80 protein-coding genes are annotated in these 89,222 nt (G+C 61.6%); 45 read left to right on the top strand and 35 right to left on the bottom strand.

Going from position 1 to position 89,222, the window contains the following annotated elements; translation table 11 throughout:
* The first annotated feature begins 87 nt into the window (after positions 1 to 87).
* Genes moaC through moaE form a run of 3 tightly spaced genes read left to right on the top strand, consistent with a single transcriptional unit; the run spans position 88 to position 1,252 of the window.
* The gene (gene moaC / locus MUM_RS0113290; RefSeq protein ID WP_010170404.1) at positions 88 to 561 is read left to right on the top strand and encodes a cyclic pyranopterin monophosphate synthase MoaC; all 474 of its coding nucleotides are present in this window, start codon (positions 88 to 90) and stop codon (positions 559 to 561) included.
* Complete coding sequence (gene moaD / locus MUM_RS0113285; protein WP_010170402.1) at positions 558 to 800, top strand: molybdopterin converting factor subunit 1; 243 nt, start codon at positions 558 to 560, stop codon at positions 798 to 800. Before moaC ends, moaD begins: the two co-directional genes overlap by 4 nt.
* Positions 801 to 802: 2 nt before the next feature.
* A complete protein-coding gene (gene moaE, locus MUM_RS0113280; RefSeq protein ID WP_010170400.1) occupies positions 803 to 1,252 on the top strand; it encodes a molybdopterin synthase catalytic subunit MoaE in 450 nt (149 codons plus the stop codon).
* Positions 1,253 to 1,357: 105 nt separating this feature from the next.
* Here the strand turns inward: moaE and MUM_RS0113275 are convergent, their stop codons facing one another.
* The 3 genes from MUM_RS0113275 to MUM_RS0113265 form a co-directional block, all read right to left on the bottom strand.
* Positions 1,358 to 2,494: an NAD(P)/FAD-dependent oxidoreductase gene (locus tag MUM_RS0113275; protein WP_010170398.1), complete on the bottom strand. Its 1,137-nt coding sequence runs from the start codon at positions 2,492 to 2,494 to the stop codon at positions 1,358 to 1,360.
* 174 nt (positions 2,495 to 2,668) lie between these two features.
* The gene (gene rhlB / locus MUM_RS0113270; protein WP_032881918.1) at positions 2,669 to 4,156 is read right to left on the bottom strand and encodes an ATP-dependent RNA helicase RhlB; all 1,488 of its coding nucleotides are present in this window, start codon (positions 4,154 to 4,156) and stop codon (positions 2,669 to 2,671) included.
* A 96-nt stretch (positions 4,157 to 4,252) separates the two neighbouring features.
* Positions 4,253 to 4,909: an alpha/beta hydrolase gene (locus MUM_RS0113265; RefSeq protein ID WP_010170394.1), complete on the bottom strand. Its 657-nt coding sequence runs from the start codon at positions 4,907 to 4,909 to the stop codon at positions 4,253 to 4,255.
* Positions 4,910 to 5,256: 347 nt separating this feature from the next.
* On the opposite strand from MUM_RS0113265, the gene MUM_RS0113260 reads away from it, so the two are divergent.
* The 4 genes from MUM_RS0113260 to MUM_RS0113245 all read left to right on the top strand — a co-directional run bounded on the left by MUM_RS0113260 (position 5,257) and on the right by MUM_RS0113245 (position 9,425).
* Positions 5,257 to 6,288, top strand: a complete 1,032-nt coding sequence (locus tag MUM_RS0113260) for an amino acid ABC transporter substrate-binding protein (protein WP_010170392.1) — start codon at positions 5,257 to 5,259, stop codon at positions 6,286 to 6,288.
* A 72-nt stretch (positions 6,289 to 6,360) separates the two neighbouring features.
* Positions 6,361 to 7,542, top strand: a complete 1,182-nt coding sequence (locus MUM_RS0113255; protein ID WP_010170390.1) for an amino acid ABC transporter permease — start codon at positions 6,361 to 6,363, stop codon at positions 7,540 to 7,542.
* Positions 7,543 to 7,552: 10 nt separating this feature from the next.
* Complete coding sequence (locus MUM_RS0113250; RefSeq protein WP_003216325.1) at positions 7,553 to 8,650, top strand: amino acid ABC transporter permease; 1,098 nt, start codon at positions 7,553 to 7,555, stop codon at positions 8,648 to 8,650.
* 10 nt (positions 8,651 to 8,660) lie between these two features.
* Positions 8,661 to 9,425 carry an amino acid ABC transporter ATP-binding protein gene (locus MUM_RS0113245; RefSeq protein ID WP_003171943.1) on the top strand — a complete coding sequence of 255 codons (765 nt, stop codon included), beginning with the start codon at positions 8,661 to 8,663 and terminating at the stop codon, positions 9,423 to 9,425.
* Positions 9,426 to 9,478: 53 nt separating this feature from the next.
* On the opposite strand, the gene MUM_RS0113240 is transcribed toward MUM_RS0113245, so the two are convergent.
* Positions 9,479 to 9,964 carry a type II TA system antitoxin MqsA family protein gene (locus MUM_RS0113240; protein WP_010170379.1) on the bottom strand — a complete coding sequence of 162 codons (486 nt, stop codon included), beginning with the start codon at positions 9,962 to 9,964 and terminating at the stop codon, positions 9,479 to 9,481.
* Positions 9,961 to 10,272 (bottom strand): type II toxin-antitoxin system MqsR family toxin, encoded by a 312-nt coding sequence (locus MUM_RS0113235; RefSeq protein ID WP_029615878.1) that lies wholly within the window; start codon positions 10,270 to 10,272, stop codon positions 9,961 to 9,963. Before MUM_RS0113235 ends, MUM_RS0113240 begins: the two co-directional genes overlap by 4 nt.
* A 159-nt stretch (positions 10,273 to 10,431) precedes the next feature.
* Here MUM_RS0113235 and MUM_RS0113230 point away from each other — a divergent pair, with 159 nt between their 5' ends.
* Both MUM_RS0113230 and MUM_RS0113225 read left to right on the top strand, forming a co-directional pair.
* Entirely contained in the window at positions 10,432 to 11,091 is a 660-nt protein-coding gene (locus MUM_RS0113230) for a FadR/GntR family transcriptional regulator (RefSeq protein WP_010170375.1), read from the top strand.
* Positions 11,081 to 12,361, top strand: coding sequence for a CynX/NimT family MFS transporter (locus MUM_RS0113225; protein ID WP_010170373.1), 1,281 nt, complete (start codon positions 11,081 to 11,083; stop codon positions 12,359 to 12,361). The genes MUM_RS0113230 and MUM_RS0113225 overlap by 11 nt, the downstream gene beginning before the upstream one ends.
* A gap of 9 nt (positions 12,362 to 12,370) precedes the next feature.
* Here the strand turns inward: MUM_RS0113225 and MUM_RS0113220 are convergent, their stop codons facing one another.
* The 7 genes from MUM_RS0113220 to MUM_RS0113190 all read right to left on the bottom strand — a co-directional run bounded on the left by MUM_RS0113220 (position 12,371) and on the right by MUM_RS0113190 (position 19,483).
* Entirely contained in the window at positions 12,371 to 13,018 is a 648-nt protein-coding gene (locus MUM_RS0113220; protein WP_010170372.1) for a DUF1120 domain-containing protein, read from the bottom strand.
* 20 nt (positions 13,019 to 13,038) lie between these two features.
* Positions 13,039 to 14,178: a DUF1120 domain-containing protein gene (locus tag MUM_RS0113215; protein ID WP_010170370.1), complete on the bottom strand. Its 1,140-nt coding sequence runs from the start codon at positions 14,176 to 14,178 to the stop codon at positions 13,039 to 13,041.
* Positions 14,179 to 14,188: 10 nt separating this feature from the next.
* Positions 14,189 to 16,645 (bottom strand): fimbria/pilus outer membrane usher protein, encoded by a 2,457-nt coding sequence (locus MUM_RS0113210; protein WP_029615877.1) that lies wholly within the window; start codon positions 16,643 to 16,645, stop codon positions 14,189 to 14,191.
* 93 nt (positions 16,646 to 16,738) lie between these two features.
* The gene (locus tag MUM_RS0113205) at positions 16,739 to 17,479 is read right to left on the bottom strand and encodes a fimbria/pilus chaperone family protein (protein ID WP_010170366.1); all 741 of its coding nucleotides are present in this window, start codon (positions 17,477 to 17,479) and stop codon (positions 16,739 to 16,741) included.
* Positions 17,480 to 17,548: 69 nt separating this feature from the next.
* The gene (locus MUM_RS0113200; protein WP_010170364.1) at positions 17,549 to 18,169 is read right to left on the bottom strand and encodes a DUF1120 domain-containing protein; all 621 of its coding nucleotides are present in this window, start codon (positions 18,167 to 18,169) and stop codon (positions 17,549 to 17,551) included.
* A 36-nt stretch (positions 18,170 to 18,205) separates the two neighbouring features.
* Positions 18,206 to 18,826: a DUF1120 domain-containing protein gene (locus MUM_RS0113195; RefSeq protein WP_010170362.1), complete on the bottom strand. Its 621-nt coding sequence runs from the start codon at positions 18,824 to 18,826 to the stop codon at positions 18,206 to 18,208.
* A 45-nt stretch (positions 18,827 to 18,871) separates the two neighbouring features.
* The gene (locus MUM_RS0113190; protein WP_029615875.1) at positions 18,872 to 19,483 is read right to left on the bottom strand and encodes a DUF1120 domain-containing protein; all 612 of its coding nucleotides are present in this window, start codon (positions 19,481 to 19,483) and stop codon (positions 18,872 to 18,874) included.
* A gap of 391 nt (positions 19,484 to 19,874) precedes the next feature.
* On the opposite strand from MUM_RS0113190, the gene MUM_RS0113185 reads away from it, so the two are divergent.
* The 7 genes from MUM_RS0113185 to dacB all read left to right on the top strand — a co-directional run bounded on the left by MUM_RS0113185 (position 19,875) and on the right by dacB (position 27,516).
* Positions 19,875 to 20,690, top strand: coding sequence for an Hpt domain-containing response regulator (locus MUM_RS0113185; protein ID WP_010170356.1), 816 nt, complete (start codon positions 19,875 to 19,877; stop codon positions 20,688 to 20,690).
* Positions 20,691 to 20,891: 201 nt separating this feature from the next.
* Positions 20,892 to 21,527, top strand: coding sequence for a response regulator transcription factor (locus tag MUM_RS0113180; RefSeq protein WP_029615874.1), 636 nt, complete (start codon positions 20,892 to 20,894; stop codon positions 21,525 to 21,527).
* Positions 21,528 to 21,626: 99 nt separating this feature from the next.
* Positions 21,627 to 22,097, top strand: a complete 471-nt coding sequence (locus MUM_RS0113175; RefSeq protein ID WP_010170354.1) for a nuclear transport factor 2 family protein — start codon at positions 21,627 to 21,629, stop codon at positions 22,095 to 22,097.
* 36 nt (positions 22,098 to 22,133) lie between these two features.
* Positions 22,134 to 22,409: a GIY-YIG nuclease family protein gene (locus tag MUM_RS0113170; RefSeq protein ID WP_010170353.1), complete on the top strand. Its 276-nt coding sequence runs from the start codon at positions 22,134 to 22,136 to the stop codon at positions 22,407 to 22,409.
* 75 nt (positions 22,410 to 22,484) lie between these two features.
* On the top strand, positions 22,485 to 23,420 hold the full coding sequence (locus tag MUM_RS0113165) for a glutathione S-transferase family protein (protein WP_010170352.1): 936 nt from the start codon (positions 22,485 to 22,487) through the stop codon (positions 23,418 to 23,420).
* A gap of 110 nt (positions 23,421 to 23,530) precedes the next feature.
* Positions 23,531 to 25,957, top strand: coding sequence for a TonB-dependent siderophore receptor (locus MUM_RS0113160; protein WP_050543206.1), 2,427 nt, complete (start codon positions 23,531 to 23,533; stop codon positions 25,955 to 25,957).
* Between the two features lie 101 nt (positions 25,958 to 26,058).
* Positions 26,059 to 27,516 carry a D-alanyl-D-alanine carboxypeptidase/D-alanyl-D-alanine endopeptidase gene (gene dacB, locus MUM_RS0113155; RefSeq protein ID WP_010170350.1) on the top strand — a complete coding sequence of 486 codons (1,458 nt, stop codon included), beginning with the start codon at positions 26,059 to 26,061 and terminating at the stop codon, positions 27,514 to 27,516.
* A gap of 171 nt (positions 27,517 to 27,687) precedes the next feature.
* On the opposite strand, the gene MUM_RS0113150 is transcribed toward dacB, so the two are convergent.
* Positions 27,688 to 28,563 carry a helix-turn-helix domain-containing protein gene (locus tag MUM_RS0113150; RefSeq protein WP_010170348.1) on the bottom strand — a complete coding sequence of 292 codons (876 nt, stop codon included), beginning with the start codon at positions 28,561 to 28,563 and terminating at the stop codon, positions 27,688 to 27,690.
* A gap of 138 nt (positions 28,564 to 28,701) precedes the next feature.
* Here MUM_RS0113150 and MUM_RS0113145 point away from each other — a divergent pair, with 138 nt between their 5' ends.
* Positions 28,702 to 29,613: a DMT family transporter gene (locus MUM_RS0113145; protein WP_010170346.1), complete on the top strand. Its 912-nt coding sequence runs from the start codon at positions 28,702 to 28,704 to the stop codon at positions 29,611 to 29,613.
* A gap of 125 nt (positions 29,614 to 29,738) precedes the next feature.
* Here MUM_RS0113145 and norR read toward each other — a convergent pair whose 3' ends face one another.
* On the bottom strand, positions 29,739 to 31,283 hold the full coding sequence (gene norR / locus MUM_RS0113140; RefSeq protein ID WP_010170344.1) for a nitric oxide reductase transcriptional regulator NorR: 1,545 nt from the start codon (positions 31,281 to 31,283) through the stop codon (positions 29,739 to 29,741).
* Between the two features lie 147 nt (positions 31,284 to 31,430).
* On the opposite strand from norR, the gene hmpA reads away from it, so the two are divergent.
* The 8 genes from hmpA (at position 31,431) to queC (ending at position 39,800) form a co-directional block, all read left to right on the top strand.
* On the top strand, positions 31,431 to 32,612 hold the full coding sequence (gene hmpA, locus MUM_RS0113135) for an NO-inducible flavohemoprotein (RefSeq protein WP_010170342.1): 1,182 nt from the start codon (positions 31,431 to 31,433) through the stop codon (positions 32,610 to 32,612).
* Between the two features lie 259 nt (positions 32,613 to 32,871).
* Complete coding sequence (locus tag MUM_RS0113130) at positions 32,872 to 33,378, top strand: disulfide bond formation protein B (protein WP_010170340.1); 507 nt, start codon at positions 32,872 to 32,874, stop codon at positions 33,376 to 33,378.
* Between the two features lie 799 nt (positions 33,379 to 34,177).
* Positions 34,178 to 35,119: a ubiquinol oxidase subunit II gene (gene cyoA, locus MUM_RS0113125; RefSeq protein WP_010170339.1), complete on the top strand. Its 942-nt coding sequence runs from the start codon at positions 34,178 to 34,180 to the stop codon at positions 35,117 to 35,119.
* A gap of 3 nt (positions 35,120 to 35,122) precedes the next feature.
* The gene (cyoB, locus tag MUM_RS0113120; protein WP_010170338.1) at positions 35,123 to 37,141 is read left to right on the top strand and encodes a cytochrome o ubiquinol oxidase subunit I; all 2,019 of its coding nucleotides are present in this window, start codon (positions 35,123 to 35,125) and stop codon (positions 37,139 to 37,141) included.
* A 3-nt stretch (positions 37,142 to 37,144) separates the two neighbouring features.
* Positions 37,145 to 37,771: a cytochrome o ubiquinol oxidase subunit III gene (locus MUM_RS0113115; RefSeq protein ID WP_008435616.1), complete on the top strand. Its 627-nt coding sequence runs from the start codon at positions 37,145 to 37,147 to the stop codon at positions 37,769 to 37,771.
* The gene (gene cyoD / locus MUM_RS0113110) at positions 37,771 to 38,106 is read left to right on the top strand and encodes a cytochrome o ubiquinol oxidase subunit IV (RefSeq protein WP_003216374.1); all 336 of its coding nucleotides are present in this window, start codon (positions 37,771 to 37,773) and stop codon (positions 38,104 to 38,106) included. The genes MUM_RS0113115 and cyoD overlap by 1 nt, the downstream gene beginning before the upstream one ends.
* 11 nt (positions 38,107 to 38,117) lie before the next feature.
* Positions 38,118 to 39,005 (top strand): heme o synthase, encoded by an 888-nt coding sequence (cyoE, locus tag MUM_RS0113105; RefSeq protein WP_010170337.1) that lies wholly within the window; start codon positions 38,118 to 38,120, stop codon positions 39,003 to 39,005.
* A 102-nt stretch (positions 39,006 to 39,107) separates the two neighbouring features.
* Positions 39,108 to 39,800, top strand: a complete 693-nt coding sequence (gene queC / locus MUM_RS0113100) for a 7-cyano-7-deazaguanine synthase QueC (protein ID WP_010170336.1) — start codon at positions 39,108 to 39,110, stop codon at positions 39,798 to 39,800.
* A gap of 40 nt (positions 39,801 to 39,840) precedes the next feature.
* Here queC and MUM_RS0113095 read toward each other — a convergent pair whose 3' ends face one another.
* Positions 39,841 to 40,737 carry a queuosine precursor transporter gene (locus tag MUM_RS0113095; protein ID WP_010170335.1) on the bottom strand — a complete coding sequence of 299 codons (897 nt, stop codon included), beginning with the start codon at positions 40,735 to 40,737 and terminating at the stop codon, positions 39,841 to 39,843.
* Positions 40,724 to 41,329 (bottom strand): helix-turn-helix transcriptional regulator, encoded by a 606-nt coding sequence (locus MUM_RS0113090; protein ID WP_010170334.1) that lies wholly within the window; start codon positions 41,327 to 41,329, stop codon positions 40,724 to 40,726. The genes MUM_RS0113095 and MUM_RS0113090 overlap by 14 nt, the downstream gene beginning before the upstream one ends.
* A 277-nt stretch (positions 41,330 to 41,606) precedes the next feature.
* On the opposite strand from MUM_RS0113090, the gene glyA reads away from it, so the two are divergent.
* From glyA to ptaA, 5 genes are all read left to right on the top strand, one after another.
* Positions 41,607 to 42,962 (top strand): serine hydroxymethyltransferase, encoded by a 1,356-nt coding sequence (gene glyA, locus MUM_RS0113085; RefSeq protein ID WP_010170332.1) that lies wholly within the window; start codon positions 41,607 to 41,609, stop codon positions 42,960 to 42,962.
* Between the two features lie 256 nt (positions 42,963 to 43,218).
* Positions 43,219 to 43,755 (top strand): sugar dehydrogenase complex small subunit, encoded by a 537-nt coding sequence (locus MUM_RS0113080; RefSeq protein ID WP_169386243.1) that lies wholly within the window; start codon positions 43,219 to 43,221, stop codon positions 43,753 to 43,755.
* A 14-nt stretch (positions 43,756 to 43,769) separates the two neighbouring features.
* Entirely contained in the window at positions 43,770 to 45,359 is a 1,590-nt protein-coding gene (locus MUM_RS0113075) for a GMC family oxidoreductase (protein ID WP_010170327.1), read from the top strand.
* Positions 45,360 to 45,362: 3 nt separating this feature from the next.
* Positions 45,363 to 46,805 (top strand): c-type cytochrome, encoded by a 1,443-nt coding sequence (locus tag MUM_RS0113070; protein WP_010170325.1) that lies wholly within the window; start codon positions 45,363 to 45,365, stop codon positions 46,803 to 46,805.
* Positions 46,806 to 46,954: 149 nt separating this feature from the next.
* Positions 46,955 to 48,040 (top strand): pyoverdine biosynthesis transaminase PtaA, encoded by a 1,086-nt coding sequence (gene ptaA / locus MUM_RS0113065; RefSeq protein ID WP_010170324.1) that lies wholly within the window; start codon positions 46,955 to 46,957, stop codon positions 48,038 to 48,040.
* 121 nt (positions 48,041 to 48,161) lie between these two features.
* Here ptaA and MUM_RS0113060 read toward each other — a convergent pair whose 3' ends face one another.
* The 10 genes from MUM_RS0113060 to MUM_RS0113015 form a co-directional block, all read right to left on the bottom strand.
* The gene (locus MUM_RS0113060) at positions 48,162 to 48,866 is read right to left on the bottom strand and encodes a hypothetical protein (protein WP_010170322.1); all 705 of its coding nucleotides are present in this window, start codon (positions 48,864 to 48,866) and stop codon (positions 48,162 to 48,164) included.
* A gap of 73 nt (positions 48,867 to 48,939) precedes the next feature.
* A complete protein-coding gene (locus MUM_RS0113055; protein ID WP_010170320.1) occupies positions 48,940 to 49,437 on the bottom strand; it encodes a hypothetical protein in 498 nt (165 codons plus the stop codon).
* Positions 49,438 to 49,506: 69 nt separating this feature from the next.
* The gene (locus MUM_RS0113050; protein WP_010170317.1) at positions 49,507 to 49,992 is read right to left on the bottom strand and encodes a GNAT family N-acetyltransferase; all 486 of its coding nucleotides are present in this window, start codon (positions 49,990 to 49,992) and stop codon (positions 49,507 to 49,509) included.
* A gap of 58 nt (positions 49,993 to 50,050) precedes the next feature.
* On the bottom strand, positions 50,051 to 50,968 hold the full coding sequence (locus MUM_RS0113045; protein WP_010170314.1) for a CobW family GTP-binding protein: 918 nt from the start codon (positions 50,966 to 50,968) through the stop codon (positions 50,051 to 50,053).
* Positions 50,965 to 52,701, bottom strand: coding sequence for an amidohydrolase (locus MUM_RS0113040; protein WP_029615873.1), 1,737 nt, complete (start codon positions 52,699 to 52,701; stop codon positions 50,965 to 50,967). Before MUM_RS0113040 ends, MUM_RS0113045 begins: the two co-directional genes overlap by 4 nt.
* Before the next feature lie 163 nt (positions 52,702 to 52,864).
* Positions 52,865 to 54,046 (bottom strand): pyridoxal phosphate-dependent aminotransferase, encoded by a 1,182-nt coding sequence (locus MUM_RS0113035; RefSeq protein ID WP_010170310.1) that lies wholly within the window; start codon positions 54,044 to 54,046, stop codon positions 52,865 to 52,867.
* Positions 54,047 to 54,073: 27 nt separating this feature from the next.
* Complete coding sequence (locus MUM_RS0113030; RefSeq protein ID WP_010170308.1) at positions 54,074 to 54,763, bottom strand: ABC transporter permease; 690 nt, start codon at positions 54,761 to 54,763, stop codon at positions 54,074 to 54,076.
* A 12-nt stretch (positions 54,764 to 54,775) separates the two neighbouring features.
* Positions 54,776 to 55,489, bottom strand: a complete 714-nt coding sequence (locus tag MUM_RS0113025; protein ID WP_010170306.1) for an ABC transporter permease — start codon at positions 55,487 to 55,489, stop codon at positions 54,776 to 54,778.
* Positions 55,490 to 55,507: 18 nt separating this feature from the next.
* A complete protein-coding gene (locus MUM_RS0113020) occupies positions 55,508 to 56,281 on the bottom strand; it encodes a transporter substrate-binding domain-containing protein (RefSeq protein ID WP_010170304.1) in 774 nt (257 codons plus the stop codon).
* Positions 56,282 to 56,327: 46 nt separating this feature from the next.
* A complete protein-coding gene (locus MUM_RS0113015; protein ID WP_010170302.1) occupies positions 56,328 to 57,122 on the bottom strand; it encodes an ABC transporter ATP-binding protein in 795 nt (264 codons plus the stop codon).
* Between the two features lie 215 nt (positions 57,123 to 57,337).
* Between MUM_RS0113015 and MUM_RS0113010 the strand changes: the two genes are divergently transcribed.
* From MUM_RS0113010 to MUM_RS0113000, 3 genes are all read left to right on the top strand, one after another.
* Positions 57,338 to 58,228, top strand: a complete 891-nt coding sequence (locus MUM_RS0113010) for a LysR substrate-binding domain-containing protein (RefSeq protein WP_010170300.1) — start codon at positions 57,338 to 57,340, stop codon at positions 58,226 to 58,228.
* A gap of 116 nt (positions 58,229 to 58,344) precedes the next feature.
* The gene (locus MUM_RS0113005) at positions 58,345 to 59,952 is read left to right on the top strand and encodes a 5-guanidino-2-oxopentanoate decarboxylase (protein WP_010170298.1); all 1,608 of its coding nucleotides are present in this window, start codon (positions 58,345 to 58,347) and stop codon (positions 59,950 to 59,952) included.
* A gap of 286 nt (positions 59,953 to 60,238) precedes the next feature.
* A complete protein-coding gene (locus MUM_RS0113000) occupies positions 60,239 to 62,263 on the top strand; it encodes a c-type cytochrome (RefSeq protein ID WP_010170296.1) in 2,025 nt (674 codons plus the stop codon).
* A gap of 149 nt (positions 62,264 to 62,412) precedes the next feature.
* On the opposite strand, the gene MUM_RS0112995 is transcribed toward MUM_RS0113000, so the two are convergent.
* Positions 62,413 to 64,431, bottom strand: a complete 2,019-nt coding sequence (locus tag MUM_RS0112995) for a TonB-dependent receptor (protein ID WP_010170294.1) — start codon at positions 64,429 to 64,431, stop codon at positions 62,413 to 62,415.
* Between the two features lie 375 nt (positions 64,432 to 64,806).
* Between MUM_RS0112995 and MUM_RS0112990 the strand changes: the two genes are divergently transcribed.
* Entirely contained in the window at positions 64,807 to 65,043 is a 237-nt protein-coding gene (locus MUM_RS0112990) for a VF530 family DNA-binding protein (protein ID WP_003216406.1), read from the top strand.
* Position 65,044: 1 nt separating this feature from the next.
* Positions 65,045 to 65,671, top strand: coding sequence for a Pr6Pr family membrane protein (locus tag MUM_RS0112985; RefSeq protein ID WP_010170289.1), 627 nt, complete (start codon positions 65,045 to 65,047; stop codon positions 65,669 to 65,671).
* Between the two features lie 3 nt (positions 65,672 to 65,674).
* Here MUM_RS0112985 and MUM_RS0112980 read toward each other — a convergent pair whose 3' ends face one another.
* Complete coding sequence (locus MUM_RS0112980) at positions 65,675 to 66,448, bottom strand: siderophore-interacting protein (protein ID WP_010170287.1); 774 nt, start codon at positions 66,446 to 66,448, stop codon at positions 65,675 to 65,677.
* Complete coding sequence (locus tag MUM_RS0112975; protein ID WP_010170285.1) at positions 66,445 to 67,008, bottom strand: PadR family transcriptional regulator; 564 nt, start codon at positions 67,006 to 67,008, stop codon at positions 66,445 to 66,447. Before MUM_RS0112975 ends, MUM_RS0112980 begins: the two co-directional genes overlap by 4 nt.
* A 530-nt stretch (positions 67,009 to 67,538) precedes the next feature.
* On the opposite strand from MUM_RS0112975, the gene MUM_RS0112970 reads away from it, so the two are divergent.
* The 9 genes from MUM_RS0112970 (at position 67,539) to MUM_RS0112930 (ending at position 75,327) form a co-directional block, all read left to right on the top strand.
* Positions 67,539 to 68,060 (top strand): fimbrial protein, encoded by a 522-nt coding sequence (locus MUM_RS0112970; protein WP_029615872.1) that lies wholly within the window; start codon positions 67,539 to 67,541, stop codon positions 68,058 to 68,060.
* 51 nt (positions 68,061 to 68,111) lie between these two features.
* A complete protein-coding gene (locus MUM_RS0112965; protein WP_010170279.1) occupies positions 68,112 to 68,672 on the top strand; it encodes a fimbrial protein in 561 nt (186 codons plus the stop codon).
* A gap of 19 nt (positions 68,673 to 68,691) precedes the next feature.
* Positions 68,692 to 71,304: an outer membrane usher protein gene (locus tag MUM_RS0112960; protein WP_158000314.1), complete on the top strand. Its 2,613-nt coding sequence runs from the start codon at positions 68,692 to 68,694 to the stop codon at positions 71,302 to 71,304.
* A complete protein-coding gene (locus MUM_RS0112955; protein ID WP_010170275.1) occupies positions 71,301 to 72,062 on the top strand; it encodes a fimbria/pilus periplasmic chaperone in 762 nt (253 codons plus the stop codon). The genes MUM_RS0112960 and MUM_RS0112955 overlap by 4 nt, the downstream gene beginning before the upstream one ends.
* Before the next feature lie 21 nt (positions 72,063 to 72,083).
* Entirely contained in the window at positions 72,084 to 72,665 is a 582-nt protein-coding gene (locus MUM_RS0112950; protein ID WP_010170273.1) for a fimbrial protein, read from the top strand.
* Positions 72,666 to 72,675: 10 nt separating this feature from the next.
* Positions 72,676 to 73,173, top strand: coding sequence for a fimbrial protein (locus MUM_RS0112945; protein WP_029615871.1), 498 nt, complete (start codon positions 72,676 to 72,678; stop codon positions 73,171 to 73,173).
* A gap of 13 nt (positions 73,174 to 73,186) precedes the next feature.
* Positions 73,187 to 73,666, top strand: a complete 480-nt coding sequence (locus tag MUM_RS0112940; RefSeq protein ID WP_010170269.1) for a fimbrial protein — start codon at positions 73,187 to 73,189, stop codon at positions 73,664 to 73,666.
* A gap of 11 nt (positions 73,667 to 73,677) precedes the next feature.
* Positions 73,678 to 74,226 carry a fimbrial protein gene (locus MUM_RS0112935; RefSeq protein WP_010170267.1) on the top strand — a complete coding sequence of 183 codons (549 nt, stop codon included), beginning with the start codon at positions 73,678 to 73,680 and terminating at the stop codon, positions 74,224 to 74,226.
* A 126-nt stretch (positions 74,227 to 74,352) separates the two neighbouring features.
* Entirely contained in the window at positions 74,353 to 75,327 is a 975-nt protein-coding gene (locus tag MUM_RS0112930; protein ID WP_029615870.1) for a fimbrial protein, read from the top strand.
* A 30-nt stretch (positions 75,328 to 75,357) separates the two neighbouring features.
* On the opposite strand, the gene MUM_RS0112925 is transcribed toward MUM_RS0112930, so the two are convergent.
* From MUM_RS0112925 to MUM_RS0112915, 3 genes are all read right to left on the bottom strand, one after another.
* Positions 75,358 to 80,490: an NEL-type E3 ubiquitin ligase domain-containing protein gene (locus tag MUM_RS0112925; RefSeq protein ID WP_010170263.1), complete on the bottom strand. Its 5,133-nt coding sequence runs from the start codon at positions 80,488 to 80,490 to the stop codon at positions 75,358 to 75,360.
* Positions 80,491 to 80,630: 140 nt separating this feature from the next.
* Positions 80,631 to 83,741, bottom strand: a complete 3,111-nt coding sequence (locus tag MUM_RS0112920) for a transglycosylase domain-containing protein (protein WP_010170261.1) — start codon at positions 83,739 to 83,741, stop codon at positions 80,631 to 80,633.
* Positions 83,742 to 84,056: 315 nt separating this feature from the next.
* Complete coding sequence (locus tag MUM_RS0112915) at positions 84,057 to 84,515, bottom strand: REP-associated tyrosine transposase (protein ID WP_010170258.1); 459 nt, start codon at positions 84,513 to 84,515, stop codon at positions 84,057 to 84,059.
* 638 nt (positions 84,516 to 85,153) lie between these two features.
* Here MUM_RS0112915 and MUM_RS0112910 point away from each other — a divergent pair.
* On the top strand, positions 85,154 to 86,566 hold the full coding sequence (locus MUM_RS0112910) for an amino acid permease (protein WP_010170255.1): 1,413 nt from the start codon (positions 85,154 to 85,156) through the stop codon (positions 86,564 to 86,566).
* Positions 86,567 to 86,611: 45 nt separating this feature from the next.
* Here the strand turns inward: MUM_RS0112910 and MUM_RS0112905 are convergent, their stop codons facing one another.
* The 3 genes from MUM_RS0112905 to MUM_RS0112895 form a co-directional block, all read right to left on the bottom strand.
* Positions 86,612 to 87,736: an OpgC family protein gene (locus tag MUM_RS0112905; RefSeq protein ID WP_010170253.1), complete on the bottom strand. Its 1,125-nt coding sequence runs from the start codon at positions 87,734 to 87,736 to the stop codon at positions 86,612 to 86,614.
* 142 nt (positions 87,737 to 87,878) lie between these two features.
* Positions 87,879 to 88,181, bottom strand: coding sequence for a cupin domain-containing protein (locus MUM_RS0112900; RefSeq protein WP_010170252.1), 303 nt, complete (start codon positions 88,179 to 88,181; stop codon positions 87,879 to 87,881).
* A gap of 68 nt (positions 88,182 to 88,249) precedes the next feature.
* Positions 88,250 to 89,222 (bottom strand): FMN-binding glutamate synthase family protein (locus MUM_RS0112895; RefSeq protein WP_010170251.1); only part of this gene is annotated, 973 nt, incomplete at its 5' end.

Here is an 89,222-nt window from a genome sequence, read left to right as displayed (position 1 = left end):
CGCCGGCAAGCCGGCTCCTACAAATTCAGCTGTGCGCAAAACTGACCCGCAGGTTTACAATCGGGGCTCCTGATCAGGAGTATCCCTGTGCTGACTCATCTCGATTCCCAAGGTCGCGCCCACATGGTCGACGTCACTGAAAAAGCCGTGACGTTCCGTGAGGCTGTGGCCGAAGCGCGGGTGCGCATGTTGCCCGAAACCCTGAAAATGATTGTCGACGGCGCCCACCCCAAGGGCGACGTGTTTGCCGTGGCCCGCATTGCCGGGATCCAGGCCGCGAAAAAAACCAGTGACCTGATCCCTCTGTGCCACCCGCTGATGCTCACCGGGGTCAAGGTTGAACTCAGCGCCGATGGCCTGGACGCGGTCCACATCGTCGCCCGCTGCAAACTCAGTGGCCAGACCGGCGTCGAGATGGAAGCGTTGACGGCGGCGAGCGTGGCGGCCCTGACGATCTACGACATGTGCAAGGCCGTGGACCGTGGCATGACCATCGAAAATATTCGGCTGCTGGAGAAACTCGGCGGCAAGAGCGGGCATTTCAAGGCGGACCAGGCATGAGCATCACCGTACTGTTTTTTGCGCGCTACCGCGAAGCCGTGGACCTGGACTCGCTGGAAGTTGAAGGCGAGTTCGCCACGATCGACGCCGTGCGCCAGGCATTGGCGGCGGACCCCGGCTTTGAAGTGCTCAACGAAACCGGCTTGATGTGCGCCCGCAACGAAGAACTGTGCTCGCTGGACGAGCCGCTGGTTGATGGCGACGAAGTGGCGTTTTTCCCGCCCGTGACCGGAGGCTGACCATGGCGATTCGGGTGCAGGCCGAGCCGTTTGATCCGGGTGCCGAAGTTAACGCTATGCACGCGGCCAATGTGGGCGTGGGCGCGGTGGTGAGTTTTGTCGGCTATGTGCGTGATTTCAACGATGGCCGGGAGGTGGCGGGGATGTTCCTTGAGCACTACCCGGGCATGACGGAAAAAGCCCTCGGCAAAATCGCCGTGGAGGCCGAGCAACGCTGGCCGCTGCTCAAGCTGGAAGTGCTGCACCGCATCGGCGCCCTGGAGCCGGGTGAGCCGATCGTGTTCGTGGCGGCGGCCAGTGCCCATCGCCAGGCCGCGTTTGATGCCTGCGCGTTTGTGATGGACTACCTGAAGACGCGGGCGCCGTTCTGGAAGAAGGAAAACACCAGCGAGGGCCCGCGCTGGGTGGAAGGGCGCGACAGCGATCACGCTGCCGCTGATCGCTGGAAATAACAAGACGTGTGGCGAGGGAGCTTGCTCCCGCTGGGCTGCGTAGCGGCCCCAAAATCTTGGGAGCGCTGTGCACTCCAGCGGGAGCAAGCTCCCTCGCCACAGGGGTTAGGTCGAGGCTTGCAGCCGGTGCGGCGACAGCATCGCTTCGGTCAACCCGAACGCCGCCAATGCATCCGGCAACGGTTTCCCGCGCACCAGCGCGGCACTGGCCTGGCCCATGGCCGGCGAGGTCTGAATCCCATAGCCGCCCTGGGCCGCAATCCAGAACAAGCCCTCCACCTCTGGATCAAAGCCGCAGACCAGATCCCCATCGCTGACAAAACTGCGCAGCCCGGCCCAGGTCCGTGCGGGGCGGCGGATGGTCAGGGTGGTGGCTTCCTCGATGTGATAGATCCCCGTGGCAATGTCCAGCTCTTCCGGCTGCACATCGTGGGGCTCCACCGGGTCGGCATTGGCCGGTGAGCCGAGGAACATGCCGGCGTCGGGTTTCATATAGAACGAGCCGTCGAGGGCTGCCAGTTCCGGCCATGCATGGATGTTGAGTTCAGCGGGCGCGGCGAACACGAATGCACTGCGACGCTTGGGTTGCAGGCCGATTTTTTGTGCACCGGCCAACTCACCGATGTGGTCGGCCCAGGCACCTGCGGCGTTAATGATGACCGGGGCGCTGAAGTGCTGTTGCGCAGTGCGAACTTGCCACACGCCCTGGGCGTCGCGGGTCAGTTTTTGCACGTCGTTGTCGGTGTGGATTTCACCGCCGTTGCGTCGAATGCCACGTAGATAGCCTTGGTACAGCGCGTCGGTGTCGATGTCGCAGACGGTAGGATCGTAGATCCCGCCATGGACCTTTTCCCGACGCAGGATTGGCATCATGGCCATCGATTCATCGACGTCGAGCAGCCGCGTTTCCGGCACCAGGGCCTTGGCGCTCAGGTACTGGCGCTGCAATTCGTCCGGGTCGCCAGTCAAGTCCACCAGCAATTCACCTCGCGGGGTGAGCAGCGGGTGCTCGGCAAAACCGGTGGGCGGGTGATCGAAGAAGGCGCGGCTGCCGAGGGTCAGTGCACGAACCTGGGGCGTGCCGTAGGCGGCGATGTACAGGGCGGCGGAGCGGCCGGTGGAGTGGTAACCCGGCATCGACTCGCGCTCCAGCACGATGACGCGGGCATGTTGTGACAGCCAGTAACCGGCGGATGCGCCAGCGATGCCACCGCCGATGATGATGTAGTCGGCCTGGTTCATGTGTTCCTCCTTGAATTTGAAGACGCTGAAACCAAATGTGGGAGCGGGCTTGTGTAGGAGCCGGGCTTGCCCGCGATGCAGGCACCTCGGTGTGTCAGTTACACCGGGGTGATGCTATCGCAGGCAAGCCAGCTCCCACACAAGCCAGCTCCCACATTTTTAGCGCATTCCCGCTTAAGGGCGTTTACGCTCCACCGGGCGCAACAAATGCGTCGGCGGTGTTTCGCAGCTGATCTTGCGGCCCAGCAAAGTTTCGATCGACGGCAACTGATACGAGTCGTCTTCACCGGCAAAGCTGATGGACACGCCCGCAGCGCCCGCACGGCCGGTACGGCCAATCCGGTGCACGTAGTCGTCCGGCACTTCCGGCAGGGTGAAGTTGATCACGTGGCTGATGCCGTCGATGTGGATCCCGCGCCCGGCCACGTCGGTGGCCACCAGCACACGAATCTTGCCTTCGCGGAAACCTTCCAGGGTCTTGATGCGCTTGTGCTGCGGCACGTCGCCAGACAGTTGCGCGGCGTTGACGCCGTCACGCACCAGGCGCTCTTCGATACGCCGCACTTCGTCCTTGCGGTTGGCAAACACCATCACCCGCTCCCAACCGTTGTCGTTGACCAGGTTGTAGAGCAGCTTGTACTTGTCGGCACCGGCCACTGCATAGATGTGCTGTTCGACGTTCTCGCTGGCAACGTTCAGGGCCTCGATCTCGACGATGGACGGGTCGGTGGTCCACTGCTTGGCGAGGTTCATCACGTCTTCGGTGAAGGTCGCGGAGAACAGCAGGGTCTGGCGCTCGTTTTTCGGCGGGGTCTGGCGAATGATCTGACGCACCTGCGGGATGAAGCCCATGTCGAGCATGCGGTCGGCTTCGTCCAGCACCATCACTTCGACCATGTCCAGGTGCACGTCGCCGCGCTGGTTGAAGTCCAGCAAGCGGCCCGGTGTGGCGACCAGGATGTCGCAGTGACGCGCTTCCAGGTGCTTGAGTTGCTTGTCGAAGTCCATGCCACCGACAAACGTCATCACGTTGAGGCCGGTGTATTTGGTCAGGTCGGCGGCGTCCTTGGCGATCTGGACCACCAGCTCCCGGGTCGGGGCGATGATCAGTGCGCGCGGCTCACCCATGTAGCGCTCTTTGGGCGGCGGGGTCTGCAGCAACTGAGTGATGATCGAGATCAGGAAGGCAGCGGTCTTGCCGGTACCGGTCTGGGCGCGACCGATGGCGTCTTTGCCGGCGAGGGTGAAGCCCAGCACTTGCGCCTGGATCGGCGTGCAGTACGGGAAACCCAGGTCCTGGATGGCGTGCATCAGTTCCGGGGCGAGCTTGAAGTCATGAAAGCGGGTTTTGCCTTCCTGGGGTTCGACAACGAAGTCTTCCAGTTTCCAGGGGATAACCACAGGTTTTGGCGCGCGTTCGCGGCGCGGTTTTTCCTGGCGTGGCTCCTGACGTGGCTTCTCGGCGGGTGGTTCTTCAGCGACGTTAACCGTGGCGGGTGTGGTCACCGGCTCTTTTTTTGGCGAGGCTACAGGTGCGGTCCGGCCAGGCTGCTGACCGTCATTGCGGTTGCCTTGGGCGTGGGCGGGGGCACTGGAACCTGGCGCGAGCTGCTCAGCCTCGCTTTTACCGAACATCTTCTTGAGTGCTTTGAGCACGGTCATCTCATCAATTGGTTAAGGAATGTACGCCGGCCAGTGTAATGCAAGAATCGGGCGCGGCGTAGTGCGTTGGTCATACGGCTACACAATGTGTGGTTTTCAGCCGAGGCGGGCGGCCAACCAGGTACCGATATCGTGTATCTCCTGGGGTAACACTTCGTGGCCCATTGGGTATTCCTGCCATGCCACGGTGACACCGCGGGACTTCAAATGCTCATAGGCGCTGCGTCCCATGGCGTTCTGGACCACATCGTCGTACTGGCCATGCAGGCAGAGCGCCGGAATTCGTTGCTGGCTGGCCGACAATTCAAGCTCGTCGCCGAAGGTCGGAGCATAGGTGGAAAGGGCAATCACGCCACCCAATGCGCCCTGCCATTTAAGGAACGCGGTGTGGAACACCACGGCGCCACCCTGGGAAAATCCGGCGAGGAAAATCCGCGAGGCGTCTATTCCGCTGCTTTTTTGTTCCTTGATCAGGTCGGTGACCATTCTGGCCGACTCTTCCAGCTCTTCAAGGCTGATGGAGCGCGCCGGGCTCATGGCCTTGATGTCGTACCAACTGGGCATCTCATAGCCGCCATTAATGGTTACCGGGCGTGTCGGCGCCTGGGGCAGAACAAAGCGTGTAGTCAGGAGTTTTTCCTGCAGGGCTTCAGCCACCGGCAGGAAGTCGTAGCGATCGGCACCCAGGCCATGCAACCAGATTACGCAGGCGTCTGCGGGCTTGGCGGGCTGAAGAATCAAGGGTTCGGTCATGTCTGCTCCATAAATGTGCGTGCGCTCCGATTGAGTGCGTCGGAACGGTGCGCGACGGGTTGATCTGTTAAGAGAATGTCGCAAGGTTGAATCTTTTGCTCTTGACCATGGGCTGAAACGACTCAGCCACCAGTCTGGTACGGGGCTTGCTATGAGAAACCCGATGTCAAGGCTCACCCCAGGCGGTAACACTATCAGTGACTGACGCCTGTGGGATAGCAACTGGACTTAAAGCAAAAACCTCATGCTGTTTGACCCCAAAAAAAGCCAACACGGGTCGATGTCGCCTCATAAGGGTGCGGTGGGGTTCGAGCTCCGACACAACAAGAGCAAAACTGGAGGTTTGAATGAAGGTATTGAAATCCACCCTGGCCATCGTGACCGCGGCTGCCGTACTGGGTGTCAGTGGTTTCGCCCAGGCTGGCGCTACCCTGGACGCCGTGCAGAAGAAAGGCTTTGTGCAGTGTGGCGTGAGCGACGGTCTGCCGGGCTTCTCGGTGCCGGATGCCAGCGGCAAGATCCTCGGGATCGACGCTGACGTGTGCCGTGCTGTTGCCGCTGCCGTATTCGGTGACGCAACCAAGGTCAAATTCAGCCAGTTGAATGCCAAGGAGCGTTTCACCGCGCTTCAGTCTGGCGAAGTCGACATCCTGTCGCGCAACACCACCATGACCAGCTCCCGCGATGCCGGCATGGGCCTGAAATTCCCGGGCTTCATCACCTACTACGACGGTGTTGGCTTCCTGGTTAACAACAAGCTGGGTGTGAAAAGCGCCAAGGAACTGGACGGTGCAACCATCTGCATCCAGGCCGGTACCACCACTGAGCTGAACGTTTCCGACTACTTCCGTGCCAACAACCTGAAGTACACCCCGATCACGTTCGACACCTCCGATGAAAGCGCCAAGTCGCTGGAATCCGGTCGTTGCGACGTACTGACCTCCGACAAGTCCCAGCTCTACGCACAGCGCAGCAAGCTGGCCTCGCCGAAGGACTACGTGGTACTGCCGGAAACCATTTCCAAAGAACCGCTGGGCCCTGTCGTGCGTAACGGCGACGACGAGTGGCTGGCCATCGTGCGCTGGGTTGGCTACGCCATGCTCAACGCTGAAGAAGCCGGTATCACCTCGAAGAACGTCGAAGCTGAAGCCAAGTCCACCAAGAACCCGGACGTTGCCCGTCTGCTGGGTGCTGACGGCGAATACGGCAAAGACCTGAAAGTGAAGAAAGACTGGGTCGTACAGATCGTCAAGCAAGTCGGTAACTACGGCGAAGTGTTCGAGAAAAACCTCGGCAAAAGCACGCCTCTGGAAATCGATCGTGGCCTGAACGCACTGTGGACCAACGGTGGCATTCAATACGCACCACCTGTGCGCTGATCGCTGATGGTTCTGTCACCCGGTGGGCCAACCGCCGGGTGATGTTCTGTTCCATTATTCCTGGGGCACTTAATGCAAAATCAAATCGGCGCACCAAAACAGAAGCTCAGCTTCAGTGATCCAAAAGTGCGTGCGTGGCTATTCCAGATCATCACGATTGTGGCGGTGGTCTCGTTGGGCTGGTACCTGTTCAACAACACGCAAACCAACCTTCAACACCGGGGCATTACCTCGGGTTTCGACTTTCTTGAGCGCAGTGCCGGCTTCGGCATCGCTCAGCACCTGATCGACTACACCGAATCGGACAGCTATGCCCGGGTCTTTGTGATCGGTCTGCTCAACACGTTGCTGGTGACCGTGATCGGCGTGGTCCTGGCGACCATCCTCGGGTTCATCATCGGGGTGGCGCGTTTGTCGCCCAACTGGATGATCAACAAGCTGGCGACCGTGTACGTGGAAGTGTTCCGCAACATTCCGCCACTGCTGCAAATCCTGTTCTGGTACTTCGCGGTCTTCCTGACGATGCCGGGGCCGCGCAACAGCCACAACTTCGGCGACACGTTCTTTGTCAGCAGCCGTGGCCTGAACATGCCCGCCGCCTTGATGGCGGACGGTTTCTGGCCGTTTGTGATCAGCGTGGTGGTGGCGATTATCGCTGTTGTGCTGATGGCCCGCTGGGCCAACAAACGCTTTGAAGCCACCGGTGTTCCCTTCCACAAGTTCTGGGCCGGCCTGGCACTGCTGGTGGTGATTCCTGCGCTGTGTTCACTGATCTTCGGTGCACCGCTGCACTGGGAAATGCCCAAGTTGCAGGGGTTCAACTTTGTCGGCGGCTGGGTATTGATCCCTGAACTGCTGGCATTGACCCTCGCGCTTACCGTGTACACGGCAGCGTTTATTGCCGAGATCGTGCGTTCAGGCATCAAGTCTGTCAGCCACGGCCAGACCGAAGCGGCGCGCTCCCTGGGCCTGCGCAACGGTCCGACCCTGCGCAAAGTGATCATCCCGCAAGCCTTGCGCGTGATCATCCCGCCGCTGACCAGCCAATACCTGAACCTGGCGAAAAACTCGTCACTGGCCGCCGGTATCGGTTACCCGGAAATGGTTTCGCTGTTTGCCGGCACGGTGCTCAACCAGACCGGCCAGGCCATCGAGGTTATTGCCATCACCATGAGCGTGTACCTGGCGATCAGCATCAGCATTTCCCTGCTGATGAACTGGTACAACAAGCGCATTGCGCTGATCGAGCGGTGAGGAAGCCTGCATGAGTACGCATACATTCAAACCTGATATGCCGCCACCGAACAAAGTGTTCGGGCCGATGGCATGGATGCGCGCCAACCTGTTTTCCAGCTGGCTCAACACCCTGCTGACCCTGTTGGCGTTTTACCTGATCTACCTGGTCGTGCCGCCGATCCTGCACTGGGCCATCCTCGACGCCAACTGGGTCGGGACTACGCGTGCCGATTGCACCAAGGAAGGCGCCTGCTGGGTGTTTATCCAACAGCGCTTCGGGCAGTTCATGTACGGCTACTACCCCGGCGACCTGCGCTGGCGCGTGGACCTGACCGTGTGGCTGGCCATTGTCGGCGTGGCGCCGTTGTTCATCTCGCGCTTTACCCGCAAGGCGGTCTACGGCCTGAGCTTTTTGGTGGTGTACCCGATCGTTGCCTACTTCCTGCTGCACGGCGGGATCTTCGGCATGACCAACGTTGCCACCAGCCAGTGGGGCGGCCTGATGCTGACCCTGGTGATCGCCACCGTCGGCATCGCCGGCGCCTTGCCATTGGGCATTGTGCTGGCGCTGGGGCGGCGGTCGAACATGCCGGCGATTCGTGTGGTCTGCGTGACCTTCATCGAGTTCTGGCGCGGTGTGCCGTTGATCACGGTGTTGTTCATGTCATCGGTGATGTTGCCGCTGTTCCTGCCGGAAGGCATGGGCATCGACAAGCTGCTGCGGGCGTTGATCGGCGTGATCCTGTTCCAGTCGGCCTACGTGGCCGAAGTGGTGCGCGGCGGTTTGCAGGCGATTCCCAAGGGGCAGTACGAAGCGGCTGCCGCGATGGGCCTGGGTTACTGGCGCAGCATGGGCCTGGTGATTTTGCCCCAGGCGCTGAAGATGGTGATCCCGGGCATCGTCAACACGTTTATCGCGTTGTTCAAGGACACCAGCCTGGTGATCATCATCGGCCTGTTCGACCTGCTCAACAGCGTCAAGCAAGCCGCCGCCGACCCGAAATGGTTGGGCATGGCCACTGAAGGCTACGTGTTCGCCGCCCTGGTGTTCTGGATTTTCTGTTTTGGTATGTCCCGCTATTCCATTCATTTGGAACACAAGCTGGACACAGGCCACAAGCGTTAGGAGTTTTGTGATGAGTGAAGCGATCAAACAGCCTGTGAGCCCTGAAGGCATTATTCAGATGCAGGGCGTCAACAAGTGGTACGGCCAGTTCCACGTGTTGAAAGACATCAACCTGAACGTCAAGCAGGGCGAGCGTATCGTGCTGTGCGGCCCGTCGGGTTCCGGCAAGTCCACCACCATCCGCTGCCTCAACCGTCTGGAAGAGCACCAGCAGGGCCGCATCGTGGTCGATGGCGTGGAACTGACCAACGACCTCAAGCAGATCGAAGCGATCCGCCGCGAAGTCGGCATGGTGTTCCAGCACTTCAACCTGTTCCCGCACCTGACCATCCTGCAGAACTGCACGCTGGCGCCGATGTGGGTGCGCAAGATGCCCAAGCGCAAGGCCGAAGAAATTGCCATGCATTACCTTGAGCGCGTGCGTATTCCGGAACAGGCCCACAAGTTCCCGGGGCAACTGTCCGGCGGCCAGCAACAGCGCGTGGCGATTGCCCGTGCGCTGTGCATGAAACCGAAAATCATGCTGTTCGATGAGCCGACTTCGGCACTCGACCCGGAGATGGTGAAGGAAGTGCTCGACACCATGATCGGCCTGGCGGAAGACGGCATGACCATGCTCTGCGTGACCCACGAAATGGGCTTTGCCCGCACCGTGGCCAACCGCGTGATCTTCATGGACAAGGGCGAGATCGTTGAACAGGCGGCACCGAATGACTTCTTCGACAACCCGCAGAATGATCGGACCAAGTTGTTCTTGAGCCAGATTCTGCATTGATGCGGGAGTAACGCTTAAAAATAAACCCGGCCTTGTGCCGGGTTTTTTGCGGGTCAGGCCACCGTAAGATTTTCATGTTCTTTGTGCTCGGTGTATTTAAACGCTCCTCGCAGGTCGGCACCTTCGGCCAGAGCCTTTGCGTCAGCGAGCAAATGCGGGTAACGATCCAGGAGGCGCATCAGCAGCATCAATGCCTTTGGCGGAAGAATCTCGCCGCGCTCGTAACGCGAAAATGCGTTGTGGCCACCACCGGACAGCAGTTGCACGGTTTCTTTTTGCGTAAGGTGTAGTTTGCGACGGATACGCTTCATCTCGGCGCCGATCATTTGCCGGGCCGCGATAACCAGTTCATCGCCAGCTTGCCCGTGGCGCTCCGAGCTTTCGGGATCCCATTCGATTTCTCCGCACTTCTGGCACTCCCAACCAGAAAGATTATCGACACGGCGCTCCATGCCCTTGATGCTCATGGTTTCGCCGCGCCCTTCGAAATGTGTCATGCCCTCACGCGCGCCGCAGCTGAAACATTGCTGGGTTTTCATGGGTTTTTCTCCTTAAAGGAGATTACGGGTGGGCCGCCGGCAGGGCGGTACGTCACCTTTATATAAATCTCCAGATCTTTTGAGTTCGTGTGGTACACGTCCTGCCACACTCGATGGTCTTCATGGGTGGTCATCGATTTGTACAACATCTTGGTTTGCAGCTCGAAAATGACTTCCTGCATCTCTTCAATAGTCAGGCCCATCTCCTGGCCGGTCCTTTCTGCGGTATTGGTAAATGCTTTCTTCCCAAGCCGCCTGACATTCGCTTTTATCGCCGCCAAATCGTAATGAGGTGTGTACTTTTCCATAAGACACCTGAGGCCGAAATTACCCTCTAAGGGTAATTTTATCAATCGGAAATCCCGCTCCATTTGTTACCCAACCAACCCTAGTGCGTTGCCTTTGTAGGCAACTCCTAATAGGCTGTGGGAAAATTCATCCTATGATTGGACGAAAGCTCAGATCCCATGACAGACATCGCCCCTCTCATCAAACGCTCCCTCGTCGACCTGGCCCTGGACCAGTTGCGCCAGCGCATCACCCAAGGCGTGTGGGCGATCGGCGAGCGCCTGCCCACCGAGCCCGAGTTGTCTGCCGAGCTGGGCATCAGCCGCAATACCGTGCGCGAAGCCATGCGGGTGTTGGCGTTCTCCGGGTTGATCGAGATCCGCCAGGGCGATGGCAGCTACTTGCGCTCCATGACCGACCCCTTGGGGGCGATGAAAGCCTTGTCCCACTGCACCTTGGCCCAGGCCCAGGAGACACGGCAGATTCTTGAGGTCGAGGCCATCGGCCTGGCGGCGTCAAGGCGTACGGATGAAGACCTGATCGCCTTGCGCGAGGCGCTGAAAACCAGCGGCGAGCATTACCACGGCGACCTGGAGCACTACATCAGCTGCGACCTGGTGTTCCACAAACGCCTGGTGGACGCCGCCCACAACCCGGCCTTGAGCGAGCTGTACCAGTACTTCTCCAGCATCGTCGGCGCGCAACTGCGCCAGACCCTGAACATCAAGCCCCGTCGGCAAGCGGTGTTCGATTTGCACGGCGCCTTGCTCGATGCCGTGGAGCAACAGGACCCGGAGCGCGCCAAGGCCCTGTCCCGGCAGTTGATCAATGAACCTTGAACCCGAGAACCTCATGCCCCGTTCAGAAAACGCCCTTGAAGAACTGCTGATCGATGCCGAAGCCGACGACGATGAGGTCCAGCACAGCCCGCCGGTGGTGAGTCGCCCGTGGTTGTTGCTGCTGGGCCTGATCCTGGTGGCGCTGAACCTGCGCCCGGCGCTGTCGAGCATGTCGCCGCTGCTTGCTGAGGTATCGAACAGCCTCGGTTTGTCGGCGGCCAAGGCCGGACTGCTGACCACCTTGCCGGTGTTGTGCCTGGGCCTGTTTGCGCCGCTGGCACCGATCCTGGCCCGGCGTTTTGGCGCCGAGCGCGTGGTGCTGGGGATCCTGCTGACCCTGGCGGGCGGCATCATCCTGCGCAGTTCATTCGGTGAGGTCGGACTGTTCGCCGGCAGCCTGCTGGCCGGCGCGAGCATTGGCCTCATCGGTGTGTTGCTGCCCGGCATCGTCAAGCGCGACTTCGCCAAACAGGCGGGCACCATGACTGGCGTGTACACCATGGCCCTGTGCCTGGGCGCGGCGCTGGCGGCGGGGTCCACGGTGCCGCTGAGTCACTACTTTGGCGACAGCTGGACCATCGGCCTGGGGTTCTGGATCCTGCCGGCGTTGATCGCTGCACTGTTCTGGCTGCCGCAAATCGGCCAGAAGCACGGCGCGCACTCTGTGGCTTATCGGGTGAAGGGCCTGTTGCGTGACCCGCTGGCCTGGCAGGTGACCCTGTACATGGGCCTGCAATCGTCCCTGGCCTACATCGTGTTTGGCTGGTTGCCTTCCATCCTGATCGGGCGTGGCTTGACCGCCACCCAGGCCGGCCTGGTGCTCTCGGGGTCGGTGATCGTGCAACTGGCCAGCTCCCTGGCCGCGCCGTGGCTGGCTACGCGGGGCAAGGATCAGCGCCTGGCTATCGTGGTGGTGATGGTGCTGACGCTGGGTGGCCTGTTCGGTTGCCTGTATGCGCCGCTGGACGGTTTGTGGGGCTGGGCGATTCTGCTGGGCCTGGGCCAGGGCGGTACGTTCAGCCTGGCACTGACCTTGATCGTGCTGCGTTCGCGCGATGCCCACGTCGCCGCCAACCTGTCGAGCATGGCCCAGGGCATCGGTTATACCCTGGCGTCCATGGGGCCGTTCGCGGTGGGCCTGGTGCATGACTGGACCGGCGGCTGGGCCGCCGTGGGCTGGATTTTCGCGGTGATCGGCCTGGGTGCGATCGTCGCCGGACTGGGCGCGGGACGTTCGCGGTACGTTCAGGTGACCAGCGAAAAGGTCTAGCGCTCGGGGCTACAGGTACACGATTTGAAGGCTGCCCGAGCCATCGATGCGTACGTCGGTGCTCAGGTCCAGGTTTTTCAGGGCCGCGAGCACCACCTCGACCTTCAGCAAGGTATTCAGGTTCTGAATCGCTGACGGCCCGGCGGTGCTGCCTTCGGTGTCGGTAAAGGCCAGGTAGCTCTGTGAACCGATGTCGATAGGCCGCAGATTGGCCGGGCGCCAGGCGACGCCGCCCGTGGTGGATTCGGTGCCATAGATTTGCGCCACGCTGTCGACCACGGTGAGTGTCGGGTCGAAACTCACCGAGAACAGACCCACCTTGTTGCCGCTGTTATCCAGGCCCAATCCATAGAAGATCTCGCTGTTGACGTTCGCCGAGCCGTCGCGGTTGTCCGTCATGAGCAGGGCGAAACGGGTCGGACCGTTGCAACTGATGCCCAGGCTCAATTGGCGCAGGGGCAGGCGTGTGCCTGTCTCGATGTTCAGGTCCTGATGGGAAATTTTTCCCAGGTCAACCACGCCCCCACCGGACAGCGTCGGGGTGCAGGCCAGCGGGGTAATGCGGCCCTTTACCGTCAACTCGATGGTGGAAGCGGCGTGTGCCATGGGTGGGATCAGCAAGAGTGCGGTGGAGAGTGCAATGCCGTAAAGGTTCATGGGTGGGTCCTCGATAGACGTTACAGGTAAATGATTTCGATGGTGCCCGAGCCGTTCAGGTGCACATCGTTGCGCAGGTCCATGGTTTGGCTGGGGGCCAGGATCGCTCTGATTTGCAGGCTGCCGGAGAGGTTCTGGATGGATACCGGGCCGCCGTTGTCGCCGGCACGGTCGGTGAACCCCAGGTAGCTGTTGGCGCCGAGGGGAATCGTCTGGGAGCTGGAGGTGCTCCAGGCGCGACCGGCGGTGGTGGAGTCGGTGCGGTACAGCGAGGCCAGTGTGTCGGCGCTGAAATTCGCGGGGTCGACCTGCACGTAGAAGCGCCCGATCTTGTTGCCTGCGCCGTCCAGGTCGAGGCCATAGGAAGTTTCATCGGTGCCGCCGGTGGCCGAGCCGTTGCGGTTGTCCTGCATGCGCACGGCGAACGGGGTGGCGGCATCGCAAGCGACGGAAAACAGCAGGTTTTTGGTCGCCAGCACGGTTTCCCTTTCAACGTTGAGCGCCTTGGCCGACAGCGTGCCGTAACTCACCACGCCACCGTTGGACAAGCTCGGGACGCAGGCGGCGGGTACAACGCGTGCACGCAGGCCCAGCTCACGCGCACGGCCGGTGTTGACCGCATCGATCAGGCCGCTGGCTTCCCATGGGGTTGCGTCCTGGACCAGGGTGGCGCCCGCATCGGCCCAGGCGCGGACGGTCAATTGCAGCGCCAGGCTGTTGCCCGGCACCACCGCGCCGGCCCGCACCGGCGCGATGCCATAGCCAGGCCGCCAGTTGAGTACCGCGCTGGTGTCGGTGGGTGATTGCCCCGGGGCGCTCAACAGTCCCAGCTCCACGGCCTGGCCGTCGACGACGGCGTCGCTGAGCTGTATCTGATAGTTGCCGCGCTCGGTAAACCGCAGCCGCTCGGCGCTGGCCGCCAGGCCACGGTAGAACAGGCTCAAGTCGGTGGGTTGCGGGCAGTTGAGCGTCAGGCTCAAGCGGCGTTCGCCGACCAGCTGTTGGCCCGCCGGGTCGTGGCGGGCGGTGCGGCTCAGTTGGCCGAAATCCAGCAGCGATTCACTGAGGTTCAGTTGGCACTCGTCCAGCGCCTGGGCGTTGGAAGCCATGCCGAGCAGCAGTAAGGTCGCCAGTCGTTGCAGGGTCTTATCAAGGTTCATGGCACAGTCCTCAAGGCGTCTGGCAGCGGGCGGGGGCGGTTTCGAAATACACCTGCGGGTCAGCCTTTTCCGCGAGTTTGAAGCGCAACCGGCAGCGGTTCATGCTGGGGGCGTTTACCCACAGCGAAGGTTGATCGAGCACGTTGGGCAAAAACACTTGGCTGTTGTCCTGCACCAGCGTCACGAACGCCCCCTGATCGTCGGTCACCGATGCGCCGCGAGGCAGCGGTTGGCCCTGATCCGTACTGACGGTGAGCAACACGCGGCGCGTCATCGTCACGCCGAAGTCGAGTTTGTCCACCGCCCCGCGTCCGGCAGAAACCATCGCCAGGCCGTTGCTGATATCGGCGTTGCGAGGCAGTGAGCGGGTTTGCACCTCCACCGCGCTGCTGCCATAGGCCGTCACTTGCGGCACCACGGCCTGGCCTTGCCAGTCGGTCCAGACCGGCCCGCTGGGGGTGTTGACCTTGATGCCGGGCATGTCGCCGACCGACAGCACGGCGAAGGTCTCGCGTACCGGGTAAGGCGACAGGGTGACGCCGCCGTCATGCACCACTACACCGCCGCGGGCACCGCCCTGGTAGCTGGATTGATCTGCGTTGGAGCGGGTGTAGTTGAAGTCGAACTGGCTGTAGCGCGGCAAGTACGAAACCCCCAGCGAGCTTTCCACTTCCTGGTCACGGCTGTCGTGCTCGGCGGCAACCCGGTAGCTGAACTGGTCATTGACCTGCTCGTTCAGGCCCACGCCGACGCGGTGCTCGCCCCCCGAGTTGCGCAGCCAGGAACGGCCGCGACGGTTCTCACCCAATGGAACGCTGACCGTGAAGTACAGCGCGTTGTCCTGATAATTCTGGCCGCCCATCTGGCGTTCGCCGCTGGCGGAAATCGACACGCCCCTGACGTTGGTGCCCCAGGAAGCGAAGAGGCGGCTGCTGTCATCACCGTCAAATGTGCTGGAGCGAGAAGCGCCGCCGCTGAATGCGCCCAGCCAAGGATGGGTCCAGGACAGCGCCAGGCTTTGTTGGTCACGGTAACGGTGGCGGGTGTTGCGGCGGGTTTCCCGCTCGTTCTGGTAGACCGTTTCTTCCAGTTCACGATACCCGGGTGTGCGGTAGGAGTTGGCTGCCGTGAACGACCATTGCTCGCCCAGCCGCTGGGTCCAGGACAGGTCGGTTTGCAGCCCGCGTTCGGCTTCGTCCAGCCGTGCGTCGGTGGCCTGAGTGGAGAGTTGGATCTGGCCATCGGCCCACGGCAGCCAGCCGAGGTTCAACCCGGCGGAGCGATAATCACTGGCCATTAACGTGCCGGCCCCCAGGCTCAGCCGCGGGTGCAGCGCACCACTCCAGCCGGCGCTGACGACCCAGGGATCGCTGCCATCGGCGTCGCCGACGTTGCGTACGCGCCCGGCCCCGATTGAATAGCCGGGTGCAGGCAGGCCAATCCCGAGCAGGGCCGCCGGCACGGTATAACGCCGTTCGCCACCCGAGGTTTCCTTGACCGTGACTTCCACATCCGAACGGTTATTGAGGCGCCTCACATCGGTCAGGGAAAACGGGCCGGCGGGCACTACGGTGGAGTGGATCAGTGCACCGTTCTGGCGGATTTCCACCTGGGCGGGGCTGTTGGCGATGCCGTCAATGGTTGCGCCCTGGTGCTGATCCTGCAGCGCCTGTTCAGTGAACACCTGCGCGCCGGTGATCTGCGCACCCGGCAGCACCGGGTTGTAGAGGTTGATCTGGCCGGTCTGAAGCACCGCCTGATGACGGGCAAAGGTGCGTTGCGCATAGGCTTCCAGGTGCGTGCTGCTTGAGCGGTCATCCTGCCAGGTCTGTACCTGCCGGCTGCGCACGATCCAGTCGCCGGCATTGAAGCCGACCTCGGTGTTGGCGGAGCCGAAACGGTTGCTGTCGTCATTGAAGCGGTTGTAGACGCCACTCATGTCGTAGTTGAGCAGGGCGGCGACACCGCCGGTCTGGTAGCCGGAAATGTCTTGCTGGCGCGGGCGCAAGGCGTCGGTCGGCACCACCAGCGCCACGCTGAGGGTGGCGGGGTCTTGTTCAACCACGGTCTGCGGATAGGCCTTGATGAAATCATGGCAGCGCGGGTTGTCGTCGGGGATGATCAGGTTGGCCGCGTCGAGCAGCGGGCGATCAAAACACAGGCTGCCGTGCTCATCGAACTGTGCGTTGATTCGTCCTTGTCGCTGGCCGTTCACAGCGAGGCTGACGGCGTGCACGCCAGCGGTGAAGCGGGGTGTTTCCAGCAGCAATTTGGCCAGCGCCGGATCGATGCCGCGCTGGTGCAAGGTCTTTGCGTCGAACTGGCCCTGGCTGTCGGCCCAGGCCGGGGCAAGCCAGAGCAGGTTGATCAGCGGGAGCGCGGCCCTGCTTAAGAGCGTACGCGCCAGGGTGCGTTGCGAACCGTCGCGCACGGCTTCGCCGTCACGGTACTTCAATACTGTTTTCACGAAGGACACTCGGATTGTTGGGGGCGCGCAGCCTCGCTGCGTGCGGCTCCCGGCCTGTTGGGTGGTGACCGTCATGGCGCGGTCACTTCATTTTTATGGTGCGTCGGATCTCTTGAGTGGAGGGGCAATCGGCGCGTCATAGGCGGCGACCGCAAAGCCGTATACCGTGGCCGGTTGCAGGCGCACGCTGCTCGCGGCCTGCGCAGCGACACCCATCGTCAGGTGTTCGCCGGGCAAAATGTAGGTGCGTGGCAGCATCGCCCGCTGCTTGCCGGGCAGCAGTTGCAGCTCCTGGGCCAGGCGCACGACATACGGGGTGTCGTTGAGGACACTGAGTTCGTTGTTGTTCAGCGACCAGCTCAAGCCGGTCCAGGGCGTGCGATTTTGCGCCAGGCCCTTGGGGTGAATGATCACCGGCAGGTTCTGGCGCACGGTCACGCCAACCCGTGCATGCCCGGCCTCGGCGGGCGCCCGGTCCTGGGGCATGCCTTCGAAGATCGCGCGCTTGAGTCGTTGAGTGGTCAGGGGTTGCCGGTTCTGCAAAATGAAGCGCACCAGTTGGGATGCAGAGGGGTTCACCCTGGCCAGCGGCGGGGTGACCACCAGCAGGCTCTCGGTGTCTTCGGGCACGTTTTCCAGGGTGACGTGCAGCAAGGCTACCTGCGAGTCGGTGTTGGTCACCGAAACGGAGGCTTCGCCTTCTGCCTCATGGACGATCACCACGGACGTTTCCGGCACCATGCCGTCGGCCAGGGCCGCACAGCTCCATAGCAGGCTGAACAGGCCGAGGCTCAGAACGTGTCGCACATCGGGTTTTGATAATAGCGGGGTCATGACGTGTCTCGTCAGGTCATTCATGACCCGGCCCCAGGCGCAAGGCCTGAGGTGCGGGTCGCGAGAACGTTAAAGGTATTTGACGGTGATCGTCGCCGAACCATCCAGCGGCACTTCGTTATCCAGTGTCAGTTGGCGGGTGGGCGCGATCTCCGCACCGACCCGCACATTCGCCGTCAGGCTGCGCACGGGAATCGGTACCAGAGAACCTATATAGGCAACACTGAGAATGTCACCCCGAACAAGATTGGGTTCGGCCCACCATGAGCCGCCGTTGTTCGGCGAAGCGATGGTATGCACCGCTATGCCGTCGGCGACGGGTGAGGAAAACCTCAGCTCAAAGGCCCCGAGTTTTTCACTGCCATTGATCAACCCCAAACCGTAATACATCGCGTCGCCCCGGTGGTCCGAGCCTTCACGGTTATCGTTGCCCTGCAAGGCCAGCAACGTGCTGCCCTCGCACGCAATTGCCAGTTGCAGGTTGACGTTGGCCAGGGAGGTAGCGCGGTCGGGCCGCAGGTCCTTGGCGGACATCTTGCCGTAGTCGACCACACCGCCGCTGGTGAGCGTTGGCGTGCAGGAACTCGGTGTAACCAGTCCCTTGACTGCCAGATCCACGGCCGAGGCCGCGTGAGCATCAAGGGCGCCCAGTAACAGGACCGGCACGATGATGCTGAGCATCTTGTTCATGGTGAAACGAACTCCTTTTCAGTGTCGGGCCAGGGGTTACAGGTACTTCACTTCCAGTGTTGCGGAACCGTCGATCAGTACTTCATTGCTCAGGTCCAGACCGTCGGAGCGGGCGATGCTGGTGTCCACCTGCAGGTCCACCGTGAGGTTTTGCACTGGGAGCGGCTGAGTGTCATCGCTCATTGCGCCGACTGACATGTAAAGCCCCGGCTCCCAGATGTATTCAGCGCCCCAGGTGGTGCCTTTGTCGTAGGAGGCAATCGGTTGAACCGCTACGGTATCGGCCACGGGGCTACGCAGCATCATGCTGTACCCCCCAAACGGCTGACTGCCGTTGATCAGACCCAGGCCGTATCGATTGCTGAACGCCGCAGTGCCCGGACGATTGTCGATGGCGTTCAAGGCGAACTGAATTGGCGCATCGCAGTTCACGGTCATCTGCAGGGTTTGTGAACCGAGGTGAGTGGGATTGTTGGTCTTGAGATCTTTCGCCGAGATCTTGCCGTAATCGACCTGGCCGCCACCGGACAACGTCGGCGTGCAGGAGTTGGGGGTAATCAGGCCGGTCACCGTCAAGTCCACAGTGGACGCCGCAAATGTGGCAGGAGCGCAGGCGATCAACAGGGTGCTGGCAACGGTTTTGAGTAGCGTGTTCACGGTAAAAATTTCCTTTGTCTAAAGGGGGAGGTGGGGAGGGGGGGATCAGAGGTACTTCAATTGCAGCGTGACGTGGCCGTCGATGGACTCCTGATCGATCAGGGTCAAGCCGTCGGCCGGTGCGATGTTGGAGTAGACGCGCAGCTCCGCATCCAGGTTTTGCAGGGCGAGGGGCGTGTCCGCACCGCCTACGGCCGCAACGGAGGTGAGGGCGGCGTGCCCTACATAAGACGCCGGGACCCAGGTGGCCCCGCCATTGGTTGAGAAAATCGGGCGTACCGGCGCGCTGTCGGCCACCGCGTTGGAAAGCCCGAACGCCACACCCCCTACCTTCTGGTTGGTGCTGGTCATGCCCAGGCCGTGCAGACTTTCGACGAAGGAGGTGCCCGAGCGGTTATCAATCATGTTCATGGCAAAGAACGTCGAGCCTTCACAGCGCACGCTCAAGCTCATCGCGCGTGTCGGCAACGCGGTGTGCTGATCGGGCTTCAGCTCGGCGGCCGAAATCTTGCCCAGATCAACCGCTCCTCCACCAGAAAGCGTGGGGTTGCAGGAGCTGGGGGTGATCCTGCCCCGGACGTTCAGATCGGTAGTGCTGGCAGCCCAGACCGACGATGTCAGTACCGAGGCGAGGACTGCCGGAACAAGTCGCTTCATGTGGTTAAACCTTTGTGAGGGGCCGCCGTTGGCCGGTGAGGTCTTCTTCACCTTGCGGGCTGGCGGCGAGGGTCAAGCGTGACCGTTGCCCCAATCGGGGTGGGGCGCAATTTAGCGGGCGGGTCGGGGAGGGGAAATACAACAATTACGAGAATCCGCCGTGTCCCTCTACGTGCTCTGGATCAAGTCGGAATAGGCAATTGTGGGTGTAGGAAAACCTGTCTTTTCGTAGTTCTTGTATCGCCACGAACACGCTCATTTGGATAGGTTGTTTTTTAAATGGGTGTCGTGTGGGTGGTTGTTGACCGCTGCCGGGAATGCCCCTCTCTTGAAGATAGGCCCGTGGCAAACAAAGACGCTGGCCCTCTGCGTTGATACCGAGGTGGCCATGATGCCAAGCGTTTTTGCAGGCGACGGCCCGAACCGGCAAATGCCGACATGGCGTAGCCCTCCTGCTCACTGGCGGCTCCTGAGTGTCCTGGTCGTCGACGACCATCAGACCTACCGCGCCTTGATGGGCTGGTTTTTGCAGAAGTTCGAACTGGCCCATGTACTGGTCGAGAATGGGCAAGCCGCGTTAAGCACCATGGCCCACAGGCGTTTTGATCTGGTGATCAGCGATTGCCGGATGCCGGTGATGGACGGCTACAGCATGACCCGTGAGATACGCCATCGTGAGCGTGCCGATGGCCGCGAGCGTATCCCCGTGATCGCTCTCACCGGAAAGCTGGGGCCGGACGATGCTCGGCGCTGCCTTGAGGCCGGAATGGATGACTGGCTGCTCAAGCCGCTGTCCCAGGAGCGGTTGCGTGAAGTGCTGGAACGCTGGTTGCCGCAGAGGCCGGGGGAGGTACGCCACCCGTTCAGCGAGGCCCCACAAAAAAACTGGCCAACCCGTGCCGGGCTGATCGAGATGTTTGGAGACGGGCAGGTGGTGGACCTGATGTTGGGCAGCCTGCTGCGGGAGGCCGATTCGGATTATGCGAGCCTGGTGTGCGCCTTCCGCAAGCAAGACCGGCAAGGCACGCTCGAATGCCTGCATCGACTGGCGGGCAGCCTGGCGTTCCTGGGCGGCACGGGCCTGGACACTCGCGCGGGGCACCTGATCGACCGCGTGCGTGATCACGGGGTTCTGGTCAACCGGCGTGACCTGCAACGGTTTGAAAAAGAACTGATCGTTTATCTGCGGTATTTGGCAGATTTATGACATCGGCAAAGGGTTTTGTAGGATTTACTCAGGTTGTGGGTAGGTATGTTTTGTAGGTGTTTTCCTTTTGTTTTGTAAGCTAAAAGTCGATCACTTAAAAACACGGGACCCAAGTGAAAACCAGTCTCGAACAGGCGGTTGTTGCCCGCTGCGGACGGGGGTATTTTGCGCCAATCAATTTGCCATCATTCGTGGGTTTCTATGCTTCGCGTAATTATTGCTGACGATCATCCCATTGTTCGTATTGGACAAAAGGTAGTGATCGAAGCGGACGGCAGGTGCAAGGTGGTGGGTGAGGCCAACGGTCCTGATGAGTTGCTCAGCGTGTTGGCTTCCACCCCCTGCGATATCCTGGTAACGGACTTTGCCATGCCCGGAAATCAGCAGGCGGATGGCTATGTTCTGCTGGGGTTGTTGCAACGCCAGTACCCCGGGTTGCCGGTGATCCTGGTGACGATGTTTGCCAATATCGCCACCTTGCGTGCCTCGTTCGCCCAGGGCGCCAGGGCCATCGTCGCGAAGAACGCCTCAGCCAAAGAGTTGCCTTCGGCGATCAAGGCGGTGAGCGAGGGCAAGACGTTTGTCAGCGAATGCCTGCGGGTGCAGTTGGTCGAGGCCGGGACCGGCGACCAGTTGCAGCCGCCGCAACTGTCCGGCAAGGAGCGGGAAGTGGTGCGCATGTTGGCCAGCGGCATGACCGTCAGCCAGATTGCCGCACGGGTCAACCGCAGCATTTCCACCATCAGCAAACAGAAAAGCACCGCCATGAACCGCCTGTGTATCTCCACCGATGTGGATTTGTTCGCCTATGCTCGCAGCAGCGGAATGGTTCCCTGAATGAGTGGGACGGGGTATTCCTGGCGTTGATGCCAGTAGTGTTCCCGGGCGTTGGGGATTATCGTACCGGCCATCCAACCCCTTTTGCGGAACCTGCCCATGAGCGACGCCCATAACGCTTTGATCACCGAGTTCTACAGTGCCTTCCAGCGCCTGGATGCCGAGGCCATGAGCGCTTGCTACACCGACGACGTGGTGTTCAGCGACCCGGCGTTCGGCGAGCTGCGTGGCCGGGATGCGGGCGACATGTGGCGCATGCTCACCACCCGCGCCAAGGACTTTTCCCTGACCTTCGACAGCGTGCGCAGTGACGAAATCACCGGCAGCGCGCACTGGGTGGCGACTTACCTGTTCAGTGCGACGGGCAACACCGTGGTCAACGACATCCGGGCGCGTTTTGTGTTTCGTGATGGCAAGATCTGCGAGCATCACGACCACTTCGACCTGTGGCGTTGGTCGCGTCAGGCCTTGGGCACCAAAGGCCTGTTGCTGGGCTGGACGCCGCTGGTGAAAAACGCCGTGCGGGCGCAGGCGCTGAAAGGCTTGAAGGCGTTCCAGGCCAGTCGTTGATAAGATTGGCGTTCCTTTGGTTTGCCGAATTGATCCGTGACCACTCCCTCTGAAGCCAAGCCGTGGTTTGTGTACCTGGTGCGTGCCGCCAATGGCTCGCTCTATTGCGGCATCAGCAATGACCCGGTGCGCCGCTTTGCCACTCACCAGAGCGGCAAGGGTGCACGGTTTTTTCTCTCAAGCCCCGCCGTGGCGCTGGTGTACACCGAAGCCTGTGCCAGCAAGGCCGAGGCGTTGCGCCAGGAACGGCTGATCAAGAAATTGAAGAAAAGCGCCAAGGAGTGCCTGGCGGCGATCGGTCCATCAATTTGACTGATAGGTTCCCATGCGCGCCTTTGCCGGGTTTGCAGGCTAAGCTGGACGCTCACACATTGAGCGGAGCCTGGCATGTCTGAGTTGATCCTCCACCACTACCCGCAATCCCCGTTTGCTGAAAAAGCCCGCCTGTTGCTGGGCTTCAAAGGCCTGTCCTGGCGCTCGGTGCATATCTCACCGGTGATGCCCAAGCCTGACTTGACCGCCCTCACTGGCGGTTATCGCAAGACCCCGGTGCTGCAGGTCGGCGCCGATATCTACTGCGACACCGCGCTGATCGCCCGCCGCCTGGAGCAGGAAAAGGCCGCGCCGGCGCTGTTTCCCCAAGGCCTCGAACTGGTCAGCCAGGGCTTCGCCGCCTGGGCCGATTCGACGGTGTTCTCCCATGCGGTGAGCCTGGTGTTCCAGCCGGAGTCCCTGGCGGTGAAGTTCGCCAAGGTACCGCCGGAAATGATCCAGGTGCTGGTGGCCGACCGCAGCAAGTTGTTCAGCGGTGGCACCGCCACCCGTGTGCAACTGGACCAGGCCACACACCAATGGCCGGTGATCATCGGCCGTATCAATCAACAGTTACAGCATCAGCAGGGCGACTTCCTGTTCGGCGAGCCGTCGATTGCCGACTTTGCCCTGGCGCATCCGTTGTGGTTCCTCATGGGCTCGCCGGTGACGTCGCCGCTGGTGGAAACCTATCCCGCCGTGGCCGCCTGGTTGGCCCGGGTGCTGGGTTTCGGCCATGGCACCTCTAGCCAGATGACCGCCGAACAAGCCCTGGACGTCGCGCGTAATGCCACGCCAGCCAACTTGCCGGAAGAAATCTTCGAAGACCCGAACGGCTTCAAGCCCGGCCAGCAGGTGACCATCAGTGCTACCGATTATGGCGTCGATCCAGTGGCCGGCGAGTTGCTGTTCACCGGCCGTGAACAGCTGATTGTGCGGCGCACCGACGAACGTGGCGGCACCGTGCATGTGCACTTTCCACGCTTCGGATTTCGGATCCAACCGGTATGACTGAAATTATTTTCAAATCGGTGTGAGGTAAACCTGTCGGCCATCCGTGTAGTGCTTGAAACTGCGATTAATTCGCATTAACAGCGCTTTTTACACACGGGTTCTCAAGCATGAAGTCCAGGGCAACGTCGGCGGGTTCGGTTAAACAGTGGCTGGGAGCCTCGGTATTGGCGGTTTCGGGGCTGGCGCTGCTGCCCCTGGGCGTGGCGCAGGCGGCTGAGGCGCAGCAACAGAGCACGCTGTTCAACTTTGCCCTGGCCGCCAAGCCGCTGCCCCAGGCCTTGAGTGATTTCACTCGGGTGACCGGCATCAGCGTGGTCTACACCGACGAAGCGCCCTACGCGATCAAGGCCCCGGCCATTACCGGGCAGATGAGCGCGACCCAGGCCATGCAGCGCCTGCTGGGCAATTCCGGCTTCACCTTCCGCCAGATCGACGCCCGCACCCTGGCCCTGGAGCCGCTGCCGACCGACGGCGCGCTGAACCTCGGCGCTACGACCATCAACGGCGCCGCCCTGGCCTCGGATACCACCAGCTATCAGCCGCCGCCTACCAGTTCGGTGATGCGTTCCCACGGTCTGCTGCTGGAAACCCCACAAACCGTCAACGTGGTGCCGGCCCAGGTGATGCGCGATCAACAGCCGCGCAACCTCGACGACGCCCTGACCAACATCAGCGGCATCACCCAGGCCAACACCTTGGGCAGCACTCAGGATGCGGTGATGTTGCGCGGTTTTGGTGATAACCGTAACGGCTCGATCATGCAGGACGGCATGCCCCTGGTGCAGGGCCGCGCGCTGAACTCCACCGCCGAGCGCGTCGAAGTGCTCAAGGGCCCTTCGTCGTTGCTGTACGGCATTCAGGACCCGGGCGGCGTGGTGAATATCGTCAGCAAGAAACCGGAATTGGTCCAATCCACCTCCCTGACCGTGCGCGGTTCGACCTTTGGTGACGGCAAGAACGGCAGCGGCGGCAACCTCGACACCACCGGCCCCATCGGTGACAGCGGGTTGGCTTACCGCCTGATCGTCGACCATGAAGACGAAGACTACTGGCGCAACTACGGCACTCACCGCGAAAGCCTGATTGCCCCGTCGCTGGCCTGGTATGGCGACAGCACCAAGCTGTTATTTGCCTATGAGCATCGGGAGTTTCTCTCGCCGTTCGACCGGGGCACCGCCATCGACCCCAAGACCAACCACCCGCTGAATATCCCGTCGACTCGCCGTCTCGATGAGCCCTTCAACAACATGGAAGGCCGCTCCGACCTGTACCGCTTCGAAGCCGACCACGACCTGAACGACGACTGGAAAGCCCACTTCGGCTACAGCTGGAACCGCGAGACCTACGACGCCAGTCAGGTGCGTGTGGTCAAGGTCAACACCAACGGCACCCTGACCCGCAGCATGGACGGCACCCAGGGCGCGCTGACCACGGACCGCTTCGCCACCGCCAGCCTTGAAGGCAAGGTGAACGTCGCCGGTATGCAGCACGACCTGACCTTCGGCCTGGATGACGAGTACCGCAAGATCTACCGGGCCGACCTGATCCGCCAGTCGCCCCGCGGCACGTTCAACTACAACGATCCGGTCTATGGCAATGAAGTGGCGGGCACCACCGTCAGCGCGCCGGACAGCAACCAGACCGACCTGCTGCGCAGCGACTCGCTGTTTATGCAGGACGCGATCCACCTCACCGATCAATGGATCCTGGTGGGCGGCGCGCGCTATCAGATGTACGACCAATACGCCGGCAAGGGCGTCCCGTTCACCGCCAACACCGACGGCAATGGCCAGAAATGGGTCCCCCGCGTTGGCCTGGTGTACCGCTACACCGACGAGCTGTCGTTCTACGGCAGCTACACCGAGTCGTTCAAACCCAACTCCACCATCGCGCCGCTCGCCAACAAAACGATCCTGGACGGCAGCCTCGAGCCGGAACAGTCGAAGTCCTGGGAGCTGGGGACCAAGCTCGACATGCCGGGTCGCATCACCGCGAGCGCAGCGTTGTTCAACATCGAAAAACGTAACGTGCTGGTCCAGGTGGGCGATGGCCTGACCTCGGTCTACAGCGTCGCCGGCAAGGTGCGCTCCCGTGGCCTGGAACTGGACGCCAGCGGTCAGCTGACGGACAAGTGGAGCGTGATCGGCAGCTATGCCTACACCGACGCGGTCGTCACCGAAGACCCGGAGCTGAAGGGCAACCGCCTGCAAAACGTCGCGAAAAACACCGGCTCGCTGTCGGCGGTGTATGACTTCGGCAGCATCCTCGGGGGTGACCAACTGCGGGTGGGCGCCGGTGCGCGTTATGTGGGCGAACGCTCGGGCGATGCGGCCAACAGTTTCGACCTGCCGGGTTATACCGTGGCCGATGCGTTTGCCACGTATGACACCAAGGTCGATGGGCAGAAGGTCAAGTTCCAGCTCAACGTGAAGAACCTGTTTGACCGCACCTATTACACCTCTGCCGTGAACACCCAGTTCGTGTCCATTGGCGATGCGCGGCAGGTGTCGGTGTCCAGCACCCTGACCTTCTAAATTCGGTGACACCTTATGGCGATGTAGCGGGTTACCTCGCCATAAAGTTGTCGAGCTGCTAGCGTTGCCGCCTTTAATGACTTTGCGGGAACACAAGACCGATGCAGTTGGGACGATGGACACACGCCAGCGGGCTGCTGCTGGGCTTGAGCTTGTTGCTGGGCGGTTGCGCTACGGCACCGAACACTTCCACCAGCGCCAGCCTCGACCAGTTGCTGGCCGACCCGGCACTGCACGGTGCCAGCGTGTCGTTGATGGTGCGTGATGCCCGCAGTGGCAGCACGCTCTACCAACACAACCCGCGCACGCGGCTGACTCCGGCCTCCAGCCTCAAGCTGCTGACCACCTCGGCGGCGATGGATGTGTTGGGGCCGCAGTATCGGTTTTCCACCCAACTGTTGGGCGATGGCCTGCGCCAGGGTGCGGTGCTTAACGGCAATCTGTACCTGCGCGGCCAAGGCGACCCGACGGTCCAGTGGGCGGATTACCAGGCGTTGGCCGCCAGCCTGGCGCAGCAGGGCATCAGGCAGGTGCAAGGCGACCTGGTGTTCGATGACAGCTTTTTTGACGCCGAGCGCCTGGGTGTCGACTGGTCCCAGGACGACGAAAGCACCTACTACGGCGCGCAGATCTCGGCGCTGACGGTGTCGCCTAATACGGATTTTGATGCGGGCTCCCTATTGGTCACGGCCAGGGCGCCGGTGGCGGCGGGGCGCCCGGTGACGGTGGATCTCTTCCCGGCCACCGATTACGTGCAGATCAGCAACCGTGCGGTCAGTGGGGCGGGCAATAGCTACGGGATCAACCGCCAGCACGGCACTAACCTGTTGCGCCTCAGTGGCGCGCTGGCGCCTGGCAAACAGAGCCCGCAACTGGTCAGTGTGTGGGAGCCGACGCAACTGGTGGCGAACCTGTTCGGGCAGGCGTTGGCGGAGCAAGGGATTAGCGTGCTGGGGCGTCGTGTTATCGGCGGTGTCACGCCGACCACGGCGACGGTGCTGGCGATGCACGAGTCGGCGCCGTTGCAGGCATTGATCACGCCACTGCTCAAGCTGTCCAACAACAACATGTCTGAAGCGTTGCTCAAGACCATGGGCCGCAAGACGGCCAATGCCGGGACGGCCCAGGCGGGTGTGGCGGCGGTGGCAGGGTTCCTCAAGCGTCAGGGGGTTGATGCTTCAACCTTGAGCCAGGTGGACGGTTCAGGGCTGTCGCGACGCAATCTGGTGTCGTCGCAAAACCTGACGGACCTGCTGCTGGCCGCCAGCAAACAGCCCTGGTTCAACGCTTGGTACAACGCGTTGCCGATTGCCGGCAATCCGGAGCGCCTGGCGGGTGGCAGCCTGCGCTATCGCCTGCGGGGCACTGCCGCCGAGAACAACCTGCACGGCAAGACCGGCTCCATGAGTGGTGTGTCGTCGTTGACCGGTTATGTCACCGATGCCAATGGGCGTAAGTTGGTGTTCGCGGTGGTGACCAACAATTACGTGGTCGAAGGGGCGCGGGTCAAGGCATTGGAGAACCGCCTGGCCACGGTATTGGCCAACAGCACGGACTAACGAACGCTGAAGATCAACTGTGGGAGCGGGCTTGCTGTGGTGAGGGGGCTTGTCCCCCGTCGGGTTCACCACAGATTGATGGGGCTGCTTCGCAGCCCAGCGCGGGGCAAGCCCGCTCACCACAGCAAGCCCGCTCCCACATTGGACCTGAGCCATTAGGCAGATTGCATTTCAAGGCAGAAACGCCTGCCGGTACTCCCCGGGCGTCGCGCCCATTGCCTGGCGGAACCGGTTGGTAAAGTGGCTGGCACTGGAAAACCCGCACGCCAGGGCGATCTCGCCCAGGGGCAACGACCCGCCCCGCAACAGCTCCCGGGCGCGGGCCAGTCGCCGCGCCAGCAGGTACTGGTGGGGCGGCAGGCCAAAGCTCTCGCGGAACATCCGCGCAAAGTGGTACTCCGACAACGCACACAACCCCGCCAACTGCCCCAGGCTGACCGGCTCGGCCAGTTGCTGGTCGATGTACTCCACCAATTGCCGGCGCTGGTGGGCGGCGAGCCCGCCCTTCAAGCGCAGGCCCTCACGCATTCCCACCTGGCTGAGCAGGGTATGGCTGAGCATTTCATGGGCCAGGCTGCTGGTGAGCAAGCGTTCGCCGGGTTCTTTCCAGTTCAGGCTGATCAGTTGGTGAAAACGCCGGGCTTGTTGGGCATCGTCGAGGAACGTGCTTTCACGCAACAGCAACTCGCGCGGCTCGCGGTCCAGCAATGTCACGCAGCCCAGGGCAAATTGCTCTGGGCTGAAATACACGTGGGCCAGACGGATCTCGCCGTTGATCACCCAGGCCGACTGATGATCGGCCGGCAGGATGCACAGCTTGTCCGGGCCGCCCTTGGTGCCGGGCTGGTCGCGGCGAAAGGTGCCGGTGCCGCCGCCGATGTAGCAGGACAGGGTGTGGTGGTCAGGGGCTTCGTAATCCTGGGCGTCGTGATGGTTGCTCCACAAGGCTGCAGACAAGCCGTCACCGAGCTCGGCGCACAGCTCAAGGCGAGCGTTGGGCGAGCGGTTGAGGGATTGAAAGACTTGCAGGGTTTCCAGTGGCGGCATATTCGTACTCTCTGACGGCTTGCATCCTACTCCCAGCGACGGCGGCTGTGATCCCGGCAGCCGACAAAAGCGCAAGAATCTGCAAGAGGCTGGGTGCCGTCCGGGGCGAAACTGTGGCTCAACCCCAAGGAGCCCGCCATGAACCTATTCCTGTATTTACTCACCGTGCTGATCTGGGGCACCACCTGGATTGCCCTCAAATGGCAGCTGGGCGTGGTGGCGATTCCGGTGTCCATCGTCTATCGCTTTGGCCTGGCGGCGCTGGTGCTGTTCGTGATGTTGCTGCTCAGCCGCAAACTGCAGGTGATGAACCGCCGCGGGCACTTGATCTGCCTGGCTCAGGGTTTGTGCCTGTTTTGCGTCAACTTCATGTGCTTCCTCACCGCCAGCCAATGGATCCCCAGCGGCCTGGTGGCGGTGGTGTTCTCCACGGCCACCTTGTGGAACGCGCTGAACGCCCGGGTGTTTTTCGGCCAGAAAGTCGCGCGCAATGTGTTGATGGGCGGCGGCCTTGGCTTGCTCGGCCTGGGGCTGTTGTTCTGGCCGGAGCTGGTGGGCCACACCGCCAGCCCGCAAACCCTGCTCGGCCTGGGTTTGGCGTTGCTCGGCACGATGTGTTTCTCGGCGGGCAACCTGCTGTCGAGCCTGCAACAGAAGGCCGGCCTCAAGCCGCTGACCACCAATGCCTGGGGCATGGCCTATGGCGCGTCGATGCTGGCGATGTACTGCGCAGTGCAGGGCATTCCGTTCGATATGGAATGGAACAGTCGCTACATCGGTTCGTTGCTGTACCTGGTGATACCGGGTTCGGTGATCGGGTTTACCGCCTACCTGACGCTGGTCGGGCGCATGGGCCCGGAGCGGGCGGCGTATTGCACCGTGCTGTTCCCGGTGGTGGCGTTGAACGTTTCGGCATTTGCCGAGGGCTATCAGTGGACCGCACCGGCGTTGGCCGGCCTGGTGCTGGTGATGGCGGGCAATGTGTTGGTGTTTCGCAAGCCCAAGGCTGGCGCGCCAATCAATCCAATCTACAAGGCGAAGCAGGTCTAGTGTGGGAGCTGTCGAGCCCGAGCGAGGCTGCGATGCAGGCGCTGCGGTCTTGCAGGTGCACTGCGGTGATGCCATCGCAGCCTCGCTAAAGCTCGACAGCTCCCACAGTTGATCTCTTTCGTTCGTTATTTCAAGCCCAATCGCTTGGCCATCCGCCCCAGGTTGGCCCGGTCCAGGCCCAGCTCGCGGGCGGCGCTGGCCCAGTTGTGCTGGTGGCGTTCCAGGCAGGCATTGATGACCCGGCGCTGGTAGTTCTCGGTGGCCAGGCGCAGGTCACCGCTGACGTCCGGCACGTCGACCGGCTGCTCTTCGGCCTGCGGCGCAGTGACGTTCGGCAAGTCCAGGTCTGTCGCGTCCAGGCTGAGAATCTTCGGCCGTTCCCGGCAGTTGCCCAACGCTTTCAATGCACTGCGGCCGATCAAGTGCTCCAGCTCGCGCACATTCCCCGGCCAGGCGTAAGCCAACAGTGCCGCTTGGGCATCGCTGGTCAGGCGCAGGCTGCCCAGGCCCATGCGTGAGCGGTTCTGCTCAAGGAAAAAACCCGCCAGCAACAGCACGTCGCGGCCACGCTCCCGCAGCGCGGGCACTTGCAGCGGATAGACGCTCAAACGGTGGTAGAAGTCCGCACGATAGCGACCGTTTCGTACTTCTTCGGCCAAATCACGGTTGGTGGCGGCGATCAGGCGCACATCCACCTGATGTTCCTTGTCGGACCCCAGGCGCTGCAACTGGCCGCTTTGCAGCACCCGCAACAGCTTGGCCTGCACGGTGAGGGACAGTTCGCCCACTTCATCCAGGAACAGCGTGCCGCCATTCGCCAGTTCGAACTTGCCCCGGCGTTCATTCAGCGCGCCGGTAAATGCCCCGCGCACATGGCCGAACAACTCGCTTTCCACCAGGGTTTCCGGCAGCGCGGCGCAGTTGAGGCTGATCAGCGGTTTCTCGGCCCGGGAGGAGGCGGCGTGGATCGCCTGGGCCACCAACTCCTTGCCCACGCCGGTCTCGCCGGTGATCAGTACCGTCAGGTCGCTGCCGCCCACCAGGTTGATTTCTTCCACCAGGCGTTTGTGTGTCTTGCTCTGGCCGATCATTTCCTTGTGCTGCTGGCCGCTGGCCTGGCGGTAGATTTCGGCCCGCTGGTGTTCGTCTTCGGCCCGCAGGGCCAGGCGTTCGATGCGCTCGGCGACATTCACCGTCGCCGCCGCGAGGCTGGCGAAGGCTTGTAGGGCGTCCAGTTCCACCCGCTCGAAACGCTCGGTGTCGAGGGCGTCGAGGGTCAGCAGGCCCCAAGGCTGGTCATCGACAAACAGCGGGCAGCCCATGCAGTCGTGGACTTCAAGATGGCCGTGCAGGCCGTCCACCAGACCGTCGTAGGGGTCGGGCAGTTCGCTGTCGCTGTCAAAACGGGTCGGGCCGGGGCTGCTGAGCAGCACGCCAAAGCGCGGGTGCTCGCTGACTTTGAAGCGCCGGCCCAGGGTGTCGGTGCTCAAGCCGTCCACCGCAAGCGGTACCAGCCATTCGCCGTCGAGGCGCAGCAGGGCGGCGGCGTCACAGGGCAGCAGGGCGCGCATGGCCTGGAGCAGGCGCCGGTAACGCTCGCCTTCGGGCAGCTCGCGGGAGAGGTCGGCGACCAGGGGCAGCAGGGTGGTGAGCAGCGGTTGCGCAGTCATAATGACTCCTTGTAGTCATAGTGACTATAAAGTGTAGGAAGTCATATTGACTATATTATTTTCAAGATGTTGATTTATAAGTGTTTATTTGTTGGCACGAATACTGAGTAGTAAAGGGTATTCAGTAAGAAGACTCAGGAGTCTGCCATGCTTAGTGCCCAAGACCGTGCCATCGTCAAATCCACCGTGCCCCTGCTGGAAAGCGGCGGCGAAGCCCTGATCACCCATTTCTACCGCATGATGCTGTCCGAGTACCCGGAAGTTCGCCCACTGTTCAACCAGGCCCACCAGGCCAGCGGCGATCAGCCCCGGGCCCTGGCCAATGGCGTGCTGATGTACGCCCGGCACATCGACCAACTGGACCAGTTGGGCGACCTGGTGGCGAAGATCATCAACAAGCACGTGGCCCTGCAAATCCTGCCGGAGCATTACCCGATTGTGGGTGCCTGCCTGCTGCGGGCGATTTCCGAAGTATTGGGAAGCGAGATCGCCACCCCGGAAGTGATGAGCGCCTGGGGCGCCGCCTATGGCCAGTTGGCCGACATCCTGATCGGTGCCGAAGCGGCTATCTATAAAGAGAAGGAAGAGGCGCCGGGCGGCTGGCGCGGTGCGCGCGCGTTCACCCTGGTCAAGCGGGTGGAGGAGAGCGCGGAAATCATCTCGTTTTACTTTGCGCCCGTGGATAACGGCCCGATCCTGGCCGCCGAGCCTGGTCAGTACATCGGCATGAGGCTGGTATTGGATGGCGAGGAAGTGCGCCGCAACTATTCCCTGTCGGCGCGTGGCGACTCGGGCCAGTACCGCATCAGCGTCAAGCGCGAAGCCGGTGGCCGGGTGTCCAACTACCTGCATGACCAATTCCCGGTGGGCGCGAGCATCGACCTGTTCCCGCCATCGGGTGAGTTCACCCTGGCGGCCAGCGACAAGCCCTTGGTGCTGATCAGCGGCGGCGTGGGTATCACGCCAACCCTGCCGATGCTTGAAGCGGCCTTGGCCACCGAGCGTCCGATTCACTTTATCCACTGCGCGCGTAACGGCGGCGTGCATGCGTTCCGCGACTGGGTGGACGGCCTGGCTGCGCAGCATCCGCAACTCAAGCGCTTCTATTGCTATGCCGAGGATGATGGCGTGAGCCCGGCGGCGGACAAGGTCGGCATGCTCAGCCAGGAGCAACTGGCGGCGTGGTTGCCGCAGGAGCGCGACGTGGATGCGTACTTCCTGGGGCCAAAAGGCTTCATGGCGGCGATCAAGCGTCACCTGAAGGCCCTGGGTGTGCCGGAGCAGCAGAGCCGGTATGAGTTCTTTGGGCCGGCGTCGGCGCTGGAATAGGATTTAATCGATACACCGGGTCGGCCCCATCGCGGGCAAGCCCGGCTCCCACATGGGACAGTGTTTGCTTAGGCAACTCAGTCAAATGTGGGAGCCGGGCTTGCCCGCGATGGCGTCAGTACATTCACAACATTTCCCCGATTAATCCGCTGTTAACCCTCCCTGTTTAAACCTCCTCACGCCAACTGCTCAACTTTCACCGTCCGCGTGTAAACTTGCGGCCATTGGCACAACCACAATTGGCTAAAGGGAAACGGGGATGATCGACGAATTGCGTTTGGGCAGGGAGCGACGCTTTCTGGTACTGCTGGGCATCATCTGCCTGGCGCTGATCGGCGGGGCGCTGTACATGCAGGTGGTGTTGGGCGAGGCGCCATGCCCGCTGTGCATCCTGCAACGTTATGCCTTGCTGCTGATCGCGCTCTTCGCCTTCATCGGTGCCGCCATGCGCACCACCCGCAGTGTCACGGTGTTTGAAGCGCTGGTGACCCTCAGCGCCCTCGGTGGCGTCGCCGCTGCCGGTTATCACGTGTACATCCAGTTCTTTCCGAAGGTCAGCTGCGGCATCGATGTGCTGCAACCGATTGTCGATGGCTTGCCGCTGGCCTCGGTGTTTCCCTTGGGGTTCCAGGTCGACGGCTTCTGCGAGACGCCGTACCCGCCTGTCCTCGGCCTGTCCCTGGCCCAGTGGGCGCTGGTGGCCTTTGTGCTCACGGTGATCCTGGTGCCGCTGGGCATCTACCGTAATCGCCAGGGCAAAGCCTAAGCGGTAGCCCGTCAACGCCCCGGCCTTCCTATAAAGAAGGCCGGGGCGTTTTTGTTTGTAGGCATTTTGTGAAGGGACCGTGACGCGGGGCAAGTTTGGGTGCGCGCAGCATGCGACATGTTGTCACACGGACGCTGTCGCAGGACGTTTCTGATGCCCGTAAACGCGGCATAAATTTGCATGAAGCTGCGTTTTATGGCTGTCAGTTCGTCGTCTGGCCGGCGCCGCGAATGGCGTGAGGTCAGCGACATTGGCGGATGTCCGAATGCCTTGTTTTCAGGGCACTTGGATCCGTTTTCGATGCCCTTACAGCCTGTAGGGGATGTGGCAAACTGCCCAATAACACGGCATTTTTTGTGGTTTTTGTCGAGAATCAAACGCGATACGATCGCGGACCTTTGCAATAATGGTGAAGGATTATTGCTGGAAACGATAAAAATTATTTCTGGATAAGACATGGTTTATACATCGCTAGCTAACTACAATCGCCCGCACTGAATGTCCGGTGCTGCTCACCCCTGAGCAAACTAGGGCGGTCGAGAAGCGGATGTAACGTTTCATGCGACCCCAGGTGCCGGCAGCCTTTCAACTATCCGCACCAAATGGAATTGGTCTGTAACAAGGCCTTTGACCAACGAATTCGAATAAGAACTCACCGCTAGCCCGGGACGTGTCGATTCGCGCAAGGTGCGACGGGCAGGCCCTTATTCAATCGAAGAGAAATGCCAACCCTTGGCAGGGTGAAGTGTTGGCGATCAAAACCCAACTGCATTGCGCAAGCTGCTTTAGAGGTCGTGAGATGAGTAAAAACAGGTACCCCCGATTACTAGGCTTTTTGCCGCTGCTCGGCATGCTGTTAATGCTGGGAGGCTGCAAGTGGACCTTGCTCGACCCCAAAGGTCAGGTCGGTCTGGATCAACGAAACCTGATTATCACCGCCACTCTGCTGATGCTGTTGGTTGTAGTGCCCGTGATCATCATGACGTTCGCCTTCGCCTGGAAATACCGCGCGTCGAACACCAGCGCCACCTACGCGCCGAAGTGGTCGCACTCCACCAAGATTGAAATCGCGGTGTGGCTGGTTCCGATCCTCATCATCATCGCCCTGGGTTACATCACCTATAAGTCGACCCACGAGCTGGACCCGTACCGTCCGCTGGACTCCGACGTCAAGCCGATCAACATCGAAGTGGTCGCGCTGGACTGGAAGTGGCTGTTCATCTACCCGGACCTGGGTATCGCCACTGTGAACCAGATCCGGTTCCCGGAGAACACCCCGCTTAACTTCCGGATCACCTCCGACGCCGTGATGAACTCGTTCTTCATCCCTGCACTGGGTGGCCAGATCTACGCGATGGCAGGCATGCAGACCCGTCTGCACCTGATCGCGAACGAAAAAGCTGAAATGGAAGGCATCTCCGCCAACTACAGCGGTGCTGGCTTCACCGGCATGAAATTCAAAGCGATCTCGACGAGCCAGGAAGATTTCAACGCCTGGGTAGCCGAAGTCAAGGCCGCACCTAAACAGCTTGATCAAGCTGAATACGACGCCCTTGCCAAACCAAGCCAGAACAACCCAGTCGCCCTGTACTCCACGTACGAGCCGGACCTGTTTCAGAAAATCGTCGACAAGTACGAAGGTATGAAGCCAGGCAAGCCGATCGAGCACGAGAAGAAAGAAGTGGCCGCGGTTGAAGGTTCTGACACGGGCTCGCATTCAACTGCTGGGGCAGAGGAGTAAACGATGTTTGGTAAATTAAGTTGGGATGCGGTCCCGTTCCACGAGCCGATCGTGATGGTGACCATCGCCATGATCGCGCTGGGTGGTCTGGCACTGTTTGCAGGTATCACGTACTTCAAGAAGTGGACCTACCTGTGGACCGAGTGGCTGACTTCGGTCGACCACAAGAAAATCGGCGTCATGTACGTCATCGTTGCCATGGTCATGCTGCTGCGTGGTTTTGCCGACGCCATCATGATGCGTACCCAGTTGGCCATGGCCACCGAGGGTTCGCCTGGCTACCTGCCTCCTGAACACTATGACCAGATCTTCACCGCCCACGGTGTGATCATGATCATCTTCATGGCGATGCCTTTCTTCACCGGCCTGATGAACCTTGCCTTGCCGCTGCAGATCGGTGCGCGTGACGTTGCGTTCCCGTTCCTGAACTCCTTGAGCTTCTGGCTGCTGGTGTCCGGCGTGGTGCTGATCAACCTGTCCCTGGGCGTCGGCGAATTCGCCAAGACCGGTTGGGTTGCGTATCCGCCGTTGTCGGGCCTGGCTTACAGTCCGGGCGTGGGTGTGGATTACTACATCTGGGCGCTACAGTTATCAGGACTCGGGACGACACTGACGGGGGTCAACTTCCTGGCCACCGTCCTGAAAATGCGCGCCCCTGGCATGAAGCTGATGGACATGCCGATCTTCACCTGGACCTGCACCTGGGCCAACGTACTGATCGTTGCATCGTTCCCGATTCTGGCTGCAACCATGGCGTTGCTGTCGCTTGACCGTTACCTGGATTTCCACATTTTCACCAACGAACTTGGTGGCAATCCAATGATGTACGTGAACCTGTTCTGGGCATGGGGTCACCCTGAGGTGTACATCCTGATCCTGCCAGCGTTCGGTATCTTCTCTGAAGTGATCTCGACCTTCTCGGGCAAGCGCCTGTTCGGTCACCACTCGATGATCTACGCCTCGGGCGCGATCTCGGTACTGGGCTTCATGGTTTGGCTGCACCACTTCTTCACCATGGGTTCGGGGGCCAGCGTCAACGCGTTCTTCGGACTGGCGACGATGCTGATTTCCATCCCGACGGGGGTGAAGCTATTTAACTGGCTATTCACCATCTATCACGGCCGTCTGCGTATCACCAGCCAGGTTCTGTGGACCCTGGGCTTCATGGTGACCTTCGCGATCGGCGGCATGACCGGCGTACTGCTGGCCATCCCGGGTGCTGACTTCGTACTGCACAACAGCCTGTTTGTAATTGCTCACTTCCACAACGTGATCATCGGCGGCGCGGTATTCGGCTACATCGCAGGCTTCAGCTTCTACTTCCCGAAAGCGTTCGGCTTCAAGCTGCACGAAGGCTGGGGCAAGGCTGCATTCTGGTTCTGGATCTCGGGCTTCTTCGTCGCGTTCATGCCGCTCTACGCGTTGGGCTTCATGGGCATGACCCGTCGTCTGAACGCCACTACCAACCCTGAGTGGGTGCCGTACCTGTACGTCGCCATGGTCGGTGCACTGATGATTGCTGTCGGTATCGCCTGCCAGCTGATCCAGCTGTATGTCAGCGTGCGTGATCGCAAGCAGAACCTGTGCGAATCCGGCGACCCATGGAATGCACACACCCTGGAATGGTCGACCTCGTCGCCACCGCCGTTCTACAACTTTGCCGTACTGCCTAAGGCTGACAGCATCGATCCGTTCACCGAAGCCAAGGAAGACGGTACTGCGTACCAGAAGCCTGCGCGTTACGAACCGATCCACATGCCTAACAACACCGCCACTGGCGTGGTGATGGGCGCGCTGTTGACCGTATTCGGTTTCGCAATGATCTGGCACATCTGGTGGCTGGCCATCGTGAGCCTGGTGGGCACCATCGGCTACTTCATCGTTCACGCTGCCCGTGATGACCAAGGCTACATGGTGCCGGTCGACGTGATCGAACGCATCGAAGCCGAGCAACACGCTCGCCTGGTTGCCGAGAAGAAGATCCCGGCCAACCGTGTTGAAACCTCGTTGGAACAGGCTTAAACCATGTCGAACTTAGTGACCAATGCTGGACACGCCCATGTCGATGACCATGGGCACGATGACCATCACCACGACTCGGGGCCAATGACCGTCTTCGGTTTCTGGCTCTACCTGATGACCGACTGCATCTTGTTTGCGTCGATCTTCGCGGTGTACGCGGTACTGGTAAACAACGTAGCGGGTGGCCCGTCGGGCCACGACATCTTCGAACTGCCTTACGTGCTCGGCGAAACCGCCTTGCTGTTGTTCAGTTCGATCACCTACGGCTTCGCCATGCTGGCCTTCTACAAGGGCAGCAAGAAAGGCGTCCTGAGCTGGTTGGCACTGACCTTCCTGTTCGGCCTGGGCTTCATCGGCATGGAGGTCAACGAGTTCCACCTGCTGATCTCCGAAGGTTACGGCCCGCACCGTAGCGGCTTCCTGTCGGCGTTCTTCACGCTGGTAGGCACCCACGGTCTGCACGTGACTGCCGGTCTGATCTGGATGGCGACCATGATGTATCAGGTCAACAAACATGGCCTGACCAACACCAACAAGACTCGCCTGAGCTGCCTGAGCCTGTTCTGGCACTTCCTGGACGTGGTCTGGATCTGCGTCTTCACCGTTGTCTACCTGATGGGGACTCTGTAATGGCTAATGCACATTCCCATGACAGCCACGATGACAGCCACGGCAGCGTCAAGTCGTACGCCATCGGCTTCATCCTGTCGGTCATCCTGACGCTGATCCCGTTCGGCCTGGTGATGTACCCAACCTTGCCGAAGTCGATCACCTTGATGATCGTCCTGGCGTTCGCGGTGATTCAGGTGCTGGTTCATCTGGTGTACTTCCTGCACCTGGACCGCTCGAAGGCTCAACGCGATAACGTGATTGCGTTCGTGTTCGCAGGCTTGGTGATCCTCCTGCTGGTTGGCCTGTCGGTATGGATCATGTTCAGCATCCATACGTTCATGATGGCGAAGTGAGGTAAGACCCGATGTCGCTTAAGCACTTTATCCAAATCACCAAACCGGGGATCATTTTCGGTAACGTGCTTTCTGTGGCAGGCGGTTTCTTCCTGGCCTCCAAGGGGCATGTCGATCTGGCCATATTCCTGGCTGCGATGATCGGCACGTCCCTGGTGGTAGCTTCCGGTTGTGTATTCAACAACTGCATCGACCGCGATATCGACATCAAGATGGAGCGCACCAAGAATCGTGTGCTGGTGCAGGGCCTTATCTCCCTGAAGCTGGCACTGATCTTCGCAACCGTTTTGGGTATCGCAGGCGTGGTGTTGTTGTACAAGGTGGCCAACCCGCTGGCGGCGCTGTTTGCCGTGATCGGTTTTGTCATCTACGTCGGCTTCTACAGCCTGTACCTCAAGCGCAAGTCGGTTCACGGCACGCTGGTGGGCAGTCTGTCGGGGGCGATGCCGCCGGTGATTGGTTATGTGGCTGTGACCAATAGCTTCGACATGGCCGCGCTGGTGCTACTGGTGATGTTCAGCCTGTGGCAGATGCCGCACTCTTATGCCATTGCGATCTTCCGCTTCAACGACTACCTGGCTGCTTCGATTCCGGTCCTGCCGGTCAAGCGTGGCATCCGGGTCGCCAAGAAACACATCCTGCTCTACATCCTGGCCTTCCTCGTGGCGACCTTGATGTTGACCTTCAGTGGCTACGCCGGCATGAGCTACCTCGCCGTCGCCGCCGCCATGGGCATGTACTGGTTGTACATGGCCTGGACCGGCTACAAGGCGGTGGATGACACCGTCTGGGCACGCAAGCTGTTCGTCTTCTCGATCTTCACCATCACCGCCTTGAGCGTGATGATGTCCCTGGATTTCCAGGTGCCGAAAGAGTTGCTGCTGACGTACGCCCACTGAGTGATCAAGCAGTAAAAAACCCCGCCTTCGAAAGAAGCGCGGGGTTTTTTATTGAGGGGCCTTTAAACTATGCCAAATCTTACAAATGCAGGAAGCAGCGTGATGAGTAAAAAAGCCGTTATCGTATTCAGTGGTGGGCAGGACTCGACGACCTGCCTGATCCAGGCACTGCCGCTGTATGACGAGGTGCACTGCATTACCTTCGATTATGGCCAGCGGCATGTGGCAGAAATCGAAGTCGCGCAGAAACTCGCCAAGCAACTGGGCGCCACCGTTCACAAGGTGATGGACGTGTCCCTGCTGAACGAACTGGCCATCAGCAGCCTGACCCGCGACAACATTCCGGTGCCCACGGTGAACAGCTCGGGCGAGAGCTTGCCAAGCACCTTCGTGCCAGGCCGGAACATTCTGTTTTTGACCCTGGCGGCGATTTACGCCTATCAGGTCAAGGCAGAAACCGTGATCACCGGCGTGTGTGAAACCGACTTCTCGGGTTACCCGGATTGCCGGGACGAGTTCGTCAAGGCGCTGAATAAAGCGCTGCAACTGGGCATGGAATACGACGTGCGCCTGGAAACGCCGCTGATGTGGCTGAACAAGGCCGAGACCTGGGCCCTTGCGGACTATCACCACCAGCTGGACCTGATCCGCAACCAGACCCTGACCTGCTACAACGGCATCATCGGCACGGGGTGTGGCAACTGCGATGCGTGCAACCTTCGCGCACGCGGCCTGAACGACTACCTGGAAAACAAGGCAGCCGTCCTGCAGAGCCTGAAAAGCAAATTGGCTTGATGCCGAGCGTTCCCGTGCTGAGCACGGGAACGTTCACCGATCAGTTGGTTTGCTGCGCAGCCTGGTTATCGCCGGTGATGTAGCGCTTGAACAGCGAGCGGGCGCCATAGGCCGGCAGGATGTTGAAGAAGGCAAAGCAGACTTTGATCGCGATCTGCACGTAGATCATGTTCAGGATGTCGCTGGTCTGCATCGCGCCGTAGAACGCGATGAAGCAGAACAGGAAGCTGTCGATAATCACCGCGAAAAACGTACTCAGGAAAATTCGCAGGAATAAATACCTGGAGTTGGTCAGCTCTTTGATCTTGCACAGCAGGTACGAGTTTATGTTCTCCGACACCAGGAACGAAACCGAGGAGGCGATCAACACCGACGATACCTGGATGATCACGTCGTTGTAAGGTCCGTCGAGCTTCCAGCCGGGCAAGCCGGGGAGGAAGGTCGAGCCGTAGAGCAGGATGATGATCATCGCGTTGCTGGCAAACGCAAACAGGATGGCCCTTCGCGCCAGCCGGAGGCCGAACTGCTCGTTGAGCAAGTCCACGATCAGGAATGTCAGCGGGTACAGAAACGTGCCGGGTGTGACGATAATGCCCAGCGACTCCAGGTAAATCGGTTTGGTCGCGGCGATGCTGGTAAAGATATAGAACGTAAAGAGCAGCAAGTTCAGGATGATATAGATCATCCATGAGTTCTCATTGCGGTCATTGAGCTCGTACGCGGTGAGCGCCCCGCCCTGGGAATAGAACTTCTTGTACATGTTCTTGACTTCCATTTTATTTAAATTGTCCATGATTTCGCTGTTCAGCACTTCGCTCAGCTTTACTCGAATGACCTTGCCCGTGGCGATCACCATGATCACCGCCAGGCTCTTGTCATTCTCGAACCCCAGCAACTTGTATTTGCTGTTCTCGACGTCGTGTTCATACGTGGTCATTGAAGCGCTCCTCGATGATATCTCCCACCACACAGATACGATCCGAGCTCACACACGCTTCATCCGTGATGAATAGTGTTTTGCTGACGCAGTCGTACACCAACTTTTCCTTATCGTCGCTCGACGAGCCCTTCTGCACGATCAACAAATCCCCCGGCTCGTTGACGCCGGCAATTTCATGTTCCAGCAGAACAGCGATCAAGTTGTAGGAGGTGCCGAAGTAGTAGGTCAGCGGGTACAGCGTGGCGAGTTCGCCAATGCGCTTGTGCATGCTCGCCATGACCAGGCTTTGCTTGATGATCGGCACGGCAGCCGGGTTCATATTTCCCTGGGGGGAAATACTGCTGTCGATGATTTCTTTTTCTTCAAAGTCGAGGGTCTCGATTTCTTCGTAGGAGACGCCAAAGAAATCCGAGATCTTGCGGACGGTGGACTGCTGTACGTTGACGACTTTGCCTTCCAGAATGTTGTAGATCGTGGTTCTGGTCAGGCCGGCCGCGTTGCACAACGACAGCTGTGTCTCTCCGCGGCTTTTGATCAGGTATTTGATGTTGCTCTTCAAATACTCGGTGCGTTCTTTTCTATGAATCAAGTGCCCACCACTTCCTTATGTTTTACACCGAGCGTCCATTCTGGCCGGGTTGCGGGCTTCGCCGCGGCGCGAAGTGTTGCATGCACCCGCTACAAGAATAAAGACCGTGATCAGTTTTTTGGCGATTGGCCAGCATCCAGCCAGGGAAAACCGCGCCTTGTCCCCCCGTACCCCGGCAAAAAGAATCATTTAATTTGGAAAATGTTCATTTTTCTGCTTAATTGCCCTGCGCCCAACGGAAAGGTGCTCGGGATTTTCAGGGAAGGAACACATGACTATGACAGTCAACATGCAACCACTTACCCACCACGCCGGCCTGTTGCAACGAGGGCGGACGGATCTTCGGGCAGAAGACGCAGAGCTGGCGGGGCTGCTGGATGCAGAAGTCACGCGCCAGCACCAAACCCTGTCACTGGCCGCTTCGTCCTGCGCCGTGAAGCCGCACATCCTGGCGGCGTCCGCCTCGGTGCTGGTCAACGTGACCGCCGAGGGTGCCCTTGGCTGGCGTCATCACGCCGGCTGCGAGAACGCCGACCGGGTCGAAGCCCTGGCGGTCCGCCGGGCGCGTGAGCTGTTCGGCGCGCAATACGCCGGCGTGCAACCTCACTCCGCATCGACGGCCAACTACCAGGTGCTGGCGGCCTTGCTCGAGCCCGGCGACACGGTGCTCGGCATGGCCACCGATCATGGCGGGCCCCTGAGCCATGGCAGCCCGGTGGCGTTCACTGGCGCGTACTACAAGGCGCTCAGATATGGCACCACCTCCAAGGGCGTGATCGACTACGAACAGGTGCGCACACAGGCGCTGGCCCATCGCCCGCGCGTGATCATCTGCGGTGCGACGGCCTACTCGCACCTCATCGATTTTGAACGGTTCCGCGCGATTGCCGACGAAGCCGGGTCGATCCTGCTGGCGGATATTTCGACCGTCGCCGGCCTGGTCGCCACCGGACGCCATCCGAGCCCGGTCGACGCGGCCCACGTCACCACGCTGTGCACTCACAGGCAACTGGGCGGCCCGCGCGGCGGCCTGATCCTTTCCGGGCGCGACGCGGAAACCAAGGTGCCCGGCCTCAAGACCACCTTCAGTCGTCTTCTCGACCAGGCCGTGTTCCCGCGGATGCAGGGCGCGCCGGCCTTCAACATGATCGCGGCGAAAGCGGCGGCGTTCGGCTACGCCATGTCGGCGGAATTCGACGCCTGGATGGCGCGGATTCGCACCACCGCCGATGAACTGGCCAACGCGTTTCAGGCCTGTGACTACGAGGTGGTGGGCGGGCGCAGTGAGAACCACTCGATCCTGATCCGCCTGCGTGGCGGCATCACCGGCTCTGTCGCCCAGGCGGCGCTGGAGCAATGCGGCATCATCGTGGACAAACATCGCGCACCGGGTGAGACGCGACCGTCATTTGTCGCCAACGGGTTGTGTATCGGTAGCGGCTCCCTGGCGCAACGCCACGTGGACGCCCATGGATGCCGCCAGGTGGTCGAGTTGGTTGGCCGGGTACTCGACGCCGTCACGCCCCTCAACGAGCACAAATACACCCTCGATCCCGTCGTGCAGGAATCCCTGCGTTTACAGGCCCGAACCTTGTGCGCGAAGTACCCGCTCGCGGATTACCTGCCTGACTGAGTCATTACCCCGGGGGATGTTTCATGTTATTGCGGGATAAATTGCTGTACGGTGTTTAAGCGGCTGTTATAGACGGTCGCGCTATTGCTTATATCCATAATTAACAAGCTGCACGACAGCTTGACGTTCTCCTGGCAGTTATAAAAAGGGCTCTTAAAGTCCGTTCAACCTCCGTGAACGAAGTACTCAGCCTTTTGCAGTGAAGTCGAACTTGGCCTCTGCGCCGATTGTTGTTCGACTCATGAGGAGATACCCCGTGATTACCCGAAGAAAACTTCTTTATTCAGGCGCAGCCTTGACCGGCGCCGGCCTGTTTGCCCCGCTGTGGGCCGGTGCCGCGCTGGCGCAGGACGTCAGCAGCGCCGCCAGCGACGACATTGAATCCTTCCGCCAATTGTCGATGTTCCTCCTCGAACGCCCGAGCCTGGATGCCGCCTTGTCCTTGCGCATCCTGGCCCAGTGCACCCAGAACGACCCTGCATTCCCCGAGAAGATCAAAGCCTTGTGGAGCAAGGTCGGCCAGCATCACCTGCGCAGCGTCAGCCAGTTGTCCGGCAGCCCGTTCTACCGCGACCCGGTGGTCAAGGACACGACGCAGAAAATCGTTTCGGCCTGGTACCTGGGCTACACCGGCACCCCGGTGTCCCTGCGCGCCACCGACGGCACGCGGCTGGTGACCTTCACCGGCGCCCTGGCCTATGCGCCAACCGCAGACGCCACGGTGATCCCGACGTACTCCCGGGGAAAAACCAATTACTGGGTTAATCCTCCGGCCACGCTGGCCAACGACTAAGACAAGGCACTTTTATGAATCAGGATTTTGACGCCGATGTCATTGTGGTTGGCTCCGGCGCATTAGGCACTAACGCAGCATTTGAATTGGCCAAACACGGCAAGTCGGTGATTATTCTGGAAGCGGGTGAACATATTCCCCGCTGGAAGATAGTCGAGAACTTCCGTAATTCGTCGAATAAAGGCAATTACAACTCGCCGTATCCGAATGAGCCGTGGGCCCATCATTCTTATGATGAGCAATACATCGAGAACACCGGTTCTTTCGAGTTCCGCCCCGGCATGTTGAAACTGGTGGGCGGCACCACCTGGCACTGGGCGGCGGCGTGCTGGCGTTACTTGCCCAACGATATGAAGCTCAAGACCCTGTACGGCGTAGGTCGCGACTGGCCGCTGGAATACAGCGAGCTGGAACCCTATTACGTGCGCGCAGAAATTGCCCTCGGCGTGTGCGGCAGTGACACCCAGGACCAGAGCGGGCAGGGCGGCGGCGCGTTCCCGCCGCGCTCAAGCCCCTATCCGATGGCGCCGGAAGGCGATACCTACCTGTTCCAGCGCCTGCGCGAACGCATGGCCCCGGCGGGGTATCACTTTATCCATGAGCCCAACGGCCGCGCCACCGAACCCTACGACGGGCGCCCGGCGTGCAGCGGCAACAACAACTGCATGCCGGTCTGTCCCATCGGCGCGATGTACAGCGGCGACGTGCACGCCCGCCACGCCGAACAGGCCGGCGCCAAGCTGATCACCGACGCCACCGCTTACAAGCTGGAAAAAGGCGCCGACGACAAGATCGTCGCGATCCATTACCGCAGCTCCACCGGCGCCGATGTGCGGCTCACGGCCAAGTACTTCATCGTCGCCGCCCATGGCCTGGAAACCCCCAAGCTGTTGCTGATTTCCGAGGTCGCCAACTCCTCCGACCAGGTCGGTCGCAACCTGATGGACCACACCGGCCAGGGCCTGCAATTTGTCGCCGACGAGCCGTTGTGGCCGGGGCGCGGGGCGGTGCAACAGGGCGGGATTTTCAATCGTCGCGACGGTGAGTTCCGCAAGGAGCGTGCTTCGGTCAAACACTCGATCTCCAACAACGTGCCGAACATTGCCGTGGCCAAACGGCTGATCGCCCAGGGCGTGTACGGCAAGGAGCTGGACGAGCGCATCCGCCACGACGCGGCGCGCTGGGTCGACGTGTCCACCGTGTATGAAACCCTGCCGTTGCAGACCAACACCGTGCGCCCAAGCCGCACCCGCAAGGACGCCCTGGGCATCCCGATGCTGGTGGTCAACTACGAGGTGGGCGATTACGTGAAGGCGGCCGAGGCCGGCGTCACCGAAGATTATGCGCACTTCGTGCAACTGATGGGCGGCACGGTGGTGGAAGACAACACCGGCTACCAGAACCGCGACCACCTGATGGGCACCGTGATCATGGGCGCCAACCCCAAGGACTCGGTGGTCAACCACGAGTGCCGCACCCACGACCACGCCAACCTGTTCCTCGCCACCACCGGGGTGATCCCGGCTTCCGGCACCATCAACCCGACCCTGGCGGGCGTGGCGCTGAGTATCCGTATGGCCGACATCATTGCGCGGGAGGTCTAGGTCATGGGATTGCTTAAATTTCCGTTGCTGGCCTTGCTGCTCACCGCGTTGCCGGCGTTTGCCGCTGAAGACACCGCCGCGCTGATCCAGAAAGGCGCCTATGTGGCCCGTGCCGGCGACTGCGAAGCCTGCCACCGCACGGCTGAAAACGGCGGCGCGCCGCTGGCCGGTGGGTATGTGATCGACTCGCCCATGGGCAAGATCATCTCCAGCAACATCACCCCGTCCAAGGCCTACGGCATCGGCGACTACACCGAGCAGCAACTGGCGGACGCCTTGCGCAAAGGCATCAACGCCAAGGGCCAGCACTTGTACCCGGCAATGCCTTACACCTCGTACCAGGGCATGAGCGATGACGACATCCACGCCTTGTACGTGTACCTGCAACAGGGCGTCAAAGCCGTGGACCAACCGGTGCCGGAAACCCACCTGGCGTTCCCGTTCAACATCCGCCAACTGATGTTCGGCTGGAACCTGGTGTTCCTCGACAGCCAGGGCTTTGTGCCCAAGCCCGGCGCCACCGAACAGGTCAGCCGTGGCCAGTACCTGGTGGACAACCTGGCCCACTGCGGCGCCTGCCACACCCCGCGTAATGCCTTGATGGCCGAGGACAACAGCCAGTACCTGGCCGGTGCGAAACTGGGGGGATGGGTCGCGCCCAACATCACCTCCGACAAGGTCAGTGGCCTGGGGGACTGGAGCGACGACGACCTGGTCAACTTCCTGAAAAACGGTCACCTCGCCGACAAGGCCCAGGCGACAGGCGGCATGGCCGAAGCCGTGGAAAACAGCTTCCGCTACCTCAGCGACAGCGACCTGCACGCCATGGCCGCCTACCTGCACAGCGTGCCGCCGATCCGCGACCCCGGGCAGGCCGAGCGCGTCGTGCGCAAGGTCACACCCGTGGACATGAGCACCCTGGAAACCGGCCAGGGCGACCAGGCCTCACTGGCCGATGCCACCGGCCTGAATGGCGCACGCCTCTACAACTCGGCCTGTTCCAGTTGTCACGGTCGCGATGGGCAGGGCAGTGCCGACAAGTTCTACCCGTCCCTGAGCCTCAACACCGCGCTCAACGGCAACCAGGCCAACAACCTGGTGATGGCGATCATCGCGGGCATCGACCGCAAAGGGGCTGACGGCGCCGTGAGCATGCCGGCCCTGGGCAGCGACCTGAACGACGCGCAAATCGCCGCCATTGCCAACTACAGCCTGCACACCTTCGGCAACCCGGCGCTGAGCGTCAGTTCCGAAGAAGTCACCAGCCTGCGTCGCGGCGGGGATGTGCCGTTGTTGATCACTGCCATGCCGTATCTGTTGTGGGGCGGTGGTTTTGTGGTGTTGGTGCTGATCATCGTGCTGGTGCTGTGGCGCCGTCACCGCAAACACCTGCGGGAAGTGGAGGCCAAGCGGATCGCATTGAACCGGCGTTTTCATTCCAAGTAGGTAGAAACGCAAAAGCCCCGCCTTCGGTCTGAAGCGCGGGGCTTTTTGTTGGCCGGGTAAATCACCGGGTGTTTTCCTCGTCATACCCAATGGCAGGAACGGGGGCGAATCCCGCACCTGACGCTGCGAGCCGACAAGGAGAGGTCTTCATGGTCAACGTGAGTCGTCGTTCCCTGATCGCACTGGGCGCGGCCTTGCCCTTGCTGGGGCGTCTGGAGTGGGCTGAAGCGAGTCCGGCTGTGGCGGCGCCCGAGGTGCTGCTCAACTACAACGAAAGCCCCTACGGCCCTTCACCGGCTGCGCGGCAGGCGATGCAGCGCGGCATTGCCGCCTCGGGGCGCTACCCTTATCCGGACATGTACGCGCTGGTCGAGCAGTTTGCCAAACAACAGGGCATTCTGGAGGAGCAGGTGGCGGTGTTCGCCGGCTCCATGGCCGCGTTGCGTTACGCGGTGCTGGCGTTTACCAGCGAAACCCGCAGCCTGGTGATGGCCACGCCTTCCTACGAAGTACCGCGCGAGGCTGCCGAATCGCGCAAGGCCAAGGTGCACGAAGTAGACCTCACCGCCGATCACGCCCATGACCTTCCCGCCATGCTCGCCATTGACCGGCAGCCCGGCCTGATCTACCTCTGCAACCCGAACAACCCCACCGGGACCCTCACACCCGCCAAGGCCATCGAACAGGCCCTGGCGAACAAGCCCAAAGGCAGCATTTTGCTGGTGGACGAGGCCTATATCGACTTCAGCGATGCGCCCAGTTGCGTGGCGTGGGTCAGGGACCATGACGACTTGCTGGTGCTGCGTACGTTCTCGAAAATCTACGGCCTGGCCGGCGCGCGCCTGGGGCTGGCCATCGGTCATCCGGCGTTGCTGGAACAGTTGGCGGTGTATGGCGGGGATAACGTGCCGGCCGCCGCCAGCTTGCTCGCCGGCCGCGCCAGCCTCGCGGATACGCAACTGGTGCCTGCGCGCAAGGCGCTGAATACACGGTTGCGGGATGAAACGGTGGCGTGGCTAAAAAGCCGGGGATTCACCTGCACGGCGTCTCACAGCAACTGCTTCATGATTGACGTGCGCCGTCCGGCCGAACAGGTCATCGAGCAGTTGGGCGAACAGGGCGTGAAGATCGGGCGCGTGTGGAAAAACTGGCCGCAGTGGGTGCGGGTCACGGTGGGGAATGCTGACGAGATGCGGCGGTTTCGCGAGGCGTTTGCGGCTCAAGTCGTAGGCTGAATTCGCTGCGACGCAGACCCAATGTGGGAGCTGGGCTTGCCCGCGATGCAGGCACCTCGGTGTGTCAGTTGCAACGAGGTGATGCTATCGCAGGCAAGCCAGCTCCCACATTTACATCGGGTTACTGCTGGGCGATGCTGTAGCCCTCAAACGCGGTCTGCTGCTGCAGCGCCGTGATGATGCTTTTACGTGTCAGTGGCTGCTCGGCGCCCGAGTTATCCACAAAGGTTTCAACTTCCAGTTCCGCCTCGTCACCTTCACCGACAAAGCTGAAACCGAGGAACTCAAACGCTTCACGGTCGACATTCGGCTTGGAGCGCGGCGACCGCATCGGCAGGGTGACGCTGATGCCGTCCTTGCTGATGGCGAACACTTCCGCTTCCTTCTTCGGGCGGGAAGCCTTGCCTTTACCGGCGCTCGGGTTGCTGATGGCCTGGTGGGTCTGGTTCAGCACCTTGAGGGCCAAACCGTAGACCAGCTCCTGAAACTCCGGGTCGTCCTTGAAGCTGGACAGGATGCGGCTGATGGAGAATTTGCTGTTCAGGTCTTCGAGGGCGGCGTTGTCGGCGGCTTCGGCGTCCTTGAGCTGCTTGAGCTCGCCCATCAGGTCGTAGGCCTTGTCGTCGTCGAAAGCGTCGTGCGCCTGGCGGATGGCCACACGCAGTTCGCGGATCTGGTCGCTTTCCTTGGAGGTGTGGAACGCGTCCAGCACCATCTCGCTGATGGTCTTGGCCGCCGGCACGTGCTGTGAAAGATTGATGGCGTTTTCGTATTCAGCTTTGGACTGCAAGGCGACTACGGATTCTTCGGTACGGGAATCAGACATTGAAATTTCACTACTTCAGTAAACGGGGAGACGGGAAAAGCGTCGCGCATTTTCAGCGGGGAGGGGGATCAGGTCAAGGCAGCACAATGCCCTCATCGCGGCTGAATGACGCCAACGCCCGCCGCAGCTTGATCGCCCGCCCGCAAAACAGGCCCACCGTGAACCCCGCAGCCCCGCCCGCCAGGGCCAGCATTGGCGCGGTGCTCGACAGCAACGGATGCACGGCCTGTTGATAGCCGAGGTAATACTTCACGCCGAAGAACAATTGGGAGATCAGCAGGATTTTCCAGGTGCCGGGCAGCACCAGCGTGCTGCCATCGAGGCTTGCACCCCGGGCGGTGAACAGCGCCATCGCCAACAGGCTGCCGACGGCCGCACCGCCCAGCCAGCAGCCGATCGAGAGTGCCGAGTGTTCAATGGACATCAGCGACCAGATCACCAGCACCACCGGCAGGATAACCAGCGACCGGCGGGTTTCGCGGCTGCCGCGGGTGGCCTTGATCCCGTACCAGCAGATCCACAGATAAACGGCGTACACCCAAAGAGGCGTGCCCTGGAGAATGTCGAGCATAGTCAGCGTCCGTGCCTGATGAAGGAGGGCGTCGATAGTCGCCGGGCCACGAGGGGCTTGTCCATCGATTTAACCGAGGCGTTTGCCCATTTCGAAGGCGCGCTTTTCATAGCCCAACTCTTCGTACAGGCGTTGGGCCGGTTCGTTGAAGGCCCAGACGGTCAGGCGCAAATCACCGGCGCCCTGGCGGACCGCCCAGCGCTCGGCGAGTGCCATCAGCTCACGGCCAATGCCCTGGCCGCGCTGGGCCTCCAGCACGCATACCGAGCCGATCCGGGCGACGCGCAGCGGCTGCAGCAACGGGCTGGCCGTCTCGATGATTTGCACGGTGATAAACCCGACGCCCGTACCCTGCAACTCTGCCAGAAACACCGCCTGGACCCGGCTGGTGAGGCAGGGCCGCCAATGGGACTGGTCGCGCTCCACCTGGTCGGTGGCGTCACGGTAGATATCGGGCCGTTCCTGGTGGTGCAGGCGGTTCAACGGCTGGCCGAGCACGCACAGGGTGTGCAGGTCATCCAGGTGGGCCTGGCGATAGGTCAATCCTTGGGACATGCTGCTCCTTTGAAACGAACCGGGAAGGGAGCGTCTTTATGCCTGTTGTCCACAGGCATCACAAGCCTTGCAGGGCACTCAGCTGAGCTTCCAGCCCTTCACGCAAGCCACTGCCGCGCCGGGCGATAAACACCAGTTGCACCGCGAGCTCCGGCGCTTGCCCGTTGGCCAGGGTGAACTGGCTGCGACTGCCCACGTGTTGCAGCCAGAACGGTTGGTCGTTGCCTTGCAAATGCACCAGGCCCTTGAGCCGGAACAGGTCCTTGGGCAGTTGCCCCAGCCAGTCGCGCAAGGCTTTGGCGGGCAGCGGCTGGTTGCCCTGCCACACCCAGCTTTCAAACAGTTGGTCATGGCGCGGCAGCACCGGGCTCAGGCCGTTGCGCTCGCCGCGCTCACCCAGCAGCAGGGCGTCCGGCACCATCGCCTGCACCGTGCTCAGCACCCGTGCCCGGCCACCGATCTCGGCACGCAGGGTTTCCAGTTCAGCGGCGCTGACCAGGTCGGCCTTGTTCAGCAACACTAGGTCGGCGCAGGCCACCTGGGCCCGGGACAGCCGTGCGAACTCGCCTTCCAGGGCGCGGTAACCGCTGGCGTCCACCAGGGTGATCACCGTGTCCAGATGCAACTGCGCCTTGAGCTGTGGATAACCCAGGGTCTGCACAATGCGTTGCGGGTCGGACACGCCGCTGCACTCGATGACGATCCGGTCCAGGCGCGGGCGCATCTGCGTCAGGCTTACCAGTTGCGCCAGCAGGTCTTCCTGCACGGTGCAGCAGATGCAGCCGTTCTGCAGGCTGACCACCGCGTCGGTGACTTCGGCGATGATCGCGGCATCGATGTTCAGCTCGCCAAAATCATTCACGATCACCGCCATGCGCCCGTACTGCGGCTGCTGGGCCATGCGGTTGAGCAGGGTGGTCTTGCCGGCGCCGAGGAACCCGGCGACCACCGTCACCGCGATGCTCGCGGCGTTCATTCGATCACCGGTGGCAGGCCTTGCCACACCGCTTGCATCGAGGTGTCGGCAAAGGTGCCGAGGCGGTCGTACACCGGGCGACCTTCGACAAACGTCAGTTGCACCTGGGTCTGGTGGATGTAGTTGCGTGCAGGCTCGGCGAACAGATCGCGGTCGAGCACGATCAGGTCGGCCGACTTGCCCACTTGCAGGCTGCCGGTGGTGTGTTCCAGGCCCATGGCGTGGGCGCCGTTGAGGGTCGCCACTTGCAGCGCCTGTTCGAGGGTGATCGGCTCACCGAAGCATTCCGGCTCCTGGTTCCACGGGTTCTGGCGGGTGACCATGGTTTCCAGGGCCAGCCACGGGTCGATCGACGCCACCGGCCAGTCGGTGCCCATCACCGCCAGGCCGCCTTCGGCCAGTACGCCTTTGAAGTCGTAGATGCGCTTGAGACGCTCCTGGCCATAACCGCTGCGCGCGCCGCTGGCGAAGGGCGTCGGGTACCAGGCGGCCGGGGAAAATTCGGCGATCACGTTCAGGGCCTTGAAGCGCTTGAGGTTGCCCGGGTGCAGCAACGTGCTGTGGGCACACTGGTGACGAATCCCGCTGTCACCATTGACCCGCCGGGCTTCGGCCACCGCATCCAGGAACACGTCGGAGGCGCCGTCGCCGGTGCAGTGGGCGATCACCCGCAGGCCGCGACGGTCCATGTCCACCACCATGTCGGTGATGTGTTCCGGGGTCAGGTTGAGCTTGCCGCGCCACGTGGAATTGGCTTCCCAGGGAGTCATCAGGTACGAGGATTTTGGCTCCACGGTGCCGTCGAAGTGGAACTTCACCGCGTTCGCATTGAGCCGGGCGCTGCGGTAGTAGTGACGCTCGCCGCCGAGCAATTCCCAGCGCCGGCGCACCGGGAAAATATCATCCTGCCAACTGATGGCGGCTTCCACCCGCAGGGTCAGTTCGCCGGCGTCATCCAGTTCCTTGAGGGCGTCCAGGCGCCGCTCGCAGACGTGCACGTACTTGGTCGCCGTTACCCCACGGGAGCTTTGGAAATGCACACCATCGCGATAGGCGCGGCGCAGTACGTCCACCGGGGTTGGCGGCATGGCGGCGTGGATCAGCGCGTAGGCGCCGTCGATCAGCAGGCCGGTGGGCTCGCGGTTGAGTTCGTCGCGCTCCATGTAGCCGTTGCGCGGGTCGGCGGTGTGGCGGTCGATGCCGGCCAGTTCCAGGGCTTTGGAGTTGACCATCATGGTGCCCCACATCCGGTCGAGCAGGGCCACCGGTCGGTCCGGCATGATGCTGTCGAGCCAGTCGCGGCCGGGCGTCAGCCCCGCTTCGCGGAAGGTGTAGCGCACCCAGTATTGGCCGTAGATCCAGCCGTTGCCCGGGTGGCTGTCGGCGTAGGCGTGGATCGCCGCCGCCAGTTGCTCCGGGGTCGGGTCTTCGAGGCCCACGTCCAGGTCATCGCTGTAGCGCGGGGCCAGTGCCAGGTCGGGGTGGGTGTGCATGTCGTGCAGGCCCGGCATGCAGAACGCGCCTTGCAGGTCGTGCTGGCGGGTGTGCGGGCCGATCAGGCTTTGCACGTCTGCGAAGGTGCCCACGGCGATCAGGCGCCCGTCGCGAATCGCCACGGCCTCGGCCCACGGCTGGGCCGGGTCGAGGGTGTAGAGGCGAGCGTTGTGCAGCACCAGGTCGGCGTGAGGGCTGACGGCGGAGTGGGTGGAATTGAATTGGTCGGAAGCAGTCACGGGGTAAACCTCGATATTCAAAGCGGCGACGATCAACTGTGGGACCTGGCTTGTGTGGGAGCCGGGCTTGCCCGCGATAGGATCACCTCGGTGTTACTGAGAAACCGAGGTGCTTGCATCGCAGGCAAGCCAGCTCCCACAGTGATTGGGTTTCGTCAGTGGATCAGCGATTGGCCCGCAGGCCCTGAACAAACCCGGCAATGCGCTGGCAGGCGTCCTTGAGGGTGTCATCGGCGACGGTGAAGGAGATCCGCACAAACCCCTCGGCGCTGGCGCCAAAGGCCTGGGCGTCGAGCACCGAGACGCCGGTGGCACGGAACAGTTGCCAGGCGAAGTCCATGCTGGTCAGCCCGGTGCGGCGCACGTCCACCAGCATGAACATCCCGGCCTGGGGCACGCGGCAGTCCAGGTCGGTGATCGCGCTCAAGCCTTGCACCACCAGGTCACGCCGCCGGCGATACACCGCCCGTGCATCGCTGACCACCGCATCATCCACGTCCAGCGCCTTGATCGCGGCTTCCTGGATAAACCCCGGCAGGCCGTAGAGCATGCACAGCAGCAGGTTATCCAGATGCCCGATCAGGGGTTTGGGCCCCACCACCCAGCCCACGCGCCAGCCGGTCATGGCGTGGGTTTTCGACAGGCTGTTGAGCACCACGGTGCGCTCGGCCATGCCCGGCAACGAGGCGATGCTCAGGTGTTCATGGTCGTAGGTGATCTGCCCGTAGACTTCATCGGAGATCACCCACAGGTCGTATTGGCGCGCCACCTCGGCGACCATTTCCAGCTCTTCACGGCTGTAGACGTTGCCGGTCGGGTTGCAGGGCGTGGCCAGGGCGATGCCCCGGGTCTTGTCGGTGATCGCCGCTTCCAGCGCGGCGCGGGTCAGGCGAAAGCCGTTGGCCGCCGGTTGCTCGATGGTCGCAATGCGCGCCCCGGAGGCGTGGATGCAGGCCTCGTAGGTCAGGTACATCGGCTCCGGCACCAGCACTTCATCGCCATGGCTGAACAGGCACAACGAGGCGGCAAACAAACCGTTCTGCGCGCCGGCCACCAGCGCCACATTGTCTGCGTGCACCGCAACGCCTTGCAGCCGGCTTTGCTTGATGGCGATCGCTTCGCGCAGGGCCGGGCGGCCGAGCACGTGGGTGTAGTGGGTGTCGCCGGCGCGCAGGGCGTCGACGGCGGCTTCGCAAATCGCGCTGTCGGTGGCGAAGTCCGGGTCGCCCACGCTGAGCACGATCACGTCCTCGCCACGGCCCCGGGCCTCGACGGCCGCGTAGTGAATATCCCAGGCGCTGACGGACTCGCCGCTAATGCGTTCGACAAACGGGGAATAACGCATCCTTGTTCTCCTTAAAGCAAAGTTGATTCAAGCCTGGCGCTGCGGGACTTTGCCCCAGCGCGAGAAGCCGTGTTCGATCACGAACGCCAACACAATGTAGATCAGCGCCACCGCCAGCAGCGGCTCATACACGCGCAAGGTCTGCGCCCGCACCAGGTTGGCGGCCCCCAGCAAGTCGGTGACGGCCACGGTGGAGGCCAGCGCGGTGGCCTTGAGCAGCAGCACCGTCTCGCCCACCAGGGTGGGCTTGACCAGCTCCAGGGCACGGGGCAACCAGACCCGGCGCAGCACCATCATTCGCTTCATGCCATAGGCCCGCGCGGCTTCCAGCTCACCCTTGGGCACGGCCCGCAAGGCGCCGCGCAGCACTTCGCCGACGTAGGCGCCCACACACAAAATCAGCGCCAGGGCCACGTACCAGAAGCCTTCGCGCAGGTATGGCCAGAGAAAACTGCCGCGAATCAGCGGGTAGCTGGCGAACACACTGCCCACGCCGTAGTACAGGATGTAGATCTGCACCAGCAGCGGCGTGCCGCGAAACACGGCGGTGTAGGCGCGCAACGGGCCGCTGATCAGCGGGTTGGACGACAAGCGCCCCAACGCCACCAGCACCGCGAGTGCAAAGCCGAAGATGCCCGACAGCACCAGCAACTTCAGGGTGATGCCGAGGCCGTGCAGCAGCTCGCCGGCAAAACTGTTGATCCAGGAAAAGTCCATCCGCCGTGCTCCTCAGTGCTGTGGCATCCAGCGGTTGATCCGGCGCTCGAACACCCGGAACGCGCCGTTGGAAATCAGCGTGATGACGAAATACACCGCCGCCACCGCCAGGTAGAACACCAGGTAATGCTTGGTGGAGCCCGCCGCCTGCTTGCCCACGGAGAGCAATTCGCTGTAGCCGACGATGCTGATCAATGCGCTGTCCTTGACCAGCACCAGCCACAGGTTCGACAGGCCGGCCATGGCAAACGGCAACATGCTCGGCAGCAGCACCCGGCGCAGCAGCAACCAGCGTTCGATCCCGAAGGCGCGCGCCGCTTCAATCTGCCCCGCCGGAATCGCCTGGATCGCGCCGCGAATAATCTCGGCCGAATACGCACCTTGCACGATCCCCAGCACCAGCACGGCCGCGGCAAACCCGTTGACCGTGACGCTGTCGCGGCCCATGGCGGCCATGGTGATGTTCAGCAGGTCGGTGCCCGCGTAGTACAGCAGCAGAATCAGCAGCAACTCCGGCACCGCGCGGTACAGCGTGGTGTAGGCGTTGGCCAGGCGCACCAGCCAGCGCGGGCCCTTGAGTTTGATCATGGCCACCAGCAAGCCGATGGCCAGGCCCAGCACAAAGGCTCCGGCGGAGATCTGCAGGGTCACCACTGCACCCTGGAGCAGGGCGTGAAGCCAGCCGTCGGCGACGAACAGCTGGGAGAGTTCGGACAAAGAAATCATGAGTTTTTCCGCCGGGTGTTACTGCGCAGAGATGTCGACGCTGAAGTAGCGGCTGCGAATCTTGTCGTAAGTGCCGTCGGCCTTCATTGCTGCCAGCGCGCTGTTGAGTTGCTGCTTGAGGGCGTCGTCACCCTTGCGCACCGCTGCACCGATGCCCGAACCGAACAGCGGGTCTTTCGGCGCCAGGCCCTTGTCGGCCAGGCCGCTGCCGCCGGAGGACTTGAGCAGCGGCTCGATGGTCAGCGCGTCGGCCAGCATCACGTCGATGCGCCCGCTTTGCAGGTCGGCGGTCATGTCGTCCTGGGTGGTGTAGTAGCGCAGGGTCGAGCCCTTGGCGTAGTAGGCCTTGAGGTAGGTGGCGTTGGAGGTCGAGCCTTGTACGCCGATGACTTTGCCTTTGAGGCCTTCGGGGGTAGTGGTCAGGTCCAGGCTGGCATCGGCCACCCACATGGCCGGCGTCTGGTAGTACGGCGCGGTGAAGTCGACGACCTTTTCACGCTCTTCGGTGATGCTCATGGAGTTGAGGATCACGTCGATCTGCTTGGAGGTCAGCGCCGGGATCAGCCCGTCCCAGGACACTTCCTTGAGCGGGCACTGGGCTTGCAGGCGCTCGCACAAGGCCTTGATCAGCTCCGGCTCGAAACCGCTCCAGGCGCCATTGCCGGCTTTCTCGGAGAACGGCGGGTAAGGTTCCAGGGCGATACCGAAGACGATTTTTTCGGCGGCCACGGCGCTGTGGGCGGCGAGCGCGAACAGGCAGCCGGCGGTGAGAGTCTTGATCAGCTTTTGCATGGGATTACCCTGTTTGAGTTGTTTTTGGGGGGCAGTGTTGGAGCGATCAAACGCGATTGTCCTGGGCCATGACGAACTGGCGGCAGCGCTCGCTATCAGGATTCTGGAAGACTTTTTGTGGCGTGCCTTCTTCTTCTACCAAGCCCTGGTGCAGGAACATCACCTTGCTCGACACGTCGCGGGCGAAGGCCATTTCGTGGGTGACGAGGATCATGGTGCGGCCTTCTTCGGCGATGCCCTGGATGACCTTGAGCACTTCGCCCACCAGCTCCGGGTCGAGGGCCGAGGTGGGTTCATCCATCAGCAGCACCCGGGGGCGCATGGCCAGGGCACGGGCGATGGCCACGCGCTGTTGCTGGCCGCCGGAGAGAAAGGCGGGGAAGGCATCGCGCTTGTCCGCCAGGCCGACTTTTTCCAGCAGGTGTTCGCCGTGGGCGATGGCGTCCTTGCGGTCTTCGCCGAGCACGTACACCGGCGCTTCGATGACGTTTTCCAGCACGGTGCGGTGGGGCCACAGGTTGAAACTCTGGAACACCATCGACAGTTGGGTGCGCAGCCGCGCCACTTGGTCGGGGTCAGCGATTCGCGGGTTGCCGGCGCGGTCTTTTTTCAGCCGCACTTCTTCGCCGTTGATGCGCAGGCTGCCGCTGCACGGGATCTCCAGCAGGTTGATGCAGCGCAGCAGGGTGCTTTTGCCCGAGCCGCTGGAACCGATCAGCGACACCACTTCGCCTTCGTTGGCGCGCAGGGAGATGCCTTTGAGAACGTGGTGTGCGGCGTAGCTCTTGTGCAGAGCGTCGATGGCGACCACCGGGGTGACGGAATTGGGCTGCGCGTGCAAGGGTTATCCCTCTTGTTTTTGTAAGGTAAGCGGCCTCACGGGGGCGCCGTGATGGAGGTCGAGAATAGCTACTGGCCCTTTGAGGTCAATCGAGGATTTTTCGCCCGACCTTGAAATTTAATTCAACTGTCCTGCTGAAAACTTCCCGGCGCTGTGGCTATGTCTGGCGGTGGATAACGGCTATGGTGCGCAAAAATACCCGCCGGTGAAGACCTATGCGCTACCCCTCCATGACCGCCTTGCGGGCGCTGGACGCGGTGGCTCGGCTGGGCAGCGTGTCGGACGCTGCCACCGAGCTGAACCTGACCCCCAGCGCCATCAGCCACCAGATCAAGAGCCTGGAGCAGACGTTGGGGTTTGCCCTGACCGAGCGCACCGGGCGTAGCATTCGCATCACCTGGCAGGGCGAGCGCTATGCCCGGGACATCCACCTGCTGCTGGCGAATATCCTCGAAGCCGGGCAGCGCTTTGACGGCCAGCAGGTCAGCGGGCGCCTGTGCATCAGCAGCCCGGCGGGGTTTGCGACGTATTGGTTGTGCACCCACATTGCGGATTTCCAGGCGCTGTACCCGCAGGTGGAATTGCACCTGATTTCCCCTCGTACGCCAGACGACACCAGCGACCAGAACGCCGACCTGTTCGTGGCCTACGGCATGGGCGACTGGCCGAACCAGCATGTGCAGAAGATTGTGTCGTTGCGTTATTTCCCGGTGTGCAGCCCGCGCCTGGTCAACACCATGGGCGGGCTCAAGACCCCGGAAAACCTGGTGGGCGCGCCGTTGCTGCACATGATCGACTACTCCGACTGGCGCGTGTGGCTGGCTGCCGCCGGGGCGCCGAATGTGGACGTGCAGCGCGGCATCGTGTTTGCCGATGCGCATTTTGTGCAGTCGGCGTGCATTGCCAGCCAGGGGATTGCCATGGGCGACAACCTGATCAGCGGCGAGGCATTGGCCAAGGGCTGGCTGGTGCGGCCGTTCGAGACCGAGATCGAGTCCAATCGCGGGTATTACCTGGTGGCCGATCACCAGAAGGTCGAGCGCCCGGTGGTGCAGGCGTTTGGGGAGTGGGTGAAGTTGCAGTTGGGCAGCGGTTTACTCAGTTGAGGGCATGACCTGTGAATTTTTTTCGGCAGTGGTGGTGAAATTTTTCGATTGTTGCGCCTCCTTGCGCGCCCTATGGTCCCGCACATCGACACAGAACAATAAAAAAGGAGTGAGCAATGACCACCTGTGCCCAGTCACTGGTGCGCCTGCTGGAAGGGTATGGCGTAGACACCGTCTTCGGCATCCCCGGCGTGCACACCGTTGAACTCTACCGTGGCCTGCACGGCAGCCGCCTGCGCCATATCAGCCCGCGCCACGAGCAGGGCGCCGGCTTCATGGCTGACGGTTACGCCCGGGCCAGTGGCAAGCCCGGCGTGTGTTTCATCATCACCGGCCCGGGCATGACCAACATCCTCACGGCCATGGGCCAGGCCTACGCCGACTCGATCCCGATGCTGGTGATTTCCACCACCAACCGCCGCGAACACCTGCGCCTGGGCCACGGCCACCTGCACGAACTGCCGGACCAGCGCGCGATGGTCGCCGGCGTGTGCGCCTTCAGCCACACCCTGCAATCCCCGGCGCAACTCCCGGAAATCCTCGCCCGGGCCTTTGCCGTTTTCAAATGTGCACGCCCGCGCCCGGTGCACCTGGAAATCCCGCTGGACGTGCTGGACATGCCCGCTGTCGACCTCAACCTGATGCCCCGCAGCTTGCCCGGCGCGCCGGCTCCGGCACCGGCCTCGCTGGCCGCCGCTCTGCGGTTGCTCAACGAAGCACGCCGCCCGTTGATCCTCGCCGGTGGCGGTGCCCGGGACTGCGCCCAGGTGTTGCAACAACTCGCCGAGCGCCTCCAGGCACCGGTGGCGCTGACCACCAATGCCCGTGGCTTGCTGCCGATGAATCACCCGCTGTTGCTGGACGGCGTGCAGTCATCCCGTCATGGCCGTTCGCTGTTTGACGAGGCCGATGTGATCCTCGCGGTGGGCACCGAACTGGGAGAAACCGACTACGATTTCTTCGGCCTCGGCCCGCTGAAATTCAAGGCGCCGCTGATTCGCCTGGACATCGACCCGATGCAAGTCATGGGCGTGCAACGGGCCCATGTCGGCCTGGTGGGCGATGCCCGCGAAGGCTTGCAGGCGCTGCTGGAACAGGTCGCCCCACAAGCCTCGTCCGGCAGTTGGGCGCAGGATGGCGTGCAACGGGTCAACCGGATCGAGCGCGACAGCTGGAATGCCAAGCAACAGGGCCTGCAAGGCTTGCTCGACCTGCTGCGCGACAGCCTGGTGGACCCGTTGATCGTCGGCGATTCAACCCAGCCGGTGTATCAGGGCGCGGTGGGTTACCAGGCGCCGGCCGCCAACAGCTGGTTCAACGCCGGCACCGGCTACGGCACCCTCGGCTACGGCTTGCCGGCGGCCATCGGCGCGAAACTGGCCAGGCCCGAACGCCCGGTGGTGGCGCTGGTGGGCGACGGCGGCATGCAGTTCTCCTGCGCCGAACTGATCGCCGCCCGCGAGGCCGATGTGGGCGTGATCATGGTGCTGTGGAACAACCAGTGCTACGGCGAGATTCGCGACTACATGGAAGCGCGGGAAATACCGCCGCTGGGGGTCGATATCATGACCCCGGACTTTGCTGCCATGGCCCGCAGTTTCTATATCGCCCATCACGCGGTGGATACCCCACAGGCCTTGCACTCCTTGCTGCAGGAGCTGGCCGGCACCCGCCAGCCGGTGATGATCGAACTCGACGCCGCCCGCTACCTGAAAAACGCCTGATCCTCTGAAACACCGCAGATCAACTGTGGGAGCTGGCTTGCCTGCGATGGCATCACCTCGGTGTAACTGATGTACCGAGTCGTCTGCATCGCGGGTAAGCCCGGCTCCCACAGGTGTGTGATCCCTCCTGGCCCTGACCCACATCAAGGGCCGCGCGCAAAAAATCCGCTACAACGAAGCTGGGGCTGACCATGCCCCGGTTATCCGCCTGATGACCCAATAAAAACGATTGCAGACCTGCGCCGAGGGGACCACCCCAGGCCCGGGTTATTAAAGGAATAGTGCGATGATTTTTCCCCTGTCACGTCTGGGCCTTGTGGGGGTGATGCTGTGTCTGTCTCTTCCCCTGCACGCCAACGAAGCCGACCCCACGCTGATCGAACAGGGCAAATACGTTGCCCAACTGGGCGACTGCATCGCCTGCCATACCGCCAAACAGGGCGCGCCAATGGCCGGCGGGCTGGAACTGAGCACGCCGATGGGCACGATTTATTCGAGCAACATCACCCCCGATCGCGACACCGGCATCGGCCAGTACAGCTTCGAGCAGTTCGACCGGGTGATGCGTGAAGGCGTGACGCCGGCGGGGCAGAACCTGTACCCGGCGATGCCGTATCCGTCCTACGCGAAGATGAGCGAAGGTGACATGCGCGCCCTGTTCGCCTACCTGATGCAGGGCGTGGAGGCGGTGAACAAACCGAACCTGGAGGCCGAGATGGGTTTCCCGTTCAACCAGCGCTGGGGCCTGGCGTTGTGGAATTTTGCGTTCCTGGACAAGCAGCCGTTTGCGCCGGACCCGGCCAGGGATGAGGTGGTGAACCGTGGCGCGTATCTGGTCCAGGGCCTGGGGCATTGCGGTTCCTGCCACACACCGCGCGGCATCGCGTTCCAGGAAAAGGCCATGAGCGATGCCGGGCGCAGCGGCCAGCATTACCTAGCCGGGGAGACTGTGGAGCATTGGCGCGCCTTGAGCCTGCGCAACCTGTGGACCGTGGACGACACCGTGCAATTGCTCAAGACCGGGCAGAACCGTTTTGCCACGGTCTCGGGCAACATGGCGGATGTGATTCATCACAGCACCCAGCATTTCACCGACACCGACTTGACGGCTATCGCGACCTATTTGAAATCCCTGCCGCCGGGCAAGGACGACCTGCCGATGCCCGCCGTGGCCCACGAGCCTGCAGCGCCACCCAAGGACCTGTTTACCAGCCGTGGCGGCCTGGGCTACATGCAGTTTTGCAGTGACTGCCACCGCAGCGACGGCGGCGGGGTAAAGGGCTTGTTCCCGAGGCTGGCGGGCAACCCGGGCGTTGCTTCGAACAACCCGACGTCAGTGCTGCACATCACCCTTACTGGCTGGGAAACCGCTGAAACGGCGACCCATCCACGGGTCTACACCATGCCTGGGTTTGCCCGGCTGGCGGACCAGGAAATCGCTGAAATCCTCAGCTTTGTGCGCAGCAGTTGGGGCAACGAAGGCACGCCCATCACGGTTGCCCAGGTGAAGAAAATGCGCGGGCAGCTCAACCCGGTCACCACCGATTCTTCCGCGTTCGAAACCCCGCGCCTGGCTGAATTGCTGGCGGCGCCGAATGCCGATCAAGTGGTACGCGGCATGCGCTTGCACCTGCAAACCAAGCAACTGCTGCCCGATAACGTTGGCAACGCGCTGAACTGCACCAGTTGCCATCTCAACGCAGGCACCGTGGCCGACGGTTCGCCGTTTGTGGGCGTCTCGGCGTTTTTCCCCGGCTATGCGCCGCGTGCGGGCAAGGTGGTGAGCCTGCAAGAGCGGATCAACGGCTGCTTCCGGCGCTCGATGAATGGCACGCCGTTGCCACCGGAATCGGCGGAGATGCAGGCGATGGTGGCGTACTTCGACTGGATGAAAAACAACACTAAACCGCAAGACAAAGTGGCGGGGCGCGGGGTCGGCAAGGTCGACCCTGCGATCAAGCCGGACATGGAGAATGGCAAGCAGGTGTACGCCAGGCAGTGCGCGGTGTGCCATGGTGACAACGGCCAGGGTTTGACACGGGCGGATGGCGAACCGGTGTACCCGCCGTTGTGGGGCGAGCAGTCGTTCAATATCGGAGCGGGGATGGCGCGGCTGTACACGGCGGCGGCGTTCGTCAAGCGCAACATGCCGATCGGGTTCCACGAGAAATTCCCGTTGGGGCAGGGTGGGCTGTCGGATCAGGAGGCGGTGGATGTGGCGGCGTACTTCTCCCAACAACCTCGCCCGGATTTCCCGGACAAGGTGAAGGACTGGCCCAAGGGCAGTAAGCCGGTGGATGCGCGGTACTAGTTAAGCGTTAACACCGGGACTGTAGCAAAGGTGCTTATTGTGGCGAGGGAGCTTGCTCCCGCTGGGCTGCGCAGCGGCCCCAAAATAGTGGGAGCGCTACGCACTCCAGCGGGAGCAAGTTCCCTCGCCACAGAGGTTTCAATCAGCTTTTAAAAGGTGGTACGCAGACCGACCTGCACACTCCGGCCCGGTGCCGGAGCAATATCCCGCAGGATCGAACTGGCATAGCGCACGGTCTGGTTCGTCAGGTTCTCGCCGTTCACAAACGCCAGCCACTGGCTGCCGCCCACATTGAAGCGGTAGCCGGCGCTGGCGCCCAGGGTGGTGTAGCCGTCGGTGCCGCTTTCGTTATCCGGTACCCGGCCTTGACCTGCTGCGTGTTCAACGTCGATCCGCGCCTGCCAACGATCCAGTTCCCACAACAAACCGCTGTTCAAACGCAACGGCGCAATCCGGGGCAGCGCTTCACCCGTGTCCAGGTTGGTCGCACGGGTGTAGTCGCCCGACAGCTCCAGCGCGAACTTGCCGTAGGCACCTTCTCCCAGCTTGATGTGGTCCTGGGCTTCAAACCCTGCGAAACGCGCACGCACGCCGGAGTATTTGTACTCAGGGATGCCGCCGGCGTCTTCCTCGCCTTCGTCATTCAGGGTACGACCGCTGCCCAGCAGGCCGATGTAGTTGGAGAAGTGGCTGTAGAACACCCCGAAGCTGCCCTTGTGGGTGCCGTTGTCAAAGCGCAGTGCCAGGTCGCTGGACACGGCTTTTTCCTTCGACAGGTTGGCGTCGCCCAGTTCATAGGTGCCGGTGGCGACGTGGGCGCCGTTGGCATACAGCTCGTAGAAGGTCGGGGCGCGTTCGGTGTAGCCGAGGGTGGCGGCCAGCGACCAGATTGGCGTCAGGGTATACACCGCGCCGGACGACAGGCTGCCGGCAGTGAAGTCGGCGGATTTGTTGGCATTGGCGAAGCGCGCGTTGCCTTTGCCGTCCGGGTCGACGTTGGTGTGTTCCAGGCGTCCGCCGAGGCTTAGCTTGAGGCGGTCGGTGGCCTGCATTTCTTCGAGGATAAACAGCGCGCCGGCATTGGTGTCGGTCTGCGGCACGAAGGCTTCTTCACCCAGGGCCGAGAATTCATTGCGGCTGACTTGCGCGCCCACCACGCCGTTGAACGGCCCGATCGGCAAGTGCCGGGCTTCCACGCGGGCTTCGTAGCCCTTGTTCTTGAAGGTGGTGCCGGTTTCGCCGCCTTCGATTTCCATGTGCTTGTAGTCGGTATAACCGGCGTCGAGTTTGACCGAGGTGAACGGCCCTTGCAGGTTACGGATCTCGGACGCGAAGGCGTAGTGATCCTGCTTCATGCGGATGCGCACATCCTGCTCGGCCGGGGAGCCGTAGTTGCTGTCGTAGTTGCTGTAGGACAGCCCGGCGTAACCGTCGTCCCACGTGTAGGAACCGCCGACCGAGCCGCCGTCCTGACGCCCGTTGCTGTTGCCCAGGCGACCGTTCTTGCCTTCACCGTCTTCGCTTTCCGGCGCATGGCGGCTGCGGGCAAAACCGGGGATTTTCAGGTCGTTGAATTCCCGCGCGTTGGCATCCAGGTGCAAGGCGAAGCTGCCGTTGCCGGCCTCCAGTTTGCCGGCGCTGCTGCGGGTGGTGTCGGCGCCGCCGTAGCGCAATTCACCGGCACCGTGAATGCCCTCAATGGCCTCGGTGGGGATGCGGTTGTCGAAGGTGTTCACCACGCCACCAATGGCGCTGCCGCCATACAGCAGGGCGGCCGGGCCGCGCACGATTTCGATGCGGTCGACGTTGACCGGGTCCAGCGGCACCGCGTGGTCATAGGACAGCGACGAAGCGTCCAGCGCGCCGACGCCGTTGCGCAGGATGCGAATGCGGTCGCCGTCCTGACCACGAATGATCGGCCGGCTGGCACCCGGGCCGAAGTACGAGGACGACACGCCGGGTTGCTTGTTCAGGGTTTCACCCAGGCTGCCTTTTTGTTGCAGGGTCAGGTCATCGCCTTCCAGCACGGTGGTGGGCGAGGCGAGGGTTTCGCTGCCCAGCGGGTTGCCGGTGATGACTTGGGGTTGCAACTCCAGGGCGTTGGCCTGGGAGGTGATCAACAGGGCGGCGGCCAGCGGGGTGAGGCGCCAGAGAGAAGAGAGGGACATCGGTCGTTCCTTGGCAAACGGCAAAAAGAGAAGGCTGAAAACGGTAAGGGATTCGATACCCCTTGATAGTTATCGTTACAATATAACATCACTTTTTTCCCTGCCAAGGGGAACTTTTCCCAAACCCTGCTCGATCATTCCCACTCTGATCGTTCCCACGCTCTGCGTGGGAATGCATCCCGTGACGCTCTGCGTCACCATTGCGCAGGGCAAAAAATCGCGTCGACCGCAGGACGCAGAGCGTCCAATTCGGCATTCCCACGCAGAGCGTGGGAACGATCGAATGCGTCTACAGTTAAAGCGGTGCTTCCACCGGCCCGGCCCGTCCGCTAAGGTGCGCGGCTTGGTTTTCTTCTTTTTTGCAAAAGGCCCGGCATGACCGCGACAAACAAAGACCCACTGCACGGCGTCACCCTGGAACAGGTCCTCACCGCACTGGTGGCGCATTACCAATGGGAAGGCCTGGCCGAGCGCATCAACATCCGCTGTTTCTCCAGTGACCCGAGCATCAAGTCGAGCCTGTCGTTCCTGCGCAAGACGCCGTGGGCACGTGAGAAGGTCGAGGGTCTGTACGTGAAGTTGATGCGCACCAAGCGGCCGGTCGAGGATTGAGGTGAAACCTCACCTTATCGGCCTGGCAGCCCTCGGCGGTTGGGCTGGCCTGGCGCTGCAGCAGTACATCATTTTCTATTTTCGCTGGGTTGATGGCGCGAGCCTGTTGCCGGGCCTGGTGAATTTTTTCAGCTTCTTCACCGTGCTCACCAACACCCTGGTGGCGGTGGTGTTGACCCATGCCTGGGTGCAACGGCCAACGGCAGCGAGCCGGTTTTTCCTCGGGCCGGTGGTCAGCAGCGGCATCGCCGTGAGCATTGCGGTGGTCAGCCTCGCCTACAGCCTGTTGCTGCGGCATATGTGGGCGCCTGCAGGCCTGCAGTTTGTGGCGGACGAGTTGCTGCACGACGTGATGCCGTTGGTGTTTGTGGTGTATTGGTGGTGCTGCGTACCCAAGGGCAGCCTGCGGCTCAAACACATCGGGCTGTGGGTGATCTACCCGGTGGTGTACTTCGCGTATGCGCTGTTGCGCGGGTATGTGTGGGGGCTGTATCAGTACCCGTTCATTGACGTGGACAAGCTGGGTTATCCACAGGTGTTTATCAATGCCGGGGGGATTCTGGCGGGGTTCGTGCTGGTGGCGCTGGCAGTGGTGGGGCTGGACAGGCTTGCCAGCCGCCACCGCTGAGTTCTATTCCTCGCTGGCGTCGGCGCGCCAGTAGCCCACGGCCTTGAGGGACGCCTCATTCACCTTGTGCTGATCCAGCAACACCCGCCGTACCTGGCGCGACAGTTTGGCCTCGGTGGCGACAAAGCTGTACAGCGAACCGCCCGGCAACGTGAGATTTTTCACCGTTTCAAGCAGGTCGTCCTGGCCACGTACCACCCAGATCACTTCAACCTCGGCAGCGCTGTGCAGCGGCTGCTGTTCCGCCGTATTTTCGATCTCGATGACCGCCAATACCTTGCGCCCCGCCGGTAATTCCTCGGCGCGCCGGGCGATGGCCGGAATCGCGGTTTCATCGCCGATCAGCAAGTAGCTGTCGAAGATATCCGGCACGATCAGCGAACCCCGTGGCCCACCGATATGCAGGTGCTGGCCGACCTTGGCCTGTTCGGCCCAGGTGGACGCAGGGCCATCGCCGTGCAGCACGAAATCGATCTCCAGTTCGCCAATCTCCAGGTCAAAACGCCGTGGCGTGTAGTCCCGCATGGCGGGTGCAGGGCCGTCGCCCTGGAGGCTGAAGTTCGGGTCGTCCAGCGCCGCTTGCTCGGCGGCGTTCTGCGGGAACAGCAGCTTGATATGGTCGTCGGCACCCAGGCTCACAAACCCGGCCAGTTGCGGCCCGCCAACGGTGATACGGCGCATGCGCGGGGTGATATCCACCACCTTCAGTACTTCCAGGCGGCGGCGTTTGATCTCGTGCATGACGCGGTGGATTTCGAGTTTATTCGGTTCAGTCATTGGGCTTGCTCCGGTACAGGTTGAACAGCCGGACCGTCGACGATGGCCTGGGCCGTGGTGTTGAGCAGGGCGGCAACCCGGACGATTTCTTCCGGGCTCCAGCGTCCGTGGTGAAGCTGCAAGGCATGGCGCAGGTTGTGCACCGCCTCGTGAATTTCCGGCGGGCGGTCATGGCCACGCAGGGAGCGCTTGCTCACGTCAATGCGCATGCGCACGCCTTCCAGGGCAATTGCTTGCTCACTTAAGGAAAGACGTCCGGCGTCGGTGATTGTGTAGCGTTTTTTTCCGCCTTCGGCGTCGCCGCTGATCATTTCGCTTTCTTCAAGGAAGGTCAGGGTCGGGTAGATCACGCCGGGGCTGGGGCTGTAGGCGCCATCGAACAGGCCTTCGATCTGGCGGATCAGGTCGTAGCCGTGGCATGGCTGTTCGGCGATCAGCGCCAACAGCAGCAGTTTCAGGTCGCCGGGGGCGAATACCCGCGGGCCGCGGCCGCCGCGTTCGCGGCCTGGGCGTTTCTCGAAGCCGTCGCGGCCCTCGCGGTGGGAATGATGGTCTCTCATATCCAGGTGCTCTCTCTCTTGGTTTAGATACAACTTAAGATATATCTTTGTGAGCGAGCAACCTGACCAGACGAACGGTCATCCCACCTGAGCGTTTGCTCGCCTCCCTCCCGAGGCCGGTTCAGTCGGCCTGTTCGCCAACCCGTTAGTTGGTTTTTATAAGTAATGACTATTGTTTTTTATAAGGTGTAATCCTATTCTTACAGACTTCCCGCTTACAAATAATTCTCATTAAATTGCATGTAGTCTAGTTCTTACAGACAATTTTTTAGTTTTGGCAAAGTGCCATAATTTTCCTATGTGTCTTGGTGTGACAAAGCTACGCAACTCAGCGAATCGGACGGCTTTTTTATTAAATATCGCCATGGATAATTGCCCGGCGTCGAACGAATGACAGAAATGCAATGCAAGTAGTTGGAAAAACCAATACTTCAAATCCCTTTCTGGAAAGCGTTAAACGCTTAACAAGTCCTGCGTGCAACTGCGACAGGATACCGTTGTGATATTTAATATTATGTGAGCGTCTGCAAATGAATTCTAAAGTGAAAACTGCGCTGTTAACTCTCGGCCTGCTGGCAGGTTCGATCTCTGTAGCCAATGCTGCGGATGGAACGGTTACGTTTTTGGGGTCTGTGCACTCGGGTGCTTGCTCTATCAAGCCTGAATCCGTAGATCAGTCGGTTCACCTTGGCGCGATCGCAAAGCATCAGCTGGAAACCGGTGGCCGGTCTCAGTCCCGCCCTGTGCGTATCGAACTGGAAGGCTGCGACCTGTCCAGCCTCACCGATAACACCGTCACCACTACCTTTACTGGCGCGCCATCGGGCGCTGTGCCTGGCGCCATCGGCACTGTCGGTGGCGCGGGTGGCATCGGCGTCATGATGACCCATGGCGGCCGACCTGTCGTGCTGGGTACCCCTACGACCCCGCAGGTCATTTCCACCGGTAACAACACGCTGGAATTCGGTGCCTACGTACAAGGCCAGGCCACCGGCGAAATCGTTCCTGGTGAGTTCAGCGCGGTCACCAATTTCACCTTGGCTTATCAGTAAGTTTTTCCCCCGCCACTTCAGGTGGCGGGGGGAAGCTGGCGGGAGGTTCAGGTGAAAACATTCATAAGTCTCGCTATCGCCTCCTCATTGACGATGTTCATCAGCCCTTGGGTGTTCGCGCAGGCGGATGCGCAAGGCGATGGGGTCGTCACGCTGGGAGGCGTGATCATCGATTCAGCCTGCGGGCTGGAAGCGGCCACTGTCGATCAAACCATCGAGATGGATTCCGAACCCATCGGCCGGCTTCTACGAGACGGACAGGGGCAGAAACATCCCTTCCAGTTGCGTCTGGTGAACTGCTCGGTGACTCGTCCCGACCCCTCGCGCCCCGGCGTAACGCTGCCGGATTGGGAACACCTGCGCGTGACATTCGACGGCCCTTCCGACCGGGGCGGGCGCTCCTTTGCTGCTTTTGGTGGCTCACAGGGGGTCGCCTTCCATATCCAGGATGCGGCGGGTGAAGAGAGTGTTCCGGGAGTGCCGATGGCGCTGCATCCGGTGATTGATGGCGACATGACGCTCAACTACACGGTGCACTTGGTGGGCAACGGAGTGCCGCTCTTGGCGGGGGATCACACGGCCGCCGTGCGGTTCAAGTTGGAATACTTTTGAAGAGTGATGGGTTGCTTGCATGTGGAATGCGTTGAAAGTCATACATAAGCTTCGCCCGGGCTTCTTTGGCGGGTTGATATCACTGGCAGGAACTGCAATGGGAGCCGGGGATATTGAATTTAATACCGACGTGCTTGATCTGAGTGACCGCACCAATATTGACTTGTCTCGATTTGCACGCAGCGGGTTTATCTTGCCCGGCAACTACGCGATGGTGGTGCAGTTAAATACCCAGCCAATGACTGAATACTCAGTGGCGTTCTATCCTCCTGATAATGATCCCAAGGGAAGTCAGGCCTGTTTATCCCCGGAACTTGTAGAACAGTTGGGCCTGAAACAGTCCGGCGTGGCCAAACTGCGCTGGTGGAAAGACGGCCAGTGCCTGGACCCTGAAGGCTTGCCCGGTATGGAGGTGAGCGCCGACCTGGCCACCTCCACGCTGAGCATCAGCCTGCCTCAGGCCTATCTGGAATACAGCGCCATTAACTGGGACCCGCCTTCACGTTGGGATGAAGGGGTGCCGGGGCTGCTGGTCGACTACAACATGACGGCGCAGTCGAGTTACCGCCGGCACGACGGTACCCGCAATGACCTCACGGGTAACGGAACCGTCGGGGCCAATGCGGGGGCCTGGCGCCTGAGGGCGGATTGGCAGGGGCGTGTCGAGAAAGACCGGGAATCGTCGGCCCGGCGGCAAAAACTGGAATGGAGCCGTTACTACGCGTATCGCGCCCTTCCTGAGATGAAAGCGCGCCTGGTGGTGGGCGAGGACTACCTGTATTCGGACCTGTTCGACAGCTTTCGTTTTACCGGGGCCGGGCTCAAGTCGGATGAAAGCCAGCTGCCACCCAACTTGCGCGGTTACGCGCCGGAAGTGGTTGGCGTCGCCAAGACCAATGCCAAAGTCATCATCAGCCAGCAGGGCCGTGTGTTGTATGAAACGCTGGTGGCGGCAGGACCGTTTCGTATCCAGGACCTGAATGACGCCGTGTCCGGCAGGCTGGATGTGCGGGTGGAAGAGCAGGACGGTTCGGTACAGAAATTCCAGCTCGATACAGCCGGTGTTCCCTACCTGACACGTCCCGGGCAGGTGAGTTACAAGCTGTCTGCCGGGCAGCCGTCCAACCTTCAATACCACGACGACGGTGCCTTCTTTGGTACCGGGGAGTTCTCCTGGGGCATCAGCAACGGCTGGTCGCTGTTGGGCGGTGCGATATTGGATAACAACTACCGTGCGCTGTCGGCCGGGGTGGGGCGTGATCTGCTGGCGTTCGGGGCCATCTCGGTGGACGTGACAGAGTCCCGCGCACACCTTTGGAACGAGACGCTCACGGGTAAATCCTACCGGCTTCAATATTCCAAGCACTTCGAACAGTACGACAGCCAGGTCACCTTCGCGGGTTACCGGTTCTCCGAAAAGAACTTCCTGAGCATGAGCCAATACCTGGATGCCAAGCATTACGGGATGAACGGCGAACTCGGCGGGCGGGGCGTGTATGACCAGAACGGTGAGCTTGTTGAACACTGGAGGCCGATTGGCGGCAACAAGGCCCTTTATACAGTCACGGTGAACAAGCAGTTCCGTGACCTGGGCGCCACCGTCTACGCCAGCTACAACAAACAAACGTACTGGAACCGGCCGCAGACCCAGCGCTGGAACCTGTCGGCGTCACGCTACTTCAATTTTGGCACCGTCAAAAACCTGAACATGTCGCTGAACGTCTACCGCACCCGGGAGTACCACCATAAGGATAACGGGATGTCGCTGACAGTCAGTTTGCCGTTCGGGCGCAGCGGCACACTCTCGATGGATGCCAGTAGAACCGGGGGTGATAACGGCTTTTCAACGCGCTTCAGCGACCGCATCGACGAGCGCAACAGCTACCAGTTGGGTGCCAGCGATAACTCCGCCAACGGTTACCTGAGTCATATCGGGGACCAGGCCGACATCGACCTGAGCGCGAGTACCCAACAAGGCAATAACCGAACCCTCAGTGCGTCTGTTCGCGGCGGCGGCACGCTCACGCCTTACGGCGGGGCGCTCCACCGTACAACCAGTGCCGGCGGAACCCGGTTGATGGTCGACACCGGGGGTGTGCCTGACGTGCCGATACGGGGTTATGGCACGCCGACCCGCAGTAACGCCTTCGGCAAGGCGGTCATTTCCGATATCAGCAGCTATCAGCGTACGGCGGCCAGCGTCGATCTGGAGCGCTTGCCGAACAACGTCGAAGCCGCTCAATCCGTGACCCAACTGACCCTCACCGAAGGGGCGATTGGTTACCGGTCGCTGGAGGTGATTAGCGGTACGAAAGCCATGGCTGTTCTTCGTCTGCCGGATGGCAGTGCACCGCCCTTTGGCGCGACGGTGCAGAACATGAAACAGCAGGACACCGGCGTGGTGAATGACGGCGGGGATGTCTACCTGAGCGGCATTCAGGCCGGCGAGAAGATGATCGTCAGTTGGGGCGGCGCTGAACGATGCCTCATCGAACTGCCTGTGATTTTACCGGCTGATGGCCTGACCGATGCCCTGCAACTGCGCTGCCAAATGGTAGCCGTGGATCAATCCTTGCCCGAGCCAGCAGCGCTGACCGGCGAGCGTAACGATATGGAGAACACATCCTCATGATGCTGAACATACGCCTCACCTGCCAGGCCTTCGCGCTGTTGGCCCTGGCCTTGAGCCAGGGCGCCAACGCTGCGGTTGCCCTGGACCGTACCCGGGTGATTTTTGATGGCGGCAAGGATGCCACCAGCGTGAACATCACCAATAACAACACCCAATTGCCGTATCTGGCCCAGGGCTGGATCGAGGATGAAGCGGGCAAAAAAATAACCTCGCCCTTGATCGTGCTGCCGCCGGTTCAACGTTTGGAGCCCGGCAAACAAAGCCAGGTGAAAGTTCAGGCGTTGCCGGCGGTCAAGTCGCTGCCCCAGGATCGGGAGACCGTCTTCTACTTCAACCTGAGGGAAATTCCGCCCCGCAGCGACAAGGCCAACACCCTGCAAATTGCCCTGCAAACCCGGATCAAGTTGTTTTACCGGCCCAAAGCCATTGCGCCCAGCCAGCAAGACCTGTCCACCCCCTGGCAGGAGAAGCTGACCCTTACCCGCCAAGGCGACCTGTATCAGGTGAACAACCCCACGCCTTACTACGTAACCCTGGTGGATGCACGCAGCAGCAAGGACGGCAACACCGTGGAAGGTTTCGAGCCGGTGATGGTCCCGCCCAGAGGTTCGCAAACTATGGGGCCAACGGCCAAGGCACTCGGCACAACCCCCTATCTGGCCTACGTGAATGATTACGGCGGACGCCCGCTGCTGGCGTTCACCTGCAGTGGCGAAACGTGCAACGTGAACGTGCAAGCCTCGCAGCCTAGTCAGTAGTGCCTGCTGCCGGAGAAAGTCATGAAGTTAGACAACGTGAAGGTCTTGGGCTGTCTGTTACTGGCCTTGATGGCGAGTGCCCACGCCCTGGATGAAGAAGATATCGAGGGCATGGTGGGCCGGCTGAATATCCGCGGGGCCATGCATGAAATGCCGTGCAGCCTGGAGATGACGTCCGTCCATCAAACGATCGACCTGGGCGCCATCTCTGCCGGCCAGTTGCAACGGCCTGGGGATCAGGCGACCGCCAAGACGTTTCAGCTGCGTTTCAAGGATTGCCAGCGCACCGCCGGCAAAATCGCCAGTGAGCGTACCGGCAACCTGACATGGAGTGCCCACCAACCCGTGCTGTCGGTGGCGTTTAACGCGCCCGCCGACGCCGATGATCCACGCCTGGTCAAGGTGCAGGGCATCACCGGGATGGGCCTGCGTTTGACCGATGCCGAGGGAAGGGATGTGCAGTTGGGCTCAAGGGGCGAGCCGCTGTTTTTGCCCCTGGGCGACAGCACTCAAACCTGGAGTGTCCAGCCCACGCGCACCTCCGCGCCATTGACCAGCGGGGCATTTCGGGCCGTGGTGGATTTCAGGCTCAACTATGAGTAAGGGCAGAGCGATGGCTAAGTTAACCGGCTCGCGAGCCATGTTTATCGGTGGGTGCCTGTTGTGGGCGGTCAGCCAGAGTGGGCAGGCGGCAACCAACCTGACCATCCGCGCGGTCATCATCGCGCCGCCGCCGTGTGTGATTAACGGCGGCAGCACCCTCAATGTGCCGTTCGGCAATGACCTGCATACGACGCGCATTGATGGCGTCACGTATCGCCGGGATGTGCCGTATACCGTCAGCTGCACGCCCCCTGTCTACAGCAATGCAATGACCCTGGAGCTCAAGGGCGTGGGCGCGGCGTTTGATAGCAACGTGCTCTTGACCCGCAAGACGGACCTTGGGGTAAAGCTGTTCGTCAACGGCGCTGACTGGCCGCTGAATACGGCCGTGAGATTTACCCATCCCAACTTTCCCGTCGTACAGGCAGTGCCGGTCAAACGGGCGGGCAGCACGCTGACGGGCGGGGCCTTTGATGCCACCGCCACCCTCGTGATCGAGTACCAATAATGAGGAACGATCAATGACTTTTTGGTCGCAGCGAGCGTTGCTCGCCTTGTGTTCCATCGGCCTTTGCAGTGGTGCGTCGGCCAACGTGACGTTCACTGGAACGCTGAACGAACCCCCGCCCTGCACGATTGATTCTGGAAGCACGATTGAAGTGGACTTTGGCGATGTCGGCACAAAGCGTGTCGACGGCGTGAAATACCGCAGGACGGTCGGCTACACCATCCGATGCGGCCCCTCCACGCTGCCGTGGTTGCTGAGGTTGAGCATCAACGGCACCGCCACGACGTTTGACAACTCAGCGGTGCAGACCAGCGTGCCCGAGCTGGGTATTCGGCTGTTTCAAAACAACCTGCCGTTTCGACTCAATACGCCGCTGGACATCACCTTGTCGTCACCGCCGACATTGGAAGTGGTACCCGTCAAGCAGCCGGGTTCTGTTCTGGCCCCCGCCCGGTTTACAGCGGTGGCCACGTTGTTGGCCGAATACCAGTAGGAGTCGAGTCTATGCGACATGAAAGGGTTCATAAGGGCTGGTCATGTGCCGGGTTGGCAATACTGCTGACCTTCGGCCTGACCTCCACTGGGCATGCGGTGGATAACCTGAGGTTCAAGGGCAACCTGGTCGAGCAGGCTTGCACGATCCGGCCGGGAGACGAGGCCATCACGCTGGAGCTCTGGGACGTTGCCAGCAAGCACCTCTATATCAACACGCGCACGGTGGGCAAAGGTTTCAGGCTGCACCTGGACGACTGTGACACCACCATCAGCGAGTCGGTCAGCATCACGTTCGGCGGTGTGGAGAACCGTGAATTACCCGGGTTGTTTGCGCTGGATGGTGGAAGCGGCGCCTCAGGTATCGGGCTCGGTATAGAAACGCTGAGCAATAAGCTACTGCCCGTGAATACCGCCAGCGACGAACAGCGGTTGACCAACGGCAACAACGTCATTGAGCTCAAAGCCTTTGTGCAGGGTGAGCCGAACGCCATCAGTGATCAGACCATTGGGCATGGTGCCTACAGGGTCAGCTCTATTTTTACGCTGGATTATCCGTAGTCGTAAGCCGTCATGCATGAGGCTGGAAACAGCCTCCCGCGCACCTCAAATTTTATGCGGCCCTCAGTGCAACCGAACGGAATGTTCGTCGGACGATGCTTGGGCACAGAGCAACGAGAGTTCAACATGAAACGACTAAATGAAGCCCTTGTGCTTCTCGTCCTGGTGGGCATAACGGTAACTGCGAGAGCCGCAGACTGCCGAGTCAATGGTGGCGCGTGGCAACCCACAAATCCTGGAGGTGGTGTGGATTTTCAGGTCCGGGTGAATGTCCGGCCGGAGGTGAATTCACCGCGTATCCTCCTTGAAGGGGTGAGGCTGGAATGCCGGTTCACTCCCAATGGATCAACCCCAAATTTTCAGGAGGATTACTGGGCTACGGGGGCAAGGGTGGGTCCGTCCTGGACGCCGGGGCCGAAATTCACCACCCAAAGCAACGGCTTGCGAATCAACGGGACATACCGAGACAACCCTATTCCGTATGGTATTCGGATGGCGACCATGCCGAACAATGGCTCTGCTGTCCTGATTGATGTATTGCCTTATATTTTGCTTCGCAACCATCCGGTGACGCCTATCGATGTTCGAGCAGGGGACATCGTCGGTACGTTACGTCTCGATCAGACAAACAACTATGATTCGCTCTTTTCGAACGTCGTGCTTGTTTACACCGCCAACAACAACTTCACCGTCTCCCCCTCAACCTGCACGATCAACAATAACAACCCGATCGTGATCGACTTCAACGACGTGCACCAACGGGCAATCGGCACCGACCCGCTGACATCGACCGTCCGCACTAACCGCCGGCTGAACTACTCATGCCCGGGGCCGGGGAGTGTTACCAGCCCGATCACCATCACCTACCAAGGCACCCCGTCGTCGTTCAACGCCAACCTGCTGACGATGAGCAATCCGGATGTGGGGACCGCTCTGGTCCGTGGGGGCGCGGCGGTGCGAGTCAACGGTTCGTTCCTGAGCCAGATCACCAACAACTCGGGGGGCGACGATGTGACGTTTGCGCTGGTCAAGCGAGCGGGGACCCTGCCTGCCGCCGGGCCCATAAACGGGAGCGGCGTGCTGGTAATGGGCGTGCCCTGACAAGGCCTGCTCGCCAGATAACGGTGATGTTTAGAGTCGGGTGGAGAGCACTGTCTGCCGATTGGTCATGCCGGTGGCCTTGGTCATGGCCTCGCGGGTCAGGCGGCGCATCCATTCTTTTTCGTTGTAGCCCAGGTCATTGAGCAACCTGCCGTACAGCTCATCCGACAGGGCGTTGCCCGAGAGCACTACGCTTTCGGGCACCTCCAGTTCATCGGCAAGGTGCTTGAGCGATTGCTTCAGCGCGTCCTTCTGCTCCGGGCCCAGGTCCTGTGAGCCTGCCCATTGCGCCTGCGCTTCCTGCAACTCATCCAGCTTGAAAAACTTCTCGGTGTAGCGCTGCTCGTTGTCGCGATACTCGCGGTCGTGGCTGTCGCGCAGGTACTGTTCCCAGTAGGGTTCGAGCAGCATCTGGTTCACCAGGCCGTCGCCTTCACTCAGTTCCAGCACGGTGGTGTGCGCCTGGTCAATCTGCGCTTGAGTCACATTGGCCGTCAGCCGGTACAGCATGTGGTCCGACAGCCACGGCAGGTCCAGCTTGTCTGCCAGAGATGTCTGATACGCCAGGTACACCTCCACTTCGTCCACTTCACCGGGTTCCCCATCGAGCATCTCCGAGCGCAGGCGTTGGCCCAGGCCGCCTTTGTCGACGGGCTTGAGGCGGTGGGCGATGTCTTCCTGGATGATTTTTTCCAGTTGTCTCAGGTGCGCGCGCCCCTTGGCCAGGGTGACCAGCCTGTTCGCCCGTTCGCCGTCCGACAGCGAGTAGCGTTGGGCCTCGGTGACGAGGACTTCGATGCCCAGGTTGTTGAAAATCTGCGCGCCCCCATCGGCACACAGGCCGGGGAAACTCGACAGTTTGAACAGCGTTTCCCGCAGCGGGGTGTCGACGCTGGCGGCGAGGATCAGTTGCCATACTCGTTGGGTGAGTTCGGTGCGATTGGTTTCAATGCGTTGCTGGTCCAGCTCGGTCTGGGCATGGTTTTGCAACTCCAGGGACTTGAGCACTTCAAACAACCCCTGGGAGCCATGCTCTTGCTCCAGCGTGTCCCACAACAGCTTGCGATAGTCGTGCAGTTGCGGGTCCATCGCTTCCAGCCAATAACCGCTGTCGCCCTTGGGGTCGTAGGTGCGATTGGGGTCCAGCCCGGCGGCGAGGCGGTAACTTTCAAAGCGCAGGCGTTGTTCGTTGGACAAGGCGCTACGGTCGAGGCGGGTGCGGGCGACCAGTCCGGCGTGCGGGGTGTCCGGCGGGAAGTTGGGCACCCACTCAATCCGATTGCCTCGCAGGTCCAGCAAAAAGTCTCGGCTCGCGGGGTGTACAAAGATCCCGGTGGGCCACGAGGTAATCTGGGTTCGGCTCAATAGCAGGCGGCGCAGGTTGGGCATTTTGGAGATGTCCGGTGCGCGGCGCAGGGGGTTGTTATCCAGTATCAGGTGTTCCATGCGTCGCAGGTTGGCCAGGCGCGGCTCGTCGTCGGCATCCAGTTCAATGAGGTTGTCGCTGAGGTCGAGGTGTTTCAGAAAGCGCATGTCGCCGATGGCCGCGGGGAGTTCATCCAGCTGGTTATGGCTCAGGTCCAGCGAGCGCAGGGCCGGGAAGGCCTGGAGAAACGGCGCGTGGTCCTCGGAGAAGGTGTTGTGGGTAATCACCAGGCGGGTCACGTGCTCGAAACCGCTGTGCAGGTCGGGCAATCTGTCGGGCAAGACGATGCCTCGCAGGTCCAGTTCGGCACCCTGCTGCACATGGCCCCAGGCATCGGTGTGTTCGGCCATGCGGTCTTCCCAGCAGCGGTACAGGGCATCGGCGACAAAATGCCTCGCGGCTTTTTCTGCGCGATAAGCCCGGCTGTCCTTGGGGTGGCGGCTGGGGTCGCGCTTCCACGTTTCCAGCACTCTGCGCAGCCTGTGGTTCTCGGCCGTCAGTTGATTGAGGACGGTGCGCATCTGCGCGGGGCCGATGTTGTCGATAAATCGGTTGAGTCGTTGTTCGCCCATTGAAGGAAACAACAGTTGCAGGACTTCCCGGCTGTGGGTCGCTTCGGTGTGCTGAGGCGCACGCGGGTGCCGGCTGGCGCCGGGGCCCCTGAGCAACTGGCTGGTCTGTTTGTCCACCGTGCTGCGTTCTGGTGGTTGCGCCAGCACCCGGCGGCGCTCGGCGAGGGTGTGGAGTTTCTCCATCAACCAGCGTTTCAGCTCGGCACCCTGGCCGGGTTTTTGGCCCGGAACGGGGACGGCGTGCAGCAGCGATTCATACAGGTCATCGAGCCCGCTCAATCGCTGTTGGGCCTGATCGAACACTTCATAGCCCTGGTGATTTTTGCGCACCAGAATCCGCCGTTGCGATGCGTTCGCCGGGCCCGCCTCGCAGCGCAACGGGCCGTCCGGGGTCTGCTCGCGGATCTCCAGGTGCAGGTCGGCGAAGGCATCGCTGTGCAGTTTCAGGGTGTTGAGGGCCATGCGTTCGGTGCCCGGCGTGATGGGCCAGGGTGTGTAAAAGCCTGCGTAGGCCTGGTTGGCGTCGGCGACGAAACCCAGTTCCTGGGCCTGGTTGAGCAGCCGCAGTGGCAGGTGATTTTCTTCCATGGCTTGGCGCTCGGTGCGGTTGGCGGTCTGGACGACGGATTGGGCAAGGGTTGAGTCGAGATCGGGCAATGGTTGACGCAGCAGACGCACGAACGGGTCGCTGGACTGGTCCTTGATCTGGTGGATGTATTGCCCGATGTCGCCGGTTTGCGTGGCCACATAGTCGGCCAACTGATCCCGCAGCACCTGCACCCGTTCAGTATCGGGCACGTCCCGGCCGAGCAAGGTGCGCACGGCACTGTCGTCGAGAAAACCCAGCACCTTCTCCGGCAATTTTCCGGCCATCACGTCCCCGAGGCTGACTTTCAGGGTTGCGGTTGGAAGCGCATCGGGCTTGGTGTAGGTGCGTGAATCCCCGGTCAGGTCGGCACGGGTGAACACCTGCAACGCAGTGTTTTCCGGCCAGCCAGGGAGCTCGGTGACGGTCTGTTCGAACCACGCCGATGACGGGTCTGCGGGCAGCGGCGAGCCGGCGCGCAGGGTCTCGCTCGCTTCTTTTGCGACATGCCAGGCTTCGTAGCGCTTGAACGTCGCCTCCAGCAACGGCGGTGTGGGCTGGTTGTACACATACACGCCGCGCAACACGTCTTCGTCGGTGGCGCTGATGCGCCGTACCTGCTGCAGTTCGAGATCGCTGAAGGCCTGAGTGCGGGGCCCGAGGCGACGCATCAGGGTGGTGCTGTCCCAACTGCGGGGCTGCTCCGCCTCGTGGGCGAAGGCGCCCAGCTCATTAAAAAATACCTTCGGCGCGTAGGCGCCCGGGCGCTGCGGATGGGGGATGCGATGGATGCCTTCTTCGGCGACCGTGCGCACTTCGTAATGGTCGTTGTCCAGCGCCAGAATCTGTTTGCCCTGGTGTTGATGTAACCCGCGGGTGTCGGGTTTTGCATCGATGGGCAGCTCCAGGTTTTTCAGCGCATAGGGCGCGAGGTCCGGGTTCCACAAGCGCAGGGCGCCGTCGGGCATTTCCACCGGTTTAAGCCCTTCGACAAACGCCGAGAGCTTCACGCGTGCGAACGAGCCCAAGGCACTGCCGGCGGCAAACAAGGCAAATTGCTCAAGACTGCTTAGTACTCCGAGCAGATGATCCGTGGCTTCAAGCCCCTGGCCCTCGGACCAGTCGACGATGCCTTCAAACACGTCATCGGCGAGCTGATAAGCCGTGTAGGCCAGCATCAATTGCCCCAGCACCGGCACAAAGGGTGTCACCACCAGCAACGCCACATTGAGGATGTCCGAAAGGATTTTTTCCAGATTGTCCCACCACGCCCAGCGCGCGTGCCGGTCGGCGAGGGCGGTGGACACGGCGATCTCCTGGGCATCATTGAGCACCTTGTTCAGCTTGAGCCGGTACTGGTAGTTCCACAGGTCATTTTCGGTGCTGAGGCTGGAGCGGTTCTGATAATCCTCGGCAATGTCCTGCAGGCGAAATTGCAGGTTGGGCGTGTCCACCGGGGTGTCTTTCCAGGTCGGCCCGGGGTCGGTGGCTGCCTTCTGGTGCCAGCGCACCCGGCTGAGACGGCTATTCAGGTTGGTAAAGAAATAGCCCCGTTCCGCCTGTGCCACGAACTGGCTGAAAAACGCCTGGTAGCGCTGGGTGTCACGCAACTGGCGGGTGAGTGCCTGCATGAGCGCGGCAGGTGACGGGTATTCCTTGAGTGGGTGCTCGGGGTCTTCGGGCACATAGGCCAGCAGCCGGCCAAGGGGGATCGGCGAGTCGGGGGAGGGGCAGAACACCACGATTCCCGTCAGAGCGGTGTTCATCAGGCGCAGGGTGTAGGGCTTGAGCAGGCGACCATCAAGTCGGGGTTGCTGGCCGGCAATCAGGCTGAGCAATGCGGTGTGTGCGTCCGGTGCAATATCGCGCTTGGCCAGGGCCAAGTGGGCGGCGACGGCGAGGGCGTTTTTCTGGCTGGCAATCACGTCGAGGCGCAGGGTACGTGCTGCGTTGCGGCTGTTGAACCCCAGCGCTTCCTTGAGGCGCACCTGGTAGCGGGCGCCGATGTCCAGTGCGCGGCAGATGCCCTTGAATTGCTCGGCGGTCAGCACGGCGCCGGTGCTGCGGTGGCGTAGGGTGAGGATGTCGCGTTGCCCGCGCGGGTCTTCGGCAGACAAAAAGGCATGGTCCACAAAGCGGTCGGAGGCGGCGAAGTTGTGCAGTGCCGCCTCCAGTAAAGACACCGTGCGGCTGGTCACGCCTTCGGTGATGTCCCGTGCCCACCAGGCCAGGTCGGCCTTGGCATACAGGCGGATGAAGGTGGCCCGGACGTCGATGTCGCCGTAGTTGGTCAGGGCATTTTTGAGCAAGGGTTCGGCAAAGGCCTGGACGTCATTGAGGTCGCGAAAGGTCTGGTCCAGGCGGTTTTGGCTGTGCCATTGGGCGGCGATTGCAGCCTTGAGCTGCGGATGATTCGAGGCCTGTGGATAAGGCCGGGCGGTCTGGCGCGGGGTGTTTTTGAGTGATCGCACACGTTCAGGTGAGGCGCTTTTTATCCACAGGGGCAGCGCGTTTTTGAAGTGTTGGTAATGCGCACCTTTGAAGTCATCGGCGGGCGTTTGGGAAAGAGGGTCGGGCATGGGGAGAACCTGAATAAAACAAGAATTGCCATTCAGTCTATTCAGGGCGGGGGCTTTGGATAAGTTCGAATACTGGCTGGAAAACCGCACGGAACCAGCGGAAAAATGCGCCTATAAAGCGCATGTCTAGCCCCTGCTTTTCAGCGCGCGGCGTCAGTGGGAAGTACCTGGCACAGGGTGTTGTTTCCCGGCTGCAAATAGGGCGTGAGAATCGGCGCCATGCCCTTGAGCACCTGCACCGGCAACGCCGAGGTGAACTTGAAACCCTGGGCCGAGGCGCCGGGTACAAACGCGGTCAGCGCGCCGAAATGGTGGTCGCCGATATAGAACACAAACGTTGCGGTGCGGTTGATCGCCTTGGAGCTGAGGATCCGCCCGCCGGCACCGATGGCTTCGATCCGGTTGTCGCCGGTGCCGGTCTTGCCGCCCATGGCCAGCGGTGTGCCGTCGGCCAGGTTGAAACTGCCGGACACGCGGCGTGCGGTACCAGCGTCCACCACTTGCGACAAGGCACCGCGCAGGGCGGTGGCGACCTCCGATGGCATGACCCGCTTGCCGCGATTGGGGTCGTTGATCAGGCGGGTTTCATAAGGCGTGTCGGCGGCAAAGCGCAGGCTGTCGATGCGCAGCGTGGGTTGGCGCACGCCGTCGTTGAGGATGATCCCCACCAGTTCCGCGAGGGCGGCCGGGCGGTCGCCGGAACTGCCGATGGCGGTGGCCAGCGACGGCACCAGGTGGTCGAACGGGTAGCCGACTTTTTGCCAGCGCTGATGAATATCGAGGAAGGCTTCGATCTCCAGCATGGTGCGGATGCGGCTGTCGCGGGCGCTCTTGTGGCGGCTTTTGAACAGCCAGCTGTAAACCTCCTGGCGCTCGTGTTCACTGGCGGCGGTGGCCTGGGTGAAGGTGGCGTCGGGGTTGTTCAGCAGGTAGCCCATCAGCCACAAATCCAGTGGGTGGACCTTGGCGATATAGCCTTGGTCGGGCAGGTCGTAGGCGCCCGGGCCGTAGTTCTGGTAGAGCTTGTCGAGGCGCTCGTCGGTGAGTTTTTCGGTGCTTTTCACGCTGCTCAGGTGTGAGCGGATAAAGCTGTTGAAGCTCGACTGGCTGGCGTTGGGCAGCAGGTAGCGGTGCACGGCGGCCAGGCGTATGGCGGTGGGGTGCATGCTGTCGAGGAAGGTGTCGAGGCGGGCCTGGGTGTTCTTGTTGCGGTACTTTTTCCAGAACTTCAGCAGGAACGTGGTGCCTTCGCGGTCGGCAAACTGGGCCAGGTATTCCTGGCGGCGCGGGTCGTTGTCGTCCTTGAGCAACTCGGCGCTGTTGTTCGGGCCCTGGTAGGTGCTGTAGCGCACCAGGTCGCGCATCAGGCGAATGAACGGCAGGTTGATGGACTCGCGCAACGCTTCGATCAACGTCGGGTTACGGCCGTTGTCCTGGCTGCGAAAGTTGTGGAAGTGGTGCAGGCCGCCACCGGTGAAAAAACCTTCGCTGGTGTTGGCCGAGTATTGGCGATTGAGGGCCGCGTCGAGCATGGCCGGCAGGCTGCGGTCGCTGTTCTGGGTCAGGTAGTCGAGGGCCCAGCGGGTGATGCGGTCCTGGTCGTCCACTGGGACTTTGCGCAGCTCGGCAGCCGGCATCGCACCGTATTTGTCGTGCAGTTCACTGACGATTTGCAGGTAGGTGGTCATCACCCGCAGCTTGGCGGTGGAGCCCAGTTCCAGCTTGCTGCCCTCGTTGATGTCGAAGGGCTGGTCGGTGCTGTCGGTCTGTACCCGCACCCGGGCGCCGTCGGGTGTCATCTCGTAGAGGTTGAAGCTGTAGCGCACCTGGGCGGTGCTGGCGGGTGTCAGCAAGGTCGGGCCGATCAGGCCGATCTGCGCGGCAAAGGCCGGGTCGGCGAGGTGCTTGAGGTAAGCGCTGGCCTGGCTTTGCAGGTCGGCTTGCAAGGTGCTGGTGGCGGAGAGGTCGAGGCGGTCGAGGTCGTACAGCGGCTGGTTGAGCAGCGCGGCCAGGCGGGTGCGGGCGACGGTGATGCCCTTGTTGCTTTCGATCGGCTGGATCGTTGGCTGTTGTTGCCAGTCGCGGTAGGTGACCTTGCTGGCCAGGGCGGCCTTGGCCAGCGCCGGGTCGATTACGTTGTTTTGCGCAAGCAGGCGGATATGGCTGTCAGTGAGGTCGGCCAGTTCCTTGTGGCCCTTGGACAAATAATGAGACGGGCGGCGCTGGGCGATCATCAGCGACAACACCTCGCGCAGGGCCAGGCCTTTTTGTGGCAGCTGTTTGGGGTCGGTGCTGTTGAGCAATGCATTGGTCTGGTTGAAGTCGGCGCCGTACCACACGCGCAGACCTTCGGCCATGCCGTGCACTTCACCGTGGCCGGGTACCGCCGACAGGGGCACGCTGTTGAGGTAGTCGCGCACGATGTCCTGGCGGGCGGCGAGGGTTTGCGGGCCGTCCTGGTAAGCCCGCACGCTGGCGGAAATCATCTGGCGGATTTTCTCGCCGCCGGACAGGGTCAGGCCGTCGGGCGAGTGGCGGTATTTCTCCAACTGAGTGGCCAGGGTACTGCCGCCTGCCGTCTGGCCGGGCAGGTGCAAGAGCTTCGCCACCTGTGACCAGGCGGCCTTGGCAAAGCGCGGCCAGTCCACGGCGGGGTTGAGTTGGGGATTTTTCGGGTCCAGCAAGTCGCGGTCTTCAATAAACAGCAGGCTGCTGACCACCACCGGCGGAATCGCCGCGAAGCTTGGGTAGAACTGCTGTGGATAGGTGAACTGATACAACGGCGCGGCGCGGCAATCGGTGATGATCAGGCCGGCCTGGATCTTTTCCGGGTAGGGCACAAACAGGCCGCGCTGGGCGTAAGCCATCAGGTCGGGGGAGAAGCGTGCTTGTGCCTGGATCAGGTAGTCCCGCTTGATCAGGCGTGGCAGGAACTCGCCCAGGGCACTGTAGCCCAGGCGCTTGTCGAACGGCCCGGCCCCGGGATAAACCCGCGCATCGCTTGGGCCTGCATGCATTTGGTAGGTGAGGGTTGAAGCGAGGTCGGTGAAGGTTTTGGCCTGCAGCCGTGAGGTGTGCATTTCCCGCAGGGCGGCAAAGCCCAGGGCGACCAGCGCAATCAGCAGCACCAGCCAGACCAGCCGCCACCACAATCGCCGGCGGGGAGGAGGGCTTTGTGGCAACGGCTGTTCATCCGGGCTATCGGTGGATACCGCAGCCTTGGTCGAAGCGTTTTGCCATAAAGCGCCCATAGTCGATTGATCCATTTACGTAGATTGATCGGACTTGGTTGAAGCTTAGACGGTGGTGGGCGAGTGGGGGGGATTTGTGAGTGTGGGGTTGTTTGTGGCGAGGGAGCTTGCTGTAGTGAGGGAGCTTGCTGTGGCCAGGGAGCTTGTTGTGGCGAGGGAGCTTGCTCCCGCTGGAGTGCGAAGCACTCCCAAAGAACCCACCTCGGTTTGACTGTAAAACCGTGTGCCCAGGTTTTGGGGCTGCTGCGCAGCCCAGCGGGAGCGAGCTCCCTCGCCACAGCAAGCTCCCCTCGCCACAGTGGTTTTTATTCCCGCTCATAGCCAGCAGGCATCCCACAGTGGGTAATCGCCGGCGCGTTCGACCAGTCCCGCTCTGATGGGGTTGGCGATGATGTATCGGGCCAAATGACGCAAATCTTCACCGTCCCTGATTCCCCGGTCGTGATAGCCGTTCTGCCAAAAGGCTCCTGTGCCGTTCCTTGCGCGGTTAATTGTGTGCGTGCTGCGGGATTTAACCGCTTGCATCAGTTGGGACAGGCTGCGTTGCTCAAGCTGGACCAGCCAATGAAAGTGGTCAGGCATGATGACCCAGGCTATGGAACTCCCCCATTTTTGCTCATGGGCGCGCCTGAATTCTGTTACCAGCAGGCGACCCAGATAAAAGTTGGTAAAGAGTGGTTGGCGATTGTGGACGACGGCTGTGACCAGGTAGGCCCTGCCGGGCTCGCTGAATCTACCGGTTCTCAGGCGATGGGATTGAGGGCGTGCAGGCATTCCATTGCATTCCTTGTTGCTCCAGATGAATTGACGCTAGCAGCCTGGCAGGGACCCTGATCCCGGAACTATTGAGTACATATTTCTATGCTTGGGCATCCGCCGTGGAGAGGGCGCTTGTTGTGGCGAGGGAGCTTGCTCCCGCTGGAGTGCTAAGCACTCCCAAAGAACCCGCCTCGATTTGACTGTAAAACCGCGTGCCCAGGTTTTGGGGCTGCTGCGCAGCCCAGCGGGAGCGAGCTCCCTCGCCACAGTAAGCGCCCCTTGCCAAAGTGGGCTGCGGTAGCCAGTAAATACTGAGCTAGAGCCTCCCCCCACCGGTAAATCCGCCAAAGGTAGGGGCATGACGCTGCACCATTACCGTGCAATACTCGCCGCCGTTTGTTGGCGATGATTCCTACGCGGAACAGGTAATGCTCCTCCGCCAAAGGGGCCTTTACCGCGAGTTCCCGCTGAATCTTGTCGTTTATAGAGTGAAAACCCCTGGGTTTAGCTTTTTATACTGCACCCCCGCTGATCTGGCCCGGCCAGACGGTCTTGCCCAAAAGGCAGGCCCGCTATCAGGACGCCCCGGCCACCCGCCGCGACGCCCCGGACTCGGTGGCTCATATCCAATAACAAGACGAGGTTGTATCCCTATGCCAGCTGGCAATCACCTGCCCCATGGCGAGACCGCTCAGGGCGGTCCGCTGAAACGCGAACTCGGCGAACGGCATATTCGCTTGATGGCCCTCGGCGCCTGTATCGGTGTCGGTCTGTTCCTGGGCTCGGCCAAGGCCATTGAAATGGCCGGCCCGGCAATCATGCTGTCCTACATCATCGGCGGCCTGGCGATCCTGGTGATCATGCGCGCCCTCGGCGAGATGGCCGTGCACAACCCGGTCGCCGGTTCGTTCAGCCGTTATGCACAAGACTATCTCGGCCCGCTGGCGGGCTTTCTCACCGGCTGGAACTACTGGTTCCTGTGGCTGGTGACCTGCGTCGCGGAAATCACCGCAGTCGCCGTGTACATGGGTGTGTGGTTCCCCGATGTGCCCCGCTGGATCTGGGCCCTTGGTGCACTGGTCAGCATGGGCACCATCAACCTGATCGCGGTCAAGGCGTTCGGTGAGTTCGAGTTCTGGTTCGCGCTGATCAAGATCGTCACCATCATTGCCATGGTGATCGGCGGCGTCGGCATCATCGCGTTCGGTTTCGGTAACGACGGCGTGGCGCTGGGGATTTCCAACCTGTGGGCCCACGGCGGCTTCCTGCCCAACGGCGTAACGGGCGTGTTGATGTCCCTGCAAATGGTGATGTTCGCCTACCTGGGCGTCGAGATGATCGGCCTGACCGCCGGTGAAGCGAAGAACCCGCAGAAGACCATCCCGAGTGCCATCGGCTCGGTGTTCTGGCGCATCCTGCTGTTCTACGTCGGTGCGTTGTTTGTGATTCTGTCGATCTACCCGTGGAACGAAATCGGCACCCAGGGCAGCCCGTTCGTGATGACCTTCGAGCGTCTTGGCATCAAGACCGCCGCCGGCATCATTAACTTTGTGGTGATCACTGCGGCGCTGTCGTCATGCAACGGTGGCATCTTCAGCACGGGGCGCATGCTCTACAGTCTGGCGCAGAACGGCCAGGCCCCGGCCACGTTCGGCACCACGTCGAGCAACGGTGTACCCCGCAAGGCGCTGCTGCTGTCGATCTTCGTGTTGTTGCTGGGCGTGCTGCTCAACTACATGGTCCCGGAAAAAGTCTTTGTGTGGGTGACCTCCATCGCCACCTTCGGCGCGATCTGGACCTGGCTGATGATCCTGCTGGCCCAGCTCAAGTTCCGGAAGAGCCTGAGCCCGGCCGAGCAAAAAGCCCTCAAGTACCGCATGTGGCTGTACCCGGTCAGTTCCTACCTGGCGCTGGCGTTCCTGCTGCTGGTGGTGGGCCTGATGGCGTACTTCCCGGATACCCGCGTGGCGCTGTATGTCGGCCCGGCGTTCCTGGTGCTGCTGACGGTGTTGTTCTACGTGTTCAAGTTGCAGCCGACCCAGGCTGCGGCGCGCACCGCGAGCTGATTTTTCGGTGCTCAACAAAAAGCCCCTTTCGGGGCTTTTTGTTTTTCAGGCGGTAGCGACGCGTGTCGGTTGCGTGAGCCGCTTGTTCAAGTCCAGCCAGGCCCCCAGCAGCGCCATCAGCCCGGCGCCCACCATCGCGGTAAAGATTTGCATGGCGAAGGCATCGCCGGTGATCGCATTGACCATGTCCGCCAGCGGCGCCAGCAGCACCCCGAGGCAGAACACTTCGAGGGAGTAACGCCCCATGCGGCAGGTTTGCTGTGCCAGCCAGTTTTGCGTCCAGCCATGGCCGGGCAGCAGCTTGGCGGTGACATAGGCCAGCGCCAGGAAGTGCAGCAAACGCACGGGCGACAGGTCGGTCTTGCTGATGGGGTACAGCAGGTCGCTGAGCACCGACGGCATCAGCGCGTCGTGGATCTCCGGCCAGCGCCAAGAGATCGTGAGCACCCCCGCCACCACTGCGTACACCGCCGCAGCCACGAACAACGGCTGACGCAGCAGCCTGCGGGTTTCTGCCGGGCGTGGCTGCTGTGCATGAATCGCCGCCGCACCGCCCAGCACAAACAGCAACTGCCAGGTCACCGGGTTGAAGTACCACACACCGTCGGCGATCGCCGCCAGGTTCCAGCCCAGGTGCGGTGCCAACAGGTACACCGCCAGCGAAACCGCCACCACCGCCCAGGTCTTGCGCAGCAGCAACGGCAGCACCAGCGGCAGGCAACCCAGCAGCACGATATACAGCGGCAGCGGGTCCATCAGGTTGGGCTTGAAGCGCAACAGCAGCTCATCCACCAACGCTTGCTGGGGGTGGGTGACGAAATGCGTCAGGCCCATCTCTTCGACCAGGTCGCGGGTTTCCACATGGCTGTTGGCGAAGAACACGATGCCCATCAGCATCGCCAGCAGAAAGATATGCACCACATACAGCACCCAGGTGCGTCGCCAAATCTTCACGCAGGCGATCAAATAGCCGTCGCGCTGCAGGATCTTGCCGTAGGCCAGCACCGCCGCATAACCGGCCAGGAACACAAAGACTTCCGCTGCATCACTGAAGCCAACGTTGCGCAGGGTGATCTGGCCGAGAGGGTTGTGGGGTACGTGATCCCAGAAAATGAAGATCAACGCCAGGCCCCGAAAAAAATCGATGCGCGGGTCGCGTCCGTTCAGCATGGCAGCGGGCTCTTGAACAAGGGGTTTAGTAATGACAAGCAGGCGACGGCTTTAGTCGTGCCGTACGTCGGGCGGGCGCAGGTTGGCGGTATTTGTAAGCAATTGCAAAGCTCAGTTTTTACTGAATGTCTCATCGCGGCGTTTAAACATCGATGATCACCAGCGTGCCGTGGCTGCCGGCAAGTACGGCGTGGGCGATGCCGGCTTCCACCAGGTACATCTGGCCGGCGCCGGCGCCGACGTCGACGGCCTGCTCGCCGATCGACAGGCGCAAATGGCCGTCGATCACCAGGAGGCCTTCGTTGTAGTCGTGGGTTTCTTCTGCGTAGGCCTGCGCATCCATGCGCAGCACCTTGATCCGCGCCGGGCCGACCTGGCCCAGGCGGGTGGATTTCCAGGTGTCCGGCAGTTGTGCGGCGAGGGCGGTGAAGTCCAGTAACGGCATGGTGAAGCTCCTTGTTTCAACGATGCCGTTCGGTGGTCCGGTTCAGCGGGATTTTCAGTGTAGGCGACTCAGGCCGCCGCGATTTCATTCGGCTCAAAACTGTCCGCCCGCGCCATCTGCCACATGCGCGAATAAAACTCGCCGTTCACTTCGCCGGTCAGCAGTTCCCCAGGCTTGAGGAACACATGCAGCTGCGAGAACAGCTTGATCTCGGTGGCCGACATGCGCCGCACCAGGTGCTTGGCCGACAGTTGCGACGGATGATCGAGGCCGGCGGCGGCGAGCATTTCGGCCAGGGCCTTCAGGGTGTTGCGGTGGAAGTTGAACACCCGCTGGGCCTTGTCCGGCACCACCAGGGCGCGTTGGCGCAACGGGTCCTGGGTGGCCACGCCGGTGGGGCATTTGTTGGTGTGGCAGCTTTGCGACTGGATGCAGCCGATGGCAAACATGAAACCCCGCGCCGAGTTGGCCCAGTCGGCGCCGATGGCCAGGACGCTGGCGATGTCGAACGCGCTGACGATCTTGCCGCTGGCGCCCAGCTTGATCTTGTCCCGCAGGTTCAGGCCCACCAGGGTGTTGTGCACAAACAGCAGGCCTTCGCGCAGTGGCACGCCGATGTGGTCGGTGAACTCCACGGGCGCGGCGCCGGTGCCGCCTTCCTTGCCGTCCACCACGATAAAGTCCGGGAGGATGCCGGTTTCGAGCATGGCCTTGGCGATGCCCATGAATTCCCACGGGTGGCCCAGGCAGAACTTGAAGCCCACTGGCTTGCCGCCCGACAGCTCACGCAACTGGGCGATGAACTGCATCATCTCGATCGGGGTGGAAAACGCACTGTGCCGCGACGGCGAGATGCAGTCTTCGCCCATCATGATGCCGCGGGTATCAGCGATTTCCTGGGTGACTTTGTGCTTGGGCAGGATCCCGCCGTGGCCCGGCTTGGCGCCCTGGCTCATCTTGATTTCGATCATCCGCACCTGCGGGTTCTGCGCCTGCACGGCGAAGCGTTCCGGGTCGAAACGGCCGTCGCTGGTGCGGCAG

Origin of the sequence: Pseudomonas sp. PAMC 25886 (genome assembly GCF_000242655.1) — a bacterium.
Lineage (GTDB): Bacteria > Pseudomonadota > Gammaproteobacteria > Pseudomonadales > Pseudomonadaceae > Aquipseudomonas.
This window is presented reverse-complemented; position numbering and strand designations above follow the sequence as displayed.

Excerpts from the sequence above, each read along its gene's own strand:
- moaD (WP_010170402.1), top strand. The coding sequence starts at position 558 with ATGAGCATCACCGTACTGTTTTTTGCGCGCTACCGCGAAGCCGTGGAC.
- moaE (WP_010170400.1), top strand. The coding sequence starts at position 803 with ATGGCGATTCGGGTGCAGGCCGAGCCGTTTGATCCGGGTGCCGAAGTT.
- MUM_RS0113275 (WP_010170398.1), bottom strand. The coding sequence starts at position 2,494 with ATGAACCAGGCCGACTACATCATCATCGGCGGTGGCATCGCTGGCGCA.
- rhlB (WP_032881918.1), bottom strand. The coding sequence starts at position 4,156 with ATGACCGTGCTCAAAGCACTCAAGAAGATGTTCGGTAAAAGCGAGGCT.
- MUM_RS0113265 (WP_010170394.1), bottom strand. The coding sequence starts at position 4,909 with ATGACCGAACCCTTGATTCTTCAGCCCGCCAAGCCCGCAGACGCCTGC.
- MUM_RS0113260 (WP_010170392.1), top strand. The coding sequence starts at position 5,257 with ATGAAGGTATTGAAATCCACCCTGGCCATCGTGACCGCGGCTGCCGTA.
- MUM_RS0113255 (WP_010170390.1), top strand. The coding sequence starts at position 6,361 with ATGCAAAATCAAATCGGCGCACCAAAACAGAAGCTCAGCTTCAGTGAT.
- MUM_RS0113250 (WP_003216325.1), top strand. The coding sequence starts at position 7,553 with ATGAGTACGCATACATTCAAACCTGATATGCCGCCACCGAACAAAGTG.
- MUM_RS0113245 (WP_003171943.1), top strand. The coding sequence starts at position 8,661 with ATGAGTGAAGCGATCAAACAGCCTGTGAGCCCTGAAGGCATTATTCAG.
- MUM_RS0113240 (WP_010170379.1), bottom strand. The coding sequence starts at position 9,964 with ATGAAAACCCAGCAATGTTTCAGCTGCGGCGCGCGTGAGGGCATGACA.
- MUM_RS0113235 (WP_029615878.1), bottom strand. The coding sequence starts at position 10,272 with ATGGAAAAGTACACACCTCATTACGATTTGGCGGCGATAAAAGCGAAT.
- MUM_RS0113230 (WP_010170375.1), top strand. The coding sequence starts at position 10,432 with ATGACAGACATCGCCCCTCTCATCAAACGCTCCCTCGTCGACCTGGCC.
- MUM_RS0113225 (WP_010170373.1), top strand. The coding sequence starts at position 11,081 with ATGAACCTTGAACCCGAGAACCTCATGCCCCGTTCAGAAAACGCCCTT.
- MUM_RS0113220 (WP_010170372.1), bottom strand. The coding sequence starts at position 13,018 with ATGAACCTTTACGGCATTGCACTCTCCACCGCACTCTTGCTGATCCCA.
- MUM_RS0113215 (WP_010170370.1), bottom strand. The coding sequence starts at position 14,178 with ATGAACCTTGATAAGACCCTGCAACGACTGGCGACCTTACTGCTGCTC.
- MUM_RS0113205 (WP_010170366.1), bottom strand. The coding sequence starts at position 17,479 with ATGACCCCGCTATTATCAAAACCCGATGTGCGACACGTTCTGAGCCTC.
- MUM_RS0113200 (WP_010170364.1), bottom strand. The coding sequence starts at position 18,169 with ATGAACAAGATGCTCAGCATCATCGTGCCGGTCCTGTTACTGGGCGCC.
- MUM_RS0113190 (WP_029615875.1), bottom strand. The coding sequence starts at position 19,483 with ATGAAGCGACTTGTTCCGGCAGTCCTCGCCTCGGTACTGACATCGTCG.
- MUM_RS0113185 (WP_010170356.1), top strand. The coding sequence starts at position 19,875 with ATGCCAAGCGTTTTTGCAGGCGACGGCCCGAACCGGCAAATGCCGACA.
- MUM_RS0113180 (WP_029615874.1), top strand. The coding sequence starts at position 20,892 with ATGCTTCGCGTAATTATTGCTGACGATCATCCCATTGTTCGTATTGGA.
- MUM_RS0113175 (WP_010170354.1), top strand. The coding sequence starts at position 21,627 with ATGAGCGACGCCCATAACGCTTTGATCACCGAGTTCTACAGTGCCTTC.
- MUM_RS0113165 (WP_010170352.1), top strand. The coding sequence starts at position 22,485 with ATGTCTGAGTTGATCCTCCACCACTACCCGCAATCCCCGTTTGCTGAA.
- MUM_RS0113160 (WP_050543206.1), top strand. The coding sequence starts at position 23,531 with ATGAAGTCCAGGGCAACGTCGGCGGGTTCGGTTAAACAGTGGCTGGGA.
- dacB (WP_010170350.1), top strand. The coding sequence starts at position 26,059 with ATGCAGTTGGGACGATGGACACACGCCAGCGGGCTGCTGCTGGGCTTG.
- MUM_RS0113150 (WP_010170348.1), bottom strand. The coding sequence starts at position 28,563 with ATGCCGCCACTGGAAACCCTGCAAGTCTTTCAATCCCTCAACCGCTCG.
- MUM_RS0113145 (WP_010170346.1), top strand. The coding sequence starts at position 28,702 with ATGAACCTATTCCTGTATTTACTCACCGTGCTGATCTGGGGCACCACC.
- norR (WP_010170344.1), bottom strand. The coding sequence starts at position 31,283 with ATGACTGCGCAACCGCTGCTCACCACCCTGCTGCCCCTGGTCGCCGAC.
- hmpA (WP_010170342.1), top strand. The coding sequence starts at position 31,431 with ATGCTTAGTGCCCAAGACCGTGCCATCGTCAAATCCACCGTGCCCCTG.
- MUM_RS0113130 (WP_010170340.1), top strand. The coding sequence starts at position 32,872 with ATGATCGACGAATTGCGTTTGGGCAGGGAGCGACGCTTTCTGGTACTG.
- cyoA (WP_010170339.1), top strand. The coding sequence starts at position 34,178 with ATGAGTAAAAACAGGTACCCCCGATTACTAGGCTTTTTGCCGCTGCTC.
- cyoB (WP_010170338.1), top strand. The coding sequence starts at position 35,123 with ATGTTTGGTAAATTAAGTTGGGATGCGGTCCCGTTCCACGAGCCGATC.
- MUM_RS0113115 (WP_008435616.1), top strand. The coding sequence starts at position 37,145 with ATGTCGAACTTAGTGACCAATGCTGGACACGCCCATGTCGATGACCAT.
- cyoD (WP_003216374.1), top strand. The coding sequence starts at position 37,771 with ATGGCTAATGCACATTCCCATGACAGCCACGATGACAGCCACGGCAGC.
- cyoE (WP_010170337.1), top strand. The coding sequence starts at position 38,118 with ATGTCGCTTAAGCACTTTATCCAAATCACCAAACCGGGGATCATTTTC.
- queC (WP_010170336.1), top strand. The coding sequence starts at position 39,108 with ATGAGTAAAAAAGCCGTTATCGTATTCAGTGGTGGGCAGGACTCGACG.
- MUM_RS0113095 (WP_010170335.1), bottom strand. The coding sequence starts at position 40,737 with ATGACCACGTATGAACACGACGTCGAGAACAGCAAATACAAGTTGCTG.
- glyA (WP_010170332.1), top strand. The coding sequence starts at position 41,607 with ATGACAGTCAACATGCAACCACTTACCCACCACGCCGGCCTGTTGCAA.
- MUM_RS0113075 (WP_010170327.1), top strand. The coding sequence starts at position 43,770 with ATGAATCAGGATTTTGACGCCGATGTCATTGTGGTTGGCTCCGGCGCA.
- MUM_RS0113070 (WP_010170325.1), top strand. The coding sequence starts at position 45,363 with ATGGGATTGCTTAAATTTCCGTTGCTGGCCTTGCTGCTCACCGCGTTG.
- ptaA (WP_010170324.1), top strand. The coding sequence starts at position 46,955 with ATGGTCAACGTGAGTCGTCGTTCCCTGATCGCACTGGGCGCGGCCTTG.
- MUM_RS0113060 (WP_010170322.1), bottom strand. The coding sequence starts at position 48,866 with ATGTCTGATTCCCGTACCGAAGAATCCGTAGTCGCCTTGCAGTCCAAA.
- MUM_RS0113055 (WP_010170320.1), bottom strand. The coding sequence starts at position 49,437 with ATGCTCGACATTCTCCAGGGCACGCCTCTTTGGGTGTACGCCGTTTAT.
- MUM_RS0113050 (WP_010170317.1), bottom strand. The coding sequence starts at position 49,992 with ATGTCCCAAGGATTGACCTATCGCCAGGCCCACCTGGATGACCTGCAC.
- MUM_RS0113045 (WP_010170314.1), bottom strand. The coding sequence starts at position 50,968 with ATGAACGCCGCGAGCATCGCGGTGACGGTGGTCGCCGGGTTCCTCGGC.
- MUM_RS0113035 (WP_010170310.1), bottom strand. The coding sequence starts at position 54,046 with ATGCGTTATTCCCCGTTTGTCGAACGCATTAGCGGCGAGTCCGTCAGC.
- MUM_RS0113030 (WP_010170308.1), bottom strand. The coding sequence starts at position 54,763 with ATGGACTTTTCCTGGATCAACAGTTTTGCCGGCGAGCTGCTGCACGGC.
- MUM_RS0113025 (WP_010170306.1), bottom strand. The coding sequence starts at position 55,489 with ATGATTTCTTTGTCCGAACTCTCCCAGCTGTTCGTCGCCGACGGCTGG.
- MUM_RS0113020 (WP_010170304.1), bottom strand. The coding sequence starts at position 56,281 with ATGCAAAAGCTGATCAAGACTCTCACCGCCGGCTGCCTGTTCGCGCTC.
- MUM_RS0113010 (WP_010170300.1), top strand. The coding sequence starts at position 57,338 with ATGCGCTACCCCTCCATGACCGCCTTGCGGGCGCTGGACGCGGTGGCT.
- MUM_RS0113005 (WP_010170298.1), top strand. The coding sequence starts at position 58,345 with ATGACCACCTGTGCCCAGTCACTGGTGCGCCTGCTGGAAGGGTATGGC.
- MUM_RS0113000 (WP_010170296.1), top strand. The coding sequence starts at position 60,239 with ATGATTTTTCCCCTGTCACGTCTGGGCCTTGTGGGGGTGATGCTGTGT.
- MUM_RS0112995 (WP_010170294.1), bottom strand. The coding sequence starts at position 64,431 with ATGTCCCTCTCTTCTCTCTGGCGCCTCACCCCGCTGGCCGCCGCCCTG.
- MUM_RS0112990 (WP_003216406.1), top strand. The coding sequence starts at position 64,807 with ATGACCGCGACAAACAAAGACCCACTGCACGGCGTCACCCTGGAACAG.
- MUM_RS0112980 (WP_010170287.1), bottom strand. The coding sequence starts at position 66,448 with ATGACTGAACCGAATAAACTCGAAATCCACCGCGTCATGCACGAGATC.
- MUM_RS0112975 (WP_010170285.1), bottom strand. The coding sequence starts at position 67,008 with ATGAGAGACCATCATTCCCACCGCGAGGGCCGCGACGGCTTCGAGAAA.
- MUM_RS0112970 (WP_029615872.1), top strand. The coding sequence starts at position 67,539 with ATGAATTCTAAAGTGAAAACTGCGCTGTTAACTCTCGGCCTGCTGGCA.
- MUM_RS0112960 (WP_158000314.1), top strand. The coding sequence starts at position 68,692 with ATGTGGAATGCGTTGAAAGTCATACATAAGCTTCGCCCGGGCTTCTTT.
- MUM_RS0112955 (WP_010170275.1), top strand. The coding sequence starts at position 71,301 with ATGATGCTGAACATACGCCTCACCTGCCAGGCCTTCGCGCTGTTGGCC.
- MUM_RS0112950 (WP_010170273.1), top strand. The coding sequence starts at position 72,084 with ATGAAGTTAGACAACGTGAAGGTCTTGGGCTGTCTGTTACTGGCCTTG.
- MUM_RS0112945 (WP_029615871.1), top strand. The coding sequence starts at position 72,676 with ATGGCTAAGTTAACCGGCTCGCGAGCCATGTTTATCGGTGGGTGCCTG.
- MUM_RS0112940 (WP_010170269.1), top strand. The coding sequence starts at position 73,187 with ATGACTTTTTGGTCGCAGCGAGCGTTGCTCGCCTTGTGTTCCATCGGC.
- MUM_RS0112935 (WP_010170267.1), top strand. The coding sequence starts at position 73,678 with ATGCGACATGAAAGGGTTCATAAGGGCTGGTCATGTGCCGGGTTGGCA.
- MUM_RS0112930 (WP_029615870.1), top strand. The coding sequence starts at position 74,353 with ATGAAACGACTAAATGAAGCCCTTGTGCTTCTCGTCCTGGTGGGCATA.
- MUM_RS0112925 (WP_010170263.1), bottom strand. The coding sequence starts at position 80,490 with ATGCCCGACCCTCTTTCCCAAACGCCCGCCGATGACTTCAAAGGTGCG.
- MUM_RS0112920 (WP_010170261.1), bottom strand. The coding sequence starts at position 83,741 with ATGGGCGCTTTATGGCAAAACGCTTCGACCAAGGCTGCGGTATCCACC.
- MUM_RS0112915 (WP_010170258.1), bottom strand. The coding sequence starts at position 84,515 with ATGCCTGCACGCCCTCAATCCCATCGCCTGAGAACCGGTAGATTCAGC.
- MUM_RS0112910 (WP_010170255.1), top strand. The coding sequence starts at position 85,154 with ATGCCAGCTGGCAATCACCTGCCCCATGGCGAGACCGCTCAGGGCGGT.
- MUM_RS0112905 (WP_010170253.1), bottom strand. The coding sequence starts at position 87,736 with ATGCTGAACGGACGCGACCCGCGCATCGATTTTTTTCGGGGCCTGGCG.
- MUM_RS0112900 (WP_010170252.1), bottom strand. The coding sequence starts at position 88,181 with ATGCCGTTACTGGACTTCACCGCCCTCGCCGCACAACTGCCGGACACC.